General features: G+C 54.2%; 98 protein-coding genes and 2 pseudogenes (2 of these 100 running past the window's edge). 39 read left to right on the top strand and 61 right to left on the bottom strand.

Features of this window, described 5'->3' with window-relative positions:
- Window positions 1–493 carry the 5' portion of an invasion associated locus B family protein gene (locus FHW16_RS13585; protein WP_182549744.1) on the bottom strand. 11 nt of this gene lie to the left of the window's left edge, so the window shows 493 of its 504 coding nt (coding positions 1–493); it begins with the start codon at window positions 491–493; its stop codon lies off the left edge, out of view.
- A gap of 301 nt (window positions 494–794) precedes the next feature.
- Between FHW16_RS13585 and FHW16_RS13580 the strand changes: the two genes are divergently transcribed.
- The 4 genes from FHW16_RS13580 to FHW16_RS13565 all read left to right on the top strand — a co-directional run bounded on the left by FHW16_RS13580 (window position 795) and on the right by FHW16_RS13565 (window position 6,807).
- Entirely contained in the window at window positions 795–2,699 is a 1,905-nt protein-coding gene (locus tag FHW16_RS13580) for a sigma-54-dependent Fis family transcriptional regulator (RefSeq protein ID WP_182549743.1), read from the top strand.
- Between the two features lie 269 nt (window positions 2,700–2,968).
- Entirely contained in the window at window positions 2,969–4,045 is a 1,077-nt protein-coding gene (locus FHW16_RS13575; protein ID WP_182549742.1) for a 2,3-butanediol dehydrogenase, read from the top strand.
- A 62-nt stretch (window positions 4,046–4,107) separates the two neighbouring features.
- A complete protein-coding gene (locus FHW16_RS13570) occupies window positions 4,108–4,896 on the top strand; it encodes a glucose 1-dehydrogenase (protein WP_182549741.1) in 789 nt (262 codons plus the stop codon).
- Between the two features lie 108 nt (window positions 4,897–5,004).
- The gene (locus tag FHW16_RS13565) at window positions 5,005–6,807 is read left to right on the top strand and encodes an NAD(P)/FAD-dependent oxidoreductase (protein WP_182549740.1); all 1,803 of its coding nucleotides are present in this window, start codon (window positions 5,005–5,007) and stop codon (window positions 6,805–6,807) included.
- Window positions 6,808–6,922: 115 nt separating this feature from the next.
- On the opposite strand, the gene FHW16_RS13560 is transcribed toward FHW16_RS13565, so the two are convergent.
- Complete coding sequence (locus tag FHW16_RS13560) at window positions 6,923–7,879, bottom strand: GlxA family transcriptional regulator (RefSeq protein WP_182549739.1); 957 nt, start codon at window positions 7,877–7,879, stop codon at window positions 6,923–6,925.
- 127 nt (window positions 7,880–8,006) lie between these two features.
- Here FHW16_RS13560 and FHW16_RS13555 point away from each other — a divergent pair, with 127 nt between their 5' ends.
- Complete coding sequence (locus FHW16_RS13555) at window positions 8,007–8,621, top strand: cysteine hydrolase family protein (protein ID WP_182549738.1); 615 nt, start codon at window positions 8,007–8,009, stop codon at window positions 8,619–8,621.
- On the opposite strand, the gene FHW16_RS13550 is transcribed toward FHW16_RS13555, so the two are convergent.
- Entirely contained in the window at window positions 8,605–8,919 is a 315-nt protein-coding gene (locus FHW16_RS13550) for a TetR/AcrR family transcriptional regulator (protein WP_348643893.1), read from the bottom strand. The two genes, FHW16_RS13555 and FHW16_RS13550, sit on opposite strands and share 17 nt — an antisense overlap.
- A gap of 372 nt (window positions 8,920–9,291) precedes the next feature.
- Here FHW16_RS13550 and FHW16_RS13545 point away from each other — a divergent pair, with 372 nt between their 5' ends.
- Complete coding sequence (locus FHW16_RS13545) at window positions 9,292–12,615, top strand: hypothetical protein (protein WP_182549737.1); 3,324 nt, start codon at window positions 9,292–9,294, stop codon at window positions 12,613–12,615.
- 105 nt (window positions 12,616–12,720) lie between these two features.
- Here FHW16_RS13545 and FHW16_RS13540 read toward each other — a convergent pair whose 3' ends face one another.
- From FHW16_RS13540 to FHW16_RS13510, 7 genes are all read right to left on the bottom strand, one after another.
- Window positions 12,721–13,731 (bottom strand): NAD(P)H-quinone oxidoreductase, encoded by a 1,011-nt coding sequence (locus FHW16_RS13540; RefSeq protein ID WP_246711752.1) that lies wholly within the window; start codon window positions 13,729–13,731, stop codon window positions 12,721–12,723.
- A gap of 94 nt (window positions 13,732–13,825) precedes the next feature.
- A complete protein-coding gene (locus FHW16_RS13535; RefSeq protein WP_182549736.1) occupies window positions 13,826–14,542 on the bottom strand; it encodes a GntR family transcriptional regulator in 717 nt (238 codons plus the stop codon).
- A gap of 212 nt (window positions 14,543–14,754) precedes the next feature.
- Window positions 14,755–15,672 carry a succinate--CoA ligase subunit alpha gene (gene sucD / locus FHW16_RS13530; protein WP_182549735.1) on the bottom strand — a complete coding sequence of 306 codons (918 nt, stop codon included), beginning with the start codon at window positions 15,670–15,672 and terminating at the stop codon, window positions 14,755–14,757.
- Window positions 15,672–16,871 (bottom strand): ADP-forming succinate--CoA ligase subunit beta, encoded by a 1,200-nt coding sequence (gene sucC, locus FHW16_RS13525; RefSeq protein ID WP_182549734.1) that lies wholly within the window; start codon window positions 16,869–16,871, stop codon window positions 15,672–15,674. The genes sucD (FHW16_RS13530) and sucC (FHW16_RS13525) overlap by 1 nt, the downstream gene beginning before the upstream one ends.
- 86 nt (window positions 16,872–16,957) lie before the next feature.
- Window positions 16,958–19,084: an acetate--CoA ligase family protein gene (locus tag FHW16_RS13520; protein WP_182549733.1), complete on the bottom strand. Its 2,127-nt coding sequence runs from the start codon at window positions 19,082–19,084 to the stop codon at window positions 16,958–16,960.
- A gap of 369 nt (window positions 19,085–19,453) precedes the next feature.
- Complete coding sequence (gene oxlT, locus FHW16_RS13515) at window positions 19,454–20,746, bottom strand: oxalate/formate MFS antiporter (RefSeq protein ID WP_182549732.1); 1,293 nt, start codon at window positions 20,744–20,746, stop codon at window positions 19,454–19,456.
- 203 nt (window positions 20,747–20,949) lie between these two features.
- Window positions 20,950–21,087, bottom strand: coding sequence for a hypothetical protein (locus FHW16_RS13510; RefSeq protein ID WP_182549731.1), 138 nt, complete (start codon window positions 21,085–21,087; stop codon window positions 20,950–20,952).
- A 588-nt stretch (window positions 21,088–21,675) separates the two neighbouring features.
- On the opposite strand from FHW16_RS13510, the gene FHW16_RS13505 reads away from it, so the two are divergent.
- The 4 genes from FHW16_RS13505 to sucD (FHW16_RS13490) all read left to right on the top strand — a co-directional run bounded on the left by FHW16_RS13505 (window position 21,676) and on the right by sucD (FHW16_RS13490) (window position 27,063).
- Window positions 21,676–23,430 (top strand): thiamine pyrophosphate-binding protein, encoded by a 1,755-nt coding sequence (locus FHW16_RS13505; protein ID WP_182549730.1) that lies wholly within the window; start codon window positions 21,676–21,678, stop codon window positions 23,428–23,430.
- Window positions 23,431–23,522: 92 nt separating this feature from the next.
- Window positions 23,523–24,800 carry a formyl-CoA transferase gene (gene frc, locus FHW16_RS13500; protein ID WP_182549729.1) on the top strand — a complete coding sequence of 426 codons (1,278 nt, stop codon included), beginning with the start codon at window positions 23,523–23,525 and terminating at the stop codon, window positions 24,798–24,800.
- 203 nt (window positions 24,801–25,003) lie between these two features.
- The gene (sucC, locus tag FHW16_RS13495; protein ID WP_182549728.1) at window positions 25,004–26,185 is read left to right on the top strand and encodes an ADP-forming succinate--CoA ligase subunit beta; all 1,182 of its coding nucleotides are present in this window, start codon (window positions 25,004–25,006) and stop codon (window positions 26,183–26,185) included.
- Window positions 26,182–27,063, top strand: a complete 882-nt coding sequence (gene sucD, locus FHW16_RS13490; protein ID WP_182549727.1) for a succinate--CoA ligase subunit alpha — start codon at window positions 26,182–26,184, stop codon at window positions 27,061–27,063. Before sucC (FHW16_RS13495) ends, sucD (FHW16_RS13490) begins: the two co-directional genes overlap by 4 nt.
- A 43-nt stretch (window positions 27,064–27,106) precedes the next feature.
- Here sucD (FHW16_RS13490) and FHW16_RS13485 read toward each other — a convergent pair whose 3' ends face one another.
- The 10 genes from FHW16_RS13485 to FHW16_RS13440 form a co-directional block, all read right to left on the bottom strand.
- Window positions 27,107–27,925 carry an IclR family transcriptional regulator domain-containing protein gene (locus tag FHW16_RS13485; protein WP_182549957.1) on the bottom strand — a complete coding sequence of 273 codons (819 nt, stop codon included), beginning with the start codon at window positions 27,923–27,925 and terminating at the stop codon, window positions 27,107–27,109.
- 328 nt (window positions 27,926–28,253) lie between these two features.
- Complete coding sequence (locus FHW16_RS13480; protein ID WP_182549726.1) at window positions 28,254–29,027, bottom strand: fumarylacetoacetate hydrolase family protein; 774 nt, start codon at window positions 29,025–29,027, stop codon at window positions 28,254–28,256.
- Window positions 29,028–29,093: 66 nt separating this feature from the next.
- A complete protein-coding gene (locus FHW16_RS13475) occupies window positions 29,094–30,113 on the bottom strand; it encodes a 2-dehydropantoate 2-reductase (RefSeq protein ID WP_182549725.1) in 1,020 nt (339 codons plus the stop codon).
- Between the two features lie 402 nt (window positions 30,114–30,515).
- Window positions 30,516–31,667, bottom strand: a complete 1,152-nt coding sequence (locus FHW16_RS13470) for an LCP family protein (RefSeq protein ID WP_348643887.1) — start codon at window positions 31,665–31,667, stop codon at window positions 30,516–30,518.
- Window positions 31,668–31,958: 291 nt separating this feature from the next.
- Window positions 31,959–32,477 carry a DUF3455 domain-containing protein gene (locus FHW16_RS13465; protein ID WP_182549724.1) on the bottom strand — a complete coding sequence of 173 codons (519 nt, stop codon included), beginning with the start codon at window positions 32,475–32,477 and terminating at the stop codon, window positions 31,959–31,961.
- Between the two features lie 52 nt (window positions 32,478–32,529).
- Window positions 32,530–33,552, bottom strand: a complete 1,023-nt coding sequence (locus tag FHW16_RS13460; protein ID WP_182549723.1) for an alpha/beta fold hydrolase — start codon at window positions 33,550–33,552, stop codon at window positions 32,530–32,532.
- Window positions 33,553–33,793: 241 nt separating this feature from the next.
- Window positions 33,794–34,741, bottom strand: a complete 948-nt coding sequence (locus FHW16_RS13455) for a hypothetical protein (protein ID WP_182549722.1) — start codon at window positions 34,739–34,741, stop codon at window positions 33,794–33,796.
- A gap of 48 nt (window positions 34,742–34,789) precedes the next feature.
- On the bottom strand, window positions 34,790–35,992 hold the full coding sequence (locus tag FHW16_RS13450) for an efflux RND transporter periplasmic adaptor subunit (RefSeq protein ID WP_348643886.1): 1,203 nt from the start codon (window positions 35,990–35,992) through the stop codon (window positions 34,790–34,792).
- Window positions 35,946–39,086: a multidrug efflux RND transporter permease subunit gene (locus FHW16_RS13445; protein ID WP_182549721.1), complete on the bottom strand. Its 3,141-nt coding sequence runs from the start codon at window positions 39,084–39,086 to the stop codon at window positions 35,946–35,948. Before FHW16_RS13445 ends, FHW16_RS13450 begins: the two co-directional genes overlap by 47 nt.
- Window positions 39,080–39,298: a hypothetical protein gene (locus FHW16_RS13440; RefSeq protein WP_182549720.1), complete on the bottom strand. Its 219-nt coding sequence runs from the start codon at window positions 39,296–39,298 to the stop codon at window positions 39,080–39,082. Before FHW16_RS13440 ends, FHW16_RS13445 begins: the two co-directional genes overlap by 7 nt.
- A 178-nt stretch (window positions 39,299–39,476) precedes the next feature.
- Between FHW16_RS13440 and FHW16_RS13435 the strand changes: the two genes are divergently transcribed.
- The 10 genes from FHW16_RS13435 (at window position 39,477) to FHW16_RS13390 (ending at window position 48,737) form a co-directional block, all read left to right on the top strand.
- Window positions 39,477–40,106, top strand: coding sequence for a TetR/AcrR family transcriptional regulator (locus FHW16_RS13435; protein ID WP_348643885.1), 630 nt, complete (start codon window positions 39,477–39,479; stop codon window positions 40,104–40,106).
- 140 nt (window positions 40,107–40,246) lie between these two features.
- A complete protein-coding gene (locus FHW16_RS13430; protein ID WP_182549719.1) occupies window positions 40,247–40,843 on the top strand; it encodes a TetR/AcrR family transcriptional regulator in 597 nt (198 codons plus the stop codon).
- A 282-nt stretch (window positions 40,844–41,125) separates the two neighbouring features.
- A complete protein-coding gene (locus FHW16_RS13425; RefSeq protein ID WP_182549718.1) occupies window positions 41,126–41,455 on the top strand; it encodes a hypothetical protein in 330 nt (109 codons plus the stop codon).
- Window positions 41,456–41,507: 52 nt separating this feature from the next.
- Window positions 41,508–42,017, top strand: coding sequence for a lysozyme inhibitor LprI family protein (locus FHW16_RS13420; RefSeq protein ID WP_182549717.1), 510 nt, complete (start codon window positions 41,508–41,510; stop codon window positions 42,015–42,017).
- A 138-nt stretch (window positions 42,018–42,155) separates the two neighbouring features.
- A complete protein-coding gene (locus FHW16_RS13415) occupies window positions 42,156–43,064 on the top strand; it encodes a LysR family transcriptional regulator (RefSeq protein ID WP_182549716.1) in 909 nt (302 codons plus the stop codon).
- Between the two features lie 119 nt (window positions 43,065–43,183).
- Window positions 43,184–44,344, top strand: coding sequence for an ABC transporter substrate-binding protein (locus FHW16_RS13410; RefSeq protein ID WP_182549715.1), 1,161 nt, complete (start codon window positions 43,184–43,186; stop codon window positions 44,342–44,344).
- 183 nt (window positions 44,345–44,527) lie between these two features.
- On the top strand, window positions 44,528–45,529 hold the full coding sequence (locus FHW16_RS13405) for an ABC transporter ATP-binding protein (RefSeq protein WP_182549714.1): 1,002 nt from the start codon (window positions 44,528–44,530) through the stop codon (window positions 45,527–45,529).
- Window positions 45,526–46,479: an ABC transporter permease gene (locus FHW16_RS13400; RefSeq protein ID WP_182549713.1), complete on the top strand. Its 954-nt coding sequence runs from the start codon at window positions 45,526–45,528 to the stop codon at window positions 46,477–46,479. Before FHW16_RS13405 ends, FHW16_RS13400 begins: the two co-directional genes overlap by 4 nt.
- Entirely contained in the window at window positions 46,469–47,284 is an 816-nt protein-coding gene (locus FHW16_RS13395) for an ABC transporter permease (RefSeq protein ID WP_182549712.1), read from the top strand. The genes FHW16_RS13400 and FHW16_RS13395 overlap by 11 nt, the downstream gene beginning before the upstream one ends.
- Before the next feature lie 25 nt (window positions 47,285–47,309).
- The gene (locus FHW16_RS13390; RefSeq protein WP_182549711.1) at window positions 47,310–48,737 is read left to right on the top strand and encodes a gamma-aminobutyraldehyde dehydrogenase; all 1,428 of its coding nucleotides are present in this window, start codon (window positions 47,310–47,312) and stop codon (window positions 48,735–48,737) included.
- 38 nt (window positions 48,738–48,775) lie between these two features.
- On the opposite strand, the gene FHW16_RS13385 is transcribed toward FHW16_RS13390, so the two are convergent.
- The 4 genes from FHW16_RS13385 to FHW16_RS13370 form a co-directional block, all read right to left on the bottom strand.
- Window positions 48,776–49,438: a 4'-phosphopantetheinyl transferase family protein gene (locus FHW16_RS13385; RefSeq protein WP_182549710.1), complete on the bottom strand. Its 663-nt coding sequence runs from the start codon at window positions 49,436–49,438 to the stop codon at window positions 48,776–48,778.
- A complete protein-coding gene (locus FHW16_RS13380; protein WP_246711751.1) occupies window positions 49,438–49,890 on the bottom strand; it encodes a GNAT family N-acetyltransferase in 453 nt (150 codons plus the stop codon). The genes FHW16_RS13385 and FHW16_RS13380 overlap by 1 nt, the downstream gene beginning before the upstream one ends.
- 14 nt (window positions 49,891–49,904) lie before the next feature.
- Window positions 49,905–54,044 carry a Pls/PosA family non-ribosomal peptide synthetase gene (locus FHW16_RS13375; RefSeq protein WP_182549953.1) on the bottom strand — a complete coding sequence of 1,380 codons (4,140 nt, stop codon included), beginning with the start codon at window positions 54,042–54,044 and terminating at the stop codon, window positions 49,905–49,907.
- Between the two features lie 288 nt (window positions 54,045–54,332).
- Complete coding sequence (locus tag FHW16_RS13370) at window positions 54,333–55,211, bottom strand: GntR family transcriptional regulator (RefSeq protein WP_210278120.1); 879 nt, start codon at window positions 55,209–55,211, stop codon at window positions 54,333–54,335.
- Window positions 55,212–55,322: 111 nt separating this feature from the next.
- On the opposite strand from FHW16_RS13370, the gene FHW16_RS13365 reads away from it, so the two are divergent.
- The 5 genes from FHW16_RS13365 (at window position 55,323) to FHW16_RS13345 (ending at window position 61,538) form a co-directional block, all read left to right on the top strand.
- Complete coding sequence (locus FHW16_RS13365; protein WP_182549707.1) at window positions 55,323–56,468, top strand: C45 family autoproteolytic acyltransferase/hydolase; 1,146 nt, start codon at window positions 55,323–55,325, stop codon at window positions 56,466–56,468.
- 66 nt (window positions 56,469–56,534) lie between these two features.
- A complete protein-coding gene (locus tag FHW16_RS13360) occupies window positions 56,535–58,082 on the top strand; it encodes an ABC transporter substrate-binding protein (protein WP_210278119.1) in 1,548 nt (515 codons plus the stop codon).
- A 29-nt stretch (window positions 58,083–58,111) separates the two neighbouring features.
- Entirely contained in the window at window positions 58,112–59,056 is a 945-nt protein-coding gene (locus FHW16_RS13355; protein ID WP_182549705.1) for an ABC transporter permease, read from the top strand.
- Window positions 59,053–59,865: an ABC transporter permease gene (locus tag FHW16_RS13350; protein ID WP_182549704.1), complete on the top strand. Its 813-nt coding sequence runs from the start codon at window positions 59,053–59,055 to the stop codon at window positions 59,863–59,865. The genes FHW16_RS13355 and FHW16_RS13350 overlap by 4 nt, the downstream gene beginning before the upstream one ends.
- A gap of 2 nt (window positions 59,866–59,867) precedes the next feature.
- The gene (locus FHW16_RS13345; RefSeq protein WP_182549703.1) at window positions 59,868–61,538 is read left to right on the top strand and encodes an ABC transporter ATP-binding protein; all 1,671 of its coding nucleotides are present in this window, start codon (window positions 59,868–59,870) and stop codon (window positions 61,536–61,538) included.
- 63 nt (window positions 61,539–61,601) lie between these two features.
- On the opposite strand, the pseudogene FHW16_RS13340 reads toward FHW16_RS13345, so the two are convergent.
- The 3 genes and pseudogenes from FHW16_RS13340 to FHW16_RS13330 all read right to left on the bottom strand — a co-directional run.
- Window positions 61,602–61,733 (bottom strand): annotated as a pseudogene (locus tag FHW16_RS13340) (LysR family transcriptional regulator); the annotation flags it as partial.
- Window positions 61,734–62,121: 388 nt separating this feature from the next.
- Entirely contained in the window at window positions 62,122–62,457 is a 336-nt protein-coding gene (locus tag FHW16_RS13335; RefSeq protein ID WP_182549702.1) for a hypothetical protein, read from the bottom strand.
- 86 nt (window positions 62,458–62,543) lie between these two features.
- On the bottom strand, window positions 62,544–63,263 hold the full coding sequence (locus FHW16_RS13330) for a hypothetical protein (protein ID WP_182549701.1): 720 nt from the start codon (window positions 63,261–63,263) through the stop codon (window positions 62,544–62,546).
- Window positions 63,264–63,726: 463 nt separating this feature from the next.
- Between FHW16_RS13330 and FHW16_RS13325 the strand changes: the two genes are divergently transcribed.
- Entirely contained in the window at window positions 63,727–64,053 is a 327-nt protein-coding gene (locus tag FHW16_RS13325; RefSeq protein WP_182549700.1) for a hypothetical protein, read from the top strand.
- A 677-nt stretch (window positions 64,054–64,730) separates the two neighbouring features.
- Here the strand turns inward: FHW16_RS13325 and FHW16_RS13320 are convergent.
- Window positions 64,731–64,871, bottom strand: coding sequence for a hypothetical protein (locus tag FHW16_RS13320; RefSeq protein ID WP_182549699.1), 141 nt, complete (start codon window positions 64,869–64,871; stop codon window positions 64,731–64,733).
- 230 nt (window positions 64,872–65,101) lie between these two features.
- On the opposite strand from FHW16_RS13320, the gene FHW16_RS13315 reads away from it, so the two are divergent.
- From FHW16_RS13315 to FHW16_RS13305, 3 genes are read left to right on the top strand one after another with little or no spacing between them, the layout of a single operon-like run.
- Entirely contained in the window at window positions 65,102–65,446 is a 345-nt protein-coding gene (locus FHW16_RS13315) for a hypothetical protein (protein ID WP_182549698.1), read from the top strand.
- On the top strand, window positions 65,404–66,333 hold the full coding sequence (locus tag FHW16_RS13310; RefSeq protein WP_182549697.1) for an ankyrin repeat domain-containing protein: 930 nt from the start codon (window positions 65,404–65,406) through the stop codon (window positions 66,331–66,333). Before FHW16_RS13315 ends, FHW16_RS13310 begins: the two co-directional genes overlap by 43 nt.
- A gap of 55 nt (window positions 66,334–66,388) precedes the next feature.
- Window positions 66,389–66,937, top strand: a complete 549-nt coding sequence (locus FHW16_RS13305; protein WP_182549696.1) for a hypothetical protein — start codon at window positions 66,389–66,391, stop codon at window positions 66,935–66,937.
- A 389-nt stretch (window positions 66,938–67,326) separates the two neighbouring features.
- Here FHW16_RS13305 and FHW16_RS13300 read toward each other — a convergent pair whose 3' ends face one another.
- Together FHW16_RS13300 and FHW16_RS13295 are read right to left on the bottom strand one after the other, a co-directional pair.
- Complete coding sequence (locus FHW16_RS13300) at window positions 67,327–68,043, bottom strand: hypothetical protein (RefSeq protein WP_182549695.1); 717 nt, start codon at window positions 68,041–68,043, stop codon at window positions 67,327–67,329.
- Between the two features lie 188 nt (window positions 68,044–68,231).
- A complete protein-coding gene (locus tag FHW16_RS13295) occupies window positions 68,232–68,897 on the bottom strand; it encodes a hypothetical protein (RefSeq protein WP_182549694.1) in 666 nt (221 codons plus the stop codon).
- A 247-nt stretch (window positions 68,898–69,144) separates the two neighbouring features.
- Between FHW16_RS13295 and FHW16_RS13290 the strand changes: the two genes are divergently transcribed.
- The gene (locus tag FHW16_RS13290) at window positions 69,145–69,858 is read left to right on the top strand and encodes a Crp/Fnr family transcriptional regulator (RefSeq protein ID WP_182549693.1); all 714 of its coding nucleotides are present in this window, start codon (window positions 69,145–69,147) and stop codon (window positions 69,856–69,858) included.
- Between the two features lie 83 nt (window positions 69,859–69,941).
- Here FHW16_RS13290 and FHW16_RS13285 read toward each other — a convergent pair whose 3' ends face one another.
- Window positions 69,942–70,802, bottom strand: coding sequence for a hypothetical protein (locus FHW16_RS13285; protein WP_182549692.1), 861 nt, complete (start codon window positions 70,800–70,802; stop codon window positions 69,942–69,944).
- Window positions 70,803–71,318: 516 nt separating this feature from the next.
- Window positions 71,319–71,495 carry a DUF1634 domain-containing protein gene (locus FHW16_RS13280; RefSeq protein WP_182549691.1) on the bottom strand — a complete coding sequence of 59 codons (177 nt, stop codon included), beginning with the start codon at window positions 71,493–71,495 and terminating at the stop codon, window positions 71,319–71,321.
- A 331-nt stretch (window positions 71,496–71,826) separates the two neighbouring features.
- Here FHW16_RS13280 and FHW16_RS13275 point away from each other — a divergent pair, with 331 nt between their 5' ends.
- Complete coding sequence (locus tag FHW16_RS13275) at window positions 71,827–72,480, top strand: hypothetical protein (RefSeq protein ID WP_182549690.1); 654 nt, start codon at window positions 71,827–71,829, stop codon at window positions 72,478–72,480.
- 133 nt (window positions 72,481–72,613) lie between these two features.
- On the opposite strand, the gene FHW16_RS13270 is transcribed toward FHW16_RS13275, so the two are convergent.
- Window positions 72,614–72,778, bottom strand: coding sequence for a hypothetical protein (locus FHW16_RS13270; protein ID WP_182549689.1), 165 nt, complete (start codon window positions 72,776–72,778; stop codon window positions 72,614–72,616).
- Window positions 72,779–73,034: 256 nt separating this feature from the next.
- Between FHW16_RS13270 and FHW16_RS13265 the strand changes: the two are divergent.
- Window positions 73,035–73,189 (top strand): annotated as a pseudogene (locus FHW16_RS13265) (IS5/IS1182 family transposase); the annotation flags it as partial.
- Between the two features lie 117 nt (window positions 73,190–73,306).
- Here the strand turns inward: FHW16_RS13265 and FHW16_RS13260 are convergent.
- From FHW16_RS13260 to FHW16_RS13230, 7 genes are all read right to left on the bottom strand, one after another.
- Entirely contained in the window at window positions 73,307–74,395 is a 1,089-nt protein-coding gene (locus FHW16_RS13260; protein ID WP_182549688.1) for a sensor histidine kinase, read from the bottom strand.
- A gap of 137 nt (window positions 74,396–74,532) precedes the next feature.
- Complete coding sequence (fhuB, locus tag FHW16_RS13255) at window positions 74,533–76,539, bottom strand: Fe(3+)-hydroxamate ABC transporter permease FhuB (protein ID WP_182549687.1); 2,007 nt, start codon at window positions 76,537–76,539, stop codon at window positions 74,533–74,535.
- On the bottom strand, window positions 76,536–77,417 hold the full coding sequence (locus tag FHW16_RS13250; RefSeq protein WP_348643884.1) for an ABC transporter substrate-binding protein: 882 nt from the start codon (window positions 77,415–77,417) through the stop codon (window positions 76,536–76,538). The genes fhuB and FHW16_RS13250 overlap by 4 nt, the downstream gene beginning before the upstream one ends.
- Before the next feature lie 8 nt (window positions 77,418–77,425).
- A complete protein-coding gene (locus FHW16_RS13245; RefSeq protein WP_246711750.1) occupies window positions 77,426–79,843 on the bottom strand; it encodes a TonB-dependent siderophore receptor in 2,418 nt (805 codons plus the stop codon).
- Window positions 79,844–80,035: 192 nt separating this feature from the next.
- On the bottom strand, window positions 80,036–80,995 hold the full coding sequence (locus FHW16_RS13240; RefSeq protein ID WP_182549686.1) for a FecR family protein: 960 nt from the start codon (window positions 80,993–80,995) through the stop codon (window positions 80,036–80,038).
- Between the two features lie 101 nt (window positions 80,996–81,096).
- Entirely contained in the window at window positions 81,097–81,609 is a 513-nt protein-coding gene (locus tag FHW16_RS13235) for a sigma-70 family RNA polymerase sigma factor (protein ID WP_182549685.1), read from the bottom strand.
- Window positions 81,610–82,011: 402 nt separating this feature from the next.
- Window positions 82,012–83,328, bottom strand: coding sequence for an aspartate aminotransferase family protein (locus FHW16_RS13230; RefSeq protein WP_182549684.1), 1,317 nt, complete (start codon window positions 83,326–83,328; stop codon window positions 82,012–82,014).
- A 95-nt stretch (window positions 83,329–83,423) separates the two neighbouring features.
- On the opposite strand from FHW16_RS13230, the gene FHW16_RS13225 reads away from it, so the two are divergent.
- Window positions 83,424–84,284 carry a LysR family transcriptional regulator gene (locus FHW16_RS13225; RefSeq protein ID WP_182549683.1) on the top strand — a complete coding sequence of 287 codons (861 nt, stop codon included), beginning with the start codon at window positions 83,424–83,426 and terminating at the stop codon, window positions 84,282–84,284.
- A 406-nt stretch (window positions 84,285–84,690) separates the two neighbouring features.
- Here the strand turns inward: FHW16_RS13225 and FHW16_RS13220 are convergent, their stop codons facing one another.
- From FHW16_RS13220 to FHW16_RS13195, 6 genes are all read right to left on the bottom strand, one after another.
- Window positions 84,691–86,313, bottom strand: coding sequence for a dipeptide ABC transporter ATP-binding protein (locus FHW16_RS13220; protein WP_182549682.1), 1,623 nt, complete (start codon window positions 86,311–86,313; stop codon window positions 84,691–84,693).
- A complete protein-coding gene (locus FHW16_RS13215) occupies window positions 86,310–87,230 on the bottom strand; it encodes a serine hydrolase (RefSeq protein ID WP_182549681.1) in 921 nt (306 codons plus the stop codon). The genes FHW16_RS13220 and FHW16_RS13215 overlap by 4 nt, the downstream gene beginning before the upstream one ends.
- 15 nt (window positions 87,231–87,245) lie before the next feature.
- The gene (locus tag FHW16_RS13210) at window positions 87,246–88,376 is read right to left on the bottom strand and encodes an ABC transporter permease (RefSeq protein WP_182549680.1); all 1,131 of its coding nucleotides are present in this window, start codon (window positions 88,374–88,376) and stop codon (window positions 87,246–87,248) included.
- The gene (locus tag FHW16_RS13205) at window positions 88,369–89,310 is read right to left on the bottom strand and encodes an ABC transporter permease (protein ID WP_182549679.1); all 942 of its coding nucleotides are present in this window, start codon (window positions 89,308–89,310) and stop codon (window positions 88,369–88,371) included. The genes FHW16_RS13210 and FHW16_RS13205 overlap by 8 nt, the downstream gene beginning before the upstream one ends.
- A 79-nt stretch (window positions 89,311–89,389) precedes the next feature.
- Window positions 89,390–91,021 carry a peptide ABC transporter substrate-binding protein gene (locus FHW16_RS13200; protein WP_182549678.1) on the bottom strand — a complete coding sequence of 544 codons (1,632 nt, stop codon included), beginning with the start codon at window positions 91,019–91,021 and terminating at the stop codon, window positions 89,390–89,392.
- An 11-nt stretch (window positions 91,022–91,032) separates the two neighbouring features.
- Window positions 91,033–91,827 (bottom strand): gamma-glutamyl-gamma-aminobutyrate hydrolase family protein, encoded by a 795-nt coding sequence (locus tag FHW16_RS13195; protein ID WP_182549677.1) that lies wholly within the window; start codon window positions 91,825–91,827, stop codon window positions 91,033–91,035.
- Window positions 91,828–91,978: 151 nt separating this feature from the next.
- Between FHW16_RS13195 and FHW16_RS13190 the strand changes: the two genes are divergently transcribed.
- Complete coding sequence (locus tag FHW16_RS13190) at window positions 91,979–92,920, top strand: LysR family transcriptional regulator (protein ID WP_182549676.1); 942 nt, start codon at window positions 91,979–91,981, stop codon at window positions 92,918–92,920.
- A 111-nt stretch (window positions 92,921–93,031) separates the two neighbouring features.
- Here FHW16_RS13190 and FHW16_RS13185 read toward each other — a convergent pair whose 3' ends face one another.
- From FHW16_RS13185 to FHW16_RS13175, 4 genes are all read right to left on the bottom strand, one after another.
- Complete coding sequence (locus FHW16_RS13185; RefSeq protein ID WP_182549675.1) at window positions 93,032–94,612, bottom strand: EAL domain-containing protein; 1,581 nt, start codon at window positions 94,610–94,612, stop codon at window positions 93,032–93,034.
- Between the two features lie 242 nt (window positions 94,613–94,854).
- Window positions 94,855–95,154 carry a hypothetical protein gene (locus FHW16_RS28735; protein ID WP_210278118.1) on the bottom strand — a complete coding sequence of 100 codons (300 nt, stop codon included), beginning with the start codon at window positions 95,152–95,154 and terminating at the stop codon, window positions 94,855–94,857.
- Between the two features lie 29 nt (window positions 95,155–95,183).
- Entirely contained in the window at window positions 95,184–96,536 is a 1,353-nt protein-coding gene (locus FHW16_RS13180) for an ATP-binding protein (protein ID WP_182549674.1), read from the bottom strand.
- Window positions 96,533–97,195 carry a response regulator gene (locus FHW16_RS13175; protein ID WP_182549673.1) on the bottom strand — a complete coding sequence of 221 codons (663 nt, stop codon included), beginning with the start codon at window positions 97,193–97,195 and terminating at the stop codon, window positions 96,533–96,535. The genes FHW16_RS13180 and FHW16_RS13175 overlap by 4 nt, the downstream gene beginning before the upstream one ends.
- A gap of 57 nt (window positions 97,196–97,252) precedes the next feature.
- Here FHW16_RS13175 and dsbD point away from each other — a divergent pair, with 57 nt between their 5' ends.
- The 3 genes from dsbD to FHW16_RS13160 are packed head-to-tail and all read left to right on the top strand — an operon-like array spanning window position 97,253 to window position 100,507.
- Window positions 97,253–99,103 (top strand): protein-disulfide reductase DsbD, encoded by a 1,851-nt coding sequence (gene dsbD, locus FHW16_RS13170; protein ID WP_348643883.1) that lies wholly within the window; start codon window positions 97,253–97,255, stop codon window positions 99,101–99,103.
- Window positions 99,104–99,151: 48 nt separating this feature from the next.
- On the top strand, window positions 99,152–99,784 hold the full coding sequence (locus tag FHW16_RS13165; RefSeq protein WP_182549671.1) for a DsbA family protein: 633 nt from the start codon (window positions 99,152–99,154) through the stop codon (window positions 99,782–99,784).
- 48 nt (window positions 99,785–99,832) lie between these two features.
- Window positions 99,833–100,507, top strand: a complete 675-nt coding sequence (locus FHW16_RS13160) for a L,D-transpeptidase (RefSeq protein WP_182549670.1) — start codon at window positions 99,833–99,835, stop codon at window positions 100,505–100,507.
- Between the two features lie 35 nt (window positions 100,508–100,542).
- Here the strand turns inward: FHW16_RS13160 and FHW16_RS13155 are convergent, their stop codons facing one another.
- The 3 genes from FHW16_RS13155 to FHW16_RS13145 form a co-directional block, all read right to left on the bottom strand.
- Window positions 100,543–100,860 carry a hypothetical protein gene (locus FHW16_RS13155; protein ID WP_182549669.1) on the bottom strand — a complete coding sequence of 106 codons (318 nt, stop codon included), beginning with the start codon at window positions 100,858–100,860 and terminating at the stop codon, window positions 100,543–100,545.
- 370 nt (window positions 100,861–101,230) lie between these two features.
- Complete coding sequence (locus FHW16_RS13150) at window positions 101,231–102,733, bottom strand: argininosuccinate lyase (RefSeq protein ID WP_182549668.1); 1,503 nt, start codon at window positions 102,731–102,733, stop codon at window positions 101,231–101,233.
- A gap of 115 nt (window positions 102,734–102,848) precedes the next feature.
- Window positions 102,849–103,304 (bottom strand): PPC domain-containing DNA-binding protein, encoded by a 456-nt coding sequence (locus FHW16_RS13145; RefSeq protein ID WP_182549667.1) that lies wholly within the window; start codon window positions 103,302–103,304, stop codon window positions 102,849–102,851.
- A 450-nt stretch (window positions 103,305–103,754) separates the two neighbouring features.
- On the opposite strand from FHW16_RS13145, the gene FHW16_RS13140 reads away from it, so the two are divergent.
- A complete protein-coding gene (locus FHW16_RS13140) occupies window positions 103,755–105,095 on the top strand; it encodes a PQQ-dependent sugar dehydrogenase (protein WP_182549666.1) in 1,341 nt (446 codons plus the stop codon).
- Window positions 105,096–105,400: 305 nt separating this feature from the next.
- Entirely contained in the window at window positions 105,401–107,482 is a 2,082-nt protein-coding gene (locus tag FHW16_RS13135) for a type VI secretion system Vgr family protein (RefSeq protein WP_182549665.1), read from the top strand.
- 51 nt (window positions 107,483–107,533) lie between these two features.
- Here FHW16_RS13135 and FHW16_RS13130 read toward each other — a convergent pair whose 3' ends face one another.
- From FHW16_RS13130 to chrA, 8 genes are all read right to left on the bottom strand, one after another.
- Window positions 107,534–108,694 (bottom strand): hypothetical protein, encoded by a 1,161-nt coding sequence (locus FHW16_RS13130; protein ID WP_182549664.1) that lies wholly within the window; start codon window positions 108,692–108,694, stop codon window positions 107,534–107,536.
- Between the two features lie 2 nt (window positions 108,695–108,696).
- Complete coding sequence (locus FHW16_RS13125; RefSeq protein ID WP_182549663.1) at window positions 108,697–109,845, bottom strand: hypothetical protein; 1,149 nt, start codon at window positions 109,843–109,845, stop codon at window positions 108,697–108,699.
- 275 nt (window positions 109,846–110,120) lie between these two features.
- On the bottom strand, window positions 110,121–110,861 hold the full coding sequence (locus tag FHW16_RS13120; protein ID WP_182549662.1) for a TfuA-like protein: 741 nt from the start codon (window positions 110,859–110,861) through the stop codon (window positions 110,121–110,123).
- Window positions 110,858–112,114 (bottom strand): YcaO-like family protein, encoded by a 1,257-nt coding sequence (locus tag FHW16_RS13115; protein WP_182549661.1) that lies wholly within the window; start codon window positions 112,112–112,114, stop codon window positions 110,858–110,860. The genes FHW16_RS13120 and FHW16_RS13115 overlap by 4 nt, the downstream gene beginning before the upstream one ends.
- Window positions 112,115–112,193: 79 nt before the next feature.
- Entirely contained in the window at window positions 112,194–112,421 is a 228-nt protein-coding gene (locus tag FHW16_RS13110) for a hypothetical protein (protein ID WP_182549660.1), read from the bottom strand.
- Between the two features lie 101 nt (window positions 112,422–112,522).
- Complete coding sequence (locus FHW16_RS13105) at window positions 112,523–112,765, bottom strand: hypothetical protein (RefSeq protein WP_182549659.1); 243 nt, start codon at window positions 112,763–112,765, stop codon at window positions 112,523–112,525.
- A 33-nt stretch (window positions 112,766–112,798) separates the two neighbouring features.
- Entirely contained in the window at window positions 112,799–114,820 is a 2,022-nt protein-coding gene (locus tag FHW16_RS13100) for a BTAD domain-containing putative transcriptional regulator (RefSeq protein WP_182549658.1), read from the bottom strand.
- 308 nt (window positions 114,821–115,128) lie between these two features.
- Window positions 115,129–115,343 carry the 3' portion of a chromate efflux transporter gene (chrA, locus tag FHW16_RS13095; RefSeq protein WP_182549657.1) on the bottom strand. The gene runs 991 nt beyond the window's last position, so the window shows 215 of its 1,206 coding nt (coding positions 992–1,206); the start codon falls outside the window, past its right edge; it ends in the stop codon at window positions 115,129–115,131.

Raw genomic sequence — 115,343 nt, 5'->3', positions numbered from 1 at the left:
GTGACGTCGCGTTCAGCGCTGCTGATATGCCCATCAGCGAATACTCGTACTGGGTCTTTGTACCGCGTTGGGATTCGGCACTGATTGTCATGCTCTGCCCCGCCCGAAGGATTGCCATCAGTTGCTTGCCATTGGCAGAGTCTTCCAGCCATGCACGGTTTCCTTCCGTGAATAAGCTGAAGCTTTGCCCGTCCACTGAAAGTGTTACTTTTGAATCTGGCTTGAGCTGATAACCCGCTTCCACCTGCGGCTCATACTCGACGGGCTGGCTATGCATACGCCTTATCATGAAGTAGTTATCGCCGTGGTCAACGGTGGCGGGTAGCTGTGCGGTAGGAACTGAAAGAATGTAACAGGTAATGGCCCCTTTCGAGGTGTACTTATATGTTCCCCATTCTTTAAATTTTCCGATCTGCTGCGGAACTTGAGCAAAGGTCTGGCTCACCAGCCCAAATAGGCAAGCTGCTGCCACCATGCAGATTTTTGAATTCATTCCACTATCCTTAATTTGTGTATCGTTTTGCCGCCATTGAATGTCGGCTCAAATTTGGCCCGCTCGGGCTCGCGTTAATTGGAATTAACCCGCGTTACGAATTGGTTAAACCATGATCAAGGTTCTGTGATCGACAGAGCGAAGTTGGGTTTTTCGAATCCTGAGCAGTGTGGAGCAACCGGTATCGACGGCCGTTGCATCCTCGAGTGCCCGATCTTGGCTGTATTTACAATCGACCCAACTCGTGCAGACTGGGTTTCGCTGGTGAAAGAGGAGAGCGGCGCGCTGGGAGGCGTATCTCATGTCCTTGCATTCGGAACATATTCGCGAAATCGAAAAGGTTGGTCTGGGAGGTTCAACGAACCGGGATGAGACGGTTGTTGAATCATGGCGGCGTTGTATCACACAGCACAGGCTGGATCCGGCATTGGCTTGCGAGGCCTATATCGTTCCGGAAACGCAATTGCGCGAGCACAGGCAGCAATCGGAACAATTGATTTCGATAGCAAGATCAGGGCTTGAGAACCTCTTTCGCCACGTTGCGGGCCAGAATTACGTGCTTCTGTTGTCCGATCGGGAAGGCGTGACCGTCGAGTTTCTTGGCGATCCGCTGTTTGACAACAATCTGCGCAAGGCCGGTCTTTATCTGGGTTCAGAATGGTCGGAATCACGCGCTGGAACCTGTGCCGTTGGTTCATGCCTTGAGACAGGCGAGGCTCTGACGATCCACCAGACGGACCATTTTGACAATACTCACACGCCGCTTACCTGCACGGCGGCTCCGATTTATGATGCGCAAGGGCACCTGTCGGCTGTTTTGGATATTTCGCTCCTGCGCTCGCCGCAAATCAAGGCAAGCCAGAATCTGGCCCTGCATCTGGTGACAGCGACGGTACGGCGAATTGAACTCGCCAACCTCATGGCCCAGACCCGCAATGAATGGGTTTTGCGCTTTTCCCGCTCGCCGGAGTTCCTCGATGTGGACCCGGAAGCTGCGATATCCATCGACGGTTCCGGACACATTATCGGCATGACCCACGATGGCGCAAAAATACTGGCGCGTGCTGCCGGGCTGGATTGGCGTTACCCGGCGGGCCTGATCGGTCAGCCGATCGCCCGGTTTTTCGATATGGATACCGATGATCTTGGTAATCTGACACGCACACGTCCTTCGGAAGACCGTCTGGTCTTTGCCCGTGACGGCAACATGCTTTTTGCTCATGCGATCGAACCACATTACGTGCTTCGCGGGACGCAGACGATCAGCGAGCCAATACCCGCGTCGCTTCGGCGTTTGAGCAATGGCGATCCGCAGCTTGCTGCGTTGCAGACCAAAGCCGCCAAGCTTGCAGGCAAACCGGTAGCAATTCTCATTCAGGGCGAAACTGGCACGGGCAAGGAATTTCTTGCCCGCGCAATCCACGACAGCAGTGGTGCGAAAGGACGTTTCATTGCTGTAAATTGCGCGGCGATGCCCGAACAACTCATCGAGAGCGAGCTGTTCGGCTACACTCCCGGTGCTTTTACGGGCGCGCTGGCAAAAGGTCGCAAAGGACTCGTAGAAGAAGCGGACGGCGGCACACTGTTTCTGGACGAAATCGGCGACATGCCGTTGGCGCTGCAAAGCCGTCTCTTGCGGGTTCTTGCAGAACGAGAAGTCTTGCCACTGGGTGCGTCGCGCGCCAAGCCGGTCAATGTTCGTATTCTATCAGCATCACATCGGAACCTTGCCGAGCTTGTCGGCAAGGGGGCGTTCCGTGAAGACCTGTTTTATCGGTTGAATGCAGCCACGCTGTCTTTGCCCGCGTTGCGTGACAGGGATGATTTCGACTGGCTGCTTACTGAAATTTTGAAGAAACGTACTGCCGACACAGGATCGACACCTGTTTTGAGCCCGGAGGCGCGATTGGCGCTGCAGCAGTACACCTGGCCCGGCAATATTCGAGAATTATGCAACGTGCTTGATGTTGCTTCGGCGCTGTGTGACAACGCGCGGATTCAGTTGATCGATCTGCCTGACACCATCCAGAAGCCTGCCTCGACGTCCTTTATGGAAGAGAAACGCGCATCGGACGGAGTAACAGCGCTAAAACAGGCCCTTGCTGCCTCCCACGGAAATGTATCCGCAGCAGCCCGTTTGCTCGGGGTTGACCGGTCAACGGTGCATCGGCAACTGCAAAAGCTCCGACGTCAAGCAGCACATTAAACGAATACCAAACGGGCCGAACCTGTTGCAGGTGTTGCGCATTGCAACGCGTCACCTGTTGCAAATGCAGCAGTTCTGGCAGCGTAACGCAACTGGTCTTTCAAAAATACTCAATGAGAACAAAGCTCTAACTCAATCTATGGCCCATGGCACGCTCCTTGCTATGTCTGGCTGCAGGTTCGTCATTTGCATCAATTGTGAATCGGCGAGCCCGCATCAAACGAAGAGGTTCCGCCGTTTCAATCAACAAAAGGGACCGGGAGGAATGAATGAAGGCATTGCGTTTTCACGCGGCGAAAGATCTTCGCCTCGACGATATTGAGAAACCGTCCCTCACACCGCCCGAAGGACAGGTGCTGATCCGCAACCGGTTCGTCGGTATCTGTGGGACAGACCTGCATGAATACGTGTCAGGCCCTATCTTCATACCGGTGGAGCCCCATCCATTCACCGATGCCAAAGGACCGCAGGTGCTTGGCCATGAGTTCGGCGGTGTCGTGGAGGCGATTGGCAAGGGTGTTACCTCTGTCCAGCCTGGAGAACGGGTTTCGGTACAACCTTTGATCATGCCGAGGTCCGGGGACTATTTTGCCGATCCAGGCCTGTTCCACCTGAGCCCTAGTCTCGCTCTCGCCGGTTTGAGCTGGCAATCGGGAGGCATGGCGGAATACGCACTCCTGAACGAATACAACGTTCAGCGAATCCCCGACGAAATGACGGATGAGGAAGCTGCGCTGGTCGAGCCAACCGCCGTTGCTGTCTATGCATGCGATCGTGGTGGTGTAACGGCAGGAAGCAGTGTTCTTGTCACGGGTGCCGGGCCGATCGGTGTTCTGACACTTCTTGCTGCACGTGCCGCCGGCGCTGCACAACTCTTTCTGTCTGATATCAATGATACGCGGCTGCAGCTTGCCACCCGCATATTGCCGGATATCATCACCATCAATCCGGGACACGAGACGGTTGGCGATATCGTACGATCGTGTACGGAGGGTGGTGTTGGCTGTGACGTTGCCATTGAATGCGTCGGCAGTGAACGCGCATTGAAAGCCTGCGCGGATGCCGTGCGCAAGCAGGGCGTCGTTGTGCAAACGGGACTTCACCCGCATGAAAACCCGCTCGACTGGTTTCAGGTGACGTTCAAGGATATCGATATACGTGGTTCCTGGGCCTATCCAACGCATTACTGGCCGCGCGTTATCCGTTTGATAAGCTCCGGTCTGCTGCCGGCACACAAGGTTGTGACCAAACGTATTACCCTTGATGAAGCTGTTACCGAGGGTTTTGACACCTTGCTTGATCCTGCAGGGGCTAATCTCAAGATTTTGATCGATGTGGGCTCATAGCAGCTTCCGGCGGGGAGGAGTTCGTCAGATGTATCGTCGCCCAGACAGAAAGGGAGAAGTTTGTGTCTAACAGTGTCAAAGATCGTTCCATCATTGTGACCGGGTCTGCCAGAGGTATCGGCGAGGCAATTGCTCGCGGATTGGCCTTGGAAGGCGCACGGCTGACCATCGCCGATATCAACGAGGCAGATGCCAAGGGAGTGGCGAAGAGCATTGCAGATGGGGGTGGCCGTGCGATCGGTATCGGAGTGGACGTGACGAAACGGGCGAGCATCAAGGCAATGATTGCTGCGACGGTTTCGGAGTTTGGCCGTCTCGACGTGATGTTCAACAATGCTGGTATTGCTCAGGTTCGGCCGTTCCTCGATATAACGGAAGATGATTGGCACCGCGTCATGGACGTCAATGGTTTGGGCGGGCTTATCGGAATTCAGGAAGCTGTCCGCCAGATGATTGCGCAGGGCGGTGGTGGTAAGATCATCAATACAGCGTCCATTGCGGGCAGACAGGGATATGAACCCCTGGCTCACTACAGCGCCAGCAAGTTCAGTGTTGTCGCGCTGACGCAGGCTGCAGCAAGAGCTTTCGGGCAGCATAAGATCAATGTGAATGCCATCTGCCCCGGTGTCGTAGCGACCGATATGTGGAAACTGATCGACAAGGGTTTCAAGGATGAGGGACTGACGAAACGGGACAATGAAGCGTTTGAGGATTTCTCGGCGGAGATACTGCTTGGACGTCCGTCCATCGCAAGTGATCTGATCGGTATTTCGCAATTTCTGGCATCAGCCGGGTCTGATTATGTCACCGGTCAATCGATCGTTGTGGACGGTGGTATGATGCTCATTTGATTGCAGACGGACCGAAATGAAACGTTGGTTTTGTAAGAAAAGGCCGGGAGGAGATCGGAGCTGGTCTTGCAAAACGCTAGGATTAACAGGCAGAACGGAGGAGATTTTATGCTTGATGACAACCCCTATCAGAAAATTGAGACGGTTCTTGCGAAGCTCGAAAAGGCCCTCGCAAGCGGAGATATTGAAGCGGCCGTCAATCTGTTTCAGGAAGATTGCTACTGGCGAGACCTTGTGACATTCACGTGGAATCTGAAAACCCTTGAAGGGCATGAACAGATACGCGCCATGCTGACGGAACAGCTCGCACGCATCAAACCGCACGACTGGCGGCAGGATGTAAAAGAAGTTGCCACGGACGATGACGGCGTCACCCAGGCTTGGATCGAATTTGAAACCGGTGTTGCGCGTGGATACGGCCACATCCGTCTGAAAAACGGTCTTATCTGGTCGCTTCTGACAACGATGTCGGAACTCAAAGGTTATGAAGAGCCCAAGGGGGCTCTCAGGCCGATGGGTGCGCAGCATGGCAGTAAACCTGGCCGTAAAAGCTGGAAGGAAAACCGTGAGGCGGAGGCCAGCGAACTTGGCTATACCGTGCAGCCGTACTGCGTCATTATCGGCGGGGGCCAGGGCGGCATTGCTCTTGGGGCCCGCTTGCGACAGCTTGGCGTTTCCACGATCATTATTGAGAAAAACGAGCGCGCAGGTGACAGTTGGCGCAAACGATATAAATCACTCTGCCTGCATGACCCGGTGTGGTACGACCATCTTCCCTATATTCCGTTCCCTGATAACTGGCCGGTCTTCGCACCAAAGGATAAGATCGGCGACTGGCTGGAAATGTACACCAAGGTTATGGAACTGAATTATTGGAGCTCGACTGTCTGCAAATCAGCACAGTTTGATGAAGCTGCTCAGGAATGGACGGTCATCGTCGAGCGCGACGGCAAAGAAATCATGCTGCGTCCCAAGCAGCTTGTTCTGGCAACAGGCATGTCCGGCAAGGCCAATTGGCCGAAATTTAAAGGTATGGATGTCTTCAAGGGCGAGCAGCAGCACTCGTCCCAGCATCCTGGGCCAGAGGCCTATGCGGGTAAGAAAGTGGTGGTGGTCGGCTCCAACAATTCTGCGCACGACATCTGCGCAGCGCTTTGGGAGGGCGGAGCCGATGTGACCATGTTGCAGCGTTCCTCGACCCACATCGTCAAATCCGATTCATTGATGGAAATTGGTCTGGGCGATCTTTATTCCGAGCGGGCTGTTGCCAATGGCATGACCACGCGGAAAGCCGACCTGATCTTTGCCTCGCTACCGTACCGCATCATGCATGAATTTCAGAAGCCGGTTTATGACAAAATTCGCGAGAAGGATGCGGATTTCTACGGGCGGCTTGAGAAAGCGGGATTCATGCTGGACTTTGGTGACGATGAATCAGGTCTGTTCATGAAGTATCTGCGTCGTGGCTCCGGTTACTATATCGACGTCGGCGCCTGTGACCTTGTTGCTGACGGCAAGATCAAGCTGATAAGCGGTGTCAGCATTCGTGAACTCAGCGAGAGCGGGATCGTGCTGGAGGATGGACGCGAACTGGCTGCGGATCTGATTGTCTATGCCACAGGTTATGGTTCTATGAATGGTTGGGCTGCAGACCTCATTTCACGCGAAGTGGCGGACAAGGTCGGCAAATGCTGGGGACTTGGTTCGGATACCACAAAGGATCCCGGGCCCTGGGAAGGCGAACAACGCAATATGTGGAAGCCAACCCAGCAAGAGGCATTGTGGTTCCATGGTGGCAACCTGCACCAGTCACGCCACTATTCGCAGTATCTCTCACTGCAATTGAAGGCCCGGATGGAGGGTATTCAAACGCCCGTCTATGGCCTGCAGACGGTGTACCATCTATCGTAGAGCCAACGGCAGCGCGGCGTGCGCCAATCCATTTGGCGCACGCTGAATCCCGGCAGTCGTCATGCTGAGGAGATGCAGCAATGCCAAGTTTCCAGACGCCCGAATGTCCATTGTCTTACGCGGGTTTTGTCCGAAACTGGCGTCGATAGCCGACGGGAGAGATCGAGAAGGCCCGCGTGAAATGCTGACGGAGCGACACTGTCGAACCAAATCCCGCGATGGTCGCGACACTGTCGACGGAGCAATCGCTGGTCTCCAGGAGACGCTGCGCTGTCGCCAGACGATGGTTCAGAAGCCATTGCGTGACTGTCGTCCCAGTCTTTTTCCTGAAATGGCGGGTGAAGCTGCGCAAGCTCATTCCGGCACGCGCAGCCAATTGCTCAAGGCTCATGGGATCGGCAAGGTGCTCGATCGCCCATTCCAACGTGGTTGTAAGCTGGTCGTTTATGCCGGAGTCGGGTAACGGTTTCTCGATATATTGAGCTTGACCACCGCGACGATGCGGAGCGACCACCAGCCGACGTGCAATACGGTTGGCGACCTCTGCTCCATGATCACGCCGTACGAGATGAAGGCAGCAGTCGATAGCGGCCGCCGTTCCGGCTGATGTCAGAATATCGCCTTCATCAACGTAGAGCGCATTCTGGTCCAATGCCACCGATCGATAGGTTCGCTTGAATTGTTCCGCCCAAGCCCAATGGGTGGAGGCGGTGCGGCCATCCAGCAAACCGGCCTCAGCCAGGACAAATGTGCCCAGGCATAATCCGACCATTCGGGCGCCTCGCGCATGCGCTGCACGCAGAGCACTCAGCAGGGTTGCAGAGGGTCGATCATCGGGATCGCGCCAGGCAGGCATGATGACAGTATCAGCCCCGACCAGAGCCGAAAGATCGTGCTGCACCTCGATATGAAAGCCCGACATTGTGGAGATCAGCCCGGGTTTTTCCCCGCAGATAAACAGGTGGTAACGCGGCGCACCAAGCTTCAAAAGATCATCCCCGAAAACGATACAGGGGACAGACAAGTGAAAGGGGCTGATACCCTCATAGGCTATGACAGCAATGTTATGCATGGAACCCGGTTTTTTCCCGTCGGTAAGTTTGGCCAGAATTCATCATATATTGTCATTCAGGTCACTTTCGCAATGCTGCAAGAATGCCAAACTGGGCAGCACTGGTAATAAGGCGAAAGGACATACCATGAGGCATCCAACCATTCGGACGATCGCAGGAGTGAGTGCACCCGACAGTCTTGATCCGGCAAAAACAGCGTTGCTGGTGATTGATTTTCAGAATGAGTATTTCACCGGCAGGATGCCGATACCTGACGGTGAAACCGCGCTTAACAATGCCAAACGGCTCATCGCACACGCCGATGGTACGGGTATTCCGGTCTTTCACGTGCGTCACGTCACACCAGCGGGTAGCCCGATCTTTGCAGAAGACAGCGAAACCTCGGCATTTCATCCAGAACTTAAACCAGCGGCACACCACAAGATCATACAGAAGTCGTCGGTGAGCGTCTTTCCGACCTCTGACCTTAACGAACGGCTGAAAAAATCTGGTATCGACACCTTGGTTGTCACTGGTCTGATGACCCATGCCTGTGTCGCTGGGGCCGCGCGCGATGCAGTCCCTCTAGGCTACAATGTTCTTGTTGCATCCGACGCCTGCGCAACCCGCGATCTCGAGATGGCTGAAGGTGAAACGGTCGGTCATGCCGCGCTGCATCGCGCGGCCTTGGCATCGATCAACGATACATTCGGTGATATTCTGACCACGACCCAGATAATGGAGCTCAAACTATCCCGTTAGCATCGGAACGGTGATGTACAGTATTCGCGGGCCGGTCTGCATACCGGCCCAACACGAACTCAACTGAAGCCTCTACAACAGCCTGATCCCGTTCGATACCGACGGTTATCCCTTCGACGCTGGTGACCAACGCCTGCATGTGCTCGCGTACCGTTGTGAGCGCCACCTCATAAATCGCTTTTTTGCTCGGGTAGTGGTGGAGCAATCCGGCTTTCGAGTAGTTGACGGCATCGGCAATCTGTTGAAGCGATGTGTGCTCGAAACAATGTCGGGCGAACAACCCGGCAGCGCGGTCGATAATCTCGGCATTTCAACAGTTTAATACAGGTTCTACCGATGCAGTCAATTTTCAATTGTAATGGTTGGCAGAGGCCCAATTGATCCCCACATCGCGGTTGCTGAATATTGAGAGAGGATGGAAGGCTTCGGTCATTTTCGCAATCCGATTAGGAGTTTGCGATAGAATTGTTGTGATACTTCGCCATGAAGTTTCAAATTTTGAATTATTTTTTTATTTATTCGGTCGCATGTGAAGTAATAATAAGTCGTAATTCGACTTGTTAAGTCAGCAAATCTTTATAATATTCAATTATTCCGAATTCACACAAATTGTCATGAGAATAATCATGACAATTTACTAGAGAAATACACTTTGTGTAAGGGGAGATACATGGCATTTCCTGTGGATTTTTATTATCGGACTCGATTTTCTCGCGAAAATACGCAAGCAAGTATAAGTTTCGACACAGCAGTCACCCACGCGAAAAAGCAGCATGCCGATAAGGACCGTAAACATGCCAAATCTGCTGACGGTGTAACTATACACCAAATCAAGTACGGCGAGACCTCCATACAGGTCGGTGCAGGCTACGGTTACAAGCTGGAACAGCTGCAGTTAATGAATCCGGGCTTGAGACAGGATGCCAACGTCCTCGTTGAGGGTGATACCTTGACCATTCTCGATCGCGAACTATTCGATACTGTCAAAGCGTCGTCCGACCTGACCGACGAGGCGGTTCGAGCCGATAGATCCTATACGAAAATGACCAATCCCAGCCGGGATACTCCGGCTCATGTCCGAAAACTCAATGCCATGGAAGCGCCGTCGGTTCTGCAAAATGCCGACGAGAAACGGAAGGAAGCGGCGGCACTTCTCATGCCCGGTTTGCTTGAGGCTGCGCTGCCAGCCGGCCTGGACAAGGCTGCCATGAACCAGGCGCTTGATGATCATGCAAAGGCAATCGCGCCCGTGGGTGATGATCAGCCCGAATTTGCGAAGATCGTGAAAGACGCCAAAGAGGGCGCGCGCTCGACGATGAATGAGATTTTTGACCGGAAAGTTTCGTTCAAGGACCTCGCATCAGGAGGCACACGAGAAGCCAGTCTGCGGGAACTTGTCGCTGATGCCAAGGGTACACCGGCAGGCTCACGTAGACGAGACCCGTCCATTGAGTGGCAGAATGTTAACCGCGGCGTGTCTGCTCTTATGCGCGACCTCGCTGCTGAAGCAACCACCGGTGACAAGGCAGCCAAAAAACTCGCTGAGACACAGGCGGTCCGCAATCTGTCGCAAATCATCGCAGCGGCGACACCAAATCATGATCTCTCCCCGGAGGTAGATCCATTTGTGTCGGCGGTGAATTCGGCGGCCAATCAGGTTCTCGTCCAGTCCTCGGTCGACGCAGTCAATGCCGCGGGCAATAACAAACATGCCGACACCCGCCACTCTGTCCCCGAACTACAGGAGATGGTCGCGCAAACGGACGGAATTGATGTTGCGCTCACCGCGCAGCGGGTACAAGGGGCGACACCGGCCTTAGATACGGCGATGACGGATCTGTTTCAGCAATCGATAAAGTTCGGCTCCGGAGCGGTGATGACGGACCTCACCAAGGTACGGAGCGCTATGAGCGATCTCACAGTCCTCGCGGACCGTATGGCCACCAAGGAAGGTGAGGGCGAGGTAAGCGATTTAGCGTCTTCTGTCGTCCGAGTTATCGATAAAGTGAGCGAGAAGTCGGACGAGTCATCGAAGAGCGTAGCATTTCAAATCGGCACTGGTTTGCGCGAATCCATCGCAGATGGACAAAGCCCTGCCTTGGCGAAGGAAATCGCTCGCCAGCTGATGGACAAGGACATCGTTAAATCTGAACACAGATCGGAAGCATCGATCATCCTTAATCTTGCAGGAATGGGGGTTGAGGAGCTGAAGAAAAATGGCACTTCAACCGGCAAGGAGTTTTACGAAAAGGTCGTCTATGTTTCCGAACTTGGGCGGGAGAACATTGGCGGCTCAAGCAGTTTCTCCCACACCAATGGTGTCGCATCCCTGCTTAAATCGGAAAAATCCCTGGTGGAGCGAGCAGATCGCTACGGGAAGGCGATAGTCCTGACCGCTGCCGCATCGCGCGGGTTGCCAAAAGAGTTACAAGGTCTTGAAGGGGCAGAACGGTTCGAGAACGCCGGAAATGACATTCGGGACGGCCTCGATAAGGATGTTGTGACAGGCAAGGGCAAGGACGCTGAAATCAATTTTCTGCCATTGCTGCGTCAATACAGTCCTGGCGGGGCTTTGTCTTCACAGCAGATTGCTGCGGATCAGGCGCGTGTTCGTCTTCAGGATTTGCCTGGACAGGATCTCGATAAGCTGATCGACGAGCTTGGGCGGCTTCCTGCAGACGATCCCTATAATGAATTGGTCAAGCAACTCAAATCTCTCGACGATCCCAAGGCTGCGCTTTACGACAGCCCCGAACTGACTCTTGCGCTCATGGAACGTTTTTCGCAGCCGGATGGCGCAAGGCCGAAGGAGGACGCAGGTCCGAGTGCGGGCTTCCTTTCCCGTACCGGCCGTGATGTTTTATTGGAGGTTTTTGCATTTCAGACACAGGCCGGTGGCGGGCTTATCCCTGGTACCAACCCGATACAACCGACCTCTGGCGTCAGATTGGACGCAATGGATCGCAGCCTCAATGCTGCAGAGCGTCGCTTGAAGGCTGACGCCCAATGGATTGCAGCCAGATATGAACCAAAGGGTGCCATCCGCAACGGTTTCTCCGCACTCAGGGACACCGCGCGTGATGTCTGGCTCGCCGCAAACCCTGTCAGAACACTGGAGGCACGAACTGGTGTTGCCGCGTACGCGCCCGCTATTCCTTTTGTAAGCACCGGATCAGCACTTTTGAACATCTGGGGCACGGTCTCGCTGACCGCACCGGGAACGTCTCCCATGGACAAGGCGTGGGGTTACTACTTCGGTATTGGTGCCACTCGCGACATGGCTCTGGCTGTCGATGGAACACGATCCATTTTTTGGAAAGCAGGCTTTTCACAAATCAAGGGCATGCGTGGCTGGGAATGGCTGCCTCGTGCTTACAATGGATTGGGCGCAGGACTGTCCGTTGCACAATTGGGATATGAACTGGGTCGTGGAGATCTTCCGATGGCTGCGGCCTGGGCACCGGGAACCGCAGCAAGTATCTACGCGGCATTGCCAAACGCTGTGGCAGCAGGTCCGGTGGTTACAATCGGGTTCCTGCTGACCGCGGGGCTGGTTACTGGCATTGGCCAGTACCGACACGTGAAGGATTCCAATCATCTGGAGGGCCCGCTCGGGGCTTATTGGCGCGGAGCCGCTCCGGACGTAGACAAACCAGAAAGCCTGGCCAATTGCGACGAGAGCGCTGTTCCCTATCTCGCATTGAATCCCGAAATTGCCAAGGCGCAGGGCGTGTCACCTGAGATCATGATCGATTATTTGTACAACCTTGATCCGGGGAAGCGCGATGTCCTCATCGATCGGGCACTTCAGGTAAAGCCGAATGGAGAAGGAGAGTTTCCGGTTAAAAGCAAGCCAGGCGAGACCAAAAGAGGCGTTTCCGACGAGAATGGTATCATGATCGATCCAAGGATTCAGCGCTCACAGATCGGCACGATCGAGGACTTCAGGACGTGGACCAAGGATTGGGGTTATAGTCTTCCAAGCCGCTCCTGACGTTCGGAAACTCGTCCACGCGACCTTATACGCCGACCATCAGGTTGCCCGGCTGAAAATACGGGATCGTCCGCGATATAGCGCGGGCTCTCTCGGCTCTCAACATTACCAGCTCGCGTCGATGGTCAGGACAATCTTGCCGATATTGGCATTTGACTCCATCAGGGCATGGGCTTCACTTGCCTTGGTGAACGGGAACGTTGCGTGGATAAGTGGACGGCATTCATCCTTGGCGAGAAGCGGCCAGACATTGGTTTCAAGTGCGGCTGCAATCCGGGCCTTTGCTTCAAGCGGCTGTGCGCGCAATGTTGAACCGGTATGGGTCAGGCGTTTCATCATCAGGCGCATGAAGTCGACATTGGCCTTGGAGCCTTGCAGGAATGCGATATTGACAATCCTGCCGCCAATGGCTGCTGCTTGATAGTTCTGCTCGATATAGGGGCCTCCGACGATATCGAGGATAACATTGGCACCACGGCCCTCGGTAACTTTCTTGATTTCAGCCACCCAATCCGTATTGCGATAATTGACAGCCACATCTGCTCCAAGCTCGCGGCAAGCGGCACATTTTTCGTCGGTTCCGGCTGTCACAATGACAGTCGCACCAAACGCCTTGCCAAGCATGATCGCGGTTGTTCCGATGCCTGATGCGCCGCCGTGGACTAGCAGGGTTTCGCCTGACTTCAAGGCGCCAAGTTCGAAGATATTATGCCAGACCGTAAAGAAGGTTTCCGGCAGGGCGGCCGCTTCAACAGGTGAAAATCCTTGGGGTGCCGGGAGCACACTCGACGAGTCAACAAGCGCAAATTGAGCGTAGCCGCCGCCGGGAGTAAGGGCGCAGATCCGGTCTCCGGTCTTCCATCGCGTGACGCTGGTTCCAACCGCCGCTACCGTGCCGGCAACTTCGAGGCCGGGCAGATCCGTTGCACCTTTCGGAGGAGGGTAAAAACCTGCCCGTTGAAACAGGTCTGGCCTGTTGACGCCAGCCGCCGCCACACGAATAAGTATTTCATTTTCCGCCGGGGCGGGTACGGGACGCTGCTCTGCTTTCAGAACCTCAGGCCCGCCGGGTTCACTGATAGCGATAACAGTCATGCTTTCGGGAAGACCGTTCATCGCTGCATCTCCGGATATGAAAAACTTCGAACGGACCGCGCCGCCCGGTGTCTAAGGGATCACGTTGTGGAGGCGGTGTCGCCCCACTTCATTTTCAATCGAAAATACCTTCGCTGTGCTTCTCGACATAGGCGGCCAGACCAAGCGTATGATCGCGGCAGAGCTTTTCAGCGAGCTCCGTATCACGTGTTTCCAGCGCGGTGATGATTGCCAGATGATCCTTGATCGACTGGGAGGCACGATCATCACGCCCGATGGTGATTTTGCGGATACCGCGAACATGGAGAAGAATGTTCTCGGTTGTTTCCCGCAGAATGCTTGAACCCGTCATCTGGATGAGTGTCTGATGAAACTGCAGGTTGGCTTCGGAATATTCACCCGGATAATCTGCAGGTTTATGACCTTCGTCAAAGTCTTCAAAGAGCTTCCTCAAGCGCGCAATTTCCTTGCCACTGGCATTGAGCGAAACAAGGCGGGCCGCCATACCCTCGAGAGCCGCCCAGACCTGGATCATCTCGATCACTTCGCGCTTCGTCTTGCGCAGAACCATGATGCCGCGACGTGGAATCGATTTCACGAACCCCTGCTGCTCCAGCATCGCGATCGCTTCGCGAATCGGGGTACGGCTGACGCCAAGCCGGTCCGCCAATTGGCGCTCATCAAGCCATTTGTCTTCCGCGGTGCCGTAGATGTCCATATTGGCGATGGCCTGCTTCAGCGCACCGTAAATCCGCGTTTTGAAGTTCGGCTCGGCTGCGAACGGTTCAAGGACGAGATTTGGGGTGGCTTCATCGGCCAGGGGCCAACGCATCTGGGTTCTCGGGCTCACGTCTGGTGATCTCCATGTTCATTTGGAATGTATAATACCATATGTAGACGTTTGAAGTCATTTTACGAATCTTTGCAACCATTACTCGTTGAAATCAATGTTTTGTGCCACGCGTGACACTCCAACGACACCGTAACTGTCTGCTGCGAGGGGTAGTTATCGCATACCCCTCGCGGTTCTCGCTCGACAGTATTTTATCGGGCATTCGCTGCGCGTTTGTATTCCAGATCGCCATTCAGAAGCTCCACCAGTGTCGCGCCAAGACGTGCCGGAGTGGACGCGATCCAGACGCCGGCCGCTTCCATAGCAGCGATCTTGTCTTCTGCACCGCCCTTGCCTCCCGAGATGATCGCGCCGGCGTGACCCATGCGCCGTCCGGGGGGAGCGGTCCGTCCGGCAATGAATCCGACTGTTGGTTTTGAGCGGCCCCGTTTTGCCTCATCGGCGAGGAATTGCGCGGCTTCTTCTTCAGCTGAGCCACCGATTTCGCCGATCATCACGATGGATTCCGTTGCAGGGTCCGCAAGGAACATTTCCAGTATGTCGATGAATTCGGTACCTTTGATAGGATCGCCGCCGATTCCAACTGCAGTTGTCTGGCCAAGCCCCTCCCGCGAGGTCTGGAACACTGCTTCATAGGTCAGTGTGCCCGACCGTGACACGATGCCCACCGAACCTCTGCGGAAGATGGAACCGGGCATGATGCCGATTTTGCATTCATCGACCGTCATGATGCCCGGGCAGTTCGGGCCTATCAGGCGCGATTTCGAACCGCTCAACGCGCGTTTGACCCGCTGCATGTCGAGAACCGGAATGCCCTCAGTGATGCAGACAATCAGCGGGATTTCCGCCTGGATAGCCTCGCAGATGGCGTCTGCCGCGCCGAAGGGCGGCACGTAAATAACCGAGGCGTCAGCTCCGGTCGTTTCACGCGCTTCCGCTACCGTGTCGAATACCGGCAAGCCAAGATGTGATGTACCGCCCTTGCCGGGGGAGGTGCCGCCTACCATTTTAGTGCCGTATTTAATGGCCTGTTCGCTGTGGAAGGTGCCGGTCTTCCCGGTAAAGCCCTGGCAGAGAAGGCGCGTATCCTTGTTGATCAGTATCGACATTAGTTCAATCCTCCAACAGCGTTGACGATCTTCTGTGCAGCGTCATCAAGATCATCGGCGGGAATGACATTCAGCCCTGATGTCGCGATGATCTTCTTGCCTTCGTTGACATTGGTGCCTTCGAGACGGACGACGAGCGGAACCTTCAGCCCCACTTCCTTCACGGCAGTGATCACACCTTCTGCAATCACGTCGCAGCGCATGATGCCGCCGAAAATATTGATGAGAATGCCTTTGACGTTCGGATCAGCAGTTATGATCTTGAACGCCGCCGCGACCTTTTCAGCTGTGGCGCCGCCGCCGACATCTAGAAAGTTGGCCGGTTCAGCGCCATAAAACTTGATGATGTCCATTGTTGCCATGGCAAGCCCGGCGCCATTGACCATGCATCCGATACTGCCATCGAGCGTAATATAGGAGAGGTCATATTTCGACGCCTCGATCTCCTTGGCATCCTCTTCACTCTCGTCGCGCATTCCTGATATGTCGAGATGACGGGCGAGAGCGTTGGAATCGAAGCTGACCTTGGCATCAAGGCATTTCAGCTGCCCATCTTTCGAGACGATCAACGGATTGATTTCGAGCATCTCCATGTCCTTGGCGATGAAGGCGGCATAGAGTTTCGCGACGAGCGCGTGGGCCTGCTTGGCGAGATCACCGTCAAGTTCCAGCGCTTTAGCGACGGCCCGGCCATGATGAGGCATGATGCCGGTTGCAGGGTCGACCGAAAACGTCACGATCTTTTCCGGCGTGTCATGCGCGATCGTTTCGATGTCCATACCACCTTCGGTCGACACGACGAAAGAAACACGGCTGGTTACCCGATCGACAAGGAGCGAGAGGTAAAATTCTTTTTCAATTAGCGAGCCGTCCTCGACATAGAGGCGATTGACCTGTTTGCCAGCAGGACCCGTCTGGATCGTGACCAATGTGTTGCCGAGCATTTCAGCCGCATGTTCGCGCACCTCTGCAATTGACCGTGCAAGGCGAACACCGCCCTTGGCATCATTGCTGAGTTCCTTGAATGAACCTTTGCCCCGGCCACCGGCATGAATCTGTGATTTGACGACGAAGACAGGCCCTGGGAGCTTTGCGGCCATTTCTTCGGCCTCTTCCAGATTGGCGATCAGATAACCGTCCGGTACGGGCACGCCAAAAGATTTGAGTACATCCTTGGCCTGATACTCATGAATATGCATTGAGGAAACCTCCCCTTGAAAATGTCGGATTGTGTGAAGGTGCGTGCGAGACCCCGGCTTAATGCCGGGGCCCAGCGCGGGGGGATCTAGAGGTGACCTGCGCCTCTTGCCCACTTGTACTTTGCGCCCAGCACTTCGACTGGAAGCTCGGTTGAATAGGCATAGGCGGGAATGCCATGCTGGTAGAGGTATTCGGCGGCTTCTTCCACTTCGACGTCGCCTGCAAGAGACGCAACCATTGGCTTTTCAATACCCTTGGCTGCCATCTCTTCCTTTACCTCGACCATCAGCTTGGCAAAGACCATCGGCGGGGTCACGATCGTGTGCCAGTAACCGAGGATCAGTGCGTGGATACGATCATCCTCGAGACCGAGCTTGACCGTGTTCTTGTAGGTAAGGGGCGGTTCGCCGCCCGTGATATCGACAGGATTACCCGCCGCCCCGAAAGGCGGAATGAACTTGCGGAAAGCTGCATCGAGATCATCAGGCATTGCCATCAGGTTGAGGCCATTGTCGACGCATGCGTCGGAGAGCAGAACGCCCGAGCCGCCGGCACCGGTGATGATGACGACATTTTCTCCCTTCGGTGTTGGCATGACCGGAATGCCGCGGGCGAATTCGAGAAGCTGCCGCAAGGAACGGGCGCGAATGACGCCTACCTGCTTGAAAACGTCCTCATAGATCTTGTCGTTACCGGCAAGTGCGCCTGTATGTGATGATGCTGCCTTGGCACCGGCGGACGTGCGTCCTGCCTTGAGCACGACGATGGGCTTTTTCTTGGAGACGCGTTTTGCCACTTCGGCAAAGGCGCGGCCGTCTTTCAGATCTTCAAGATGCTGGGCGATAATTCGGGTGTTATCGTCTTGCTCAAAGAACGTGAGCAGATCGTCCTCGTCGATATCTGACTTGTTACCAAGGCCGACGATCGCCGATACACCCATTTTGGCAGAGCGAGAAAAACCGATGATCGCCATGCCGATGCCGCCTGACTGGGACGATAGTGCTGCTGAGCCTTTAACGTCATAGGCCGTGCAGAACGTCGCGCAGAGGTTTTCCGGGGTGTAATAGAAGCCGTAAATATTCGGGCCCATCAGGCGAATATTGTATTTGCGCCCGATCTTGACGATTTCTTCCTGCAGTTCCGGTTCACCTGCTTCGGCAAAGCCAGAGGGAATAAGGACGGCACCCGGAATTTTCTTCTCACCGCATTCTGTGAGTGCACCGGCGACGAGTTTGGCGGGAATGGCAAAAACGGCAGTATCGATGTCGCCTTCCACATCCTTGACGCTCTTATACGTCTTATAGCCAAGAATTTCTTCGGCCTTTGGATGAATCGGATATATTTGCCCTTTATAGCCGCCGTTGATGAGGTTCTTCATCACCGAATTGCCGATCTTGCCATCCTCTGCAGATGCACCAATGACGGCGACAGCCTTCGGGCGCATGATCCGGTTCATAGACTTGAGGATTTCATCCTGGCTTGGGCGGTGGCGTGGTTTTGTCTGATTATAGTCGATGACAATACGCACGTCGGCGGCAATCGCGCCGTCCTTGGTAGCAAACACCGGATTAAGATCGAGTTCGGAAATTTCCGGATAGTCGTCGACGAGTTTCGAAACCCGCACGATCATGTCAGCGAGTGCTTCACGATTGACCGGTTCGCCGCCCCGCACGCCTTTCAGCATTTCTGCCGCCTGAATGCTGTCGAGCATGGACAGGGCTTCGTCGCGCGTCACTGGCGCAAGACGGAAGGTGATGTCCTTCAAGACTTCGACGAGGACACCGCCGAGACCAAAGGCAACTAGCTTTCCGAAGCTGTCGTCTGATACCGCACCAATGATAACTTCCAGACCGCCAGTCAGCATTTGCTGAACCTGCACGCCGACGATTTCAGCATCGGCTTTGTAGTTTTTTGCGTTGGCAATAATTTTATCGAAAGCGGCTTTTGCTTCTTCGGCTGATTTAACGCCGACAACAACGCCGCCGGCTTCTGTCTTATGCAGAATATCCGGAGAGACGATTTTCATCACCACAGGAAAACCCATGTCTGACGCGAGCGAGACTGCTTCCTCGGCAGTTCCGGCAACGCCTTCCTGTGGAACTGCGATGTCATAGGCATCGCAAATCAGTTTGCCTTCGGGTGCGGTAAGTGCCTGGCGGCCCTCGGCCCGCGCCGCTTCCAGTACGTTACGGACAACAGTCTTGTCGAGCATGATTTCCTCCCTGGTGGCCGCCCGCACTCCCGGTGGTGGCAGCATTGATGTGGCGTGGATTACCAGCGGCGCGACTGGCGAAATTATCTTGGCGCCATCTTGGTATAATGTATTCCAGAAATGTGAGCTGTCAAGCCTTGCTCGCTCTGGCATGCGCTTGTTTGCATTCAATGCGGACTAAATGTTCTGTTGTGTTGTCCCGCTCTCTGGCCGGGAAAGTATCTACTCGCAGCGTGTCGACATTTGTCCGTCGCAGCACTCCTGTGCGGGTAGAGGAAAGCCCCTTTGGGACTGTGTCTTCGTGATGTCAGTGCTTGAGGCAGATATCCGGGCTGAAGACCTTCCAGCCCGGATGATTGTCGTTGGATATTATTGCGCAGGCTGCAGGGCACTTTCTTCCGTCTTGCGGATAATGCCAGCACGCCATGGCTTGAGGACGAACAGAGCCAGAAGGGCTGCGCCTGCATTCAAAACGACGCCGATGATAAACACCGAGTTCCAGTTCCCGTCTGCGGCCATTGCCGTACCAAACGGCACGAGAAGCGCAGCAGTACCCTTGGCTGTGTAAAGCAGGCCGGCATTGGTTGCCGCGTACTTCGAACCAAACGTATCGGTGCAGGTTGACGGGAAGAGAGAGTAGATTTCACCCCAGGCAAAGAACACCAGCCCGCTCAGGATAACGAACATCACTGGATTGCCCGCATAGAGATAGAGCAGATAGATGCCAATCGCTTCGATGCCGAAGGCAATGAACATGGTGTTTTCGCGTCCGATCTTATCCGAAACCCAACCACAGAAAGGTCGCGTCACGCCATTGAGGAGACGATCGAGGGTAGCGGCCAGTGTAAGAGCTGGTATGCCCAGCCACATGGGAATATCTGCAACACCAAAATCCTTGGCCATTGGCGCAAGATTGGCCGTTACAACCAGGCCACCGGCGCCGACTGCAACGAACATGATATACATGAGCCAGAAAATCGGATGCTTTACCACTTCAGAAGGTAGATACTGCTTCCGGCTCTGGATGATCGGACCCTTGTTGGTTGGTTCCGGTACCTGACCTGGCTTAGGAGCGAACAGGAAGAACGCAAGTATCATGATGATAATGCCTTGTCCTATGCCGAAGCTGAAAAAGGCACTCTGGAAGCCGTAATTTGCGATTGTAGCCTGGATTGGCCAAACCGTGAGTGCCGAACCTGCACCGAAACCGGCTGCAGTGATACCTGCTGCAAGTCCGCGCCGGTCCGGAAACCATTTCAAGGCATTGCCCACACACGTACCGTAGACTGCACCCGCGCCGATACCGGCAACAGCCTGGCCGACGCAGAATAGAAACATGGTATCGGCATAGGAGTTAATGACCCAGCCGATGCCGCAGAGCACGCCACCGAACAGGATAACAATCTTCGGACCGTATTTGTCGACGAACCAGCCCTCGATGGGAACCAGCCATGTTTCGAACAGAACGAAGAGTGTGAATGCCCATTGAATTTCACTTCGACCCCAACCAAACTGCTTTGTGATTTCAGGAACGAAGAATGTCCAACCATATTGCAGGTTCGCGATCATGACCATGCAGATCACACCGATCGCCAACTGTCCCCATCTGAATCCATCGCTGACTTGTTGCGATCGGAAACCCTCTTTCACCGCTTGAGTCATTTCCTTCCCTTTCTGACGCTTTTTGTTAGCTAAAATGCCATGCGCTGATGAAGGACATACTGGTATCAGTTATACCAAAAGACAAGACCCCTGCTGATCTGATATACAAGTTTGGAAAAAAGGTTGTGACTTCAAAATGTTAAGCGGCCACCGAACGCAAATTCGGCAGCCGCTTAAATGGTCTCAAAGAATTTTTTTTGGTGTTAAAGCCCGAAAGGCTCGTGGTTTTTGTTGCGTGCATTGGTCACTGCAACACGATCAAGGAAGGCCAGAATCATCTTAATGATGCTCTGAGGGGCAGTACGGGTCGTTACGGAAGCGATTTCTGTGCGTGCCGGCATGGTTGACACTCCTGTTTTCTATTTAAGATGGTGCTTATCTGGCATACCGTATCCCAGTTCACAATCTCAGTTGGCGCATATCAGCATCCCATTTTTGCATAGGTTGTGCGATGCACACAAGATAAATTGTGCACTGCACCCTTATAAAACGCCGCAAACACAGAAAAGTTTCAATTTTTGCGCCACTTCCGCCGGGTGCGCTTTAATGCGGATATTTCAGCTTTTTGGTTGTTTGACTTTTGGTATTTATTATGCCAGAACTTTTTGCGAGGACACTTCGACCTGTCCATCCACAGGCGGGTGAATGTTTCAGGTTTGTGAATCCGGTTTGGCTTCGGCTCTCCCGGCCGCCTCATCGGCTTCGCCTTTCAAGCGAAGGCGGGGCGGAAGGCGGGGCTCGCGACATCAACGAGCGTTATCGCATGCAAAATCTCGACCTACCCGAGCCATCCGGCTCCCTGAACACAGTCCTGACCTGCACGCAGCAGGTGCGGCGGCTTTGTATCGAGATTTCGCATCCAAGGATCAGTCAGGCAAACAGACGCCAACGATAAAAGACGGCAAGGTTCAATAGGAGGAAAGACGTCAATGACTATCGTCACGAAAGTTGAGAAGGCCACATCAACGGCTGAAGATACATTAAAGCGGAAGGTGCGCGACGGCAGTGTGGTGTCTGGCGGACATCTGGTGGCGAGGGCGCTGAAGAATGAGGGTGTCGATACCATCTTCACCCTGTGTGGAGGTCACATTATCGATATCTATGACGGTTGCATCGATGAAGGTATCCGTATTATCGATGTTCGCCACGAGCAGGTTGCTGCACACGCTGCAGATGGTTATGCCCGTCAGACAGGCAAGATGGGTTGCGTCGTTACCACCGCCGGTCCGGGCTGCACCAATGCGGTCACCGGTATCGCCACTGCATTCCGCTCGGAAAGTCCCGTGCTTCATATTGGCGGTCAGGGAGCCCTTAGCCAGCACAAGATGGGCTCGCTGCAGGATCTGCCTCACGTCGACATGATGACGCCGATCACCAAGTTCGCTGCTTGCGTCTCGTCGACCGAACGCATTGCGGACATGATCTCAATGGCTGCGCGCGAATGTTTCTCCGGCGCGTCAGGGCCTTCCTATCTGGAAATTCCCCGCGACGTTCTGGATCGCGAAATACCTATAGAAAAGGCAGTTATACCGCAGCCGGGCAGATACCGGGCCTCGACCTATTCCATCGGTGATCCCGCTGATATTGAAAGACTGGCCGATGTTCTGGTGAATGCTGAACGCCCGGCAATTCTGTTCGGACAACAGGTCTTCACGTCAGGGAGTACCGACGCTGCCGTGGATTTGTTGCGCGGTCTGGATATTCCCGGCTATTTCAACGGCGCAAGCCGGGGTACTTTGCCGATTGGTGATCCCCACCACTTTGATCGCACGCGCGGGTTTGCCTTCAACAATGCCGATGTGATCGTTGTGATCGGTACGCCATTCGATTTCCGCATGGGCTACGGCAAGCGGATCTCCAAAGATCTCACCCTTGTGCAGATTGATCAGGATTATCGCACCGTGGGCAAGAACCGCGATATCAATCTCGGGCTCGTCGGTCACCCCGGTGCTATTCTCTCGGCCGTTCTGCAGGCAGCATCTGCCCGCATCGACAAGGGCAAGCGTCAGGCGCGTCAGCAGTGGATGAAGACGCTGGAGGAACAGGAAGTGATCGCCTATGAAAAGGTGTTGCCGCTCCTCAAATCAGACCAAAGTCCAATCCATCCCTACCGTGTGGCTTACGAACTCAACGAGTTCCTTGGTGAAGATACAATCTACATTGGCGATGGCGGCGACGTCGTGACGATCTCGGCTCAGGCCGTGCGTCCGCGCAACCCGGGACAGTGGATGGATCCAGGCGCGCTCGGTTCGCTGGGTGTCGGCACTGGCTTTGCTCTTGGGGCAAAGCTCGCGCATCCGCAAAAAGAGGTCCTTTGCTACTATGGTGATGGCGCCTTCTCGATGACGGCCTTCGATATGGAAACCTGTGATCGCTTTCACGCGCCGTACCTCGCAGTCATCGGCAACAACTCGTCGATGAACCAGATCCGGTATGGCCAGGTAGCAAAATATGGCGAGGAGCGCGGCAACGTCGGCAACAAGCTCGGCGATGTCGAGTTCTCCAAGTTCGCGCATATGCTGGGCAATCATGGCGAGGAAGTTCGGGAAGCATCCGAAATTCAACCGGCTCTCCTGCGGGCTCGTGAGGCAATCGCCAAGACCGGACGGTCGGCCGTCGTCAACATCTGGGTCGATCCGAACGAGTACGCACCCGGAACCAAGAACCAGACAATGTACAAATAACGATAATGGCCGGCGGCCACTTCAGGCCGTCGGCTTAAATCGACACAAGCGGAGCAAACAGGTTCTGCACCGGAAGAAGAGGGAAGGAAACTATGACAAAAGCTTTGGAGGGTGTTCGCATCCTAGACTTCACCCACGTCCAGTCTGGACCTACATGCACACAGCTTCTTGCCTGGTTTGGTGCTGACGTCATCAAGGTCGAGCGCCCTGGGGTCGGAGACATTACGCGCGGTCAGCTGCGCGATGTTCCCGACGTCGATAGTCTTTATTTCACCATGCTCAATCATAACAAGCGCTCGATTACGCTCGATACAAAGAACGAGAGCGGCAAGACGGTCCTGGAAGAGCTGATCAAGAATTGCGATGTGCTGGTGGAGAATTTTGCCCCCGGCGCACTTGATCGCATGGGCTTTACCTGGGAGCGTGTTCAGGAGCTCAATCCGGAAATGATCGTCGCTTCGATCAAGGGGTTCGGTCCCGGTCCTTATCAGGATTGCAAGGTTTACGAAAACGTTGCGCAATGTACCGGTGGTGCGGCTTCAACGACAGGTTTCCGTGATGGCCTGCCGCTTGTTACCGGAGCTCAGATCGGCGATTCCGGTACAGGTCTGCATCTTTGCCTGGGTATCGTAACGGCGCTGTTTCAGCGTACGAAGACCGGACGTGGCCAAAAGGTCTCTGCAGCGATGCAGGATGGCGTACTCAACCTGTGCCGGGTCAAGTTGCGTGACCAGCAGCGCCTGGCCCATGGACCGTTGAATGAATACAGCCAATACGGTGAAGGTATTGAATTCGGCGAGAGTGTACCCCGCGCCGGTAATGACTCCGGAGGCGGTCAGCCAGGCCGTATCCTGAAATGCAAGGGCTGGGAGACCGATCCCAACGCTTATATCTATTTTATCACTCAGGCGCCGGTCTGGGAGGCGATCTGCGATGTGATTGGCGAGCCGGAATGGAAGACTCATCCTGACTATGCAAAACCCGGTGCCCGGTTGCCGCGCCTCAATGCCATTTTTGCCCGCATCGAAGCATGGACGATGACGAAGGATAAATTCGAAGCAATGGGTCTTCTCAATGATCGGGATATTCCTTGCGGCCCCATACTGTCGATGAAGGAAATTGCTGAAGACAAGTCACTGCGTGCGACGGGAACGATCGTCGAGGTGGAACATCCGATGCGTGGTAATTATCTGTCCGTTGGCAATCCGATCAAGCTTTCTGATAGCCCGACGGATGTCACCCGGTCACCACTCCTGGGTGAGCACACAGAAGAGATCCTGCGTGACGTGCTGAAGTTCGATAGCCGGTTTATCGATGAATTGCAGAAGAGCGGTGCGCTCGGCAGTCCGCAGAAAATCGCCGCCGAATGATCCCGCGTCCATAGGAAACAACAGACGGTGGCATGGAATTCATGCCGCCGTTTTCTTTTATCGACAACCAGGCCCCATCATTCGTTTACAGTGATTGACAGTAAGCACTTCAGTTGGCATTATGTATTCCAGTGTGATCTATTCAATAAACACAGATTTCACATCACGCGTCATGCCAAATTGCTTTCAGGGAGGAGGCGGCTATGAAGCTTCATGAGTTCCAGGCGAAGGCATTGTTGTCAGCCAGAGGCGTCGGTATCCCCGAAGGGCGCGTGGCATTGACGGCCCCCGAGGCGCGTGATGCAGCTCTGGCTTTGGGCACAAACAAGATTGCCGTGAAATCACAGGTTCTGGCGGGCGGGCGCGGATTGGCAGGCGGAGTGCGTCTCGTCTCGTCGCCCGAACAGGTCGAGACAGCAGCCGCTGCAATGCTTGGACAAATCCTCATCACTGAACAGACGGGCCCTGCCGGTTGCCGCGTCAACAGGGTGTTGGTCGAAACAGAAGTCCGCGCTGCGCGCAGTCTCTATTTGTCGTTGTCCATAGATGCGGCCAGGGCTGAAATTATGGTGCTGGCAGGCGCTGAAGGCAGTGAAGATATCGAGCGCCGGCTCCAATTGGGGGAAACCCGTCTGGAGCGCGTCTCTCTGGGGACCGGAGAATCTTTGGCAGAAGAGATTGTGATAGGTTTGGCCAAACGTCTGGGCCTTGATTCCGCCCTCCAATCATCCTTTGCCCCGCTTCTTGATCAGTTGCGCAAGGCCTTCGTCGAATTGGACGCGACACTTATCGAGATCAATCCGCTCGTGGTCACGGAGGAGGGCAGGTTCGTTGCTGTCGATGCCAAGATGATTATCGATGACAACGCACTGTTCAGACACCCGGAATTGCTGGCGCTGCGCGAAGAGCACGACGGCGACGAAATTGAACTTGTCGCGCAGAACCGCCAGCTCAATTATCTGCGCATGGATGGTAATATTGGTTTGGCTGTGAATGGAGCCGGGCTTGGTCTTGCGACACTCGACATGGTGCATGCAGCCAATGGTCGTCCTGCAAATTTTATGGATATCCGCACAACCGCCACCAGCCTTGATGTGGCGCACGGCTTTACGCTTCTCCTCAACAATCCGGCTGTGCGTTCGATCCTCGTCAATGTGCATGGCGGGGGAATGCAGCCATGCGATACCATTGCCGATGGTCTTGGAATCGCGATGCGGCGTACAGGCCGTACCTGCCCCGTTATTGTTCGTCTTGCAGGCAACAATGCCGAGTATGCGCGGTTCCGCTTCGCCAATTTCGGCTGCAAGGTCATCGATTGCCCTGACATGTGGACAGCGGTGACACGCGCGACGTCTGCCGCGCAGTCAAACGGAGAAAGAGCATGACCATTCTCGTTGACCAGAATACCCGCGTGATATGCCAGGGGATGACCGGCTGGGCTGGAACACACTATTCGGCCGCCATGCTGCAATATGGAACCCGCATTGTCGGTGGTGTCACCCCAGGGAAAGGCGGAACCTATCATTTGAATCTTCCCGTCTTTAATGCCGTAGCCGAAGCGATGAACGAGACCGGCGCAAATGCCAGCATGATTTTTGTTCCTCCGGAAAATGCGGCCGCCGCCATGATCGAAGCGATTGAAGCGGGTATGCCGCTTATCGTCGCCTTGACCGAACGAGTGCCGGTGCAAGACATGTTGCGGGTGCGAGCTGCTCTGAAGCAAAGTTCGACCATTCTTGTGGGGCCGAATTCACAGGGTGTCCTTTCGCCGGGCGTTTGCAAAATCGGCGTCATGGCGACAGGCAGTGAGCGCAAAGGCCAGATTGGTATTCTGTCACGTTCGGCATCCCTGACAAGCGAAGTCATTGCTCAAGTCAGCGCCGTGGGTTTGGGCCAGTCAACCACGGTTGGCATTGGTGGTGATGCCATTCATGGGCTTAGCATGCGTGACTGCATGCAGCTTTTCCTGGCTGATCAGGACACGCACGGTGTGATCGTCATCGGCGAGATTGGTGGGTCAGAGGAGCAGGAGCTTGCGGAGTTTCTGATGGGAATCAAACCGGATATTCCGATCGTTGGGCTGGTGGTCGGCCGCAACGCACCAACAGAACGACGGATGGGTCATGCGGGTGCTTTCGCGCAGAGCGCCGCCAGCGATGCAGAGAGCAAGATAAACGCTCTTAAAGAGGCCGGTGTTATTATCGCAAGGAGCCCGCACCTTGTTGGCGAAGCTATACGTGAAGCGATGTCTGTGCCGGCTTGATCCGGATAAACAGATGAATGCGATGTGATGACTGTGCTGTTCCTCACAGCTCCTCGGGTCGCCGCCCGCCCATGGCGCGTGTTAATTCGTTTGCTGTATCACGCACGACAGGACCCAAAACGCTCAATTTGTCCTTGGGCAGGCGGACTGTAGGGCCGGAAATTGATATGCCGCCGACGGCCTCACCATGCTCATTGAAAATGGGGGCAGCTATACAGCGCATGCCAAGCGTGTGTTCTTCGTCGTCTATAGACCAGCCGCGGGAGCGTATCTCCTGAATATTTTTCAGAAGTGCGGGGAGTGTGTCCAGCGTATGTTCGGTAAAATGCCCGAGCTCTTTTCTACTCACAGTGCGCCCGATCTCGGTGTCCGACCAGGTTGACAGGATTGCCTTGCCAATACCTGAAGCGTGGATAGGCCCGCGTCGGCCAGGCCGGTAGAAAGCACGCATCGGAGCATGGCTTTCCACCTGCGAAATGAACACAACATCTCCATCATCCTCGACGCCGATATTGGCCGTCTCGCCGCATTCTTCCATCAGCCGTTTCAGAAAACGGCGACTGATCGAGCCAAGCTTGCGTGATCGCAAGAATCCGTTGCCTATGGCAAAGGCGCCGACTCCGATCGTCCAATCTCCGGTTTCCGGATCATGGGCGACCATGTCGTGATTTTGCAGGGACGTGAGCAACCGATGAACGGTGGAAGGTGCAAGACCTGTCTTGCTGGCAAGATCGCTGAGGGCTGAACCGTCATGATCGGCAATCATCGCCAGCAGTTTCAAGCTCCGGTCGAGGACCTGTACCGATGATGGCGATGCATCCGCTGCGGCCTTGCGGCCTCTCTTGCTCTTTGCCGGTGCGATAACAGCCACAATGGTTCCTTAGCTTAGCTTTACGTTGTCCCAGCCATAAACCGGCCAATTGAATTTTGCCAGTTCTATTGAAATATTATTTCTATATATTGGGAATTATTACCATTTTATGTTGATAAAAATAATTTTTAGCGTACAATTCCATTGAATATAAATCGTATTTTCCGTCACGTTCAAGGTGCTTCCGGGAAGCAGTAAGGCACTGGATGGCATTGCGTTTCGGCCAGGTTTGGACAGGGCGCTGAAATGCCCAAACTCGGTCCGTTAGAAGGATGCCCGGAATGCATGGTTCCGGGCATTCTTTTATCCTGTGGCGTATCTATTGAACGAACGTGTTCGACAATGTGCCGATTCCGTCGATTGTGACAGAGACTGTATTGGACGGATCTTTTATCGCTCCGACGCCGAGTGAGGTACCGCAACATATCAAATCACCCGGCATCAGCGTCATGTCTTTTGAAAGCGCGCTGACAAGCTGAGCGGGTGGAAAAATCATATCACTCAAGGGGTAGTTCTGACGCTCAACCCCGTTGAGTTCGGTTTTGACATGGAGCTTGGTCAAGTCGAGATCAGTCGCAATAACGGGGCCAAACGGGCCAAAACCGTCAAAGCTCTTGGCACGCGCCCATTGCGGGAAGGTTTTATCACGGGCAATGATGTCGCCTGCCGTCAGATCGTTGACGCAGGTATAGCCAAAGATCGCCGCCGTAGCCTCCTCTTCAGAAGCATTGCTGCAGCGCTTACCGATCACGATGCCGAGTTCGCCTTCATACACGACGCGTTCAGTGTAGGAGGAAGGCCGGGTGACAACGGCATCTGGATGGGCGATGCACGAAATGGCCTTGAACAGATAAAGCGGTTCATCGGGTTCAGCAACATCGAGTTTGGTCGCCAGTTGGTGGAAATTGTTCCACAACGCGATGATCTTCGAAGGGGCGCATGGCACCAGTATACGGATGGAGGCAAGCGAACGGCGCATGCCTGTCGCAATTGGCTTCTCAAACATATTGCCCTGATAAACGGCAATTTCGTTGCCCTGCAAAAGGCCGAATCTCTCCACGCCATTATCATCAAATCGCATCCATTGAGCCATTGGCTGTGTTCTCCCTTTCCCGAGGTGCGGAGCCTTTCATTTGTTCGAACTGGCTTTTGAAACCAATCACGATGCCATGGCAGGTTTGATTACAGCGACTTCCGGGAAGGTGGGGTAAAGCCCTTTGACGCGGCCCATTTGCTGGGCAAGTGCAAGTACACTGTCGATGAACGGCGTCTCCACTTTCGAAAGCCGGCCCATTTCCTGCACTGATGTCAAAAGCGCATCGAGCTCGATCGCTCGGCCCTTGTCGACATCCTGCAGCATTGAAGTACGGTGCGCGCCCACGCCCGCGGCGCCATCGATACGCCGCTCAACGTCGACCCGGAAATTCGCACCGAATTTTTTGCCGATGGTCTGAGCTTCCAGCATCATACTGCGTGCCAGACTGCGAGTGCCGGGGTCCGTGGCGACGACATCAAGCGTTGCGCCGGTCAAGGCTGAAATCGGATTGAAGCAGAGGTTGCCCCAAAGCTTGATCCAGATATCATCGCGGATATCTTCATAGAAACGTGTTTTCAACCCGCCCGCATCCATCGCAGCTGCCAGCCGGTCGACGCGTGCGCTGCTGCTGCGGTCAGGTTCACCGAGACCAAACTGATTGCCATAGATATGTTTGACGACGCCGGGTTCAACGATTTCAGTAGCCGGGTATACCGTAGCGCCGATAACTCTTTCGGGTCCGATCGTATTCCATTGGCGGTTATCCGGGTCGACACTATGAAGCCGGAGATTAGCCGAGCTTTGGCCAAGACCGTGAAAATACCACCAGGGTAAACCGTTCTGGGCCGTCACCACTGCTGTTTGTTCGCCTAAAAGCGGCACCATATCTTCGACCACCTGCCAGGCCTGATGCGCCTTCAGTGTGACGATCACATAATCCTGGACACCCAGTTCGGCCGGATTGCTTGTAGCAGGCATCCGTTCGACAATTTCCTCGCCGTCCATCAGCAGTTTGAGTCCATTTTGCCGGATCGCGTCAAGATGCGCGCCTCTGGCAACAAGAGAGACATCAGCGCCCCCGCGCTTGAGCATGACTGCCATGTAACCGCCGATCGCGCCGGCACCATAAATGCAGATTTTCATTTGTTTCCCTCCCATTGTTTTTGGCGGTTGTTCCCAATGATTGATCTGTATGGCCAAACGCACGTCTGGCGCTGGCATCGCCGGTGCCGCATAATTGCTATGCTTGGACGATCTTTCCGGCGTATCGCCGAACAGCACCTCATTCAAAAACCGCAAATGACCGCGTTGGCATATCTTTGGGAACACACTGCGCCGAGCGGATCTCCCTAGACACTGTTCTTCTCTTCATCGTCTCTGGTATACATAATCCCAGAAAACATTCCAATGTCAACCCTCGTCGCCAACAATGGAGGGAGGGTCGGCCGGGAGTAGTGAGATGGCAATGTTACCCACGCTGCGCGGGATAGCCTATCGATGAGCGCACGTAGCTTGGCCGTTTCCGTTTGAACTTCGCATGCAGGGTTAGTTTGTTATGCAAGTGTCGGATAAGGAGGGCGTTGCCGACGCCAAGCTGGTGGAGGCAGGGATGTTGATCGTGGTGCCCGAGCTCGAATCCGCCACGGAATCGTGCGACGCAGTGAGCGGGATTTCTTTAAGCTCGAAACGGTTGATGGGCTCGTCGGCAGCGATCAGCTGGAACAATTTCTTTGCTTGTCCTTGCAGCCACTCGACCCGGCCCGGATATTCGGTGGAGTAACGCCAGGGAGTAATAACGAAGTGGATATTCTCTGAAGACAAACTGCGCGTGGCGAATGCGAGGTTTATCATCATGCCGGGGGTAAGATCTGGATCGGTGGCGATGGATCTGGTAGCCGCATCCAGCAAGCTGAACAGCCGCACGGGGTCAGACAGAGTTCCACCTCTCATCGTCTTTCTGGCCATGGCCGCGACGAAGTTTTGCTGACGCCGGATACGTCCTATATCAGTTCCGTCCCCCAGACTGTGGCGCGTCCGGACGTATCCCAGCGCTTGTTCGCCATGCAGGGTCTGTAACCCAGCTGGCAAGTTGAGCGGGACATACGTGTCGCGGATGGGTTCGGCTATACAAACCTCCACTCCGCCCACGGCATCAACCATGGCTTTAAAGCCGTTGAAGTCGACTTTCACGAAGTGGTCGATATGGATGCCGGTAAGCGTTTCGATGGTTTTCCACGTGCACCCGATGCCGCCGAAGGTGAATGACGAGTTGATCATACCTTGATGTCTCCGCTGGCCCGGCAGTCCTTCCCGAGCGCGGCATGCGGGAAGTTGGACCAGCAGGTCCCGCGGGAAGCTGATCACGGCAACGTCGTTTCGCTTGGAGGACAGATGTACGAGCATAATTGTATCCGTACGCTCTCCGGAAGAGTCGCCGTCCCGCTGGTCCAAACCAACGACAAGGATGTTCCGCGCGGCGGAAGACGCTTTAACCGGGCGGCTTTCCCCCAAGTCCTCGCGGGTAACTTCGGTGTGTCTTATGTTGGTGGTCAGCCTTGTGTAGGCGAGATAGGCACTCGCGGTTCCTACCAGCATGATGACAGCGACAATCAAGAGCGCCCAGAATACCCAGCGGCGGGGGCCAGCCAAGGGCTTTTCCCGGGAGGCCGGCGGTTTATCGATCAACTCGCTGCTCACGTGACTCACCGGCGTAGAGTGCGAAGATACCTATAGAGATACCCACGCGGGAAAAATGACATCAACGCCCAATTTTCACACAACCGGACCGGTTTACAAGCTTAAGTTTGGACACTTGATTTGAGACTCAATGCTTGCATTCCCCGTTTGGGGAAGTACAGCGAATTCTCCCGCAAGTCCGCCGGGTTATTACCTCAAGGTCCTCGGTTCGGTAAGTGTGGCAAGAGGTGAACATAAGATCGGTGACGATAGATGCCACGGCTGCTTCAGTTGCTTCGCCTTCCATTCAATTCATTTAAGAAAGACGTATTCGGCCGAATAGGGTTCGACGTGAATCGCACCTGGCTGCGCGCAAGTCCCTTTGAAAACGCCGCCATGCGTGTCGAGACGCTGAACCGCGGTAACCTTTGAAAGCCCGCCATCGCCGTGATGACTCACAACGTCGAGCCTCAGTATGGCGATATCGGTTGCCGTTTTGCCCGGAGCCTGCGCGGCAACTTTGCCGACAACGGAACTACCGTCGGCAAGTTCCCAGGTTGGACCGGCAAAGTGCCTTCCTACGGTCTTGTTGTCCTGTAGCAGGGTCGCGAGCGGCTCGCGGAACTGCCATGAGGTGTTTCCATCCAAACCCGCTTTGCAGTCATAAATCTGCACACCCTCGGCATGAAGCGACAACACGGCGGTTTTGCCTTCGGCATCAATCCCATCCGGCAGACCCGCTGCTTTTGCTCCACCAACAAGGAGTAGCGACGTTATCAGCGCCGTGCCAGCAGTGACACATATTGATGCGGTGCGTGTTCTTTCAAACATGGGCAGTTCCAGTTCTCGTGAGCGGGTTCAGGATGGCTGATTATTGCTTTTACTACTCTGCAAGGCCACGCAGCAACGCTTCGTGAAACTGTTGCGGAGCCTCGACCTGCGGTGAATGCCCAAGGTCTGGAAACAACACCAATTTTGCTCGGGGAATTGTTGCCGCTGCCTGCTGGCTCAATTTCTCGAATTGGCCGAGACGCTCGGCCAATGCTACGGGTGCTCGATTAGCGCCGGGAGCAGTGCGGTCTTTGGCACCGATAAGAAGCAATGTCGGCATTGACAGGCGGGCAAACTCGTGTGCCACCGGCTGTGTGAAGAGCATTTCTGATGTCTGGGCCTGGTTCATGGCCACTATTGCTTTGCCGGGTCCCGCATACATTCCCGCCAGCATGGAGACCCAGCGGTCGTAATCCGGTTTCCAGTTCCCGTGGAAATAATAGCGCTGCTGATAGGCTTTGATGCTATTGAAATCGGTCTTCAGCTCATTTTGATATAACTGATCAACCGTTGCATAGGGGACGCCTTCAGCCTGCCAATCCTCAAGCCCGAGCGGGTTGACCAGAACGAGTTTCTCAACCGTGTCTGGATAGTTTAGCGCAAAGCGTGTGGCGAGCATTCCGCCCATGGAATGACCAAGAATAATTGCCTTCTCTATATTCAGTGATTTAAGCAAAGCCCGTGTATTGGCCGCGAGCTGGCCAAAACTGAACTGGTAGCCATCCGGTTTGGTTGATGCACAAAAACCAATCTGGTCAGGTGCAATCACCCTGTAACCATTGCCGCTCAACTGAACAATTGTCTGTTCCCAGGTTGCCCCGCAATAATTCTTGCCGTGCAGCAACACCACCGTTCGGCCATTGGCCGGTCCCTTTGGCGCAATATCCATATACGCCATTGACAGGGTTCGACCTTGCGAGACAAACGCGAAATGCTGAATGGGATAGGGGTAGGCAAAGCCTTCAAGTTCCGAACCATATGTAGGCTGAACAGCTGATTGTGCCGCAGCGCCGAAAATTGACATTGAATAAAGGAGAGGCACCGCGAGCAGCAGGCGGGCGAGTGTTTTCAGCATTTCATACCATCCGCGACAGGTCCAGCAAGACTGGGTTCGGAGTGTCTTGAGATATGATGTTTGGCTGATTGGATTGTTTCAAGTCAATCTTGGAGGCCTACACGTTGTTGTGTGCCTTTGGTGATGTCGACGAGACATACAACAGATGGGCGCAAGGTAAGCGTTGATCATCAACTCTCATAGGCTATCGGCTTTCGTGATAAGCCCAACGATGCGGAACGTAATCTTCCGCATCGTTGGGTCAGGCGTAGCGATCTATGGGGAGCAGGTCATAGTCTTTGTTAGCAAGATGAATATCGAACTGTACTCGCGCGATGTGGGCGGCAACCATATTCTCAAACACGTCATCGAGTGGAGGCAGTATCTCGATTTTCCTGCCACCATCTTCCAGCACATGGACAAGGCCCTCGATCTCGGCGCGCTGCATGAGCCGGCGTATGTGCGTCCGCGAGACTCCATAGAGATGACCGATTTCGTCATATGGAAGACTGACTATATTCTGCTCGGCTACGGGTTGCGCGTATTTCAAAGCCATCAACTTGCAGAGGATGACGCCGCCACCGTCGCTGATAGCAAACAGTTGGGAACCTTGAATTTTCGAAATCAGCGTGCTCACATTCAACAGGGAATGCAGGCTCGCCGCAAAATAGCGCTCCATGAAACCGTCCGGTCGCTTGAGGAGCCGCTGATAGTTTCTCAACGGAAACAGCTTGTCTGCCGCAGTAAACGCAATGTCGATAATATTGCTGGTGCCAGATATCAGCTTGTCGGTCGGCTGGATCAGATGATGCCTATGGTCGCTTTCATCGGGCACGCGCGTGACAAGGCCAATATTCTCAAGCAGGTCAATCGTCGCGGCAGTGGTGTTCTTGCTGCATAGCTTCAGGGCCGATGTAATATTCTGCAATCCCGAAATGGTCGCACCGTGATTTTCATTGCTGCGTGTGAAGTGCAGGGCCATGATGGACATGCAGATCACCCGCCGTGCAACGTTGGCCATCACCTTGTTGGCCATATAACGACCTTCGAAAACACCGATATTGCCCCGCGCATATTCCGCAGCCGCAATACTGAAGTTCGGATTTCTGCGAAGAATATCCATTCTCTGCATAAGCCAGTTCGAACGTGTCTCGTGACTGATGCTGGGGAGGGTTTCCGGCATAATACCGGCCATAAACGCTATTCCCATTCAACCAATCCTCCATCTAATTCTCTGGTGCTCGTGCCGTCGCTGTTTCTATTCGGCGATTGGTTGAACGGGAGCGCCTGGTCCTATTTTTTGAAGATTCCCGACGATGATGCTGTCGCCTTCCTTCACCCCAGTAGTAACAGAAACCAGCGAACCATCCTGTGCTCCGAGCGAGACCAGCCGTTGATCAACCGTGTTCTTTTCGTTCACGACATAGACGAACTTGCCCATCTGGCTTGATCCGAGCGCTACTTGCGGCACCAGCAATGCATCCGGCTGATCCATGACTCTCAGACGTACGCTGACATATTGGCCCGCAAGCAAGGCAAAGTCGGCATTGGCAATGGTTGCCCGCGCAGTGATTGTCCCGGTGGTCCGATCAACGACGTTATCAAGAAAGGTGACATCGCCTTTGTGCGTCGATGTGGCCTCTCCCGGTAAAAGCACGACGGCTTCGATCTTGCCGAGTGCCTTTGCCTTCTGGATAGTTGCAAGATCCGCCTCGCTGGCGCTGAACGTTACATAGATTGGATCCATCTGGACCAGTGTGTTGAGGCCCGAAGCCGATGGACCGACCAATGTGCCGACATCGGCGAGGCTGTGACCCAAGCGCCCGGCAAACGGCGCGCGTATTTCGGTATGGTCGAGATTGATTTCGGCCGAATGGACGGCGGCCTTGTCCATGGCAAGTGTCGCCTCCGCCTGGCGCAAGGTACTCGACCGCTGGTCGAAATTGTCCTTGGCGACGTAGCCGCTCTTCACCAGATCATTGCCGCGCGTCAAATTGGCCTGTGCATAGTCGAGCTGTGCCGCATCGCGATCGGTCTGTGCCCTGAGTTGGTCAAGGGTTGCGCGAAAATCACGGTCATCGATCGAGTACAACAGATCACCTTCCGCCACATCTGCGCCATCCGGCTTATGTTGCTTCATCAGGTGCCCGGAAATTCGTGCCTGCAAGGTGACGTTGCGGATCGCCTCCGTGCGTGCGGAATAATCGAGATAGATCGGAATGGTCTTCTTGACCACTTTAGCCACAGGCACAGGCATGGCCTGTGGCGCTGCTGCCGCCGTTGCGTTGGCTTTGCTGGCGCTTAAATCTGCAGCGCCGCCGAAGTAGGACTCACCTGCAACCGCGAGACCAATTCCGACGACGGCCACAGTTCCCAGACTCAGTTTCCAGTTCCACATATCGTGTTTCTCCAGTTCACTCTGCAGGTTCTGCAGATGCGTGGGAAGGTGCATGTTCGGCATTTCGCTCGCGCCAGCCTTCGATGACCGCGTAGAACACGGGTACGAAGAGGAGGGTAAGGAAGGTCGCAGCCACCATGCCGCCAAACACGGTCGTTCCGATGGATTGCCGGCTGGCGGCGCCCGCGCCGGTTGCGATCATCAGGGGCACGACACCAAGAATGAATGCGAATGCCGTCATCAGGATAGGGCGAAGGCGAAGGCGCGCTGCCTCCATCGCTGCCTCAACGATCTCCAGGCCTTCTTCGCGGCGGCGTTTGGCAAACTCCACAATCAGAATGGCGTTCTTGGCTGCAAGACCAATCAGCATGACGAAGCCGATCTGTGAATAGACGTCGATCTGCATCTGCCTGAACCATAGCGCTGCCAATGCACCGAAGAGGGCAAGCGGCACGGCCAGCAGAACCATGAACGGCATCGACCAGCTTTCATATTGAGCCGCCAGGATCAGGAAGACAAAGACAATCGCGAGGCCAAATACCAGCGCCGCAATCGAACCGGCCCGGATTTCCTGATAGGTGATGCCCGTCCATTCAAAGCCGAAATCTTTCGGCAATGCTGTTGCCGCAGCCCGCTCCATCGCTACGACTGCCTGTCCGGAACTGTATCCGGGCGCAGCACCGCCGTTGATGAGTGCGGAAGCGTAATTGTTGTAATGCGGCACAGTTTCCGGTCCAACGATGGGGTTGAGTTTGCCGAGCGTTGAAAGCGGTACCATCTGGTTTTCAGAGTTGCGCACGAAGAGCCGTGAGATGTCCGCGGCCGTGCTGCGTGCACCTTGATCCGCTTGGATCGTAACGCGGAACGTACGGCCATAGAGATTGAAGTCGTTCACATAGAGCGAACCCAGATAGATCTGCAATGTATTGAATACGTCAGGCAGATTGAGTCCCAGAAGCTTGGCTTTGGTCCGGTCCAGATCGTAATTATACTGCGGCGTTGACGTGCTGAAGGACGAGAACAGCTGATGAGGATTAAGTTCGGGCTGTTTGCGTGCTTCGGCAAGCAGGGCCTGTGTCGCGTCATTGAGTGCAACGCTGCCGCGCCCGGTCAGATCTTCCACCTGGAATTCAAAGCCGCCGGTAGTGCCAAGACCCGGAATGGATGGCGGGTCGAAACTGAGCGCAACCGCACCCGGTATCTGGAGCAGCTTCGAGCGCACGCCGGCGACGATGTTCGAGGCGCTTTGTGCCGGCGGACGTTCGTCCCACGGTTTCAGAATGGCAAACTCGACGGCGGAGTTTGACTGCGCGGCGCTTGTGAGGAAGTTCAGGCCACTGATGGAACCGACAATATCGACACCCGGTTCCTTCTCAAGAATATCGCGGGCCTGTTTCGCAACGGCGTCGGTGCGCTCCAGAGATGCACCATCAGGCAACTGGATAACGACGAAGAAATAGCCCTGATCTTCAACCGGAAGAAAGGTCGATGGAAGGCGCAGAGAAAGAGCATAGGTGGCGACCAGTGTTGCCACAAAGAGTCCAAGCACGGGCCAGCGAAACCGGACGAGCGTGCGGATGCTGCGGGCATAGGCGTGCGACAGCTTGTCGAAGCCAAGATTAAACCAGCGGAAAAGGACAAAGTTCAGAGGCGGGCGATGGCGCAGGAATGCCGCGCTGAGCGCAGGGCTGAGGGTAAGTGAATTGAATGCCGAAATACCTACGGAAATCGCGACCGTCAGAGCAAATTGGTTATAGAGCCGTCCGGACACGCCGGGAATGAAGGCAACAGGAATGAACACGGCCATCAGGACTGCCGTCGTCGCGATGATCGGACCGGTGACTTCCTTCATGGCGACTTGCGTTGCCTTGAGGGGAGGCAAGCCGTTTTCAAGTTGTCGTTCCACATTCTCCACCACGACGATGGCATCATCCACCACAAGACCGATCGCAAGAACCATGCCGAGAAGACTGAGCATGTTGAGCGAGAAGCCAAGCATCTCCATGACAACAAGTGTCGCCACCAAAGATACGGGAATGGCTATCGTCGGGATGATTGTGGTGCGCCAATTCTGCAGGAAGATGAAGACAACGGCCACAACAAGAACGAGTGCTTCACCCAATGTCACCACAACGTCGTGCATGGATGCCGATACGAAACGCGTTGTATCGTAGTGCATGCCGTAGTCGATGCCTTTGGGGAAACGTTTCTTCAAATCATCCATTTTGGCTTTGATAGCCTGCTGCAAAGCCAGCGCATTGGAACCCGGCATCTGGTAGATGGCCAGAACAACGGTTGGATCTTTGCCGAAGAAGGCTGTGGAGGCGTATTGCAAGGCACCGAGTTCTACCCGGGCGACATCGCGCAGCCGCAGAACAGAACCGCTTTCCGGATTGGCCCGAACGATAATGTTGCCAAACTCTTCCGGACTGCTCAATCGCCCGACGGCATTGACCTGCATCTCGAAGGGCGTGCCTGCCGGGGATGGGGATTGTCCGATCTTTCCGGCGGCGACCTGTACGTTCTGTTCTGCGATGGCCTGCTGCACATCCACTGCAGTCACGCCGAGATTGGCAAGTTTGTCGGGATCGAGCCACACACGCATCGAGTAGCGGCGCTCACCGAATATTTGCACATCGCCAACACCAGGCACACGTTTCAGCGGATCAACGATCTGCAGATAGGCGTAATTGCTCAATGCGACCGGGTCTACAGATCCGTCCGGCGAGGTGAGATTGACGATAAGTACAAAGTTTGGATTCTGCTTTTTAATGGTAACGCCAGACTGCGTGACGATAGCGGGCAGGGAGGAACTGGCCTGATTGACGCGGTTTTGCACATCCACGGCCGCAATATCGAGCGGATAGCCGACATCAAAGGTGACCGTGATCGTGGCGCTGCCATCGTTGGAACTTGATGACGACATATAAGTCATCCCGGCCACACCATTGATCTGCTGCTCAAGCGGCGCAGTCACAGTGTCGGCGACGACCTGAGCGCTGGCTCCCGGATAACTGGCGCTGACGACAACCTGCGGTGGGGTAATATCCGGAAACTGTGAAACCGGCAGCAGGAAATAGCTGATGGCCCCCGCAAGAACCATCACAATAGCGATTGCCGATGCAAAGATCGGCCTATGGATGAAGAAACTTACCACGCGACACCGCCACCCGATGATCGATCAACGGAGAACGCCGGCAAAGAACGGGCCCAATCTTTGGACCCTGCGGCTTTCGTGTTTTTGCGAGCTGCAGACACCATCAGGAGTTCGAGTTCTTTACGGGTCACGTGATCAGCAGTCATGACACTGTTGATCAGGGGATCCGAAAGAACTTCAGCAATCGTGAGATCGGCATATGGCTGAGGCATAATGCTCTCCTTCCGTCGTCCACCAGGACGCGAATTCAAATGGCGCTACAGATAGTTTTGGGCGAACACTCAGACTTGAACAACGAGCAAAGAAAATTGACATTCAAGCCAAAGATGTGTTACCGATTAGTAACAAGAAAATAGTTACTAGGAGGTAACATCCGTGTCAAGCACGTCAGTGCAGAAAATTTCGGACCATTGCGACACTCCTGACAAAAGTGAAATTTGCGACGAGAACCGCGTTCGTCCGCGAGATCGCATTATCGCAAGCGCGATCGAGCTTTTCCGCCAGCACGGCTACAAGGGCATCGGTGTTGATGCGATTGCAGAGGCGGCGGAGTCCAACAAGATGACGCTGTATCGCCATTTTGGATCGAAAGATGATCTGGTATGCGAGTGTCTGAAACAGCTTTCGGCGCGAGGCAAACAAGCTTGGGATGATCTGGATAAAACTTATCCGAATGACCCTATGGGGCAATTGCATGGATGGGTTATGGAAGTCGTAAAACGCGTTTTCGATGACCCTCGCGGTTGTGATTTGGCCAACGCGGCGGTCGAATTGAAAGACGCGAACCACCCGGCGCTCAAGGTTATTGTGGATGCGAAGAAAGACCACAGGGAACGTTTGGGCAATCTGTGCCGTGCGGCTGGGATTGAACAGCATGAACAACTGGCCAATAGCCTCGTTTTGCTTGTGGAGGGTGCGCGCGTCTGTGGCCAAAGTGATGCGTCCGAAGGGCCGCAACAACAGTTGAAACAGACGTGCGAGGAAATGATTGCTGCGTTTTCCCGGCGCGGCACACATTAAGGCCGCTCCCGTCAACCCACCAAACCTCTGGTGTCGCATTGCATTCATGGCCAATCCAAAAAATTACAGTCACTGTAAAAATACAAATATTACAGTCTCTGTAGGTTTTCAAGGGGCTAAGTTCATGGCACAAGAGTTTTATGGATAGCCAGCCACCTCAAAGCGAGAGCCTGCGTGAACGCAAACGCCGCGAGACGCTTGCGCGTATAGCCGAGACAGGCCTGCAGATGTTCATCGACAATGGTTATGACGCGACAACGCTCGAAGCCATTGCCGCGGAAGCAGGCATATCAGCACGAACATTCTTCTATTATTTCAAAACCAAAGAAGAAATTCTGCAGCATTTCCAGGGCAGCGGTTTCTATGAAGCGCTTCGCCCTGCGATTCTCGCCGTATCGCCGGATCAGCCGCCGCTTGAGGCGGTGCGGGACGTCCTTCTCGGCATGGTGTCACGGTACGAAACGGAGCGGTCGATCGTCATTGACCGCCTGTTGCGTTCAAACGAGGCATTGCGCGCGCGCAAACAAGCCACGTTCGCACTGATGGAAACCACAATTTTCGAGGCATTGTGCGAGGTCTGGCCGCAACCGGAGCGGCGAGACGAGCACCGCATGGTAGCCATTCTCTCAATCGGCATGATGCGTCTCGGCATGGAGTTGTGGCGTCAGGACGGTGGTAAACGCCGCATGGCTGACTATGTAGGCGATAGCTTTGCCCGCCTGCAATCCGGGGTATGAAGTTCTTATTCGTGCATGAGAATAACTTAAATCTTTAGCACCATACCCAAAATTACAACCAAAGATGTTCTTTGACCAAGCATTGATCCCCGGCGACAATAGCGGGCGAATCCAGTGGACGATGCGCGCCGCCAGTTCCGTCGTTCATGGGAGACACCGGGAATACCCCGTCTTTATCCTGTCTTCTGGTGATCCGGCACCGGGCTTATCAATCCAATTGGAACTGTAGCGCTCCATTCCGCCAAATCGAAAGTTCGCATTTGGTCAGCGGGGTTCAGTCAAATGAACGATATACTCCACACTCAAAATCCGGCGCAGCGGATCGATTATCAAGAGTTTCCATCCGACATCACGGATTTTGAGATGCGTGAGAATCGGAATGCTGAGTATTGGCAGAGAAGCTGCGCCTTCAAGCTGTCAGCGGCTCAAATACTTATTTCAGCGATCATCTTCATGGCGTTTATGGCCGGTCTGGGATTATTCGGATTGATCGAGGCGCGCGGGAGAGGGCCATCTATTGTCGATGCAAATCTCTCGGAGCAGCAGGCAGCACCCGTTCCACTTGACAGGCGATGTGATAACGACAGTCCCTACGCGGACCGTATATGTTGATGATATGCTTTGATGTGCATATTGCTTGGCGTCGGGTTGCTGGATCAAAATCATGCCGAAACACATCACAGTACGATCACTACCCTCCTCAATTGGTTGCGCCGGCTACGCCAAATGGAAATTTGCCACTTGGCAAACCAGATTGATAAGCGTCCTTTTTTTGGCATTTATTGCTGCAGGGGCTGCGAGGGCCGCCTCCGATCTGCATGGCGACACGACACAGGGCAATCTGGATCGTTGCCTGGCCAATCCGGAGAAGGCCTCGACAGGCGGCCAGACTGAATGCGAGACAATAGCCGAGCACGAATATGACGGGCGAATGAATGAGGCGTATGCCAAGCTGTTGAAGCTGCTGCCTGCTTCAGCTGGAGAAAGCCTCCGGCAATCGCAAAGAGCATGGATTGTATTTCGGGATACCGAAACGCGCGCCCGCGATGCCCTCTATGCCACCAGGCAAGGCACAATGTACGTGCCCATGGAAACGGACGACAGGACGAATGTCACGCGCGATCGGGCCCTCCAATTGGAAAAATATCAACAAATGATGGCGATCGAGGAATAAAGCCGTCTTTTGGGCGAAAGTCCGGGATCCGCGTGCTCGGGAGCTATCCGGCTTAACCCTTTTGAGCTTCATGCCGACGTAGCGGAGTTGGGCCCGGCATTGCTTGCCACTGCACGCTTTGGCGTTATTAATCGCATCATGGCATTTACACTCCGGCAGTTGCAATATTTCGTCGCCGTCGCGGAACAGGGCTCGATTACCCGTGCCGCCCAGAATCTTTCGATCTCGCAGTCCTCGATCACCGAAGCGATCAAGGAACTGGAAACCGATCTTGGCGTCGAACTTTTCGAGCGTCATCCGCGCGGTTTGCACATTACCTATAACGGGCACCAGTTTCTGCGCCATGCCACCAAGATACTGGCCGATGTCTCCGATGCGCGCCGCTCTTTCTCCGATGAGAAGGCAGTTAACGCAGGCAAGCTGCATCTGGGGGTTACCTCGTTGGTTGCCGGCTATGTTTTGTCGGATCTGCTTGCCCGCTATCGCCGCGCGCACCCGGGCGTTGAAATCAGCGCAATCGAGGACAATGGTTCTTATCTCGAACACCTGCTTGTTGGCGGTGAGCTCGACGTGGCCGTCATGGTCATCTCCAATCTGCGCGACCGCATGGCCTTGCAGGCGGAAATTATCGAAACCTCTCCCTACCGCCTTTGGCTGCCTCTCGGCCACCCCCTTGTCAGCGCTGATATCATTTCCATCAACGATATTGCCAAAGAGCCGTTGATCATGTTGACCGTGGATGAAATCGAAGAGAACACCGGCAAGCTTTTGACGGCACTGGGTGCCCGCCCGCATGTGGCGTTCCGCACCCGATCCGTTGAAGCTGTGCGCAGTCTTGTGGCGACGGGCGCCGGGATCGCACTTTTGCCCGATCTCGTTTATCGCCCGTGGTCGCTGGAAGGTGATCGTATCGAAAGCCGCGATGTTTCAGGTGCCTTGCCCGTAGTGCAGGTGGGCATGGTCTGGCGCAAGGGATCAAGCCTGCCGCAGGCGGCACGCGATTTTGTCGGGATTGCCGAAGCACTGCGCAGCGGCCGGAATCGTTGATATCGGAAAAACCGATAGTGACGTTCTGATTAATGAATTTGCGAAAGCGGCAAAAGAGAGGCACTTTTCTTCCGGGAACACACGCCGCAAAGGCGGCACTACCGATCGGGAGACTCAAGATGAAGCAGATACTCAAATCCTGCACTGCACTTACTCTTTCCATCGCCTTCTGCACGCAAGTCATGGCTCAGGAAGCCTTGAAAGAACTTGGCAAGGGTGAAGGCGAACTCTCCATCGTTGCCTGGGCCGGTTACATTGAACGCGGCGACACCGACAAGAACTACGATTGGGTCACAGGTTTCGAAAAGGAGACCGGCTGCAAGGTCAGCGTCAAGACCGCCGCGACGTCGGACGAAATGGTCGCTCTGATGAACGAGGGCGGCTTTGATCTGGTGACTGCCTCCGGCGATGCATCCTTGCGTCTCGTTGCAGGCAAACGCGTCCAGCCGATCAACACAGATCTCATTCCGAGCTGGAAGACCGTCGACAAACGTCTGCAGGATGCGCCGTGGTATACGGTCAAGGGCGTCCACTATGGCGTCCCATATGTATGGGGCCCCAATGTCCTCATGTACAACACCGACGTCTTCAAGGGTAAGCCGCCAAAGAGCTGGAATGTCGTCTTCGAAGAGATGAACCTGCCGGATGGTAAATCCAACAAGGGCCGCGTGCAGGCCTATGACGGCCCGATCCACATCGCTGATGCTGCCAATTACCTGATGTTCCACAAGCCGGAATTGGGTATCAAGAGCCCTTATGAGCTGAACGAAGATCAATACAAGGCTGCGCTTGATCTGCTGCGCGTACAGCGGAAACTGGCAGGCCGTTACTGGCATGATGCCATGATCCAGGTTGATGATTTCAAGAATGAAGGCGTTGTCGCTTCCGGCTCATGGCCGTTTCAGGTCAATTTGCTGAAGTCGGAAAAGCAGCCCGTCGCCTCGGAATTTCCGGAAGAGGGTACGACAGGCTGGGCCGATACAACCATGCTCCATACGGAAAGCGCCCATCCAAACTGCGCCTATATGTGGATGGAACACAGCCTTTCCGCGAAAGTGCAGGGTGACGTTTCCGCATGGTTCGGAGCCAACCCATCCGTCGCTGCAGCTTGTAAAGGCAATGAACTCCTCACCGACGAGGGCTGCGCCACCAATGGCTATAATGATTTCGACAAGATCAAGTTCTGGCGGACACCGGTGGCAAAGTGCGAAAGCCAGAGCGAGTGCGTTCCCTATCACCGCTGGGTCTCTGACTATATCGGTGTAATCGGCGGCCGCTGATACGATTGCTGCATGGATATGGTGCGTGGTTCGACAGGCTCACCATGAGGGAGTTTGGTGGCTTGCAAAGCCAATCGCAGGCGTTGCAGGGTTTAGCGCCTTGAAGGGCCGCATTTACCTCATGGTGAGCTTGTCGAACCACGCACCATGGATTTGCGAACGGCCCTTAACCTGGAGTGAGAGATGACCGCTGCTGTCCTGTTCGAAAACGTATCACGCCATTTCGGAGCAGTCCGAGCCGTCGATGCGGTCGATCTTGCTGTTGCCGAAGGCGAATTCTTCGCCATGCTCGGCCCTTCCGGCTCGGGCAAGACAACCTGCCTCCGTCTGATGGCCGGTTTCGAACAGCCGACTCACGGGCATATCGAGATTTTCGGTGAAACCGCCGAAGGTGTTCCGCCCTACCGGCGCAACGTCAACACGGTGTTTCAGGACTATGCGCTGTTTCCGCACCTGAGCATTCTCGACAATGTTGCCTATGGTCTGATGGTCAAGGGTGTCGTACGGGAAGAGCGGCGCAAGGCGGCGGAAGATGCACTTGCTATGGTTAAACTGCCTGGCTACGGCGCAAGGCGGCCCGGCCAGCTCTCCGGCGGTCAGCGACAGCGCGTGGCGCTGGCCCGTGCGCTCGTCAACAAGCCGAAAGTTCTTTTGCTCGACGAACCTTTGGGCGCGCTGGATCTGAAGCTGCGTGAACAGATGCAGGAAGAACTGAAGACCCTGCAAAAGTCGCTCGGCATCACTTTTGTCTTCGTGACCCACGATCAGGGTGAAGCACTGTCCATGGCTGACCGCATAGCCGTTTTCAATGACGGCAAGATCCAGCAGTTGGGCACGCCGGAGGATGTGTACAAGCGACCAAAGACCCGTTTTGTTGCGGATTTCGTAGGCTCTTCCAATATTTTGCAGCCGGAGTTTGTCACCCAACTGGGAGCGGGGCAGCAGCTTGCCAGTCTGCGTCCCGAAGCCATCGGCCTGAACAGCAAAAAGGAGGGGCAGCTCGCTGTTTCCGGTGTTGTCCTCTCACGCAGTTTCCTCGGAGCGTCCAATCGCGTCACCGTCAACGTCGGCGGGACCAAACTCCATGTGATGAGCCCGGCTTCTAGCCCTGTGCCGGAGGAGGGCAGCAATGTCACATTGAGCTTTGCCCCCGCTGATCTCCATCTGATGGAGACGACACCATGAGTGCCATTACCGGCGAACAGGCCATTTTGATCGAGAAACCGGGCCTTGCCGGTCGAATCTCGGACTTCTTCTGGAAACATCCACATGTTTTTCTGGCCGTCATGCTGGCTCCGCCACTGTTATGGCTTGGTATCATATATCTCGGCTCCTTGCTGGCGTTGCTGCTGCAGAGTTTTTTCTCGATAGATGACTATTCGGGACTGGTGAACTATGAGTTCACGCTCTCCACATATGGCCAGCTGCTGAACGAAGCCAATCTCGACATCATCATCCGCACAGTGTCGATGGCGGCAATCGTAACCCTGTTTTCTGCTCTGATCGCTTTTCCCATTGCCTATTATGCGGCGCGCTATGCCAGGGGAAAATGGAAGGCGATTTTTTATCTCGGTGTGATGTTGCCGCTCTGGTCGAGCTATCTTGTCAAGATTTATGCGTGGAAGCTGATCCTTGCCAAGGAAGGCATTCTGACATGGTTTCTTGCCAAGTTGAATCTGCTTTGGCTGCTGGATGCATGGCTCTCTATTCCGGTTATCGGAGGCAACTCCCTTTCGGTCAGCTATACCGGGACATTCATCGTCTTCGTCTATGTCTGGATGCCGTTCATGATCCTGCCGATCCAGGCCTCCCTGGAACGTGTTCCTGCTAACCTCATTGAAGCGTCGTCAGACCTCGGAAGCACCCCGCAACAGACATTCCGACATGTTCTGTTTCCGCTGGCGCTACCGGGGATTGTCGCCGGTTCGATCTTCACCTTTTCGCTGACACTTGGCGACTACATCATTCCGCAGATCATAGGCTCGTCACGTCTGTTCATCGGTCAGGCGGTTTATGCGCAGCAGGGTACTGCGGGTAACATTCCGCTTGCTGCCGCCTTCACTGTCGTACCGATTGTTATCATGGGACTGTATCTCTGGATGGCCCGCAAGATGGGAGCTTTTGATGCGCTCTGACCGCTCCACCTCCGCTCCGCCGGGTCTGAAGATTGCCGCGGCTGGCGGATTGCTCTTCCTGCATCTGCCGATCATGCTGATTTTTCTTTATGCCTTCACCACGGAGGAAAAGAGCTATCAGTTTCCGCCGCCGGGCCTGACGCTGCAATGGTTCGCGGTGACATGGAATCGCCCTGACGTCTGGGAGGCGCTGAGCCTTTCGGTTCGGGTGGCTTCCATTGCAACGGCGATTGCCCTGGTACTCGGAACACTTTGCGCAGCAGCCGTCAGCCAAACACGGTTTTTCGGGCGGGAGACCATTTCGCTTCTGGTCATCCTGCCGATTGCCTTGCCCGGTATCATCACCGGTATTGCGCTACGCTCGGCTTTCAGCATGGCGGACATTCCCTTCTCGATCTGGACTATCGTGCTCGGTCACGCCACATTCTGCGTCGTGGTTGTCTATAACAACGCGGTTGCCCGGTTTCGCCGTGTTTCCGGGTCGCTGGTCGAAGCCTCCATGGATCTCGGCGCCAACGGTTTACAGACATTCCGCCATGTCATCCTGCCAAATATCAGCACCGCCTTGCTGGCCGGGGGCATGCTGGCTTTTGCCTTGTCCTTCGACGAGGTCATTGTCACCACGTTCACCGGCGGGCAGCAATCGACTCTGCCGATCTGGATGCTGCAGGAACTGATCCGCCCGCGTCAGCGCCCCGTCACCAATGTGGTGGCAATGGTTGTGGTGCTGGTTACCTTTCTGCCGATCCTTGCCGCCTATTACCTGACACGTGACGGCGACCAGATCGCCGGTTCCGGTAAATAATTCAAAGACTATGGGAGAACGACATATGGACACACAACTGCTGATCGGGTCGAAGTTCGAGACCGGAACCGAGGTTGAGGAGCACATTCTCAACCCAAAGACCGGCGCCGGTATTATCGACCTTGCCGAGGCCTCCCACAGCCAGATCGATGCAGCGGTTGATGCTGCCGAAAGAGCATTCGCCGCCTGGTCGCAAACAACACCGGCAGAACGGTCGGGGTATCTTCTGAGGATTGCCGATGCCATCGAGAGGGAAGCCGATGACTTCGCCGCACTTGAAGCCCTGAACTGCGGCAAACCCATCAATGCGGTGCGCAATGATGAACTCCCCGCCATCGTCGATTGCTGGCGATTTTTCGCTGGCGCGGTTCGTTCCATGCATGCGCCCGTGGCGGGTGAATATCTGCCAGGACATACATCCATGATCCGGCGTGATGCCATTGGGATCGTCGGCTCCATCGCGCCATGGAATTATCCGTTGATGATGATGGCATGGAAACTCGCACCTGCCATCGCGGGCGGGAATACAGTGGTCTTCAAGCCTTCTGAACAGACACCTCTCACGGCATTGAAGATGGCGCGCCTGCTATCCGGCATTCTGCCGGAAGGAGTTGTCAATGTCATACTTGGGCGCGGCGAGACTGTAGGCAACGCGCTTATCAACCATCCCAAGATAGGTATGGTGTCGATCACCGGCGATATCGCTACCGGCAAGAAAGTGTTGCAGGCGGCCGCCAAGACCGTGAAGCGCACACATCTTGAACTCGGGGGCAAGGCGCCTGTCATCATCTATGACGACGCTGATCTCGAGGCGGTAGTCAATGGCATCCGAACGTTCGGTTATTACAATGCCGGGCAGGATTGTACGGCCGCTTGCCGCATTTATGCGCAGGACGGTATCTACGAGAAACTGGTCGCAGACCTGACGTCTGCGGTTTCCACTATCCGGTTCAATGAAGTCGATGATACGGTCAACGAGATCGGACCATTGATCTCCAGCCGTCAGCGCGACCGCGTGGCGAGCTTCGTTGAACGTGCGACGGAGCAAAAACATATCGAGATCACCACGGGCGGCCGTGCCGGCAGCACCCATGGCTTCTTCTTCCAGCCGACGGTTGTTGCCGGTGCCACACAAGAGGACGAGATCGTCCGGCGTGAGGTCTTCGGGCCGGTGGTTTCCGTGACGCGGTTCCGTGCCGATGATGAAGCCGTCAATTGGGCCAATGACAGCGATTATGGTCTCGCGTCTTCCGTCTGGACCAAGGATATTTCCAAGGCGATGAAGACCGCCTCGCGACTGCAGTACGGTTGTACCTGGATCAACACGCACTTCATGCTAACCAATGAAATGCCGCATGGTGGTGTCAAGCAGTCGGGCTACGGAAAGGATATGTCGATCTATGCACTGGAGGATTACACGGCCGTTCGCCATATCATGATCAATCATGGCTGAATGACTTGGGGAGGCCCCGGAACATATGAGGCGTTGAATTATCTCACCCGGTGGATAGATACCACAGCCAAAACGACAATGCGTGGAGCAATGCAGTAGGTCAGCGTGGCCCTGCGGCCGGTTGTTGTCGTGGCATGGCCGGTATTGAGGTTCACGGCAATATCCTCATAGTCGAGGATTACACCGTCGAGCGGATAAGCCGCCTTGTAAACGGCTTCCTTGGCTGAAAAGAGAAGGCGGCCGGCAAGATTCGCGTCTACCGCATCGATCACATCAGCTTGAATTGCAACGAGCGCGAGAATGTCATCGGGCAGGGGGATGGCGGGTTCCACGTCGATGCCGATGGAGCCAATACGGGAAACAGGCGCAACTGCCGCCACGGCCATTTCTTCGTCATGGGCCAGAGAACCGGTGATGCTCTCGGGCCAGACAGGTGCGCCGGATGGTGAGCGCAGGACAGCCATATTCTTTTGGCCAAAGTCCGCAAGCAGCAAGTGCGCGATCCACCGCGCCGCGCCGCTTGCCTGTCGCATGGCGGGATGGCGAGCCGGGATGGAATGTGCTTCCGCAGGCATGAGCTGAGCTTCATCCTCATCGCGAATAACACGGCACCCGACCCGGATACCCTGTGGTGCAATGGCAACCATTGCCTCCAGGAGAGCTGCCTCTCGGGAGAGAGCAGCAGGAAGGCGTTCGCGCATCACCGCTCGTTCGCCGGAAGCACCAGATCAGCGATCATTTCTCCGTCCTCGTCCAGCCCTTCCTCGATGAAGCCAGCGGCATGATAGAGGTGCCGGGCCCCTTCGTTCTCCGGTGCATAGCAAATCGAGACGTGCCTGATATGTCCAAGGGCACTGATTTCTTCCAACACCTTGCGCAGCGCAGCCTTGCCATAACCTTTGCCCTGATACTTCCGATCGATCATGAAGCGGTAGATTCGTGCCTCGTCATCATCTTCCGGTGCCTCGTACATCAGGAAACCGACTACGCGATCGTCTGTCATGATGGCGCGCGGTCGCGCATCTTTATCAACCACAGCCTCTTCCAGAGAATCCGAATTATCAGCAACAAAGCTCAACTGATCCGGCGCAAGCTCCAGAGCTGTCACCAAGGCATGGACAGCCTCGGTGACAGGCGTGAGATGAACGAGCATGGTTTGCCCTGATGTCATGCGGATGCCTTGGATCCGCGATTGAAAACAGGTGTGACGAACCGATTAAGCTTGGCGGGGTTGCCGCGCCATATGGAATGGGGCTCCAGCACTTCGCCCTTCATCACGAATGAATCGGCGTCGACCATCGAGCCTTCGCCCATCACCACCCCATAGTGAACAAATGCAGCCGGTCCGAGGGTGCAGCCCTTGCCGATGCGGATGAAATCGGATTTGAACGCACCTTCTTCCAGCGAATGGGCCTGAATGACACAGCCTTCGTTGAGGGTGGTGTCATCGCCGATTTCAACGAGGGACCGTTCGGTCAGATTGCTGCCGCCATCATAGACCCTTCGTCCCATCTTGACGCCCAGCAGGCGCAGGATCATTGGCCGGAAGGGCGTGCCGCTGAACAGACGGGTAATGGGCGAATCCGCCAGCTTCCAGTGGCGTTCGTGGTGCCAGAATGTAACGTCATAGATGGTCGTCATCTGTGGTTTCAGCTTGCCGAAGCCAAGGCTTGCCCGCTCCACCAGAATATAAAACGGTATGGTGATCACGGATGTCAGAAGGACAGCGACGAAGAGCGCGACTTCCGCCCATTCAGTGTAGTAGTTAAGCGCGCGATCCCAGATCACCAGTGTGGCAAATAACATGAACCACTGGGTCGCCAGAAACAGAAGGGCTGTCATCGCGTTGTAACGGTTCTTGAATTGCAGTCGATGGCGCCGGTCATCCTCACTGATGCCTGATATAAGTTCCTTATCCCGGTTCACCATCCGCGGGATCTCAAAGGACGGAGAGCCCAAAAGGCCCACATTCTCGCGTACCGGTCCGTCGATAGGGATCATCACTTTGGTACCGAGGAGGCAGTTTTCGCCGGTCTGTCCATCCGGGGGATAGTATATGTTGTTCCCCAGATAATTGCGCTCGCCGATCTTCGTATGGTCCAGTCTGAACGCGGAGGCTGACTTATGCATGTTGATCATGAAAAGTCCGTCCGACACCATGGTCTGGCTGCCTATCTCGCACAGGAGAGGGTTTTCATGCTGCTGGTTGCTTCCGAAATTGGAACCGGTCTGCACCACCTTGTTGAGGTTCCAGCCGATGGCGCGGATGTAGTGGACGATCGCGGAGCTGTCACCGAACAGGATGTTGAGCACGCGCGAATTGCTGCTGAACTCGACAACGGTCTGCAGCCAGTAGCGGAAACCGTACAGCGTATAGGTGCGGCCAGACTTCAAAACCAGACTCAGCACCCGAGGCACCACCGTCGCTGCGAACAGGGCTACAGCAATGTACCCAAGCAATGTGACGGTCGTGCCTATTGCGACAAGACCAATTGTCTCCTGATAATCGTCGCTTACATTCTGCCAATAGCTGTGGAACAGCAGCGGCAGAGGCGTGACAATGGTGAACAAGCCAATGAGCTGCACAGCTTCAAAAAGGATGCGCCGGATATTGGAAGAATTGACATTACGGACTTTGCAGTAGTCTGCCGTCGTCGGCAGAGCCGGTGACCCGTGCCAGTGTGCACCATCCGGAATGCTCTGTCCGCGCTGGAGTGAGGACGCGTGGCCAAGCTGGGTACGGTCACCCATTCTGGTGTCGATGTCGAGTGTGGACCCCACACCGACGAAGGCATCGTGACCGATAGTCAACCGCCCTGTATGGATATAACCCGACTGGGCGCGATAGCCGAGGATCATCGATTCCTTGCGCAGGATGGTGTTGTCGCCGATCGATATGAGATCAGTGCATACGGGTACAGCGCGGCACTCGATGACGGTGTTGCGTCCGAGTTTGGTCCCAAGAAGCCGTAGATAGAGATTGTACAGCGGACTGCCGCGGAAAAGAACCACGGGGGCGGTGCGGATCAATGTCTGTATGACCCAAAAGCGATAGTAGCGCAGTCCCCAGATGGGGAATACTTCCGGCTTCCAGCGGCCGACTAGAACCCATTTGGCAATGATGGCAACCGCCGACATTCCGAAGAAGACGCCACCTGAAAGCAGCACGCAGCGCAGGTAGAGCTGCAGCGGCTCGTCGAGCTTGTCATAGGTCCAGTTCAGCCCACGATTTAATACCCACAATCCAAAATAGCTGTAAAGACCATAGAACAGCAACTGTGCCATGCCGCAGGTCCAGTAGGCAATGTTCGACGCCCGGTGCGTAAGAACGCGCTCATTGATTGCAGTCGTCATCTCCTCCGGTATGCGCAGATGTTGTGCGAGCCGGGCCACGGTCGGGTAGAGATAAATGTCCCGCATGGACGCCGTTGCCCATTCTTTTCTGGTTCGCACCCGGGCGCAGAAGCGAGCCATAAGCAGAGAATTGGCCCCGAGGTCGTCAAAGAAGTTATCCTCCACGGACACCTCGTCGAATTTCAGGACTTCAGTCAGAATACCGGCGAGAAAACGTTCGTCGTCATTGCTGGGTGGCGTTATTGTTCGCTCGGCGGACAGTCGAACGCTTGTCGGCTTTGGAAGCTGACGCAGATCCGCCTTGTTCGAGACAGTCATTGGAATCGCCGGCAGTTCTTCCAGATAGGAAGGCACCATGTAGTCAGGCAGGCGTCGTTTCAGCTCCCCGGCTATGTCAGCACGGGAGATCGGCGGCAACCCGCTCTTGGATGCATAATAGGCAACAAGTTCCACACGGCCAGGCTCGATCTCCCAAGTCGTAACGGCAGCCTGGGCAATCGCCGGCTGATCCAGCAGCACTGCTTCGATCTCTCCGAGCTCGATACGGTAGCCGCGGATTTTCACCTGGGTGTCGATGCGGCCGTTATACTCAATTTCTCCGCCGTCGTTGATGCGGCCAAGATCGCCTGTACGGTAAATGCGCTTTGACGGATTGTTTGGCAGGTCAAGAAAGTCGGCAATGAATTTCTGCTCAGTCAGATCGGGCCTGTTGAGATAGCCCACAGCAAGTCCGATGCCCGCGATACAGATTTCACCCAGTTCCCCTGGTTCGGCAAGCGCTGGCACCACAGGGTCAAGAATGACGATGGAGTAGGTTGGCAACGGAGCGCCGATGGTTACGGCCTTCTCAGGCGTAAGAATGCCCATTGTCGCCGTAACGGTGGCTTCGGTGGGGCCATAGGTATTGAGAATTTGCCGTCCAGGCCTGGACCAGCGCACCACGAGGTTATGAGAGCATGCCTCGCCGCCCACCAGCAGTGCCCGTAGACTGGGTACGTCGCTCTCTATTGAAGACAGCAACGTCGGGCTGCAGGCCATGCAGGTCACCTCGTTCGCCCGTAGAAAATCAGCCAGTTCCTCGCCCACGAGGGTAAGCGGTCCTGGCGCCGGTACAACTGTTGCACCGGCGGCAAATGGCACCCAGATTTCCTCTGCGGAGAAATCGAAGGCGATGGTCATGCCTTGATAGACCCGGTCATCCGGCCGGTACCCGTAGGATGCCGCAGCCACGCGCACGAAATTGCAAATGCTCGGGTGGGTGATGACCACACCCTTGGGCCTGCCTGTCGTGCCCGATGTGTAGAGGATGTAGCAGGTATCATCAAATGTGACGCCTGTGGCTTCCGGCTGCAACGGCGCGTCGGACATTGCCGTGATTTCGGCGGCGGAGCTGTCAACCAGCACGTGCGGAACCGGCAGCTGTTCGACCCGGGAGGAATAGGCTGCGATGGTGATAATCAGCCCGACACTGGCGTCTTCGAGGATGAGTTTCATCCGCTCTTCCGGAAAAGCGGTGGCGAGAGGCACGAAAGCTGCTCCTGCCTTCATGACGGCGAGCAGTGCAACATAGGTCTCGGCGGATCGGTCGAGGAGGAGTCCCACCCTGTCGCCCGGCCGTACGCCCTTATCCTTCAGGAAGCGGGCGAACTGATTGGCACGCCTGTTCAGCTCTGCATATGTCCAGACCCGCCCATCCGAGACGACGGCCGACGACGAAGTGTAAGTCGCGGCGAGTTGTTCGAAAAAGCCATCGAGCCGCTCGTCCGGGCGTCCCTTCGGTGAAAAGTCGGCACCCAACAGAACCTGCGGGTGTGCGATCGTTTGAGAAGCAGCGGCAGATTTTGCAATCGCGTCAGCATTTTCGAAGTCAGCCCTTGCTCCGGACTGGTCGACTGAGTTTTCCGTGGTGCCCTTGTCGAGGCCGACACCATCAATACCGTGATCCATTTCCATACTTTCCAGTCGTAGATCGACCATCGCCGGGCATATGTTCACGCAAGGCGTCTGCCGTGTCTTCCGCAAGCATTGTCTGTCGGCTGGTTGTGCTGTGCAGGGGCGGTCGCAATTGACCTCTCTGTCATGCGGGCGGAATACCCTAAGCTTCGATAAAAGAAAAGCCCGCAACTCTCACGGACCGTTGCTTTGTACTGCGATCCGTATGTCTTTCTCAAAGTACAAAGACAAAAGAACGGTCAGTTATAACGTTCAATGAAATCTGCCATGGAAAGAAAGTTTCTTCGCTCATTCCACCTCGTAGCGGCTTGCACCTTCGATGTGGCGGCGCAAAAGAGCTTCGGCAAAGATCACATCGTTTTCGGCAAGCGCGTCAAGGATGGCGATGTGTTCGATACACACCTGACGAATGCGATCATAGGGGAGTCTTTCGAAGTAGGCATACTCGGTGATACGCCGCAGGCTGTTCTGCTGGCGCACGGCCTGCACGAGAAAGCGGTTGCCGGACCATATTGCCAGCGCCTCATGAAACGATGCATTGACATTGAACCACTGGTCGCGTTGCACCGATGCGACCGGAATATGCATGATCTCGGCCTGTTGTGCGCGGATGGATGCAAGATGATCCTTGTCTACTTTGAAGCCGGGATGCCGCAGGGCGCCGCACTCCAGAATCATCCGGAACTGATAGCTTTCTTCCTCAACCTGATCGGTATCGAGGCTTTCTGCAAAAGCCCAGCCATGTCCTCTTTGGCGTTGAACCAGACCTTCGGCGGCAAAACGCAAAAGCACTTTGCGAATGGTTCCGCGCGTGGAGTTGTAGCGTTCGGCCAGCAGCGTCTCTGAAACTTCCATCGGTATCGCGCCTGTCGCGCGATCCGCCATGAGCCGCTTGTGAATGTCTTCCAGCTCTGATGGCGGAGCGATGCCATCGATGCCGCTGTTTCCCTGCGGCAGCAGGGCAAGCACGTATCCCCGGCCTGGTGCGTGCGCGAGAACGCCGCGGCTCGCCAGCAAGGCGAGAGCAGACCGTATGGGAGAGCGGGAGACTCCCAGTCTCCTGGCCAGAGCAAAGTCAGATACGCGCTCTCCGACAGGCCAGCGCTCCGACGAGGCCAGGGAAACGATCTGACGGGCGATTTCTATCTGCAGGTCACTGACGGTCAATCTTGGCTCCATTTTCTTGACGGCTTATTTTTGCATAAAAGCCAATTGACACGCAATCATTGTGTATTAAAGTGTACGTAAATCAAACAAAATACACTGTAAGGCGCAACGATGAGTTCATATCCGACATCCTTTCCATTTGTTACCGTTTCCGGAACGCCATTTGAACGCGGTCGCCAGTACGGCGCTGCGGTGCCGGAGCGTGTGAAAACAAGTGTTGCGCTGTATGGCGATCAGCTCGCCAAATTCGGTTACAGCGCGGCGGAAAAGACGCGTTTCATCGAGGAGTTTGCCGGGGAGATTGCGAACTTCGGCGCGCACTATATCGAGGAGATGCGCGGGATTGCCGAGGGTGCCGGTGTGAACTTTGAGGACATTGTCATGATCAATGCCCGCACTGAAGTCATTGCCAAGGCGCGTCTGGAAAAAAACACTCCGCTGGACGAGGAGGATGAAATCGATGACGGCTGCACAGGTGCGGTTATCCTGCCGGAGCGAAGTGCGGATGGCACACTCATCCATGGTCAGAACTGGGACTGGAAGACCGAGTGTTCCGAGACTGCCATTGTACTTCGGGTTCTGCAGGATAACGGTCCGGATTTCCTTACATTCGTTGAAGCGGGCGGGCTCGCCCGAAACGGTATGAACAGCGCAGGCGTTTGCATCACGGCAAACTATCTTGAATCCGATCGCGATTATCGGCAGCAGGGGGTTCCGTTGGCGTTGATCCGGCGCAAGGCACTGGAGCAGGAGCATTTCGCACTCGCGATGCGTGCAGTTGCAGGAACACCGAAGGCCTGCTCCAACAATATGATCCTCTCGACCGGTGCGGGCTTTGCGATCGATCTTGAATGTGCGCCCGATGAGGTATTCCAGCTTTTGCCGACCAATGGCCTTGTTGTTCATGCGAACCATTGGGTCAGTCCTGTTGCACTTTCAAAGCTTAAGGACACAGGTCTGCCACATGTGCCAGAAAGTCCATACCGCGATTGGCGGGTGCGCAAGATTCTGGAAGAAGCCGGTCCAAAGCTGTCCATTGCTGACATGAAGCGCGCATTCTTCGACGATTTCCTGACGCCCTACGCCGTTTGCCGGCCGCCGCGGCTCAACACCGAGGGCAATCTCTCGGCCACTGTCGCAATGGTCATCATGCATCCCGCAAGCGGCACGATGGAAGTTGCCTGCCTGCCGGCCATCAATCGTAACTTCACCCGCTACAGCCTTAACGCGGATCCGGTTCAAATCGCTGCCGCCTAGCGCGCCCAGGCTTTTCTTTCTTCAACCAACGGGCGCGAAGCCCGGATGAATAATGGGGTTCACGACATGAAGAATGCTCTTTTGGTTTCTCTGTTGTTCGGGCTGTTATGGACTGCGCCCGCCGCGGCGCAGTCCATAACAGCGGCAATTCCGGCTGATATTCGCAGCTCCAATCCCGGTGTAAATCGTGACGATTATACAGACGCTGTGGTCTTGCACACCGTCGAGGGTCTGGTTGGTTACAAGGAGGACGGTACAGTCGGTCCGCTTCTCGCGCAGAGCTATGAACTGTCCTCGGATGCATTGACCTATACATTCAAGCTCAGATCCGGCGTCAAGTTTCACAACGGGGAACCACTCACAGCCGAAGACGTGCTCTGGAGCTGGTCCCGTTATATGGATCCCAAGACTGAATGGCGTTGCCTACCGGAATTTGACGGCCGCAACGGGCTCAAGGTCGACGCAGTAACGGCACCAGATCCCCAAACGATTGTCATGAAAATCAACCATCCGAGTGCCATCTTTCTCGATACGCTGGCGCGCACCGACTGCGGAATGACGGCCGTCTTGCAAAAAGCGTCGGTAAAAGCCGACGGAAGCTGGGACAAACCCATCGGTACCGGGCCATACAAGTTTGGCGACTGGAAGCGTGGTGAATATATCACGCTCGATGCATTTGAAGGCTATGTTTCCCCGGTGGGCGACAAGGCAGACGGATATGTCGGTTCGAAGCGCCCGCTGGTCAAGGAAATCAAATTCCTTGTCGTTCCTGATCCGGCAACAGTGAAGGCTGGCCTTTTATCCGGTGCGCTTGATGTTGCATCTGTTCTGAGCACCGATATTCCGGAGTTTTCAGCCAATCCAAACTTTACGGTAACAACGGGGGCGGAAGCCTCCAAGCACACCTTTCTGATGCAGACCAAGGATTCATTGCTTTCCAAAGTGGAAATGCGGCAGGCTATTGCTGCAGCACTGGATCTACCAACACTGGTCGCGCAGGCGACAAACGGGACGGGCCGCCCCAATAATTCTGCCATTTTCCCGGGGTCGCGCTACTACAGTGATACCCAGAAGGAAGCTTTCGCTGTTGATCCTGCGAAGGTAGCGGACCTGCTCGCCAAAGCCGGATACAAGGGTGAAGAGATTACCATCATTGCCAACAAACGCCCAACGGCGCCGAGTTTTGATGCTGCTGTGGTCGCGCAGGCAATGCTTCAGGCCGTGGGAATTAACGCACGGATTGAGGTCCTGGATTGGTCAACCCAGCTCGACAGGTACAATTCCGGCAAATATCAGATGATGTCCTTCTCCTATTCAGCGCGGCTTGATCCGGCTTTGAGCTTCGAACAATTCTCGGGGCCCAAAGAGAAGCAGCCACGCAAGGTTTGGGACAATCCCGAGGCTTTGGAGCTTATTGCCAAAGCCATGGAGATTTCAGATCAAACACAACGGCAAGGCATATTCGACGAGCTTCACAAAAAGCTCCTGCATGACGTTCCCCTGATTATCTATTGCAATGGCACAGGTGAAACCGTCAGCAGCAAGCGTCTGGAAGGCACACCGGTCTGGCAGGCAAAGCTTCGCCTTTGGGAACTTGGTGTGAAGCAGCAATAGCTGTCCTCTGACAGGACTGGGAGATCAGCATGCTGAAATTTGCGCTCACCCGCATTGGCACAGCTATCCCGACATTGCTCATTGTCGCAGTGTCCGTATTCTTTCTCATTCGCCTCATTCCGGGTGACCCAGCTTCGCTGATGCTGGGTGACCTGGCCGATCCCGCCAGCCTTGCAGACTTGCGAGCCCGGCTAGGGCTTGATCAAAGTATTCCGGCGCAGTTCGTAATATGGCTGGGCAACATATTGCACGGCGATTTCGGCCGGTCGATCACCAATCAGCAGGAGGTTCTCCCTCTCATACTGGCGCGGTTGCGCATCAGTGCGGAGATCGTGCTGATTGCCGTGTTCCTGGCGAGTATTGTCGCCGTGCCTGCAGGGATGATTGCAGCCTGGCGGCAGAACAGCATTGTCGACGTGACTCTGGTGGGCGGTGCCACTCTCTTGCTCTCTATCCCGGCGTTCTGGATGGGCCTGCTTCTGCTGTTGTTTTTCGGCCTGAAGCTGGGTTGGCTGCCTATGCTCGGCTATGTCTCCATGACGCAGAACCTTCCACAAGGACTGCTTTATATCGTCCTGCCCGTGGTCACATTGTTTCTGCACGAGATCGGCGTGATCCTGCGCATGGCACGCGCTTCGACGCTGGAGGTCATGCAACTTGATTACATCACGCATGCCCGGGCCAAGGGACTGTCTGAATCCGCGGTTCTCTGGCGACACGCCTTCAAAAATGCCTTCGGTCCGACGTGGACGCTCATTGGCATCGTTCTGGGCAATCTGCTTGGCGGCATTGCGGTGGTTGAAACGGTGTTCACAATCCCCGGCCTCGGGCGGTTGCTTGTCGATGCAATTTTCGCTCGAGACTATCCCGTCATCCAAGGCTGCCTTCTGCTCATTGCAACGGTCTACGTGCTGGTAAACCTCGTTGTTGATCTGCTCTATCCCATATTTGATCCGAGAGTGACCGCCGAATGAGAAATCTCGCTCCCAACACGCTGATAGGCAGCGCTCTTGTCGGAACACTTCTGGCCGGGGCATTTATGGGCGCGGTCTGGACTCCATACGACCCGCTTGGCCTTAATTTCAAACTCAAACTTGCCGGGCCAAGCGCTGCGCACTGGCTGGGAACAGACGAATTCGGCCGTGATGTGCTCAGCCGGTTGCTCGCCGGTGCTGCGACCAGTTTCTGGATAAGCCTGTTGACCGTTGTTCTAGCGGTGGCTGCAGGCACCCTGATCGGCATATTGACGGGTTATTTCCGGGGCTGGGTCGATCGTATCGTCATGACATTCAATGATGCGCTGTTGGCATTTCCCGGAATCCTGCTGGCACTCGGACTGCTCGCTGTTGTCGGGGCCAACAAATACGGCATCATTCTGGCTCTTGGATTGGCCTATACACCGACGGTCGTTCGGATTGTTCGCGGCAACGTCCTGTCGTTGCGGGAACGTGAATTTATCGAAGCGTCCCGCGTCATGGGTAATTCGAACGCCTACACGATGTTTCGCCACATTCTGCCCAATTGTATCGCACCGCTTACAGTTCTTGCCACGTCCATGTTCGGCTGGGTACTGCTTGCCGAAAGCGCGTTGAGCTTTCTTGGTCTTGGTGTGCCTCCGCCCGCACCGACGTGGGGCAATATGCTCGCGAGCGGCCGTCCATTCATATCCCAAGCCGTTTGGCTGGCCATATTTCCCGGTCTCTGCATCTCGCTGACTCTGCTCGGAATTAACCTCCTTGGCGATGCACTGCGTGACAAACTCGATCCACGAATGAGGGGCTGACGATGCAGGAGAAATCACCACTGCTCGATGTGCGCGGCCTTTCCCTGGAGGTGGCACGGACAGGTATCAAAATACTGAAGAACATCAGCTTCGATGTGAAAGCGGGTGAGATCGTTGGGATCGTCGGCGAGTCCGGTTCCGGAAAGTCCATGGCGGCACGTGCAATCATTGCCCTTAATCCGTCGGCTGTGCAACGCACCACCGGAACAATAAGTTTCGAAGGCCGGGATATCGGCACCATGCACAAGCGCGATCTGCAGGCGTTACGGGGTGCCCGGGTTGGCATGGTTTTTCAGGAGCCGATGACCTCTCTTAACCCATCAATGAGGATAGGCCGTCAATTGGAAGAAGGGCTGCGGCTTCACCGGCGGCTGACAAGCCGGGAGCGTCACAGGCTGATTGTCGAGATGCTTGCCCGCGTTGGCTTGAACGATCCGCAAACGGCGCTCGCAGCCATGCCGCATCATTTCTCCGGTGGCATGCGCCAACGCATCATGCTGGCAGCAGTGATGCTGCTGAAACCGGCACTGCTGATCGCCGACGAGCCAACCACGGCATTGGACGCAGTGGTTCAGCGCGACGTACTCGAACTGATGGTTGACCTGACGCGTGAGAACAACACGGCCGTTCTGATGATCAGCCATGATTTGGCGATGGTTGCAAAATATTCAGATCGTGTCGTGGTCATGTCGCAAGGCGAAATCGTCGAGCAGGGGGATACCAGGAACCTGCTGCGTGCGCCGCAACATCCCTATACGCGCAAGCTTCTTTCCGCCTTGCCGCACCGCGTGCCTGCGCGGGCTGTGGAGGTTTCTCCCATTGCAAGGATAAATGTCGACGGTCTTGTCGTCGACTTCGCGGCGCGTCGAAGTCTTCTGCGTAAGGGGCAGCCCAAGCGTGCCTTGAATGGTGTCAGCCTGAGCGTCATGCCGGGCGAGGTTGTGGCGGTGGTCGGCGGCTCCGGTTCCGGCAAGACGACGTTAGGGCGTACAATTGCCGGGCTTATCAAGCCAACCGACGGTAAAATCCTTTTCAACGGCAAGCCCATCCAAATATCGGCCACCGATTACGTTGATTACCGGCTGAATTGCCAGATGGTTTTTCAGGATCCCTACTCGTCGCTCGATCCACGCATGACAATCGGGAGTCTGGTTGGGGAGGCACTGCGTCATTCGACGGAACTGACGAACAAAGAGAAAAACATGCGTGTCGCGGATGTTCTCGATGAAGTTGGGCTGTCCCCGGAATTTGCGTCCCGTTTCCCGCACCAGCTTTCGGGCGGACAGCGCCAGCGCGTCGCTATTGCCCGAGCAGTTGTAAGGCGGCCGCAATTCGTAATCGCCGATGAACCGGTTTCGGCGCTGGATGTCACGGTTCGTGCACAGGTGCTCAAGCTTTTTGCGGAACTGCAGAGAAAGCATGGTTTCTCATGTCTGTTCATCAGCCATGATCTGGCTGTTGTCGAGCAAATCGCCGATAGAGTTATTGTGATGAACCATGGCGTCATCGTTGAAGAAGGCCGTCGTGACGCAATCTTCGACAGCCCTCAGCATGAGTACACCCGCAAACTGCTTCAGGCCATTCCGGCGCTCTTTGGGACAGAAAATGGCGGTGTGGAGCTGGGATGGCGTTTTGACGACGCTGGCAGGAAAACAGTCAATGGTCGGCCCTGACAGGCGCTCTGATTGTCGGTGCTAACCGCCGGACAATTTTCCCGCGTTTTTGGCCCTGTAACGGATGCGCAATCGGCCACGCGGCTTCTCAGCACGAGATGAAATGGCGGCCGCCGTCTCTGCGAGCTCCGTCAACAGCGCGGCTGTTCGCTCAAATAGGGCGCGTCCTTCCTCGGTAAGCTTCAGGTTGCGAGCTGAAGGCAGCACGGTCCCGGGCGTCGGCCACGCTCTGGACCGAAGAAGCGCCGAGAGTAGTTTCCCAACGGCGGGAGTTGGTCCATAAACCGCCATCATCCTCGGCTGCTGCGACAAATGCAAGCTGGTTCCATAAATCCCGTTGCGGGATTTTCGGTTGTAACCGCCGGAGGGTATGAGCATCGAGCCACCGTGCGGTGCTGCTTAGGATAGTTACAATCCCGAGATGGTAAAACCGTTGCCGCGGTAGTTGCCGACACGGCAAATACCGTCAATATTCAACTATTGTCGAGATTACGATTATCTGTTCTCAAAATAATGGGTGCTGGGGCTATGGCCTAGCGTGGAGCATGTCATGCCCTCTATGTTTTGTTTACAGGGGCACCACTTAAGAATGCAATCGCGGAATCGCCACGATGACCAAGAGGAAAGCAATCGAGGCTGCGATTATCACCCCTACGCTGCAAGCGGCTGCGCCAGCAATGACTTTGAGGTTTTGATATCCCGGGATGATACCCAGCGCAACAATGAGGGTGCAGACGGTGGGCGCGAGAATAATCCAGGGCTTGTATTGAAAATTTCCGATCCCCTCCAAAAGTGTAAAAACTGAAGGGGCAAAGACTTGTGTCATCAAAGTCAGCGGCAAAACCAATAGCCAGATGATCAGGGCGATGAATGCTCCGTCTCTGAATGTCTTTGTGTGTGGGATGGTTGAATTTCGCATATCGTTTTAACCTTGGTCTCCTCAACCCCGCATTCTCTCTAAAGGCTCAATTCGCAGTGGAGGGGTTTGTCGGGTGCGCCAGATACTTATCCGCTTGGTCCTGCGTAACCCACAAGCATCAGGAAGGGTATGAGGAGAGCCAATTGAATAGCACGTTTGGTGGATCTGAAAGGAGCCAGCCAAGCATTGGATCGGTGGTTCTGCTTCTGTCTGTCGGGGTCATCAAGTTTCACCAGGAGTTCAGGATAGGCCAAGGCCGTTAGATCTGCCCCTTCATAGTCGCCACGACTGTTTACCGGATATTGCTGCCCGGAAAGCCTTGCGCTCCATGTCATATAAAGAGGCGGGTCGATATCGCCGACAACATTGCCATTTGACGGGGAAAACCCGTAGGTAGTCAACCGTGAACGCGTCTGATCGCTCAAGATGGTTTTGGTTTCGGACAGACTTGGATCATACCCTCCATACATCACCTCAATGTCAATCGTTGCCGCCCCATCTTTGGTGAGATCGATTGGGCTGACAATAAATCGGCTTGGGTTGCCCAGCGCCCGATCAGCGTCGTGTGTCTCGTTTTGCAGGTCAATTGCGCCATTAAGCTGATTGTCAGGCAATATGAATTCATAATCGTGTTGGCCCGTCCTCAACAGTAATCGATCGCCACTTGCATTCAGCCTGATGGTTGAAAGAGGTTCGCTTGTCTGCTCCGGGGTTTCTGGAAAGTCTGTTTCATCGGGGACAAGCAAAGACGCTGTCACAAAAGCCAGACCAACAACTGCGACAATCCAAATGCATGATTTCAGCATGATGCCATTCTATCGGGAGACTTTGGACCAGTATCAATCTTTGCCATTCAAGTTCAAAACTTTGCTATCACGATGAATGCGTTGCCACCATCAGGAACGTGCTCTGTCACTTTCGAATGGAATATCCGGCTATCAACACTCCCACTCCCAGAACGACAAAAAGTAAGCATCCATACGGGAAGTACGCAATGACGAATTCAGAAAGTGGATGGGATCCATAAGGTCCGCCTGAAACTGAGGCAACCATGAGAACAACCTCGAACAGCCACCAAAGTCCCATGATTGTTGCTACGGCAAGACAACTCCACCCGGCACTTATCATTCTCAACATTTCTCGTGATTATTTTGCATGAGCCGGAGAGGCGTTGCCACGTTGTAATTGCATTGAAGAACGTGGCATTGAAACAATGTAGTAGTTGAACATGCAACCTGATTCACCAAGCAATTAACCAGTGGAAACATCATGCGGAAATTTCTGGGTATCATCGTTATTGCGGCACTTGTCGGGATCGCGGCCGTTTATTTTATGTACGGGCCAAGCTTCCTCATGGGAGGCCCAAAGACCAGTGATATCGTCAATGTGTCCCGTTCCACCATGGTTGCAACAGCGACCAGTCCTTCTGAGGCTGACCTCGCCAGGAGTGCGGATATTTCGCCCAAAGGCCTCTGTAATCATGTTGGAGAGGGCTATGCCTGCATCGTTAATGTCAGGATCAATGGTGCCGCGCCAACCAGCCTTGTTACCGTTCTTAAGAAAGGATCAGACGGCACATGGATCTCGGCTAATTAGGGTAGGGCATTGGGCGGTATTTTTCCAAGCCCGCGTTGCTCGCCAAACGAAAGGGCGCGAGTGATTGTTCGACAAAACCAGATGCCGCGTATGCCGGATCCATGCCCTTCAGTTCAAAAGTCATCTCGACGGCCGTATTGCCTTGTCAGGGTCAAAAAGATTTTTGATTTGAACGGTCGCTCCTACCGCCGGATTATTGTGACCTTGGCGCTGGGCTTGGGTCTGTCAGGGCTGGTTGAACAAGCTCAGGCACAATTTGGCCCAACAGGCGTTAGCGGTCTGCCCGCCTTACTTGTGTTTGGACCGTGGTTCATTCTTCTCGTGGTATTGCTCGGCGCTTGGTGCTTGTTTCCTGCCGGGAGACCACGCCTTTGCACGGCGGTGCGACGTGCCATTATCGTTTATGCAATCATTGAAATCGTGCCGATTTCAGTATGTCGGGTCTTAAAGTCGTATTTGATGTTGGACAACAGGCAGGTCCGGTGTTTTGGGCCCTGTCGATGATGGGTATTATCTTTTCCGGACTTGTGCTTGTGTTATTCATACTGGTGGCGCTGACCCTCGATTGGGTTGCTTATCTTTGGCGCGGGGGGGAAATTGCGGGACTGGTCCAGCGACCATCAACCTTTATCAGGACCCGTAATACCGGAGCGGTCATTTCTCAGTCAAACTTAATATCAATGCAGGAACACCGATTTGAAACCTGAGATAGCGCCTGTCATAAGTGCTGTATTGTCGTTGATGATGGTGGGCTTTGCCATTGCGGCAATTGCAAGCTGGAAGGGCAAAAGGCCTCTATCCTGGTTCTTCTTTGGCATTATATTTTTCGTGCTGGCTTTGCCCGTAGCGCTCTTTGCACACAGGGAAGGAGACAATCGTCGCGTGATGACCTCTTGTCTGATAGCTATGGCATTCCTGTGTCTGTCGCTGTCTGTATTGATAGAAATTGGCCTGAGATGAACACCAAAGTCTCTTTCTTTCCAATGGGCGGAATATCATCTGGAGGGATTGGAAACTTCTGTTCGAGGCAGCGTAGTACGGAATTTACATGTCCGCCCAGATGGCCCCACAAAGGATTGAAATGAAATACTACAACAGGATTAGCCTCGCCATCAGCGTGCTCGTTTTGTCGGCCTGGCTTTACTTCTGTTTGAGTTACTCGCCTCGGCATGGCGGTGATGGGATGGGACCGGATCCGCGTGGTCTGATATTGGTCTTATCGGCCTGGTTGGTGGGAGCCATCATGCTGCATTCAAGTATTCTGTCCATGGTATTGGCAGCGTCGAAAGAGCCGGCCAATTTTGTGCACAGACGAGAATACAGAATCTGCGTCTGGATCAATATCGTTTCATGGATCCCCTTTCTGCTCATCATGTACGCGATGGCAGGTTGAACACTCAGTTTGGCGGTTCAAACGAAATTCAAGTAGCGACTTTTTGTACATACCCTCACGCTTCTCTTGTCGGAGTTACAATGCGGCAAATTCTTATCATGTTGGGTTCTTTTGCAATGGTGAGCCTTTCCGTCAACGCATGGGCTGATCCTGGCTATGACGCGTATATGAATGAGGATTATGCCACCGCCCTGAAACACTGGAGGCCGCAGGCAGAACGTGGTGACGCGTATTCGCAGTTCAGTATTGGCGTAATGTACAGCAATGGCGAGGGTGTCACTCAAGATGATGCAAAAGCGATTTACTGGTATCGCAAGGCTGCCGAAAATGGCGAGATGGAAGCCCAGCTTGTCCTTGGAGATATCTATCGGGACGGGAGCGGCGTTAAACAGGACAAGAAAGAAGCTGCGAAATGGTATCGCGAGGCGGCCAAGCTTGGGCATGCCGGTGCGAAGTACCAACTCAATCAGTTAAGTTCTGATCCATGCATTCAACTGAGCCCGAACGACAATTACGTCAAAGGTTTTAAATCCACCATTTTTGCCAATATCGTCACAGGAAAAGACGTCAAAAAGGCAAAAGCCATGCTGGCCTGCGGTGCTTCCCTGAATGCAGTCGATGGCGAGGGTTATTATCCAATACACCTTGCAGCCACTCGAAGCACACGGGATATGATCGAGCTTCTGCTTGTCAGTGGTGCCAAGGTGAATGAGCGCAGTACGATAACGGGAGAATCCCCGCTTCACCTTGCAGTCATCTATAACAAGGACCCTGCGGTAATCAGGACCTTGCTCGAACACGGAGCAGACCGGAACCAGATCAACAATGCGGGAAAAACGCCAATACAGAGTACTGAGAATCCCGCAACAATTGAATTGCTGAAATAGCCGCTCGCTGACCGCAAAATATGTAGCGTGGGTTCAAAAGAATGGAGACTGAAGGATGATTGCGCGCTTATCCGTCGCTGGAGGGTTGCTGATCCTGACCACGGTATTGGCTCAAGCCGAAAAAGAGTATGATCCCAATGCCGTGAATGTCGTTGATGCGATCAACTGCAAACTCGATGCGCGCCAGTATATGGGTTTTTCTGTAACGTTGAGTGCCGGGGATGGCGGTTTCAAAAAAAGGCGCTGGAAGAAACAGGAATCAGGCAACTTGTTCCTCTCGCAATATAGGCTTCCTTCACCGATTGAGGTTGCCGGCTATAAAACCAATAAAATTGTGTTCAGTGCCAACGCTGTGCTTGCAGTGCTTGATGTTGCCGATCCGAGTAAATTGGCGCTACAGGAAAAGATTCAGAATAGTTTTCCTGGATCAGATAAGTTTCTTGGCGAGCGCGAGCTGATAAACAAGGTCGAAAAGGACCAGGATACAGGCTGGACTGTCACCACACGGATCACGCGGAATATATCCACTGTCAGCAGTCACCCCGGCAAAACGCTAGTCGGCTGTTCCTACGATGTGAATGTAAAATTGCCGGGTGAAGAATAGCCTTCTCCCACACTACGATCTGGTGCCAAAACCGTGTCGATTATGTTTGAAGATCAAACTTACAGTTCAGACAAATTGTGCTTAAGCTGTCGTAAGTAGCTCCGTCGGCATCATTTGGGTCGGAAGAGACCCAAGTGAGTGGATCCTTGCCACAGCGGGGGCAGCTAAATGCAGAGATATGCTTGATCTGAATGGCTAGCAATCCAGCCGCCACCCCGAACCCAAGACCAAATATCACCACAAACGGTAAGTTCTGGCCTGCTGCGGATAGGGATGCCCCCACAAACGAGCAAAACAAAATGAGCGAATATCGTTTTGCGCGGTAACGGCACCTGTTATATTCGGCAAGCGTCATGTCCAAAGTCCGGCACTGTTTTTCCCATCGTCAGCTAGCTTCCAATTGTTGTGAAGAAGCCGTCATTTTCATAAGTGACGTTAATAACGGAATAGCCGGATGTGAAGTCGCATTCGGCCGCTTGTTCAGTTGTGTAGGGAATAATTTGGCCGACTGGAAAGCTGCCCGTCTGGACATAAAAGACCGCCTCCGGAGCGCAGTAAAGCTGGCTATTGGGAACGGGTGTGATGAAGCTCGACAATGTTATGCTGCCATCCTGATTGATAGCAGCACACCCGCAATAAAGTTCTGCCGCAGTTGAGGCAGCATAGGTCGGTATTTCCACTCCGAAATGTCCTGCGTTGAGGTTGGTCTGATAATGGGGGGCAGACAATCCCAGGGGAGATGTTGTCATCACTGAATAATTGTCGACGGTTTGGGTTGGCGTCGTCGTGGTCAATTCGATTGGTTGTATAGCGGCCGTTACCCCGGTCGTGTCTGCCGCTGCTGTCAAAAAGATGTTGGCATCCAACATTGTCGCCGTTGACAAAGCGGTATTGCTTTTCGCGCCGACATAAATCTGCTCATCAAAACCGAACTCCAACTGCGCTCCGGAACTGCTGTTGGGAGCAAGAAGTCCGCAGGCGAGACTACTGGCAAGGACATTGGGCGAAATTCCCGAATTGGTGAATGTCGCTTGCTTTTGAAAAGCATAGAACGACATGTTCCGCGCGGACATGTTTTTGATGATGATGTGGTATTGATAGCTCACGATTTTTGCTCTTGTCGCCGCCTGATTAATTCAAGGCACTCACCTGAATTCTTGTAGATATGTGTGCTGTAAAACAAACGCTTCTATCCGCAGACATACGCGGATGGTCTACGGCACGGCGCTCCAAAAATCGTGTGAGCAGGCCGGGCGGTGGCCCACTCACACTCATGGGGAACTGAGATCAAAGCTTACTGTATGGTCTCTGTTGCCCATGTCCCATCAGCGTTGAGTGTAACGTTGATGACTGAATGGCCTCCGGTGAAATCACACACAGCTGCCTTAACGCTCGAGGCGCTGAAGTTCATGACCGTGCCAGGAGTGTAGTTGCCTGTCTGGACATAGTATTTCAGGATCGGCTGACAATCAGTATTGTTGCTGGGATTGGCCACGACAAAGTTGGACAAGGCAATGCCGCCATTCACTTCAACAGCCGAACCAACATTGAAGATGGCGGGCGGCGCGTAGACCGGCGTCGTGATCCGAAATGCCCCAGGCTGAACACCTGTTCCAGCTGTCGGCTGGCTCAGACCCAACGGGCTCGCAGACGCGGTGGTCCAATCGTTTGCGGTGCCCGATGCAGGTGCCAGATCTATCGCACGGCTGGCCGAAGCATAGCCTGACGATTGCCCAACCTGCGGAGTGCTGTGTGCCTGTTGAATGCCGGCAAAATACTGCATGTTCACCTGGAATGTCAGGGTTGAACCCGTATCATTAAAATTTCCGAGGCTTTGAGCAAAAAGGCTGTTGCTATAGACAACTGGCCCACCCGCGTAGAGGGCTGGCTGCTGGAAAAAGTAAAACCCTTGAGTAGCGGACTCAAGATTCTTGACGTTGATCGTCAGTAACGTAGACATGGATAGTCCTCCTAGATTTGATCTTCCGCAGCAACGGCCAATCAATATTGTTGAGCGTTGGCAGGTTCAATTGATAGTTGCGTGTTAGTTCTTGAAATTATCAATTGATACAATGCGATCATAAGAAGAAAAACGCACTCTGCCTGTTACCGGTGTAACAACTCTCAGTTGTATTTAACTGCATATTGCCCTCGTGCTTAGTTTAGACGCGTCGTTTCACAAACGTACGTTCTTAGCCGGGGTAAATATGAACGCGGCCATCTACGAAGAGCGAACAAAAGAGCTTCGAGAGCTTGATTTCTTCAAGAAATTGGATGCTGAATCTCTGGATTATATTGTTAGAAACGTGCGGGTTAAGACCTATGCGCGGGGCCAGGTGATCTACCAGCAGGGTGACGCCTGTACTGCGTTTCACGCGCTGCTGTCAGGTGGCGTGAGCGTGTACTTCTGCTCGGCGGAGGGCCGGGAAGTCATTGTCTCTGAATTACAGGTCGGTGATGTGCTTGGAGATGTTGAGCTCGTTTCAAAGTGCGCCAGACAAGCCAATGCTATTGCAGATCAGACCACACGACTTCTGACAATCGAAAAGGTGATCTTCGAGCGCCTGATACATACCCCGATTTTTGCAACTGCACTGATGACGGGAATGTCTAAGCGATTGCATCAGGTGATCGAGTTTGCAGAAGGAATGTCGATTTATTCCTTGGAAACACGGTTGGCGCGATTATTGATGAATATGAGCGAGACGTACGGCAAAACTGTAAGTGATGGAATCCTCATAGATAGAACGATATCTCAAAGCCAGATTGGACACCTGATCAATGCAAGTCGGCCTAAGATAAATGCACAGTTACAAGCATGGAAATATGAAAATCTTATTCGGGTGAAGAATAACCAAATTACGATCTTGAATCGCCGCTCCCTGGAAAATCTCTCGCGCCAGCACGTCTACTCCTCCTAAAAACACGTTGGATCATTTTACGCAGATGTATCTATCGAAAGCCTGATGCCGTTTTTCAATCGGCATCAGGTTAAACATGAATTCTATTTACAACCAGCTTTCACAAAGGCGATGAGCTCCTGTGTTTTGCTTGTAAAAGCCGGACCCAAAAGATGGATGTCAGTGCCGCCTGATACCGTGCTGACTGCAGCAAATCCGCCATCTTGCGGTACGAACCACGCGCCGCCGCTTGATCCATGTAGAAAAGCGTTCGGCCGTACCTCGAAAGCATTTCCGACCTGTTGATCTTTGGTTGAAGTTTGTGCGTACATGAGGTTCCCATTTTCAAGATTGCCGGGATAACCCATTATCGTGACATCAGTAAAAGATGGGCCGATCCCCAGAGTAAAGGCTCCTGCATCAGATGGAGTGGTTGTCCGTAGCACCGCATAATCCAATGCTGCACGCTCGAAAGATGGTTTATCTGTACTGACAGGCTTCCATGCGGCCAATATCGCCACCTGATCGAAGCTGAACGGGGTGCCGCCGCCGTTTTCGTAACCTCGGTAAAATGCGATATTTGTTGCCTGTTTGTCCGCCTTGAACATGCTGTGCGCGGCCGCAATCACAATATTGTTGTCGCCTACAAACTGGGCGCTCGCCTGGAAGTTCTGCCCGCCGCGGGTGAAGAACACCTTTCCCCCAAATTTGTAGGGAGCATCTTGAATGTTGGCTCTTTCAGCATCACCCAGCTTGTCGTTGTCGCCACCCACAAAGTTGTTTGCATCATCTTCTGACAGAGCCTTGTCGCGCCGATCCTTCGTCCAATATTCGGCAGAAGCTGCAGCTGTTGTCTTGCTGGGCTGCCAACAGGAAAAATCATCATTGGCCTGTGCTTCCATGATGGGAAACAGACTGGCAGATGCAATTGCAAATGCTGTCCGAAGAAACTGTATACGGTTCATGGCACATCTCCTTGAGAGTTAACTCACAGGGCAATTGTTCGAGTTGGTTGTCACTTACCCGGCGAGGCGTCGCCGTGCGACGCCATGGCACCGTATTTCATGTATGGCGCCGTATTCTGTTTCCAATGGAACAGAGCTAAGTCAGGAGAAACCGAGAACAGGAATACAGGTGGTCCCAGACACTCTCACGGCCTGACGTCCTCGATGTAGATTTGGGTTTCCTGTTGCCCCAGGCTTATTCGATCAAGGTAGTGCGGTTTAGCAATTCGGGTTTTTTACGGGGCCAATGCTCTCCCTCAGGGTGAGCCTGCTAGGGCGGTGACAAGCTTTAGTCTCAGTTTCGAAATGATAGCAATGACGCCAGCCACGACTGGACCGTTTCGCATAGACTGAGCCACCGCAGTCGCCGCAACGCAGAAGGGCCGTCCCGGCCCGTCGCGACCGAATTGATGATGCTTTCAATTCACTCCATTCGGTATCGGAAAGGGAATACAAGTAGTGCTGTGTCGCGGCCGTTCAAGCCGAAATATGAGATGGCAGAAAGTAGCCAAGCAGTGTGCCGGCCATGATGATGACAAACACCAAGGTTGCTATCAGGCTGAAACGATAATCGCGTTCACGGATGAAGATCACGATGATCAAAACCAACTGCGAGACCGGAAGCAGGACAAAGAGTGCGATGCCGATGGTCATCAATGCCATGCCCCACGGGTGTTGGGGATGTTGTATGGATTCCCAGTACGCGAGGGAAAGCCCCTGCGATCACCAGAGATGCGATCCACATGCCTTAGTGAAGAAGGGTTGCCAAGTGTTCAATCGCTGCACTCCCTAGGAATTAGACCATTCAGAACGGCGCTCCACGCTCATTCACGTTGATATATTGGCAAGGAGAAGCTCAATCACCTCTCGCGTGCTCGAGGCGGCGGGAGATTGGGCAGGTGCCCCCATATGTAATAGATGGGCAAGTACTGCTTCAGACGGGGGATTTCGCATTGCAATACGATGCAGGTAAAGTGAGCGACAAATGAGAAAACTCTTTTACACAGCGGTTGTGGTTGCTTTGGGCCTCACCTTTTTTGTTCAGGCCGATATCTACCTTTCGAAAAAACGGAAAGACGCTCTCCTGAAGGCGCAACTTACGGTTTACGTCGCTCCACCGTTGCTCAACGATGGTGGTACCGTGATTGTTGTTGCAAACCCGATCACGCTGGAAAAGTGGAAAGCGTTGCCCAAAGGCGAAAACGCCGCTGACTCGGACCTTCAAAATGGAAAACACAAAGATTTGAAACACGACGACAGATTGTTTGGCGTCGTAGCTTCGACCAAAGTCAGCATCATTGAGTTTGTCTATCCGGAGGGTGGCACCTTTGCTTTCAATCTCGTGGCAATGGATAAACCAGGCAAAGAAAAAACACTCCTCAACACCCGGGAAGTTGAAATAGGGTCTGGCGGATATACGATCTGGCGTACCGGTGAAACTGTTTTATGGGATTATGTTTCAAATGTGCATGTTTACGGTCCGACAGTATCTGAAGGCGATAGCCGTGGCGTAGCCGTATATTCGTCTGAGATAATGAATTTGCATCCTCAAAAAATAATCTATGAAGGCGCTGTTCTTTATTCTCCAACGAACGGGCAGGTGGATGCGGCTGTGGTTACGGCCGAGGAGCAAAAGTGATCTCGTTGTGACCGTTGCAGATGGACGCCCAAAAATGATCACTGCTTCTGTCTATCGATCGGCCAAGTGCCGGGTTCATCGATATCCACCTCCCGGGAATTTAATCGGCGCACCCGATATGCTGAGCCTGCAGTTAATCTGGAAGGTCCATCTGGATCAGAGCGAACAGATACCAGAACCAGATGGCAAGTATAAGCACGCCCAGAAAGACAAGAGGATATCGCAGTCTTTTGCCATACGTCATGGCCATCCATGCGGAAATCAATGCAGCGATTGGCAGCAGAAACAAAATCGGCATTTAACAACGGCTCCAGTTGGGTGCGGGCAGGTGGTGTATGTATCGGTCCTCATAACTAGTTGCCACCATGATGCTCCCTTTTTTAAAGAGCCATAGCGCCATTCCAGACGCTGAAATCCATTGCCAATTCGTCGTTATGCTTCTCGACACAGCGCTTGCCCGTCACAAAAATTGTATAGTGTGGTTGGATACCCATAAATAGTTTGGAATTGTCCATTTCCCAATTCATCAGACAAAGTCATGGCGTCATAGACCTCCCGGCCAGAGGGACCGGCATATCGTCGCAATTGACAGGGATGGCCGGATGAAGTGGCAGGTCTCCAACGGCTACGGCAAAAGCTCGCTTGTCGAGATGGCAATCGGTCGATACAAGCCATCCTCGGGCGGCGTCTGCGGGCGAGGTCGCTGCATGGTTCTGGGAGTTTTCAGATTTAAAACTGGTCGTCACAGGCTTAATTTGCGGCAGAGAACATGTCCCTGCAGGCACCAATCAAACAGCACCCAAGCGGCACTTTCAAAGGAAAAAATCTAGGGAGAGGCCACGAGTGCTGCTCGCGGCAAGCGCGATGCGAAGGTTGCCCGTGTGATCGCCACGTTTGTTCCCTCGGGACTGCTGTCCACGTTCATCTGAGCGTCAAGCTGTTTGACCAAAGCTTGCACGATAGCCGTCCCTAGCCCGCCTACGCTTGTCGCTTCAGTAATTGTATTCTTGCCAATGCCATTGTCGGAGACGCTGAGTTTCCAATCGTCCGTGTCGATCTCGTAGGCAACCGTAATGGCATCGCCATCCTTGGTTGTTGGAAACGCATATTTGATCGCATTGATAACAAGTTCAGTCACGATCAAACCAAGGCTGACAGCCTTGTCGGAGCCGATCCAAGCGTTGTCAGATACCGACCGAACGATAATTGGTCGTGTCTCGCCGATCATGGATGATGCGAGGCTCTCGCACAGCTTCGACAAGTATGAGCCGACTTCGATCTGGTCGATACCGTTGGATGTGTGCAAATGGCGTTGGACCTCGGCTACAGACATGACGCGTTGATGTGCATCCTGCAGGTGCAGCCGGGTTTCCTCCGACGTGACGGCGCGCGCCTTGAGCAGCAATATGCTCGCGATTATCTGCAGGCTGTTGGCGACACGATGCTGCATCTCCTGAAGCAGCATATCCTTTTGCCGCAAGAGCTCTTCGGTCTGTTGGAGAAGATGCTCTTTCTCCCGTTCTATGACGCGGCGATCAGTAACATCGGTGAAGGCAAGGAGGATGGTCGAAATGCTGCTGTCATCGTAAAGCACTTTGCGGGCATTAAGCAGCATGGTTCGCTTGCCGATATTTGGGAAATCATGCTCTACCTCAAAACCGTCCATGGCTGTTTTCTCAGGGATGATGGTTTCCAGAAGAATGCGCAGGGCAGGGATGTCCCATTGCCCATCACCGAGTGAATACAGCAATTTTCCGTGCGTGTGTTCGGGATCAACCTTGAATGCAGCGTAAAACGAGCGGCTGACAGCGAGGACGTGAAAGCGATCATCGAGAACGACGAACGGCTCAGGAATCGTATTAACGATTGCCTGGGCGAGTTTCTGCGCGTCTTCGATATTCTGAAGAGTGATCATGAAATAAGGTTGGCCCGATCTGGACGAAATAGGGCAGATCGATTGCTCTGCCTCTATGATCCTCAGCAACGATAGACCGTTCATCCCCCCATGTCGCGAAAGTATTTAGGAATGATCGTCAATTTACCGGAGTACGGTCATCTTCTGTCTTTTAGCATCAGCACCATGAAGTAGGGACCACCGGCAAAGGCGGCCAAAAGTCCTGCCGGTATTTGCCAGGGGAAGATCAGTGTACGGCCCATCCAGTCGGCGCTGACCAGAATGAGCCCGCCGATAACGGCAGACGCGAAAAGCTGCGGAATTGCCCGCTGGAATCCCAGAAAGCGCGCAAGATGGGGCGCCATCAATCCGACAAAACTGAGCGGACCAATCAGCAGGGTTGCTATTCCGGCCGGTATAGCTGCCAGAAGCATCAGAATCACATGGGCGAGCGGCAAATTCACGCCAAGCGCGCGCGCGCTTGAACCGCCGAGGGGCAGAATGTCGAGCCATCGTGCCGTGAGCGGAATGATGGCAAGCAGGAGCACTGCAGTAATAATCGCAACGACCGCATCCATCGGACTGGCGTGATAGGTAGAGCCGGACATCCAGGCTAGCAGAAAGTCGATCCTCTGATCGCCGCCGGCTATGAAGACAGCGGCAATGGATGAAGAAATTGTTGCGATGCAAACGCCCGCCAGCAATTGCCGGTCGGCGGAAAACCGTTTTTGCCGTCCGAAGAAAAGCAGCATGAAAAGTGTTGCTAGGGCGCCGGCAGCGGCGGCAGTAAACGTCAATGAACGATTGACGCCACTGGTGAGGAGCATCACCGCAAGAACCCCGACCGTGGCTCCGCCAGATACTCCAAGCACTTCGGGGGCCGCCATTGCGTTTCCGGTCATGCGTTGCATCAATGTACCCGCAAGTGCAAGCATCATACCGGTACCCAGTGCGGTCAAAGTCCGTGGACCGCGCAGATCAAGCAGGTTTGAAACGTCCGAAGGTTGAAGCCAATACCAGCCGCCCGCGCTTCTGCCGAACATAAAGACAACAACCAGCACAAGGATCAATAGCCCAAGCATCATACCCAATCGCAACCTTGTATTTACTGTTCGGACTGACACGTGGGAGGGACGTGCGGTGATTGCGGCGGGGCGCAATTTAATCAGCAACAGCAACAACAGCGGGGCACCGAAGAGTGCCGTTGCAGTGCCAGTCGGAACTTCGGAAGGAAAGGGGGCCATCTGGACCAGGCGATCAGTCAGCCACAGGAGGGATGCTCCGGCCAAAGGTGCCCACGTTAACCGTTGGCGTAGTGTTCGCGCACCACACATGCGCACCACTGCCGGAGCAGCGAGAGCGATAAAACTGATGACGCCGACTGATGCGACAACCATGGTGCTGAGAACGACTGCAATAAACATGCTGGACAGTCTGACAAGCGTTGGCCGTGAGCCAAGGCTTTGCGTGCTTTCATCGTCGAGCTCCAGCAGCAAGAGCGGCCGCAAGAGCGCAAAAGATGCTAAAAGACCACCAACAACCCAAGGCAGAAGCTTGAAAATGGCGTCACCGCCGTTCTGTACCAGAGAACCGCTCTGCCAGATGAACAGTTCTTCCGAGTATTCCCGATTAAGCGCCATCAAAAGCGAGCTCGCCGAGCTGCATGTCAGGCTGATGATCAATCCGGCTATGATCATTGTAACGGGCGAAAACGATCGCCCTTTGGCAAGCATGAAGACAATCGCCGTTGTGACAGTTCCGCCGGCCAGTGCGACCCATTCTCTTCCGGTCTCAAGCATCCATGGCGCGTATAGTGTTGCGATGACAATGGCGAGACTTGCACCTGCATTGGTGCCAACAGTTGTCGGCTCCGCAAGCGGATTGCGCAGAACCTGCTGAAGGATCGTCCCGGTCAGACCGAGCGCGGCACCGACCAAAGGCGCGATGAAGAGGCGGGGTAACGCAGAGTAGCGAAAGATGAGCTGATTTGGATCGGTCAAATCTGTTGCGCGGAAAGACTGCCACCACTGATCAGAGGGCAGCAGATGGTTCAATGCGACATAGGAGAGTATGGCAGCAAGCAGCGCCGGCAAGAGAACCAGCAGAGCAAGATTGCGGTTGCGCGAACTTGCGGGATGAGCGGATGAATGCGGCAAGCGGATCATGTCATTGCCAACAGGCTCGCAAAGCGTTCAGCTGCGGCCAGGCCGCCAAAGGGCCAAACTGCCGGAATGGTGATCACCTTGCCGTTTCTGACACAAGGCAGGTTATTCCAAAGCGTGCTTTGATCGATCCGGATCTTCACGTGTTTGGGGATGGGATCAAGCGAGATCAGTGTTGCATCGCCAATGGAGACCAGTTCCTCAATACCAACGGAAGAGAAGCCCCATGTGTTGGTTTCCTTTGTCCAGGCATTGGTGAGGCCAAGCTTGCTCAGTATGTCTTGAAAGAGGCTTCCTGCACCGTAAACACGTACATGCCTGTCGTCGAACATACTGACAATGCAGAGCGGCCGTGTTGCCCGGTTACCCATCTGCTCCCGAACATGTGCCACGGTGTTCTCGACACGAAAGACGAGGGCTTCTGCCTCGGCGGATCGTCCGAGTATGGCTCCCAGCCGTCGGGTTTCCTTCTGGGCCTGAGCATAGGGAGCCATCGTTCCGTCATAGAATGGTACATTGAATGTGGGCGCGAACCGCTTGAAGTCGCTTTCCTCCAGACCGTAGCCATAGGCTCCGGTAATGAGATGCGGTTGCAGATCGCGTAGCATTTCAAGGTTGGGTTCACTGCGCGATCCCAGGTCGAGAATTGATGAGGCAAGGTCCGGCGCAACGACCCAATCCTCATATCCCCTGAGATCACAAAGGCAAAGCGGCACCAAACCGAGAGAGATTGCCATCTCGGCGGATGTCCATTCGAGACAGGCAATACGTTCCGGTGTGCCGGTCTGAGCTCGAGAAGCATTGCCCGCCAGCCAGGCAAATGCCATGCCGCCAAGGCAGACGCGCCGTGTGATCCCCGCGGATATGCCTCTTGCACTCACGGATCTGATTACCAGTGATACTTCATGGAACCCGTCAGCTTCCGTCCTTCGCCATAGAAACATCCGTAACTTTCATTGAAACAGGAGGCGACATACTTCTTGTCGAACAGGTTGCTTGCATTCAGCTGGAACTGCAGGTCTTTCCAGTTGTAGCTGATGGCAGCATCGAACAGCGTGACGGCGGGAACCTTGAACGTGTTGGCGTCATTTCCGAATGTCGCGCCGACATAACGTACGCCAGCACCAAGTCCGAGGCCTTCCAATACACCGTTCTGAACCTTGTAGTCCGCCCACAGTGAAGCGCTGTGGGTGGGAACACCAAAGGGTGTGTTGCCCTGATTGCTGGTTCCTGTTTCAGCGTCAACCTCTGTCGGGCTGGTAATCTCCGTATCGAGATAGGTGTAGGCGAGCCTGAGATCGAGGCCGGAGCCAAGACTGGCAACGCCTTCGAGCTCTATGCCGCGGGACCGTATTTCGCCCGTCGCCAGAACATCATCGGGACGTCCCACGCCGCCATAACGGGCGACGTTCTGGCGTGTGAGATCGAAGGCAGACAAGGTGATGAATGAATTCCAGCCAGTCGGTTGATACTTGATCCCAATTTCGTATTGTTTTCCCGTCTCCGGAGGGAGCAAGTTGCCATTTGTATCTACGTTGCTCGTCGGTTGGAAAGACTCGGAATAGCTCACATAGGGAGCAAGTCCATTGTCGGCGAGATAGACGAGACCGGCACGTCCGCTGAATGCTTTGTCGTCCCGCTTCAGCGAGGGATGATCGACATTGTAGGGATTGTCGATTGACGCATTGGCCCAATCATAGCGACCACCCAAAGTCAGGTGCCATTTGTCCAGGGTAATCTGGTCCTGAGCGTAGAGCCCTACCTGTTGCAGATGCGTATTTGCATCCTGATAGGGTGTAATATCCGTTACGGGGTTGCCATACACAGGGTGATAGATATTGAGCTGGCCTACGTTTGCACTGGACGCATAGTCACGATAATTGTAGCGGGTATAATCGACACCCATCAGGAACTTATGATCGAGTTTACCGGTGTCGAACTCGGCCAGTGCCTGCGTGTCGACGGTGACACCGTTAAGGCTTGTACCGCCGACATCGGCGTATCGGTTGTAAGTTTCGCCGTCAGGCTCAAGTCCAAAACCAAAAACACCTTCCTCGTCGTGCTTGAACCAGACGTAGCGTGCGTTCTGGCGGATTTTCCACGTCTCGTTGAAACGGTGCTCGAACTCATAGCCAATCGATGCCTGTGTATTGTTGTAGGAGTCGAAGGACGGCTCGCTGACAAAACGACTGGCAGGAATTTTGCCGAACCCCACACTGCTCGGGCGGACGGTGCCGTCGGCTGGAAGATACTGCATGGCCCATCCTGACCGGTCTCTCTGATAGTTGGCCAGAACGGTCAGGCTTGTGTTTTCATCAGGCTTCCACGTGATGGATGGGGCGATAAAGATGCGGTCGTCCTTGACGAAATCGATTTGAGTGTTTCCGTCTCTGACGAGACCAACAAGACGATAAAGCAATGTTTTGTCCGCATTGAGCGGACCACTGAGGTCGAACTTACCTTCATAACGGTCGAAACTGCCGGCGCTGAATGAAATCTCGTTGACCTTCTCTTCAGTCGGACGCTTGCTCACATAGTTGATCAGCCCACCGGGCGCTGCCTGACCGTAAAGAACCGATGCCGGGCCGCGCAGAATTTCGTAGCGCTCGGCACCGTACGGATCCAATCCGGTGAACAGAACGAAATTACTTTCTTTCAATTGCAATCCATCGCGATAAAATACGCCGTTGGCACTGGACATGCCACGCAACATCACACCGAGACCACGATTGTCCGTTCCATAGAGATCGCCGCTGGCACCGGGGGTATATCGCAGGACGCTGTTGAGGCTATCGACCGCTTGGGCCTTCATCTGATCGCTGGTGATGACAGAAATGGATTGTGGGGTTTCGATCAGCGGTGTGTCTGTCTTTGTCCCCGTCGCGCTGCGGTTGGCAACATAGCCGTCAACCGGTCCCCAGGCGCTTTCAACCCGAGAACTGATTGTGATCGGATCAAGAACAATGGATCCATCCGGTGCGGGCGAAGTGCTCGCTGAGGAGGCTTGCTCAATCAGGGTCACGGTAGTGGCATTTGTGAACCGGTAACTTAGTCCGGTTCCGGCCAGCAGCCGACGCAATGCATCTTCCCGAGCGAAATTACCGGAAACGCCGGGCGAATTACGGCCCTTGGCAAGGTCCGCGGTGTAGAGCACCTGAAGATTGCTTCGTTCGCCGTAGGCGGCAAGAGCGTGGCTTAAGGAGGTGGCAGGGATGGAGTAGGATATCTCACCTGCCTGGGCGGGCCCGGCCGTTTGCGCATGAGCCATTGCGACGGGATAAAACGCTACTGTCGTTAACAGTGCCATACTCAATTGGCGCGCGCGATACCCCGCCTTATCCAAACCAAACTTCCCAAGCCCCCGCATACTACCCTCGCTTCGCATCTGTATCATGTCGCCCGAAACGCAGATTGCGTCTCTCCGATGCCAAGACGAGTCCAGGTGATAGCTACCTCACCTTAAAACATGAAAATATTCATCATAATATAAAGAAAGCTATTATGCGGGGCGCAGGAGCACGAGATAGCGCGTCAACTGAATGCTCTTTACGGGCAATGTCCCAATGATGGCGTCAAGCACGCCATCAGGATTGCTAATATCGAAAATGCCACTGACATGCAGATCAAGCAGGCTTTTGTCTGTGATCCGGATGGTACCGCTGCGATAGCGGTTAAGGTCGGCAATAACTTTGCGCAGTGGCTGATCCTCAAAGATCAACTTGCCGCGCTGCCATGCGGTTTCTGTTTCACTCGCGTCCCGGCGGATATCGCCTAGGCCGGAGGGGCCATAGGAAATGGCTTCACCAGCTTCAATCCGGGCGGCAGTTGCGTCCATCCGGGGCGCCACGGAAACGGCGCTTTCCTGAACCGCGACAGTAACGTCTTCCGGGCTAAGATGAACAACGAACTCAGTGCCAAGCGCCGTTATGCTGCCTTGACTGGCTTCAACAATAAAAGGCCGGCTCGCATCCTTCGCAACTTTGAAGAAGGCGCGCCCGCGCTGTAGCACGATGCGTCGCACCGTTGAGGTAAACTCCACTGAAAGCGCCGTATCGGCATCAAGATTGATGAAGCTTCCGTCTGTCAAAGTTGCGGTTTTGAGTTCGGATGTCCCTGTATAATGATCGCTGGTCACGAAATCAGGCAAACCGGCGAACCATACAGTTCCACCACCAGCAATTGCCAGCGTTGCGGCGCCGATAAACATGCGGCGCGATATGGTTGGTGTCCGGGAGGGAGTGCTCCGGACGCCCGCACGCGGATCGGGCATGGCATCGAGTGCTGACCATATCGCTGACAGTTTTTCGTACTCACGTGCATGAGCACCATCCGCTGCAAGCCAAATGTCCAGTTCATGCCGGTCAGACTGCGAAGCATCGCCGGAATTGATCTTCACGAACCACGCAAGGGCGGTGTTGCGGGTCATAGTGCTGGAGATTTCATTGTTGGCTTGAGCCATCAGGGCACCGGGGGCAATGGCAAGAGAGCTGTTCTTTCTCTGGCTTCACATGAACTAGACGAGTGGGGAGGCCAGATACCTCATCTGGCTTTGACAATTATTTAATCCAACAGATCGCCGAGCCGGCTGCGGCAGTGTGCAAGGGCTTTCATGACGTGCTTTTCGACCATGCTACGCGAAATTCCCAATTCGGAGGCGATCTCGACGTGCGTGAGGTCATCATATTTATGCATCAGGAAAACCTCACGACATTTCGGCGGGAGCTCTGCAATGGCTTGTTCCAGTATTGTCAGGCGCTGTCGATAATCAATGACCCTATCTGGTAAAGGCTCATCGACCGCCTGATCCGGTACTTCTGAGGAGGTAATATAGCGCGCGCGGGATGCTTCGCTGCGCAGGTGGTCGACTGCAATATTATCTGCAATCCGGAACACGTAGGCGCGTGGGCTCTGAACATGGGTATCGGGTGATACATGCTGCAGGCGCAAATAGGTATCTTGCGCAACGTCCTTTGCCGACGCGGCACTGCCCAGCTTGCGGGTCAGATGCCTGACAAGGTCGCTGTAGTGCAATGTCAATATATGCAGCAGAGAAGGCCTGTCTTCCGCCACCATTTACCAAAACCAATTCGAATTACAGGGATCGTCTGGCTACATCTATGTTGGCTTGACGGATTGTTTGAACAGATCGGACCCTAGAGCAATCTCGAACCAACTGCAATTATCGGATAGTTCGAACCACAATCGTTAACTGCCGTCTTGAGCGTAGGATATAAAAACGCTGATGCAACGAATGACTGGAGATTCTTACCCATAACGGCACACCAAAAAATAGCACATGGTATATCGGTCCAACGACGCCGAGAGTCATCGCGCTGAACAGACCGCTTTCGAAGCCTTGCTCGCATATCACTGACTTTGAATGGCAACGGTATTCTTCAATTGATACGCGGGTTCGCGGATTTTGTCGCACAATAACGCAACGAGGGCGGCGCTCCGCTACCTGTTGCAGTCGGCTCAGACTTCCCTTGCGCTGAGTGCGCTCTCGATTGAGTCTGACATTATCGTCATCCCCAGGTCGATCTCCTTTTCTGAAACTGTAAGAGGAGGCGCTATTCGAAATACACCACCCATTCCGGGTAGTTTGACAATGTTCATGTTCAGTCCACGCCCAAAAGCTTCTTTTGCGATCTCCGAGCCAAGTTCGTGATCAGGGCTTCTGCTCTGCTCGTCCTTGATGATCTCGACGCCCAGAAAGAGACCCCGCCCGCGCACGTCGCCGATGCACTCATATCGCTGCTTGAGCCGGGACAGGCCATCGAGCAGCTTTTCGCCCAAAGACTGGGCCCGTTCAACGAGGCGCTCTTCCTTCACAACGTCCAGCACCGTCAGGCCGACAGCAGCAGGAAGAGGGTCGGAAACATGCGTGGTGTAGAACAGGAAGCCTTTTTCATATGCAGCGTCCTCGATCTCCGGCGTCGTCATGACGGCCGACAGCGGAAGCCCTGCACCAATTGTCTTGGACAATGTCAGAATGTCAGGGGTAACACCGTCTCTTTGAAAGGCGAACATCTCGCCCGTGCGGCCGATGCCAGTCTGGGCCTCATCAAGGATGAGCAGCATCCCGCGTTCGTGGCACTTTTGTTTTAGGGCGGTCAGATAGCCCCTTGGCAACTCCAGCATGCCACCGCTGGACAGGATAGGCTCGGCGATGAACGCTGCGAGGCTTCCCGTAGACTGGCTGTCGACGAGAGCGAAGGCGTCATTGAGCTCGGTACGCCAGTCCAGCGACCCGTCCGCATTCTTGAAACGTGGGCGGAAGGTGTTCGGCGCCGGAATGGCGAGCGATCCCACCGTCGCTGGCCCGTATCCTTTCCGGCCGGCACTGTAGGTTGCCGAGGCTGCCGCGCCGGTCATGCCGTGCCAGCTTCTTGAGAAGGCGACGACTTCGTGCTTACCGGTCACGAGCTTGGCCATGCGGATGGCTGCTTCATTGGACTCGGCTCCTGTTGACAGCAACAGCACCCGTTCAAGACCTGGGGCCAGCGCAGCCAGACGTTCGGCGAGCTCTACCACGGGGCGGGAAAGCATGCCGCTGAAGAGATGCGCAACCTTTGCGACCTGTGTTTGAACGGTCGAGACGATCCTTGGGTGAGAGTGACCCAGCAATGCGCTCATCTGCCCCGAGGTGAAATCGAGGATCGGTTTGTCGTCTGCATCATAGACGAATGATCCTGCCGCGCGCTCGATAATGGCGGGATCGAAGGTACCCCCATAGCGGATCAAGTGCTTCCGGGCAGAGTTCCAGAACGCGGCATTTTCATTTTTTGACATGAGTCACCTCGGAAAGTTTTCCCGGCGGACTCTATCGGCTGGTACAGGGCCAGTAAAATTGATAGTTTTATGATTGAGATATTAGGAAAATTAATATGAAACCGCCGCTCGACCTGCGTTTGCTTGTCACATTTGTTCATGCCGTGCGCTCGGGTTCACTCAGTGCTGCGGCCGTTCAAGTCGGACGGACACAATCGGCCGTGACGATGCAAATGCAGCGGCTGGAAGAGATCGTCGGTCAGGATCTCCTGTATCGAGGCGGGAGCGGCGTCCGCCTTACCGGCAACGGTGAGCGCTTTCTGGAATATGCCGAGCGCATTCTCAGCATCCACGACGAAGCCATCACAGCGTTTTCGGGGGGTGGTTTGCGTGGCTCTATCGTTTTTGGCTGCCCCGAGGATTATCTGGTTTCGACTTTTCCATCGCTCCTCCAAAGTTTTGGGCGGACGCATCCGGATGTTGAAATCAAGGTCGTCGCTGCTTCAACGGACCAACTTCGAAAGCTTCTGCATTCGAAGCAGGTCGACCTTGCGCTTGTGTCAATGTCCAGCTGGGCAGATTCCCACGATGTCGTCTGGACAGAGGCCCTGGTCTGGGTCGGCAGACAACCGACGTTCGAGCTTTGCAACTTCGGCGATACTGTGCCGCTTGCGCTCTCTGCCTCCAATACAATCGATCACAAGGCCGCGTGTGAAGCCATGGTGCGCGTAGGGCAGCGATACCGGATCTCCTATGCGAGCAACAGTCTTGCCGGATTGGTTGCTGTGACACGGTCCGGCCTTGCGGTCAGCGTCATGACCGAACAGGCAGTTCCATCCGACCTGCACGTTCTCGGAAATCCACTGCCAGCGCTCCCCAGTCTGGGGATTTCACTCGCCTTTACAGAGTCTGATCAATCACCCGCGACAAAGGCCTTCGCCCAACACATCCGTAGAGTGTTGAGGCGTGCGGCCTAATCATCAGCCCGCCGGCGCAAACACGATGTAAGGCAGGCAAAAGAGACTATCAACCGAAATGAATGATATTAAACCGAATAGGTATATTTGTGGCTTTGTCACTTTGAACAGAGTATTGGCTGGCTCGTCGGTTCAAGGTTGCCGAATATATCCGAGGAAAAATACGTTGACCTTCCTGCATAGCGCCTTCTCGTCCACCGAACGATAACAGCGGTCTGCGTCCGGGATCCTAGCAGCGCCAGCGTTGTACCCGCAATGTATACGCAGAAAACCGCCGGAAGTCGGATCAAGCGGCGAGCGCTGTCGCCGCGCCACGCACGCGGTGCTCAAACCCGCAAACTTGAGACGCACACAGATGTAGAGAGGCGAATTTATCCACGCTGGGATCAGGGCTAGTGGCAAGATGTCATTCAATCATGGCTGCGCTCACCAATCGTCGCGTGTACTCTTGTTGCGGGTCGTTCAGCACTTGCCAAGTCGCGCCCCGCTCGATTTCCTTGCCGTCTTTGAGAACAAGGACCTCGTCAGCCATCGCCGAAACCACCGCGAGGTCGTGGGTGATAAGCAGATATGTCAGATTATGTTGCTCCTGAAGGCGGCGAAGCAGTTTCAACACCTGTAACTGCACAGAAACGTCAAGCGCCGATGTCGGCTCATCCAGTATCAGCATTTGCGGGTTCATCACCAAAGCCCGGGCAATTGCAATGCGCTGGCGTTGTCCGCCTGAAAAGGAGTGCGGATAGCGGTGCATCTCGGTGCGCCCAATGCCGATTTCTTCCAGAAGCTCGGCAACCCTGCTTTTCCTATCGCTTTGGCTCAACTGGGGGAAATGCGCGCGGAGTGGCTCTGCAATGAACTCACCGATTGTCATTCGCGGAGACAGTGCTCCATAAGGATCCTGAAACACGACCTGAACCTGTTTGCGAAATGCCAGCAAGCCCGGTGAAGCGGTTTTGTTGACCGGTCGACCTGCAAAGGTAATCTGGCCCTCGTAGGAGACGAGCTGCAGGACGGCGCGAGCCAAGGTGGATTTACCCGAGCCCGATTCTCCGACAATGCCGATGGTCTGACCAGATTTTACGCTGAGGCTCAGATCGCTCAGGGCAGTTGTCTTTGACCGTTTTGAGAAGAAGCCCGATGACTGAGTGTATTGGACGGTTAGATTTTTGACACCCAGCAACTCCGGGTTAAGCGGCGAAACTGGTTCTTTGGAGCCGGTTGGTCTGCAGGCGATGAGATAGCGCGTGTAGTCATGTTTGGGATCGTTCATAACCTCGTCGGTGGGGCCTTGCTCTACCACCGCGCCGTTCTGCATGACCAGAACCCGATCAGCGATGCTTCGCACCAATGTAAGGTCGTGGGTGATGAACAGGAGAGCCATCCCTGTTTCATCACGCAACTGCTGCAGAAGTGTAATGATCTCCGCCTGAATTGTAACATCCAGTGCGGTTGTCGGCTCATCGGCAATGAGGATGTCCGGGCTATTGGACAATGCCATGGCAATCATCACCCGCTGCCGCTGGCCGCCAGAAAGCTGTCCTGGATAGGCGTTCATTTTCACCTCCGGATCTGAAATTTTCACCTTTCTGAGGAGTCCCAGGGCTTCGCTCCAGGCGTCAGCTTTGCTCATGGGCCGGTGAACCCGGATTGCTTCCACGATCTGTTTGCCGATCGGCATCACCGGATTCAGCGACGTCATTGGCTCCTGGAAGATTATGGATATGCGGGCACCACGAAGTTTTCGCCATGAAGGTTCATCAAGTCTGATGAGATCAGCTCCATTCAGTCGTATCTCGCCATCGACGAACCGCACAAGTTCTTTGGGAAGAAGGCCAAGCAGGCACAGGCTCAAGGTCGATTTCCCTGAGCCTGACTCTCCCACAACTGCAAGCGTTTCACCCCTGTTTATCGTGAAATCGACATTGTTGAGGATTGCCTTGGCAGCAACATCTGGGTCACTGGAGGGGAGGCGAAGCGTCAGGCCGGTGCACGTCAGAAGCTGCCTGCGGTCCGTATTGGTTGCTCTCACGGCGTCACCAACAGACTGTAGACTTCGTCGGCAACGCTTGGCAACAATCGTTGATTGTCTGCACTCCACCGGCCGCTGCTGAAAACACAAATCACGGCACTGCGCCCATTTGGATGTTCGCAGTAGAGCACGTCATGGCGGCAAGTCGAGGTGTGTCCAGCTTTGCTCCAGCAGCGAACAATTGCCGGAAGTCGCTCCGACAGGAACCCTTTTACCTGATCCTCGCTCGCGTCCGCTACGTGTCCCGGCATTCGCTGCCAATCCCGTGTTAGTGTTCTCATCATGGAAGCTGAGCTTTGCATTGAGACTGCTTTGGACGCAGCTATATCGTGCATGAGACTGGCCGCCGCGAGCGGTGTGAGCATATTCGCCCCTTCCAGCTGACGGGATTTATATTCGCGCCCATAGGGCCCTTCGTCGAAAGTGCTGTGACGCAGCCTGATGCCCGTATGGATTGACGGGTTTGGCCAGGTCTTGAACCATTCTTCGATGCAACGGCGCTTGAAGCACCATTCCTCCATCTCAGTATCATCGAGAGCTTCACCTCCGTACGTGTTGGTCAACCGATTGAAGAGATAGGTTGTTGCGTCGTTGGATGAAACGCGGATCATCGCATCGCGTGCACGCTCATCTTCCTGTGTGGGCGTGAAATTGCCGGCCTCCGTGAATCCGAAAAATGCGGCCAGATAGAAAAGTTTGGAAACACTGGCCGGGTAAAAGCTTTGTTCGGCTTGGTAGCCGTACCACACACCGTCACTGAAATTATCCTTCACGGCCGCTGCCGCGAGCGGCGTATCGTAGAGACGCATTGCAAGACCAAACTCGTCACGACCAAGATGATTGCCGAAATTCTCGAAGACGCGTTCCACGATTTCCGGCCCGGAGCTGACGATGCGTTTTGAAATTGGAGAATTCATTTCCATCCCGTCGGTCTAGTCCAAATTCTTCGGATCAATGGCGCGGTGCAAGGCTTCGCCCACCCAGGTCACTGCGAGCAGGGTTACCACGAGAGCGATACCGGGATAGATGAGCAACCATGGAGAAGTCTCCATGTGCCCGGCGCCGTCGGCTATCAGAACACCCCAGCTTGTCATTGGCTCCTGCACACCGAGCCCTAGGAAAGACAGGAAGCTTTCCGCCAGAACGACCGCAGGAAGATTAAGCGCAGCATAAACGACGACTGGACCCAAAATATTGGGCAGGACGTGACGCAAAAGGATTGTCCCGCCCGACAGCGCGGCGACACGTGCACTCAAGATGTATTCCTGTGCCTTTACCTGCATGGTCTGGCCGCGAACAATTCTCGACATTGTCAGCCATTCTATCGCACCGATAGCGATGAACATCAGGATGATGTTGCGCCCGAGAAAGGTGACGAGGATGATGACAAAGAACAGCAATGGAATGCCGTAGAGGACGTCCACTGCACGCATCATGAAGGCATCTGTACGGCCGCCGGCATATCCGGCAATCGCACCATAGACAACGCCGATGCCAAGACTGACCGCTGTTGCAGTCAATCCGATGAGAAGCGACAGCCGGCCGCCCACCATAATCCTTGCGAGCAAGTCACGGCCGTTGGCATCAGTTCCAAGCGGAAAAACGATTGTGTTGGTTGCGACAGTTATTTCCGCCCGGTTTGTATCAGAAGCCATCTTTATATCGGGCACGCCAAACAGCCCGCGCATCGCGAACGACTTTGTTAACAAGTCGGGGTTGAGTGGGTTGCGCGCTTCGACGATTGCTGTAACGACACGTGCCTCGTCAATCCTGTATTCGGAAACCTTCGCGCCAGCATCACGTGCCGCCTTGGTGAAGCCTTTCTCGACGGTTGCGGGATCTGGCCGCGGCGTAAGGCCCGGTGCAACAAGAATGTAATCCCGGTAAACCTGGTTGTATGGATGGGGATACAGCATAGGGCCAATCACGCAGATACCGACCACCAGAAGCAGCAAGGCAGCACTCCCAACCGCGGATTTGCGTTTCAGAAAGCGGATGGCTGCCTGATGCCAAAGACCTGGTTCACGCTGGGTGGAGTTAAGGGTTGGAGCAGTATCAGTCATTGGCGACCCCCGCCTGAACGCGTGGATCGGCAAGTGCATAAACGAAGTCTGTGAGCATGTTGAAGAGCACGATGAGACTCGTATAGACAATGACGGTGCCCATGACTGTTGTGTAATCCCGGTTGAGTGCTCCCTGTACAAAATAGCGGCCAATGCCATCGATAGCGAAGACCTGCTCAACGACGACAGAGCCGGTCAGTACATTGGCCATGGCTGGCGCCATATAGGAAATCACCGGAAAGAGTGCAGGTCTCAGTGCATGTTTGACCAGCACTGCCGCTGGCGGCAAACCCTTGGCGATTGCAGTGCGGATGTGCATCTGCCCCAGAACATCCATAAGCGATGCCCGCATCAGCTTCGCAATAATACCGACCTGCGGCAACGCTACGGCAATCACCGGTAGTGTGAGATAGAACCAGCCCCCATCACCCCAACCGGCAATGGCAAACCAGCGCAACTGGAAAGCGAGTACCAATGACAAAAGCGGTGCCAGAATAAAGGAGGGAACGAGCACGCCGACCATGGACAGATTCACGATCAGGCGGGACAAAAGTCCGTTTGGGCTGACTGCGGCGAGTACGCCGACGGCAATGCCCAGAACCAGTGCAAGGATAATGGCGCAGATACCGATTTGCAGTGTGGCAACCAGACCGGAAGCCAGGATTGCCGACACGGATCGGTCGACATAGACCATACTTGGCCCAAGATCGGCGTGAAGCAAATCTCTCATGTAAATCAGATACTGATCAAAGATCGGCAGATCGAGATGAAAGTGCCGCTTGAGGTTCGCCTGTACCTGCGGTGGCATAATTCTGCCGAGGTCAAAAGGCCCGCCCGGCGCCAGCCGCATCAGAAAGAAAGAGACGGTGATCGTCACTGCAACGGTGATAAGCGCAGCGAGGATGCGTTTGCATAGAAAATAGATAAATCCCATCGACGCGATCACCTTGAATCAGCCATTTCCGTTTGCGTGAAGCATCGGAGATACACCGAAATGCCACCCGCACTTCCTCTCAGCGATCAACAGCCAGATAGCGGGAAGGGTGTAATGCGAAACCGTTTTTGTTCCAGCCGGTGATCTTGGGATTCACAAGACGTATGGAATTGTAATAATACAAGGGTACGATTGCACCGTCGGTCAACAGCATTTTCTCCGCATCTGCAAGAAGCGCAAATCGCTTGGTTTTATCGAGTTCAAGCGCTGCTGCATCCAGCGTTTTGTCATACTCGGCATTGGAGTAACCCGTTGTGGAGCCATCCTTGCCGGCATAGTAGAGATTAAGGAAATTCACAGGGTCAGGGAAGTTTGCTATCCAGCTGTCGCGAGCCAGATCAAATTTGCCTTTTGCGCTGCCGAGCCACTCCCAATATGCCGAACCATCGCGGTTGACGGGGCTAAGGTCGATCCAGACATCTTTCAGCATGTCGCTGAGAGCAACTGCTGTTCTCTGGTGCAGGTCACTCGAATTGAAACTCACATCCAGCTTCAGATGCTTGTCTGGACCGAAGCCGGCCTTCTGCATGAGTTTTTGCGCTTCTTCGACGCGTTGCATCAGCGGCTTGTCGGAAAAATCCATCTGCGGCGCCTTGTAGCCATCGATGCCGGGAGGAACGAGGCCGTAAGCATTCACTTCATTGGTGCCCAGAATATCTTCGGTCAGTGCCGCGCGGTCGATTGCCATATTGATTGCCCGACGTACATCAGGATCTTTTACCTTGTCGCCGTTCAAACCGAAGTCGTAGTACTCGGTGCCCATAATAACCTCGACCCTGACCGAGTCTGGCATTTCCTTCACCGCAAGCGCATTGCCGTCGCTTTTGCTCCCCGGCGTAATGTCTAGTTCTCCGGCACGAAACAAGCGGACCGCAGTACCCCCATCCAGAATCTGATTGTAGATTACACTGTCGAGCGAGACTGCCGATGCATCGGAGAATTCCGGGTTCTTCTTCAAAACGATTTTGCCGTGCGGCTCGGATGACTCAAGCATGAAAGCGCCGTTCGAAATCATTTTACCGGGACTGGCGTAACCGCTACCCAGCTTTTCTACGCTCGCCGCGTGCAGCGGGAAGGCGGCCGTGTTCGCCATCAGGTCGGGAAAGTATGGTGTCGGAGACGCCAGCGTGATCTCAAGTGTGTGGTCGTCCACGGCTTTCACGCCGATTGCAGAAGCATCTTTCGTTTCACCTTTGTTATAGGATTTGGCGTTGGCAATCGGATAGAGCAAAGTTGCATATTCAGCGCCAAGCGAGGGTTCGAGTATCCGCCGGAAGGCAAAGACGAAATCTTTGGCCGTCAGCGGGTCGCCGTTGCTCCATTTTGTGTCATTCAATGTGAATGTATAAGTCTTGCCGTCGTCACTGGCTTTCCATTCCTTCGCAACACCTGGCTTTAGAATGCCGTCCTTGTCCCGCGTCATGAGACCTTCAAAAAGATCGTGCCCGAGGTCCTCTTCAGCCAGAAGATGAAACTTCTGTACATCAAGTGTTCTCAACTCCAGACTAAGATCGCGATTGATCGTGCCGGCGGCAAGTGCCGGGTTGAGGAATGTGCCCATGATCAAAACCGAAAAACCAGCGCTTGCCAATGAAATCGAACGGTTTTTTTGCGTGGAGCCTGCTATCGCATTATGAAGAAAGGAGATCATGGCTAATCCTGTCAAAGGGTTGCTGGGAACTTCGGTGCGACTGGGGAGTGATAATTCTGGTCTTTGTATTGGGCCGACGCCTCGACGAAGGCATTCAATAATCTTCTATCGGCCTCCTGCTGAAGATATTCGGGGTGCCACTGGACACCAAGGCAGAAGCGATATCCGGGACATTCAATGCCTTCGATGACGCCATCCGCTGCAACAGCATTGACCCGGCAGCCAATGCCAACGGATTTGACTGCCTGATGGTGAGAGCTGTTGACGTGGATGTTAATGGCTTCGACGCAGCGGCTGAGCAATGTTCCTTCGTGTACGAGCACATCATGGCTGGCGCGCTTCCGGCCAGCCGCATTCTCGGTATCTTTACTTGAGCTATGCTGGAGTGCTGCAGCAACTTCGTCTGGAATGTGCTGCACGAGTGTGCCGCCTGTCACAACCGCCAGCAGCTGTTCGCCGCCACATATACCGAGCAAGGGAATGTCCCGCGCGAGTGCGCCTTTTACCAGTGCATTTTCAAACTCGGTGCGTTCAGGTTTTAAGCGGATCAGGTCGCTGCGAATATGCTCGTTGAACATCTGTGGAGGCACGTCGAATGCTCCGCCTGTCACAACAATGCCGTCGCATATATCCAGGTAAGTTTCGACGAGGTCTGGATGATGCGGAAGGGCAATCGGTGCTCCGCCTAATCCCGCGAGGCTCGCCATGTAATTTTGCCGAAGCGCATACCATGGCTGGTCCGAATAGCCGCCAGGATTTTCACTGTCGAGCGTAACTCCGATGATTGGTTTCGGCTTGGGCGGCACGTTGGTCTCGCTTTAATTTTATGCAGTTCAACTGTTTGATGGAAAATGCAGCAGACAGCTTGTCACAATCGTGCACAACAAAAACATCTTCGGCATTCTATTCATTCTTGATATGGTGAAGGCTGGTCATCTCCAATCAAGGCATAGACATTTGCGTATTACCCTGCGGCACATCGAGGTTTTTCAGGCAGTGATGGCGTCGCGCACCGTCACCGGTGCAGCGGTCCTGTTGAAGACATCGCAACCGACTGTGAGCAGGGAGCTCAAGCGTCTGGAGATGCTGACGGGCTTCACACTTTTCGATCGCAGCTATCAGCAATTGGTACCAACTGCACGGGGACTGATGCTGTATGAAGAGGTCAAGCGCAGTTTTTTGGGGCTGCATGAAATAATGCAGACGGTAGAAGCTCTTCGTCTTTCCAAAGGGGAAAAAATCGCAGTTACCTGTCAGCCTGCCCTTAGCCAATCTCTTTTACCGCGAGCGATCGGAAAATTGCTTTCGCGGTTCCCCGACGCGCGTATCGACATTGACGGGAAGGACCCGCGACATGACGACGGATTGCGAATACATCAATATGATCTTGGTCTAATCGAGCTTATCCAAGGTATTCCAGGAGCCCATTCCCGCCATCTCGGTGTGTTTCCGATGGTCTGTATTTTATCACAAGATCATGTTCTGGCTTCTAAATCCTGTCTTGAACCCTCGGATTTTACCGGCCAGCCATTCGTGTGTTTTTCGCAGAACGACCCTTACAGAAAAGTTCTGGATCGCATTTTTGAGGCACGCGGCATCAACCGCAATGTCTGCGTTGAAACCAAAACGGCGGCATCTGCCTGCAGTCTGGTACGCGAGAACATCGGCATGGCAATTATCAATCCGCTGACGGCATTGGATTTTGCCAGCCAGGGTCTGGCGGTCCGGCGGTTTTCAGTTGAAGTACCGTTTCATGTCGCCGTTGTCCAACCCAACTACAAACCAACTTCAGTGCTCGTCGAGGCCATGGCTGATGCATTGCAAGACGTGGCAAATGAGTATGCTCAACGCCTAAAAGTACTGGGCTTGTCCGTAGCGTCGGATATTCGGGCTTCATAAAACCCGTTAAAATCTTTGTGCTGCACCGAATGTTTGCGCGACTTCGAGTGGACAACCGATCGTTCGTTTTTCTCGGTTGCGTTCATAATACAACGCATGTCCCGGCTAGATTTATCGTGTTGCAGATCGGACAGATCCACCTCTTGCCGAGAAGAGATCGGCGATCTTCGAAGCGCTGACAGGTTTTCCGAAGAGCCAGCCTTGGGCATTGATCTCCATTTTCAAGTTGGCGAAGTACTCACGCTGCCGCTCCGTCTCAATGCCCTCGACCACGATTGCCAGATCGTGTGCCCGCGCCATGTCAACAATTTGAGGTGCAATCGACACGCCGATAGCATCTGTACCTACCTTTTGGGTGAACGACTTGTCGATCTTAATCCCGTCGACATTGAGCTGGCCAAGATAGGACAGGCTGGAATATCCCGTGCCAAAATCATCGATATAAATACTGTGGCCGCGGGAGCGCAGGGATCTGATTGCCTCAATTGCTTCACTGGCATTTGCGCTGGAGCGTTCGGTAATCTCAAGCGCCAGTTGCGTGGGGAGTACCGAAGCCGCTTCGAGGCGAGCGGCGATCTTGGCACCAAAACCCGGATCGCATAGATCGTTGGCCGATATGTTCACGTTTAGCCTGAAATCTGGATGAGACTGCAGAAATCCAGCCATCTCAAGAAGCAGGCGGTCGATGACATAGAGTGTGACCTGTTGAACGATGTCAGCCTCTTCGGCGACCGGGATGAAGACATCGGGCGATATGACTTCGTTGTTCTCGGTCCACCGAAGGAGTGCCTCAGCTCCCACTACAGCGCCCGTGTGCAGGTTGACTATGGGTTGGTACTCAAGTTCAAGCACGCCTTTTTTCAATGCGTTGGAAAGACGCGCTTTCATGGTCACGCCCTTGCGCTGCAGCAGGAGAAGGATGCAGCCCATGGCACCACCCAACGCGCCTCCCAGCCCAATCAAGGCAAAGAGGCTTGTTGACATGGCAGCCTCTAGGTCCGCCACTTTTGCATGTACAGCGACGCATACCCGGCCACTGCACAAATTGCGGAAGATGGAATCACCGTCCCTTCCAAGGCCCTGGGGAAAACCAGCCGGTTGGATTCCTTGATAAAGCACGCCGAACATGCCGACGGGGTTACGACCATCACCGGGCTCGAGAAGAATTCCGAAAACATATGCCGGATCAGCGAAACTGTCGAAGGCCGTGGGGTCAAGCACAACATTAGCATTCAGATGACCGATAATGGGAGCAGACGATTTCGATACCGCCAAGGGCACGAGAGCATAAATAAGGCTGCCGTCAATGGCCGTCTCATCCGGCGACGGCAAAGGCGCAGGAGTCTGCGCCGGCCCGAAAACAGCCGAACAATGGAACTTGCCGTCGGAGACTCTCCCGACATCCTTAAGGTATCTGGAGGTAAACAGGATGTCACGCAGGAAGGCCACCTCCTGGCTGGAACAGAATGCAAATGGCGACCCGTTGGCCTGAGCGAGCACGCTATCAGCCTCAGCGAATACCTTCTCGCCGCGTTTGAGCAATTGATTTGCGAATGCCAGCATATGCCCGCGATCGCTCTCGATCGCAGCCCATTTTCCAACCCATCTCCCAAGTGATGCCCCGGCAATGACAAGCGCCGCTACAAGCAGTGCCTGAAGCCAAAATGTGCGAAAAGCCCCCGCCGCTGACATATGAAGCCTCTCGTAACAGACGGGAGGATGATAAACGCCGCAAGATAACAAACGGTTAGCGCACAATCCGTACATGAAAGGGAAGGATTTCATGTTCGTTAGTCTATCCGCTGTGACCTGACGTGGGTTCTTTTGCACTCTCCCGGCTACATCCGGACGTCAAGACGTGATCGCACGCCGCGGCGATCGTTTGGCCACCCAAGCATCAGCCAAAAAAGACGGTGGCGTTTTAGCAGTGACTGTCAATCTCGGATTCGCTTCAGTATATCGCTTGCCACTGTTTCGAGTATCATGCCGAACGTGTACCTTTTCGCTGTACCTGGATATTGTGTAAAAAGCGGGTCGGTTGGCCGCGGAGCTTTAAAATCAATTCGTTCATCTGCATCGGGAAGATATGCGGAGCCCACCACGCGGATATTTTTTCGTTGAATCTCTGGAAGGGATTCTGCCAGCACAGCATCAAAAGGGTTTATGCTGCCTTGGATTGAAATACCCCCAGCAAGTCGATCGGTGGTTGTTTCATTAACGGTACCCGGCTTCACGACAGATTGTTGGCTTGAGCAAGATCGGATCACGGCGATCGACTTACCGCATATGGAAAGATAAGGGCTGCCTGCAGACCCGTTTGAGTTGTTCTGTTTTCAAGCAGGAGTTTCGCACCGACACGTTTGGCGGCGATTTCGACGATGGTGAGACCAAGGCCCGTTCCTGAAGCACTCTTGTGGCGGCCCCGGTAGAAACGCTGTGTGACCTGATCAATCTCGTCGTTCGGAATGCCAGGTCCGTCATCGAGAACCATGACACTCTTTCCGTCAGGTGTTGCATGCCACGAAATAACGCCCCCGCCTGGCATATGGTGAATCGCGTTTTCATGCAGGTTGCGCAATGCCAGCAGCCAACTTTCCCGTTCGCCCGTCAGCATGAGTTTGGCAAGCGCCGGATCGATTTCCACTCCAATGTTTGCCGGTAGTGGTGCTGCTGCATTGATGATTTCGGTAAGCAATTCTGCGGCAGCACTGGACGTGTTATTCGCCACTCGGTTCTCCGCTTCGAGTCTGGCTAACGTCAGCAACTGGCGCACGAGACGGGTGGTGCGGTCGACCGACACGAGTATTTGCGACAATGCGTTTTCACGGACGCCTGCGTCTTTTGCAGTTAGTGCGATCTGCGCCTGTGTCTTCAATCCGGCAAGCGGTGTGCGCAATTCATGCGCGGCGAACGCTGTGGTTTCGCGTTCGTGTCGGCGTGCAGCCTCGACCTTGCCAAACAGGCCGTTGAGCGCATCCGTGAGCAGGCGGACTTCGGGCAGTGTTCGCCCCGTATCGATGGGGCGCATATCGTCGGCATCGCGATTACGCAACGCGTCCGCCATGACATCAAGCGGGCGAAGACCCCGGCCAAGACTTACCCAGATCAGAAGGCCAAGCAGCGGGACGATCAACAGGGCAGGAGCCATCAAACCGAAAATGAGATCATTGACCAGCCGGTCGCGCAGACCGATGCGATCGCCAACCATGACACGCACGCCTTTTTCCTGGTCCTCGATCGTATAGACCCGCCACAACTCACCATCGACCACCCGGTCGGAGAAACCATCAACATTTTCTGCCAGTTTGGCATCAGGCGCTCCACTCGACCGTGCCATAAGGCGTCCGTCGAGCGACCAGATCTGGCAGGAGAGCTGGCGTTCATAGCTCGCCATTTCCGGGGTGGTTGCGGGTGCTGGAACTATTGCAGCCGACGCTGCCATGTTGTCCCTCCCGACGAGGGAATGCACCATTCTTGCTGCTTCCTGCAAACGGGTATCGAGGACGTGTTCGAGTTCCGAACGGCTGCCAATGTAGATCCAGACGACGGCGCAGAGCCAGATGAGGCTGGTGGCCGCGACCAGAATGACAAAGAGGCGCTTACGCAGAGACATCATGGCGTCATTCTCATGCGATATCCCAGTCCCCGAACGGTTTCGATCGTTTCGCGTCCAACTTTGCCGCGCAGGTTGTGAATATGAACCTCCACAGCGTTGCTCTCTATTTCTTCCTGCCAGCCATAGAGACGGTCCTCAATCTCGGTCTTCGACCGTATCGTTCCCGGCCGCTCCATCAGAGTGGAAAGCACTGCGAATTCGCGGCGGGAAAGTGTTAGGACGCTGCCATCAAGTGTAGCGGAAAGGCTGGAGGGTTCGACGACGAGCCCTCCCAAAATCATGACAGGTGCGGCACGTCCGCTGTTGCGGCGGGCGATGGCGCGGACCCTGGCGGCCAGTTCGTCCAGATCGAAGGGTTTGCCGAGATAGTCGTCCGCGCCGCTGTCGAGCCCGCGAATACGATCAGGTGTTTCATCAAGTGCCGTCAACAGGAGCACAGGCGTGCAGTCACCCGCCTTGCGCATCTCCCTCAGAACGTCGAGGCCTGATCCGTCGGGCAGCATGATATCAAGCACCACGGCGTCGAACCCGGAAGTCGCCAATGCTGCTCGTGCATCGACGCAGGTTTCAACACGGTCGACGGTTGCTCCGCTCAAGCCAAGACCAACTTGGAGGCCGTTTGACAGAACCGGGTCGTCCTCGATGACGAGAATACGCATACAAAATTCCTCCCTGTTTCGTTTCTCTTTTCGCACGAGGCTTAAGGCTGGCTTAAGGTGGCATTCCCATTTCGGACCCGCAGAACACAAGGGAACGTCATATTGGGCAAGTTCGCGAATAGTATAATCTTTGCAATTGCTTGTCTTGTCGCCATGATGAGCAGCGGCGCGCATGCGCAGAAGCCGTTGCCTGCCGACAAAGTGTTTCATCTCGCCGTCCAGCGCGACGGAGACTCTCGGCTGCTGCTCAACTGGACGATACTTCCGGGGAATTATCTTTATCGGGACCAGGTCGCCGTGCGGCTGCCGGGAAAGGCTCTTACCGTCGTTACGTCACAGGGCGAGATGAAGGACGATCCGAATTTCGGGCCAACCGAAATTTATCATGATCGCGCGGAAGCACATTTCGCGACAGCAGATATCCCTCCTGGCGCCACCTTGCAGATCCGTTATCAAGGCTGCGCGGAACAGGGTATCTGCTATCCGCCGATCACGAAAGCGCTCGATCTTGCGACACTTGACTTGAGCGACGTCGCCACTGGCCCTGGTGGAGATGCTATCAGTAGCAGCGAAACATCGCAGATCATCAGCGGATCAGCCGTTGAGCTCGTGCCGGGTGGAACAGACATTCAGCCGATTTCGGAAATGAGCGGCAACCTCGCGCTCGTGCTGGTAAGTTTCCTTGGATTTGGCCTGCTTCTGTCCCTGACACCGTGTGTTTTTCCGATGATCCCGATCCTGTCAGGCATGCTGGCGCGGTCTGGTGAGGCGCTTTCAGCCAGTCGTGGGCTCGTCTTGTCGGCCAGCTATGTCATTGCCATGGCGGCAGCTTATGCGGCACTCGGCCTCGCCGCCGCATGGTCGGGCCAGAATCTGCAAGCCGCACTTCAAACGCCTTGGGCGCTTGGGCTGATGGCAGCGGTATTCGCCGCGCTTGCCTTGTCGATGTTCGGTCTGTTCGAGCTGCAACTTCCAGCCGGTTGGATATCCCGGCTTTCTCGCCGGTCACCGGGCAGAGCGGGCTCAGTTGCAGGTTCAGCAGCACTTGGCTTCGGATCGGCGCTCATCGTTGGTCCGTGCGTGACACCGCCGCTGGCGGCAGCACTGCTCTATGTTGCGCAAACAGGCGATGGTATCCGCGGCGCTGCTGCACTTTTCGCCCTTGGTCTCGGCATGGGACTGCCGCTGGTCGTCTACGGAACCTTCGGCAGCCGCTACCTGCCTAGGTCTGGACCGTGGCTGGTACGGATCAAGCAGATCTTCGGGGTGGTGTTTCTGGGCCTTGCCGCCTCCATGATCTTGCGCCTGGTGCCAGACACCGTCGTGCTTCCGGTTTGGGGAACGATAGCGCTCGGGACTGGCGTGTTTTTGGGAGCATTTGACCGGTTGGCTACTAGCAGCAACTGGGTTCTACGCATGGAGAAGACTGTGGGTCTTGCCATAGCGATTTATGGGACAACGTTGATTATCGGCTTTGCGGGTGGAGCGACTGATCCGCTGCGTCCGCTTACTTTCCTTGTGCGTGACAGCGGTGGTACGGCGGGTTCCTTTCAGGGCCGCGTTGTGAGTACGGAAGCAGCCTTCAATGAAGTGCTTGCCACCAGCCGCCAGGATGGCCGCCCGCTTCTGGTCTTCTTCACCGCAGACTGGTGCACGGTCTGCAAATCAAACGAGCGCGTTCTTGCCGAACCAAGTCTTGCTGCATCGCTCGCAGCGATTTCTATCATCAAAGCAGACGTTACGGCCAACAGCGCAGACAGTCGCCGATTGATGAAACGTTTCGGTGTCGTCGGCCCGCCCACCATGTTCCTGCTCGATACGTCCGGCGAGGAAGTTGCTGGGACGCGAACGATCGGGGCGATCACGGCGGAGGGTTTTGCGCGGCGTCTCAAGCTGGCTGGCATGTGAAGTTGTCCGTGTCCGAAGCCTCTTAACATTCAAATATCGGAGCTCATCATGAATCGCAGACTGTTTCTTCGCCTCTCAACGGGACTGACTGTTTCTTCCGCCGCCCTTACGTGGCTTTTCATCCGACCTGCCTTCGCGCAGGACGTGGATGTGAACGCCGTCCTCAGCGATCCCGAAGCACCAACGGGTGGCAATCCGAAAGGTGATGTCACCATTGTCGCTTTCCTCGATTACAACTGCCCCTTCTGCAAGAAATCAGCGCCCGACCTCGACAAAATCGTCAAGACAGATGGGAAGATCAGGCTGGTCTACAAGGACTGGCCAATCCTTACCGAGGCGTCTGTTTACGGAGCGCAACTTGCGCTTGCCGCAAATTACCAGGGCAAATATGAGACCGCCCACGCCGCCCTGATGGCGATTCCTGGCCGCAAGATTGGCCAGGACAAGATGCTGGCGGCGGTGAAGGCCTCAGGCGTTGATATGGCGCGGCTACAATCAGATCTGAAGAAGAATGGCCCAAACATCATGGCACTCCTGAAGCGGAATCTCGCCCAAGCCGACAGTCTCGGCATGAATGGTACCCCGACTTATCTCATTGGCCCCTTCCGCACATCGACGCTCGATTATCCGGGCTTCAAGGAGGCTGTCGCTGAGGCGCGCCGGCGGCAGGCGGCAAAATAGATTCCGTCATCTCGATCAAATCGCACGCAAGACAGAACAGAGACTATCATGCCTTTAAGACTTCGCTCATTTGCCCGGACACTGACGTTTGCCATCTTCCTGCCGCTCGGCGTTGCAGCCTGTGCGACCACTCCCCCCGGAGTATTGCCCGTTGCGGATATTACTCCGTCGATCGAACAACTGGCCGCAGCCCGCTATGGCGCGATCGATACGGAAAAATTCCCCGTTCCCGCTGTTTCGTTGAAGCAGCTGAAACAGCGCAACATGCGCGAACTGGTCGATTACGCCACGGATCAGCCGGTCGGAACAGTAGTTGTCGACCCGAAGGGCAAATATCTCTATCTGGTTCAGGAGGGCGGCAAAGCCCTACGCTACGGCGTGGGTGTCGGCAAGGCTGGTATGGAGTTCACTGGCACGGCCAAAATCGCCTATAAGCGGGAATGGCCGCGCTGGACGCCGACGCAGGATATGATCGCCCGTTCTCCGGAAAAATATCAACAGTGGGCAGGCGGCATGGAGGGCGGTGCCAGGAATCCCCTCGGCGCGCGGGCCCTATATCTGTTCAAGGACGGCAAAGACACGCTCTACCGCATCCATGGTACCAATGAACCATGGTCGATAGGGCAAGCAGTATCCTCGGGCTGCATCCGGATGATGAACCAGGACGTCATCGATCTCTATGATCGTATTCCTGACGGATCGAAGGTCGTGGTGCTGGGATGAGCCATAGCCAAAACGCTCATCCAGAACCGCCGGCACTAATCGCAAATTCCCCCGTCAAAAACCGTGAATGTTATATCCGATGGTAATACGAATGGTGTTGTTTGATAATAAGCCACCGCGATGAGCTCTTTTTCTTCGTCAGTTAGATCACGGTTTGTGGTCACAATCACATTGAACTCATTCGCGTCGTCTGGTGCTATCCTCAATCGATAACAGCAGCCCTTGGGTATGTGAGTTCTGATTGCTTCTATGCCGAAGGGCCATAAAGCTTTATTGAAATCACGGCGTCCGGCATCTCCAAATCCGGTTTTCCGGTTGGTCATTGGTGACAATGCTGAGCTGTGTTTCGTCATTTAGTTTCACCTTAAAACCCAAGGTCATTCAATGACGATACCATGCAAAAATCAAGGTGACAGGCGCGTCCTATTTATGTTTCGGCTGCTGCCAGAAACAATCACTCTGCTAACATCGCAATAATCTTTGCGCCCCGCGCCCATACTGGTGGACGGGGTCCCGTCAGACCCCAAAACTGTACTTCCGTCTACCGAGGCCATTCGGTTTCAGGGCCAATATCGCCCAAATTTATACCGCCATGCATTCGAAATGCGTCTCAGGAAACGCCGACGGGGTTGCTCTTTCAAACCGTGGCATAAATAGAATGCCTTCGCGGGGGAACTGTATGCCGACAAATTTCCATATCCGCACAACAGGTCCCATCGCGACCTAGTTATTTCCGGACTTGAGTTGATCAAAATCGGCATCAAGCCGTGCTAATGATTCTGTAATCTGCGCCCTGTGCTGAGTGACCCATTCCTCGTTTCGCACAATTTTTTCTTTTGCCGCTTTCAGCATCCTATCCATTTCCGACGGTTGGGGACCGCCGACCGACGCGCGGTTCTTGACAATGGAAACGGGGTCAAGCGTAGAACGGAACTCTTCTTCATTCATGGGGAGGTCGGCCGGAAATCCGGATTCCTTTACTGCCTCGGCATAAATGCGTTTGGCTTCGGAATAGGGGAAATCCAGCGGTTTAATGTTCTTTGCTTTTGCAAAGTCTACTATTTCGGACGCGAAATGATGACCGACGCGAAACGGAAGCTTATATTTGCGCATCAATACATCAGCGAGTTCCTGTGATGCGGTCCAATCGCTGTTCAATTCTTCCAGAGCACGGCTTGGATCGATGACGAGTGAAGCAAGAATTTTGTTCCAGCCCTCAAGCACTTTGACCGCACTGGCAACCATGGCGCTGTTGGCATTTACATCCTTGGCATCACTCATGCCGGGGGTAATGTTATGTGCCTGAATGACTGCGCCCATTGCCAAGGTGACCGCGGTGGATGCGTCCTGACGGGTTGAATTCAAAAGCCCCGGATTTCTCTTTTGCGGCATGGCACTTGACACATAGGTATTGCCGCCGCCTTCCTGTAGCAGGATCCAGGGACGCGGCTGGGCATATTGCGTCATGATGTCTTCGACAAACTGTCCCGTATGCAGCGCAACACTTGTGACGATTGCTCCAACTTCTACCGGTTCATCTGTTGATGAAATCTGGGCAGCATCGTAAGCATTATCGACGATATCTGAAAAGCCCAGATATCCGGCCATCCGCTTGCGATTCAGAGGCCAACTCGTCCCATTGAGGACAGTCGTTCCCATAGCGGAGCGATCAACACGGGCATAGGCTTCGCGGATGCGCTGAGCATCACGATCGAGACCCGCTGCATGCCCCAGAAGATAATGGCCGAAACTATTGGGTTGGGCGGCCACGCCATTAGTGTAATTTGGGACAATGGTATCGACATGCTTTTCCGCCAATGTCACCATGGTTCCTGATGTGCTGTTCAATTGCTCAGCCAGATCCAGCAATTCATCTCGCAGGATCGCGGCCCGGTATGTGGCATGCATGTCCTGACTTGATCGGCCAGCATGCAGCAAAGTGACTTCCGGTCCTGCAGCCTTGATCAGAAGTGGCTCGAAGGTGATAACACTTGAGGGACGTTTTGCACCCGGCTGATTTCCCTCGTTGATAACCTTTGTCAAGCCAGCCGTGATACGCGGCACCAGCGCTTTATCAAGCAGGCCCTCATCCGTATTGATAACGGCCGTGGCCTTGTTGATTTCGCCAAGCCAAAAAAACTCGTCTCGATTTTGCTGTTGCTGAGCGTATGTGCAAACTGGGCTGAGTGAGACAGCTATCGCAAGTGTATAAATTTGAAACTTCATGGTGTCCTCCCAAGATTTAAATAAAAATTATGGCGTTAGGCCTCACATTCAAACGGATGACTTGCGCTGATACAACCTCCTTCGGTTTGAACGAGCGGACTATTCTCCGTCGTTGCTAACAGCCCAGAGAGAGGATGTTTGCCCCTATGCTTGGGTCCATTGCGCGCTCCAGCCTGTTCGGATGCACTGTGATGGTGATCTCCAGAGAACCCGTACCGACCTCAAGTGCCAGCATATGCCCGCCCACTGTTGAAAAGGTACTGTTGCCGGCAACGCCGTGAGCATGGATGGACGGTGTACCGTCCTTCCATCCAAGAGTTCCGGTCATGCTGACCAACTCCAAATTCTCGAATGTGCCGGGGTTATATTGTTTCTTGTCAAAGTCGAAAAACCCGAACGTCACCGTTCCAGCGAAACCAAAACCAGTCAGGCTTGCTGAAGGAATACTCTCCCGCTCCATCAGTATTTCCAGTTGTTCGAACAGGTCGTCGCCTTGGCGCAAAACCATCAGATAGCCAGTTGGTGTTCGCATGTATCTGTTTATATCGGTCTCGAAGCGTGTTTCAGGCATGTCCGGGTTCCTTTGACGTTGTCAGCGCTTTTCATACGTAACTCAATTGTGAATGAATGGTTCATCACGCTGTCCCGCATATGATCAAACTTTTGCTTTCAGAACGGCAATGTTACTGAAGCTCATAGGATCCGGGGCAGGCGATGGATTTCCCAATGGAACTGCAATTACAGATCAAGTGCGCGCATGGCCGAAAATCATCAATGAGGCGGCATCAGTACTGACTGATCACCAACCTGACGTATTCAATATAGACGGATAGGGTCTGTCTTTTAGTTCGAGGCGTTGAAAGTGACTTTCCCCCTGCAATTACTGCTTTGGGAACAATTTCTGTGTTTGCTCGTTGCTGGTCAAGTTAGCGCTGCATGAAAGTGGCGATGCTGGTCGTTATCACCAAGATAGTGTTTAAGAATCACCTCTCTCAATAACTCTTCAGCAAAGGATCCTGTCATGAAAAAACTGGCACTTGGTATCTTGGGGTTGATTGTCGTCGGTTGTTTGGGAGCAGGGGGTGTTTACTTCTATTCGCAAGAGTCTGCGACGGTTCCCGTAAGTGAGGGCTATGGTCCAAATCCTGCGCTTCCTTCACCAAATCCAAAGCCCATCCCGACTGTCAACATCGCAAAAGTAGCACAATGGCCGGATGGAGCGACCCCGACGGTTGCTGTTGGACTTAAGGTCAATGCTTTGGCCAAAGGGCTCGAACATCCACGCTGGATTCATGTCCTGCCAAACGGTGACGTTCTCATCGCCGAAACCAATGGACCAGCCAAGGAGGAGACCGGATTCAGTATTCGCGGCTGGGTGATGGGCTTCTTAATGAACCAGGCCGGAGCCAAGGCGACAAATGCCAATCGTATCACCCTGTTGCGGGATGCCGACAACGACGGGGTGGCCGAGATCCAGGAACCATTCATTGAAGGACTGAACTCTCCTTTCGGCATGACGTTGGCCAATGGCAAGCTCTATGTGGCCAATACTGATGGAATTGTGGCGTTTCCTTACAAGGATGGCGACACTAAAATCACCTCGGCTCCCGAGAAGATCGCCGCGTTGCCGGGTGGCCCTATCAACCACCATTGGACCAAAGACGTAATCGCCAGTGCTGATGGTAGAAAGCTCTATGCAACGGTTGGATCCAACAGCAATGTTGGAGAAAATGGTCTTGATGCGGAGAAGAACAGGGCTGCAGTATTGGAGATTGATTTGGCGACAGGACAGGAACGAGTGTTCGCGTCCGGCTTGCGCAATCCCAATGGGCTTTCCTGGAACCCAGATACTGGCGATCTTTGGGTGGCAGTAAACGAGCGGGATGAAATCGGCAGTGATCTTGTCCCGGATTATATGACGACGGTGAAAGACGGCGCATTTTACGGCTGGCCCTATAGCTATTATGGCCAGAATGTCGATGTCCGTGTCAAACCACAGAACCCCGAGCTTGTAGCGAAGGCTGTCAAGCCTGATTATGCACTCGGACCGCACACAGCGTCGCTTGGGTTGACGTTCAATACGCGAGCGCTATTCGGCGCGGAGTATCAAAAGGGTGCATTTGTTGGCCAGCACGGATCTTGGAACCGTAAACCCCGTAGTGGCTATAAGGTCATCTTCGTTCCCTTTGAAAATGGAAAGCCCAATGGTCCGCCGAAAGATATTCTAACCGGATTTATCAATGATCGGGACCAAGCAACCGGTCGACCGGTGGGCGTTGCAATAGATAAATCGGGCGCACTGCTTGTTGCAGATGATGTGGGGAATACGATTTGGCGGGTGACGCCTGCTACGACCAAATAGAGATGCGGCTTCTGCGTGAGCATCTCAGTTTGAAGTGGTAATCCAGACGCCGCATTGAGCTCCACGCAGTAGGTGACCATTGAACACGCTGTGTATGCAAATAGAAGCCCCCCAAGAGATCGTGGATACATCTGCGTTAAATTAAAGACGCTTATGCACACCCACTCTATATAAAGCTTCAAAAGACGAGGGATATTTGTCAAATTGCCATAAGACGGAGATTTATTCTCGACGTAGCCTGCTGGACAAACTAAAAAGCAACCCAAGATGATTTTATCTAGACTTGGCACGCGCGTGAGGTGCGAATGGAATTTGACTTTACCGACGCAGGCTTGATTCAAGCTGACCGCATTCTTCGCATCTCTACAGCGCTGGGAACGGATGTTCTTCTGGCCGAGAAGATGGATGTTCGAGAGGAAATCAATGGCCTTTTCGAGATCATTGTCGACGTCAAATCCAAGCGGACTGACGTCAAGCCGGAAGAGCTCGTCGGCACGCTTGTCGACCTGTCGCTGGAAATTGCCTACGGCCAGCGACGCCCGTGGAACGGTCTCGTTACCGGGCTCAAGGAAGGCCCGCCGGTTTCGCGCGGGTTGCGATCCTACAGCCTGACCATCCGTCCGCAATTGTGGTTGCTGTCGCAGCGCTCGGACTGCCGTATTTTCATGGACATGACCGCGCTGCAGATCGTGGAAACACTTTTGAGCGAACACGGCATCAAGGCCGCTGTAACCGGCGGCGTGGTGACGCCGCCAGCTCCCGTGCACTATTCTGTCCAGTGGAACGAGACAGATCTGGCTTACCTCACCCGGCGGCTGGAGGCAGACGGCCTGTTCTACTGGTTCGAGCACGAAGAGGGCCAGCACACCCTGCATGTGGCAAGCCATCCTTTCGGTTACACCAAGGGGCCTGAAACCGAAGTCCGGTTTGCCGCAGGCTCCACCGACCGCAACCACATCAGCCAGTTCTCACGCCATTATGCGTTCACACCCGGTAAACGGGCTGGCGGTGACTGGAATTTTGAAAAGCCGCAGGGACCGCAGGGTGCAACAACGCCCTCTCTCGTCTCCTTGCCGAAGAATGCCGAGTACGAGCTGTTTCACTACCCGTCCAAGGCAATGGATCAGACGTCCAATGATCAGGCCTCCAAGCTGCGCATGCAGGCGGTTGAAGCGGACCATGAGAAGATCGAAGGTTCATCGACGGTCAGGACCCTGGCGGCCGGCCGGCGCTTCAAGCCGTACGAGGTTGCTCATGCGGATCATCAGCATGAAGAGTATGTGGTTACGGCGATTGTCCACGAAATCGTCGATTCCTCCTATGAAACGGGTGACGGCAAGCTTGACTATGCCAATTCCTTTATTGCCCTGCCCAGCAGACTGCCTGCGACACCGCACCGTCACACGGCCAATCCGCGCATTGACGGCTCGCAGGTTGCCATTGTTGCCGGACCGGCAGGCGAGGAAATCCATCCGGACGAATATGGGCGGATCAAAGTATGGTTCCCCTGGCAGCGCAACCGCGCCAAAAAGGATGGTTCCGATACCTGCTGGATCCGCGTGATGCAATCCTGGGCGGGCGGCGGTTTTGGTGCACAGGTCATTCCCCGCATCGGCATGGAAGTCATGGTTACCTATCTCGAAGGCGATCCCGACAGACCGGTTGTGACAGGCATTGTGCCCAATCCAAGCACGAAAGTGCCGTATAAGCTGCCTGACAACAAGACGAGAACCACGCTCAAGACAAACACGCATAAGGGTGATGGCTTTAATGAGTTGCGCTTCGAAGACGAGGCGAGCAAGGAAGAAGTCTACATCCATGCGCAAAAGGACATGAACCTTGAAATTCTGAATGACCGAAGAAAGCGCGTGGAGCGTGATCAGCACGAACACATTGTTCGTGACAAGGTCGCTTTTGTCGGCGGGGATCATGAAGAGGTTATCCATGGCAACGTTTCCATAGCCGTGGGCAGCAACAAACTTACCGATTATCTGATGTCGCGAACAAGTACGATATTCGGAAAACTGGGCAGCTTGATGAGTGACATGCGGATTCCCGATCCGTTTAACTTTGCCAAGGGCAACTATCAGATATTCATCGAGAAAAACAAATCAGAGATTGTACACGGTGGCTCGTCGGAAGTTGTTGGCGTGGCAAAGTCCACGATCGTAGGCAATCTTATGCAGACAACCGTAGGAAAGAAAAAAAGCCTGATCGTTCGCGGCCGCTATGATGCGGATATAGGTAAGGTTCACAACATCAATGTTGGTGAGCAATTCAACATAAGAGTTGGAAAGCACATCGTGATTTCCATGTCCAAAGAGGGTGATATTGTCATAAAGGGCAAACGGATTAAGTTCGATGCCGACAAGATCGATGAAAATTGACGGGTTTGGGCAAGCCCGTCAAATATTCTACGATCATTTCCGGCAGCGAACCTAGTGGCCCAAGGCACGCACGCTCAGATCGGCTTTGACCGATTCAACTCCATCGGCCAAAGACAATTGTACAAGCGCAAAAGCTGAGCCGCCTGTTACCCAGTATTTGTACAGCTGATCGTGATCTTCTGGCGAAAAAGATCCAGCTTTGCGCAGAGAGTCATACCCGTCAAAGGTGATGATGCTGATGGATTTCGGCGAATTATTTTGTTGAACCAGAATCTGTGTCAGCATCGGAACTTTGCTCTCTCTGACATCCCACCCTCTGGCATAGCTATGAGCATAGGTCTCGCCCGAGCTCCGCTTCTTCGTTTGCATCTCTGCTTCTGTAACAAAATCAGCTTTGCCCGATGCTTCGATCTGCTCTGTAAACTCCTTGACCATCGTTGTGCCGATTTCCCGGCCTTTTTCAATATCGCCCGGTCTGATCTGCAAAACGATGTTGGGGTATTCCTGATCGGCAGCAAGATTGAGCTTGTAGTCCTTAATAGGGGCCGCTGCTCCCGCCGGTTCTGAAAGGACCCATCCATCAGGTATCAAAAATGTCTCTCCACTTGGTGCGTTCACACTGCGCAAGCCATCAGCGGGCGAAATGTCATCTTTCATCGTGATCGTGCCAAAGAACCGGGAGAGCACCGGTTCGTATTTTTCATAATCATCGTAGTCGAGTTCAGCATAAAGAATGAGGACATCTTTGCCTTGAGAGATGGCAGCCAGCCTGGCCATTTTTTTGTATGCACCGGTCTCGTCCGTCTGGACTGCGGCGAGTAAGGAAAAAATATGGTTGCTTCGCTCGAGATCGCGGATAATTTTTTCATATCCCCGATTTGCCAGAAAACCGTGGCCAGCCAGCACAGCTTGAGCGAATGATGGAAACTGGAACCGATATCCCTCTATCATCAGTTCATCGCGCCGTTCGGGAAAATATATCCGCAGAGACGCTTCGCCCTCTTCCGGTTGCCCGTCAGAATGCCAGATCGTCATGTCGTGATGGACGACGGCGGAAAAATCGAAGCTCCCCCCGAAAGCCGACAGATCCTTGCGTTCAAATCCTTCCGGTTCATCGGTCCGGACGGAGAACAGTTCTTTAGTCGTATATGCCATTGCACTCCCCATGAGCAGGGCGGTAAAGGATGACAGCAAAAACAATCGGCGCTGCATGTTTATTTTTTCGGCATGACGATGCCGCCGCCAAGGCCAAGGCCCGCACCAACGCCAGCCCCCAGTTTCAATTTGCCGCGCGCCCCGACTTTGCCGTCTCCGAGCGCCCCGACTTCTCCCTTTGCACTTGCTTCGGCACTGATAGCGGCACTGCCACTGAGTTCGACAAAGAAGCCCCAGTCAAACTTATTGTCGAGTTCTTCAAGTCGGCTATCCCATTCAGCCCAGTCGGCAAGGCCATTATACGCATGTACGATGGGACTCCATATGCGACGCGGAGTGATGCTTATCCCGCCTCCAAGCTTGCCCTCGACGAGAGTTGCCGAGGCACCGATCTCTCCGCTCAGAGTCGCAGTAGGTGATCCCTTGTATGTGCCAATCTTAAGGCCGGCCTCTGCCTTCGCTTCGGCACTCAACGCTTCGACGCCACCCTTGACCTGCGCCAATCCGTCTTTCCCAAGAGATCCATCTGCCTTGAAAACGCCAACCGCTGCCGAGGCTCCGACCTTGCCGGTAATATTGGCATTTCCACCGGCCCAGTCGTCAGAAATATTTAGCCCGCTGCTAGCCTTAACTTCGCCAAATCCGGCCTTGTAGGAGCCTTGAGCAAAGCCGTCTTCGTCTTTGCCCTCGGAGAGAGCCCCATCTTTTCCGACAGAGGAGGACATGCCAACCGTATATTTGCCATCAAATGGCTTGCCGGTTTCCTTATACGTGTTTGTACGCTTGGTATCCGTGTTGGCGGCTTGGCCAAATTCCTTCGTGGTCGTCCTGGTTTTTTCTTCCTCGGTTCTCGCATCCGTCTTTATCTCGGCTTTGAAGTTTTTCAGGAGCTCGTTTGCGAAACTGGGCGTTGCTTCTTTCGCGGTCTCTGGCGGGTTGCCTGGACCTTTTACGGCAGGCAGGTCCTTCTTGGCAGCATCGACGGAAAGCTGGCTCGTTTGATACGGAGACAATGTTTGCGGGTAACACATCCCACCTGTCCGGCCATTGCCGGGGTCATCAGTGAACCTCCAAGGCACAGATTCTCCTTGAGGCTTTAGCCAGGGGATGCCGGAGCTCGAATAAGGCCCGTAACCCTCTATGTCTTTACGAATAAGCTCGCGGGTTTCCTCTTCCTGTTTGCCCGTGCGCAGATCAAGCGTTGGCAAAACAGTGTTCTTTTGACTTCGTTGTTGCGTCACTGGCTGGCGAGACGACTGTGATGGTGTCTGAGACATAGCTAAGTCGCGAGTTTCTTGAAACGGTTTCTGATTGATAGGTGAGCCTATATCCCGTGTCAAAGGAAAGAGAGCCATGGCACGTCGGCGAGGAGCATTTTCAGATCTTCGGGATGGCGGATACCGCACAATCGCGGGAACTATGCTTTGGCCGATCCGGTGCCGGCTCGCATAGCTTGCTGAAAAAATCCCCGGAATGATGGTTTTTACGCCCGTAGTTTCCGCCATTGTTGTGTTTCATTGAACAACCATCCGGTTAAGTCTGGCTTTGCATGTTTGTCTTTATCCGGTGGTGTGTATTTCAGCAGGGCATCGAGCATTTCCAGCGCATCGTCACGTTTGATGTTGCGGATATGAGGTTTCAGCCGCTGAGCAGCATTGTCAATATCGCAAGAAACGGCATTAAAGATGTGTTCCCAACTCCGCTCTTTGAAGAATATAGCGTTGGCTCTGATCCGGAACATTGAATATTCCTCTGCCGTGATTGCCGACCGGGCCAGTGCAGCATCAAGGGTCGCGTCTACGGTGACCATGGCTTCCGAGAACGCCATGTAGCCAAACTCAGCCGGTGCATGAACTTGTGCGACAGCTGCATCATCCTCCAATCCGCCAAACGCATAACGGGAAAATACTTCTCCGACACCGATCATTCCAAATGGATGGCATTCGGCAGCACGCAGGGCTCCCATACTGGCGGCACCAAAAACAGTTACGCCTTGCGAAAGGGCATGAAGTATTTCCTTATGCCAAACCGCTGCGACGTCTTCAAATCGTCCATCGATGAGGCCGACAACGCGGTATCCTTCATCCACGGCACGGGTGATGTCTCCACATCGTGCAGGCCCCCGGCACGTTAATGCATGATGTGCGAGTATGCGATCTTCGTCGGTGCGCACAGGCACGAATTCCGTTCCGGATAAACTTGGCCCTGCAAACAGAATTCTCATTGCAATAACATGGCATTTAACGCCCGCCCGCCAAAGCGATGTTTGCGGACACCGGACGGACTTTCAAGCTCATTGACCAGCACACGGCAGACGGCTATGCCGCAATCCTCGCCACCCAGTGGAACAACGACCACGCTGGTGATGCCTCGTTTGCGCAGCGGTTCGAGATAATTGTCAAGAATTGCGCACTCAAAGGGTTCAGGTTCATCGAACCGCCAATGATCGGTCGGCTTTGCGCTTGGATAGACGGCGAGATCTGGAGCGATCCGCAGTGCATATTCCGACGGATCGAAATCATCCCGCGCTCCCGAAATATTGGTGAGACGCGTCTGTGCGGCTTCCGTTATTGCCCGCATGGCCGCTACCCGGGGTGAAAGATGGCAACCGTAACCCGCAGCCAAATCAAAGTGCAGATAAACGCTTCGCCTAATCAAAGGGCTGATTGTTGCCATGAATACAGGAAGCGCAATATCAGAACTAATGTTGAAAAGGCGCAGTTCAAAACCAGCTTGAACAATCTGCGAGGACAGGCAGTCGATACGTGTGTCGAAAAATACCGCAGGATCGACACATCTCTCATGCACGGTGGTGTCACGCTTGAACCGCCATAGCTCGATCGCGTCGCGCTCTACGCGCTCGCACAGGCCATGAATGACAGCTTCCAGAAGACAATTCCCTGAGGCAAGGCCATCGGTCGACTGGCAGTAATGGTGGAATTTGCGTGCGGAGGTAAAATCCATCGACACAAGTTCCTTTGGCACAAGAACTGTTCTTTTCTTGAGAAGATCAAAACCTTCCAGCCAATCGATAGTTAGGTCGTCCACCGGTTCGTCTGCACCGCGCATTACAAACATCCGGCCGTCAAATACCGTCCTGTCGGTTTTAAGCAACTGTTGCCGGCTTGCGGAAATGGGCGTGAGAGGTATGTTTTCCGCGATTGCGATTTCGGCCGCTTCCATAGCGGCAGACGCACGGGCATGTGCTGCACTTATCCCTTTGCCCTGGCTTACGGCAAGCGTTCTACTGTTGGGCCGGATTGCCATCCATACAGGAATTCCAATCCGGTCAAGCCCTGTTGTGTCGGCTAAACGGACTATACCAAGTTGAGAAAAATACGGACGCAACCGCTCTACAGTCTGATCCGCATCGATCAGCCGTGCTGACGATAGTTGACCCCGGCAAGCGGCAGAGTGAAGGCTCTCTTCATCCGCCGCCAGCCGGTCCTCAATAGAGGTGCTGTCCAGTGTTATCATTGTCGCCCCAATGAACTTCGTTCAGAGTAAACTCAATCTGTCGCTCTGAAATAGACAATACTCATTGGAATTGCTTGCATTACTGACCGGGGCTGGCCGATGACAACCGTTCGGACGGTCCATTTCGATAAGCCTCGGTGATTATGATATTTCCTGATCGCGCGTTGATCGACTGGATAAAGTCATTTCCGGCGATTCCGGAGCACTCAATCAAATCTCGATCAAGACTTTCAACAGTTTTATTCTGTAAATCTACAAGCCAAATATTGTCAGTATTCGGCTCATCAATGATGTAAAACTTTGCCATGAGATTAACCTTTCTATGAAGGACAGTCGCATCGCAAAATTAATTTGATTCTTTTCTATATCAAGAAACTATTCCTGATAAATACTGTTATCCAACGACATTTATAACTTTTCCGTGCCGGGATCATTTACAGACATTTTTACGTCCGCCCCATCTCTGCTGTTCGTAACGATGGCGACATTTATTCCCTTGGTTATCGTGACACCGCTTTTCCGTGCCTTTTTGATTGTTTCGATAACGGGGCCTTCGAAAGTATTATCAATTTTTTCGATGATATTCTTCTCAATATTAATAAGCCAAAGATCATCAGTGCCGGCTTCTCCAATGATATAGTATTTTGTCATTCGCATTATTCCCCTTTTGCGTTTGTATTTGCGTTACTGAAATCCTGCTTCTCGCAAAGATGCCTCATACATACGGCGGTGTTCCGGCATTCTAAGACTCATTGACTCTACCCATTCATCAATCCGAAATGATGGATTATCTTCCAGCGCATAGGTCCGGTATTCAGCAGCACGTTCATGTTCGCCCAATCGCGCCCAGCACGCTGCCATCAAACGGGCTGCTGACCGCGGGTTTGTCATTTTCTCCAGATATCCAATGGCCTCGGAAAAGCGATTGAGATAGTGAAACGTTCCGGCGCCCACCCAATAGTAATAGTCCGGCGCCAGGGGATTTAACATTATTGCACGCTGTATTTTTCCAAGAGCCAGATCGAGATCACCGGAATGCGTCAAGGCATCTGCATAATCTGCCAGGAGATCAGCGTGTTGGGGGCTGAGAGCCTCGCTCCGATCAAAATAGCCCAAACTTTCGTCATACTTGCCAAGATACATGTTGATGGTACCAAGTTCCCGCAAAGGCCGCTCGTCTTCTGGATCATTTGGCGCTGCTTTCTTTGCGATTTTCTCCCCCTCGATCAGTATGTCTTTCTCATTGCGGGCCAACACCAGCCATTCCCGCTGCATCGTTCTTGCGATCCCGCTCAGGGCCGGGACAAAATCCGGCGCTGCTATCAATGCGCTTTTGAAAGCCTCACGTGCCATGCGCACCTTTGAAAGGTCCAAACTGTCAATTTCCCTTTTGCCCATAAGATACCAGTAATAGGCATTGGGATCTTGGAGCTGCTGATGGTAGCGGTCCAACTCTACCCTCTCGATCGTTGAAACAACGGAGAGAACGATGCGGATCGACAGTTGGCGATATTGTTGCTCGGATAAAACGTAGTCGAACGTTTGTTTTTCAGCCCATACGATGTGTCGGGAGCGCGTATTGATGAGTCTGACAGACAGGAAGCAGGAGCCGTCGCGTCGTACCACCTTGCTGTCGAAGACAAAATCGACACCCAGATGATCATGGAGATCGGTGAAGGTGTTGATGTTCGCCTCCGTTACGACCCTGCACGACGTATATGGTGCAATGACAGACAAAGTACGCAAGCGGCACAGACCAATGGTAATGTCGTCAACCAGCGAGCCTGCCAGTTGCTCCATAGGATCAGCAGGATTATGTGGCACGAACAGGACGATAACCTTTGGCAGCGTAAACTGCTTCGACAATTCCAATTCACCCGGCGATTGAATAAGGTGAGGAGGTTGCACGTCAGCGCTGATGTTATTGAACGAAAGATCTGAGGGTGAATTGAGCAGTGGATAGGGCGCGCGAAACAATCGTTTGGCCATCAGCCGCTGATATAGCTCAACGGTTTCGGCCTCAGGGGCGACACCGAGATCATCATGCAGTTTCTTGCTGCACTCCCTGAACGCCTGCTCGACTTTTGTGATCATTCCAAGCTCGGAAGCCGTCTGCATAAGCTTGCGATAGCCGATCTCCTGATATGGATCGACCTCAATCAGCCGGCGGGCGATCAGCCGCTTGTTGTCAATGCTGAAATCCGGTCGTTCCAGGCTCGTCGCCAGTGCCGCGATGAAGTCGTCACGAAGTTTGACGCGCTTGTTATCCAGCCATTCATCGAAATCGGAATTGTTTGGCTCATTCTGAGCCAGCAAGTCCCCGCGATAAAGATCGGAAATCTTCAGGATGGAGTCGACACTTTCCTGGGCACAGGAAATCATGAATTCGATGAGATCAATTTCTGTAGAACCGGTATCGACGGAGGCAAGATTGAGGCCGACATAGTTCGCATCGCTCTCAATGAGCGAGATATTATACTGCTCCTGAAATTTGCGTATCCGAACAAGGCTTTGGCGCAAGTTCATGGAAGCATGTGCCTGATCAGTTTCCGACCAGAGCATTTGCGCCAATTTGTTACGAGACACAGAAGCGTCCCTGCTTTCCAGAAGAAGATATACAACAATCCGAAAGAAATTACTGGGTATACGCGAAACACGCACCCCGCCAAAAATGACCGTAGCTTCTCCAAAAACCGTTAATCTCATGATGACAGAAGCCCCCGGTCCGTCGTCTTTATATAGGTTTAGAAATGCATGATATTTTTTTAATTTTGCACCAATATTCTAATCTACTATAAGTTGTACTAGTTCTCTATAGCTCCAATTAGATAAAATTATAATGAATTTGATTTAGAACTAGGCCAAGAAATGCGATGGGCGTGCTAACCCCACGGCACTAGAGGATTTGAAGGGAAAGACGGTACATTCTCAAACGTATCAGCAGCGCCCGTACTCTGATACTCGCGCCTGAATTTATCGGCGCTTGATGTGCCGATTAAGGCGCGGAGGTAAATTCAAAACATACTGGCAATCGCTCCGACCGTAGCCAGAGTGATAACGACGATCCAAGGTGGAGTTTTCCAAACTGTCAGGAACAGGAACCCTGCCGCCGCCAGCAAGAAATCCAACGGAGTCAAAACAGCACTTGTCCAGACCGGGCTGTAAAATGCTGTTGCAAGGATTCCGACCACGGCGGCGTTGGCCCCTCTCATTGCAGCTTGTGCCTGAG

The organism is Phyllobacterium myrsinacearum (assembly GCF_014138285.1).
In the GTDB taxonomy this organism is placed as follows: Bacteria; Pseudomonadota; Alphaproteobacteria; order Rhizobiales; family Rhizobiaceae; genus Phyllobacterium; species Phyllobacterium myrsinacearum_A.
Note: the sequence above shows the minus strand (reverse complement) of the source record. Positions and strands in the feature narration are given on the sequence as shown.

What these genes read in the sequence shown, in the direction of transcription:
- FHW16_RS13460 (WP_182549723.1), bottom strand. Translation starts at nt 33,552, where the DNA reads ATGCTGAAAACACTCGCCCGCCTGCTGCTCGCGGTGCCTCTCCTTTAT.
- FHW16_RS13430 (WP_182549719.1), top strand. Translation starts at nt 40,247, where the DNA reads ATGGATAGCCAGCCACCTCAAAGCGAGAGCCTGCGTGAACGCAAACGC.
- FHW16_RS13420 (WP_182549717.1), top strand. Translation starts at nt 41,508, where the DNA reads ATGCCGAAACACATCACAGTACGATCACTACCCTCCTCAATTGGTTGC.
- FHW16_RS13305 (WP_182549696.1), top strand. Translation starts at nt 66,389, where the DNA reads ATGATTGCGCGCTTATCCGTCGCTGGAGGGTTGCTGATCCTGACCACG.
- FHW16_RS13230 (WP_182549684.1), bottom strand. Translation starts at nt 83,328, where the DNA reads ATGTCAAAAAATGAAAATGCCGCGTTCTGGAACTCTGCCCGGAAGCAC.
- sucD (WP_182549735.1), bottom strand. Translation starts at nt 15,672, where the DNA reads ATGTCGATACTGATCAACAAGGATACGCGCCTTCTCTGCCAGGGCTTT.
- FHW16_RS13235 (WP_182549685.1), bottom strand. Translation starts at nt 81,609, where the DNA reads ATGGTGGCGGAAGACAGGCCTTCTCTGCTGCATATATTGACATTGCAC.
- FHW16_RS13280 (WP_182549691.1), bottom strand. Translation starts at nt 71,495, where the DNA reads ATGACCATCGGCATCGCACTCTTTGTCCTGCTTCCGGTCTCGCAGTTG.
- FHW16_RS13215 (WP_182549681.1), bottom strand. Translation starts at nt 87,230, where the DNA reads ATGAATTCTCCAATTTCAAAACGCATCGTCAGCTCCGGGCCGGAAATC.
- FHW16_RS13200 (WP_182549678.1), bottom strand. Translation starts at nt 91,021, where the DNA reads ATGATCTCCTTTCTTCATAATGCGATAGCAGGCTCCACGCAAAAAAAC.
- sucC (WP_182549728.1), top strand. Translation starts at nt 25,004, where the DNA reads ATGAAGCTTCATGAGTTCCAGGCGAAGGCATTGTTGTCAGCCAGAGGC.
- FHW16_RS13225 (WP_182549683.1), top strand. Translation starts at nt 83,424, where the DNA reads ATGAAACCGCCGCTCGACCTGCGTTTGCTTGTCACATTTGTTCATGCC.
- FHW16_RS13130 (WP_182549664.1), bottom strand. Translation starts at nt 108,694, where the DNA reads ATGCAGCGCCGATTGTTTTTGCTGTCATCCTTTACCGCCCTGCTCATG.
- FHW16_RS13385 (WP_182549710.1), bottom strand. Translation starts at nt 49,438, where the DNA reads ATGCGCGAACGCCTTCCTGCTGCTCTCTCCCGAGAGGCAGCTCTCCTG.
- FHW16_RS13575 (WP_182549742.1), top strand. Translation starts at nt 2,969, where the DNA reads ATGAAGGCATTGCGTTTTCACGCGGCGAAAGATCTTCGCCTCGACGAT.
- FHW16_RS13505 (WP_182549730.1), top strand. Translation starts at nt 21,676, where the DNA reads ATGACTATCGTCACGAAAGTTGAGAAGGCCACATCAACGGCTGAAGAT.
- FHW16_RS13405 (WP_182549714.1), top strand. Translation starts at nt 44,528, where the DNA reads ATGACCGCTGCTGTCCTGTTCGAAAACGTATCACGCCATTTCGGAGCA.
- FHW16_RS13135 (WP_182549665.1), top strand. Translation starts at nt 105,401, where the DNA reads ATGGAATTTGACTTTACCGACGCAGGCTTGATTCAAGCTGACCGCATT.
- FHW16_RS13400 (WP_182549713.1), top strand. Translation starts at nt 45,526, where the DNA reads ATGAGTGCCATTACCGGCGAACAGGCCATTTTGATCGAGAAACCGGGC.
- FHW16_RS13330 (WP_182549701.1), bottom strand. Translation starts at nt 63,263, where the DNA reads ATGCTGAAATCATGCATTTGGATTGTCGCAGTTGTTGGTCTGGCTTTT.
- FHW16_RS13560 (WP_182549739.1), bottom strand. Translation starts at nt 7,879, where the DNA reads ATGCATAACATTGCTGTCATAGCCTATGAGGGTATCAGCCCCTTTCAC.
- FHW16_RS13110 (WP_182549660.1), bottom strand. Translation starts at nt 112,421, where the DNA reads ATGGCAAAGTTTTACATCATTGATGAGCCGAATACTGACAATATTTGG.
- FHW16_RS13175 (WP_182549673.1), bottom strand. Translation starts at nt 97,195, where the DNA reads ATGCGTATTCTCGTCATCGAGGACGACCCGGTTCTGTCAAACGGCCTC.
- FHW16_RS13390 (WP_182549711.1), top strand. Translation starts at nt 47,310, where the DNA reads ATGGACACACAACTGCTGATCGGGTCGAAGTTCGAGACCGGAACCGAG.
- FHW16_RS13260 (WP_182549688.1), bottom strand. Translation starts at nt 74,395, where the DNA reads ATGATCACTCTTCAGAATATCGAAGACGCGCAGAAACTCGCCCAGGCA.
- FHW16_RS13380 (WP_246711751.1), bottom strand. Translation starts at nt 49,890, where the DNA reads ATGCTCGTTCATCTCACGCCTGTCACCGAGGCTGTCCATGCCTTGGTG.
- FHW16_RS13120 (WP_182549662.1), bottom strand. Translation starts at nt 110,861, where the DNA reads ATGAGAATTCTGTTTGCAGGGCCAAGTTTATCCGGAACGGAATTCGTG.
- FHW16_RS13545 (WP_182549737.1), top strand. Translation starts at nt 9,292, where the DNA reads ATGGCATTTCCTGTGGATTTTTATTATCGGACTCGATTTTCTCGCGAA.
- FHW16_RS13150 (WP_182549668.1), bottom strand. Translation starts at nt 102,733, where the DNA reads ATGAAGTTTCAAATTTATACACTTGCGATAGCTGTCTCACTCAGCCCA.
- FHW16_RS13205 (WP_182549679.1), bottom strand. Translation starts at nt 89,310, where the DNA reads ATGGGATTTATCTATTTTCTATGCAAACGCATCCTCGCTGCGCTTATC.
- FHW16_RS13350 (WP_182549704.1), top strand. Translation starts at nt 59,053, where the DNA reads ATGAGAAATCTCGCTCCCAACACGCTGATAGGCAGCGCTCTTGTCGGA.
- FHW16_RS13450 (WP_348643886.1), bottom strand. Translation starts at nt 35,992, where the DNA reads ATGCCGAACATGCACCTTCCCACGCATCTGCAGAACCTGCAGAGTGAA.
- fhuB (WP_182549687.1), bottom strand. Translation starts at nt 76,539, where the DNA reads ATGATCCGCTTGCCGCATTCATCCGCTCATCCCGCAAGTTCGCGCAAC.
- FHW16_RS13210 (WP_182549680.1), bottom strand. Translation starts at nt 88,376, where the DNA reads ATGACTGATACTGCTCCAACCCTTAACTCCACCCAGCGTGAACCAGGT.
- FHW16_RS13270 (WP_182549689.1), bottom strand. Translation starts at nt 72,778, where the DNA reads ATGCCGATTTTGTTTCTGCTGCCAATCGCTGCATTGATTTCCGCATGG.
- FHW16_RS13320 (WP_182549699.1), bottom strand. Translation starts at nt 64,871, where the DNA reads ATGCCAAAGAAGAACCAGGATAGAGGCCTTTTGCCCTTCCAGCTTGCA.
- FHW16_RS13475 (WP_182549725.1), bottom strand. Translation starts at nt 30,113, where the DNA reads ATGAAAATCTGCATTTATGGTGCCGGCGCGATCGGCGGTTACATGGCA.
- FHW16_RS13465 (WP_182549724.1), bottom strand. Translation starts at nt 32,477, where the DNA reads ATGTTTGAAAGAACACGCACCGCATCAATATGTGTCACTGCTGGCACG.
- FHW16_RS13315 (WP_182549698.1), top strand. Translation starts at nt 65,102, where the DNA reads ATGTCCGCCCAGATGGCCCCACAAAGGATTGAAATGAAATACTACAAC.
- FHW16_RS13535 (WP_182549736.1), bottom strand. Translation starts at nt 14,542, where the DNA reads ATGCGTTGGCCCCTGGCCGATGAAGCCACCCCAAATCTCGTCCTTGAA.
- FHW16_RS13310 (WP_182549697.1), top strand. Translation starts at nt 65,404, where the DNA reads ATGGATCCCCTTTCTGCTCATCATGTACGCGATGGCAGGTTGAACACT.
- sucD (WP_182549727.1), top strand. Translation starts at nt 26,182, where the DNA reads ATGACCATTCTCGTTGACCAGAATACCCGCGTGATATGCCAGGGGATG.
- FHW16_RS13440 (WP_182549720.1), bottom strand. Translation starts at nt 39,298, where the DNA reads ATGCCTCAGCCATATGCCGATCTCACGATTGCTGAAGTTCTTTCGGAT.
- sucC (WP_182549734.1), bottom strand. Translation starts at nt 16,871, where the DNA reads ATGCATATTCATGAGTATCAGGCCAAGGATGTACTCAAATCTTTTGGC.
- FHW16_RS13275 (WP_182549690.1), top strand. Translation starts at nt 71,827, where the DNA reads ATGAGAAAACTCTTTTACACAGCGGTTGTGGTTGCTTTGGGCCTCACC.
- FHW16_RS13410 (WP_182549715.1), top strand. Translation starts at nt 43,184, where the DNA reads ATGAAGCAGATACTCAAATCCTGCACTGCACTTACTCTTTCCATCGCC.
- FHW16_RS13115 (WP_182549661.1), bottom strand. Translation starts at nt 112,114, where the DNA reads ATGATAACACTGGACAGCACCTCTATTGAGGACCGGCTGGCGGCGGAT.
- FHW16_RS13580 (WP_182549743.1), top strand. Translation starts at nt 795, where the DNA reads ATGTCCTTGCATTCGGAACATATTCGCGAAATCGAAAAGGTTGGTCTG.
- FHW16_RS13325 (WP_182549700.1), top strand. Translation starts at nt 63,727, where the DNA reads ATGCGGAAATTTCTGGGTATCATCGTTATTGCGGCACTTGTCGGGATC.
- FHW16_RS13290 (WP_182549693.1), top strand. Translation starts at nt 69,145, where the DNA reads ATGAACGCGGCCATCTACGAAGAGCGAACAAAAGAGCTTCGAGAGCTT.
- FHW16_RS13145 (WP_182549667.1), bottom strand. Translation starts at nt 103,304, where the DNA reads ATGCCTGAAACACGCTTCGAGACCGATATAAACAGATACATGCGAACA.
- FHW16_RS13100 (WP_182549658.1), bottom strand. Translation starts at nt 114,820, where the DNA reads ATGAGATTAACGGTTTTTGGAGAAGCTACGGTCATTTTTGGCGGGGTG.
- FHW16_RS13375 (WP_182549953.1), bottom strand. Translation starts at nt 54,044, where the DNA reads ATGGAAATGGATCACGGTATTGATGGTGTCGGCCTCGACAAGGGCACC.
- FHW16_RS13165 (WP_182549671.1), top strand. Translation starts at nt 99,152, where the DNA reads ATGAATCGCAGACTGTTTCTTCGCCTCTCAACGGGACTGACTGTTTCT.
- FHW16_RS13510 (WP_182549731.1), bottom strand. Translation starts at nt 21,087, where the DNA reads ATGCCGGCACGCACAGAAATCGCTTCCGTAACGACCCGTACTGCCCCT.
- FHW16_RS13365 (WP_182549707.1), top strand. Translation starts at nt 55,323, where the DNA reads ATGAGTTCATATCCGACATCCTTTCCATTTGTTACCGTTTCCGGAACG.
- FHW16_RS13180 (WP_182549674.1), bottom strand. Translation starts at nt 96,536, where the DNA reads ATGATGTCTCTGCGTAAGCGCCTCTTTGTCATTCTGGTCGCGGCCACC.
- FHW16_RS13480 (WP_182549726.1), bottom strand. Translation starts at nt 29,027, where the DNA reads ATGGCTCAATGGATGCGATTTGATGATAATGGCGTGGAGAGATTCGGC.
- FHW16_RS13360 (WP_210278119.1), top strand. Translation starts at nt 56,535, where the DNA reads ATGAAGAATGCTCTTTTGGTTTCTCTGTTGTTCGGGCTGTTATGGACT.
- FHW16_RS13335 (WP_182549702.1), bottom strand. Translation starts at nt 62,457, where the DNA reads ATGCGAAATTCAACCATCCCACACACAAAGACATTCAGAGACGGAGCA.
- FHW16_RS13185 (WP_182549675.1), bottom strand. Translation starts at nt 94,612, where the DNA reads ATGTCAGCGGCGGGGGCTTTTCGCACATTTTGGCTTCAGGCACTGCTT.
- FHW16_RS13285 (WP_182549692.1), bottom strand. Translation starts at nt 70,802, where the DNA reads ATGAACCGTATACAGTTTCTTCGGACAGCATTTGCAATTGCATCTGCC.
- FHW16_RS13355 (WP_182549705.1), top strand. Translation starts at nt 58,112, where the DNA reads ATGCTGAAATTTGCGCTCACCCGCATTGGCACAGCTATCCCGACATTG.
- frc (WP_182549729.1), top strand. Translation starts at nt 23,523, where the DNA reads ATGACAAAAGCTTTGGAGGGTGTTCGCATCCTAGACTTCACCCACGTC.
- FHW16_RS13555 (WP_182549738.1), top strand. Translation starts at nt 8,007, where the DNA reads ATGAGGCATCCAACCATTCGGACGATCGCAGGAGTGAGTGCACCCGAC.
- FHW16_RS13455 (WP_182549722.1), bottom strand. Translation starts at nt 34,741, where the DNA reads ATGGGAATAGCGTTTATGGCCGGTATTATGCCGGAAACCCTCCCCAGC.
- FHW16_RS13295 (WP_182549694.1), bottom strand. Translation starts at nt 68,897, where the DNA reads ATGTCTACGTTACTGACGATCAACGTCAAGAATCTTGAGTCCGCTACT.
- FHW16_RS13540 (WP_246711752.1), bottom strand. Translation starts at nt 13,731, where the DNA reads ATGAACGGTCTTCCCGAAAGCATGACTGTTATCGCTATCAGTGAACCC.
- FHW16_RS13240 (WP_182549686.1), bottom strand. Translation starts at nt 80,995, where the DNA reads ATGGCTCAAGCCAACAATGAAATCTCCAGCACTATGACCCGCAACACC.
- FHW16_RS13415 (WP_182549716.1), top strand. Translation starts at nt 42,156, where the DNA reads ATGGCATTTACACTCCGGCAGTTGCAATATTTCGTCGCCGTCGCGGAA.
- FHW16_RS13345 (WP_182549703.1), top strand. Translation starts at nt 59,868, where the DNA reads ATGCAGGAGAAATCACCACTGCTCGATGTGCGCGGCCTTTCCCTGGAG.
- FHW16_RS13140 (WP_182549666.1), top strand. Translation starts at nt 103,755, where the DNA reads ATGAAAAAACTGGCACTTGGTATCTTGGGGTTGATTGTCGTCGGTTGT.
- oxlT (WP_182549732.1), bottom strand. Translation starts at nt 20,746, where the DNA reads ATGACTCAAGCGGTGAAAGAGGGTTTCCGATCGCAACAAGTCAGCGAT.
- FHW16_RS13425 (WP_182549718.1), top strand. Translation starts at nt 41,126, where the DNA reads ATGAACGATATACTCCACACTCAAAATCCGGCGCAGCGGATCGATTAT.
- FHW16_RS13105 (WP_182549659.1), bottom strand. Translation starts at nt 112,765, where the DNA reads ATGACAAAATACTATATCATTGGAGAAGCCGGCACTGATGATCTTTGG.
- FHW16_RS13160 (WP_182549670.1), top strand. Translation starts at nt 99,833, where the DNA reads ATGCCTTTAAGACTTCGCTCATTTGCCCGGACACTGACGTTTGCCATC.
- FHW16_RS13155 (WP_182549669.1), bottom strand. Translation starts at nt 100,860, where the DNA reads ATGACGAAACACAGCTCAGCATTGTCACCAATGACCAACCGGAAAACC.
- FHW16_RS13395 (WP_182549712.1), top strand. Translation starts at nt 46,469, where the DNA reads ATGCGCTCTGACCGCTCCACCTCCGCTCCGCCGGGTCTGAAGATTGCC.
- FHW16_RS13520 (WP_182549733.1), bottom strand. Translation starts at nt 19,084, where the DNA reads ATGCTCGACAAGACTGTTGTCCGTAACGTACTGGAAGCGGCGCGGGCC.
- FHW16_RS13245 (WP_246711750.1), bottom strand. Translation starts at nt 79,843, where the DNA reads ATGGCACTGTTAACGACAGTAGCGTTTTATCCCGTCGCAATGGCTCAT.
- FHW16_RS13565 (WP_182549740.1), top strand. Translation starts at nt 5,005, where the DNA reads ATGCTTGATGACAACCCCTATCAGAAAATTGAGACGGTTCTTGCGAAG.